The 115343-nt window shown below is 72.2% G+C and carries 90 protein-coding genes and 4 tRNA genes (1 of these 94 running past the window's edge); 28 read left to right on the forward strand and 66 right to left on the reverse strand.

The genetic code is table 11. The annotated features are described in order from the left end of the window. The 5 genes from IG05_RS0121810 to leuS form a co-directional block, all read right to left on the reverse strand. A protein-coding gene (locus IG05_RS0121810; protein ID WP_030345003.1) for a ComEC/Rec2 family competence protein crosses the window boundary here: on the reverse strand, nt 1-1616 show its 5' portion. Its footprint begins 907 nt before the window's first position; the window shows 1616 of its 2523 coding nt (coding positions 1-1616); its start codon is at nt 1614-1616; its stop codon lies beyond the left edge, outside the window. Nucleotides 1617-2005: 389 nt separating this feature from the next. Further along, nucleotides 2006-2788, reverse strand: coding sequence for a helix-hairpin-helix domain-containing protein (locus IG05_RS42455; protein ID WP_420707613.1), 783 nt, complete (start codon nt 2786-2788; stop codon nt 2006-2008). Between the two features lie 544 nt (nt 2789-3332). Beyond that, entirely contained in the window at nt 3333-4178 is an 846-nt protein-coding gene (locus IG05_RS0121820; protein ID WP_030345006.1) for a DegV family protein, read from the reverse strand. 69 nt (nt 4179-4247) lie between these two features. Continuing rightward, nucleotides 4248-4979, reverse strand: a complete 732-nt coding sequence (locus IG05_RS0121825; RefSeq protein ID WP_030345008.1) for a hypothetical protein — start codon at nt 4977-4979, stop codon at nt 4248-4250. Between the two features lie 137 nt (nt 4980-5116). Further along, nucleotides 5117-7996 carry a leucine--tRNA ligase gene (gene leuS / locus IG05_RS0121830; protein ID WP_030345010.1) on the reverse strand — a complete coding sequence of 960 codons (2880 nt, stop codon included), beginning with the start codon at nt 7994-7996 and terminating at the stop codon, nt 5117-5119. A 418-nt stretch (nt 7997-8414) separates the two neighbouring features. Between leuS and IG05_RS0121835 the strand changes: the two genes are divergently transcribed. Both IG05_RS0121835 and IG05_RS0121840 read left to right on the forward strand, forming a co-directional pair. Then, the gene (locus IG05_RS0121835; RefSeq protein WP_199808360.1) at nt 8415-9695 is read left to right on the forward strand and encodes a cytochrome b/b6 domain-containing protein; all 1281 of its coding nucleotides are present in this window, start codon (nt 8415-8417) and stop codon (nt 9693-9695) included. Then, nucleotides 9692-11302, forward strand: coding sequence for an NADH-quinone oxidoreductase subunit NuoF family protein (locus IG05_RS0121840; protein WP_030345013.1), 1611 nt, complete (start codon nt 9692-9694; stop codon nt 11300-11302). Before IG05_RS0121835 ends, IG05_RS0121840 begins: the two co-directional genes overlap by 4 nt. Nucleotides 11303-11442: 140 nt before the next feature. Here IG05_RS0121840 and IG05_RS0121845 read toward each other — a convergent pair. Then, nucleotides 11443-11515 (reverse strand) — tRNA-Ala (locus IG05_RS0121845). Nucleotides 11516-11626: 111 nt separating this feature from the next. On the opposite strand from IG05_RS0121845, the gene IG05_RS0121850 reads away from it, so the two are divergent. Then, nucleotides 11627-12835: a glycosyltransferase 87 family protein gene (locus IG05_RS0121850; RefSeq protein ID WP_420707614.1), complete on the forward strand. Its 1209-nt coding sequence runs from the start codon at nt 11627-11629 to the stop codon at nt 12833-12835. On the opposite strand, the gene IG05_RS0121855 is transcribed toward IG05_RS0121850, so the two are convergent. From IG05_RS0121855 to IG05_RS0121865, 3 genes are all read right to left on the reverse strand, one after another. Then, the gene (locus tag IG05_RS0121855; RefSeq protein WP_030345016.1) at nt 12825-13058 is read right to left on the reverse strand and encodes a hypothetical protein; all 234 of its coding nucleotides are present in this window, start codon (nt 13056-13058) and stop codon (nt 12825-12827) included. The two genes, IG05_RS0121850 and IG05_RS0121855, sit on opposite strands and share 11 nt — an antisense overlap. Nucleotides 13059-13061: 3 nt before the next feature. After that, complete coding sequence (locus IG05_RS47020) at nt 13062-13235, reverse strand: hypothetical protein (RefSeq protein WP_107051395.1); 174 nt, start codon at nt 13233-13235, stop codon at nt 13062-13064. 70 nt (nt 13236-13305) lie between these two features. Further along, on the reverse strand, nt 13306-14652 hold the full coding sequence (locus IG05_RS0121865) for an MFS transporter (RefSeq protein WP_234335965.1): 1347 nt from the start codon (nt 14650-14652) through the stop codon (nt 13306-13308). 313 nt (nt 14653-14965) lie between these two features. Between IG05_RS0121865 and IG05_RS0121870 the strand changes: the two genes are divergently transcribed. Then, entirely contained in the window at nt 14966-15811 is an 846-nt protein-coding gene (locus IG05_RS0121870; RefSeq protein ID WP_078894382.1) for a helix-turn-helix transcriptional regulator, read from the forward strand. 76 nt (nt 15812-15887) lie between these two features. Here the strand turns inward: IG05_RS0121870 and IG05_RS0121875 are convergent. The 7 genes from IG05_RS0121875 to IG05_RS48455 all read right to left on the reverse strand — a co-directional run bounded on the left by IG05_RS0121875 (nt 15888) and on the right by IG05_RS48455 (nt 20267). Further along, nucleotides 15888-15960, reverse strand: a tRNA-Ala gene (locus IG05_RS0121875). Between the two features lie 93 nt (nt 15961-16053). Continuing rightward, nucleotides 16054-16722: a histidine phosphatase family protein gene (locus IG05_RS0121880; protein ID WP_030345021.1), complete on the reverse strand. Its 669-nt coding sequence runs from the start codon at nt 16720-16722 to the stop codon at nt 16054-16056. Further along, complete coding sequence (rsfS, locus tag IG05_RS0121885; RefSeq protein ID WP_030345023.1) at nt 16722-17165, reverse strand: ribosome silencing factor; 444 nt, start codon at nt 17163-17165, stop codon at nt 16722-16724. Before rsfS ends, IG05_RS0121880 begins: the two co-directional genes overlap by 1 nt. Before the next feature lie 126 nt (nt 17166-17291). Next, nucleotides 17292-19010: an LCP family protein gene (locus tag IG05_RS0121890; protein ID WP_030345025.1), complete on the reverse strand. Its 1719-nt coding sequence runs from the start codon at nt 19008-19010 to the stop codon at nt 17292-17294. Between the two features lie 16 nt (nt 19011-19026). Then, complete coding sequence (gene nadD, locus IG05_RS0121895; protein ID WP_030345026.1) at nt 19027-19713, reverse strand: nicotinate-nucleotide adenylyltransferase; 687 nt, start codon at nt 19711-19713, stop codon at nt 19027-19029. Between the two features lie 56 nt (nt 19714-19769). Next, a complete protein-coding gene (locus IG05_RS48450) occupies nt 19770-19934 on the reverse strand; it encodes a hypothetical protein (RefSeq protein WP_030345028.1) in 165 nt (54 codons plus the stop codon). Between the two features lie 168 nt (nt 19935-20102). Beyond that, a complete protein-coding gene (locus IG05_RS48455) occupies nt 20103-20267 on the reverse strand; it encodes a hypothetical protein (protein ID WP_030345030.1) in 165 nt (54 codons plus the stop codon). A 103-nt stretch (nt 20268-20370) separates the two neighbouring features. Here IG05_RS48455 and IG05_RS0121910 point away from each other — a divergent pair, with 103 nt between their 5' ends. After that, the gene (locus IG05_RS0121910) at nt 20371-21456 is read left to right on the forward strand and encodes a M48 family metallopeptidase (RefSeq protein ID WP_030345032.1); all 1086 of its coding nucleotides are present in this window, start codon (nt 20371-20373) and stop codon (nt 21454-21456) included. A 346-nt stretch (nt 21457-21802) separates the two neighbouring features. On the opposite strand, the gene IG05_RS0121915 is transcribed toward IG05_RS0121910, so the two are convergent. The 5 genes from IG05_RS0121915 to proB form a co-directional block, all read right to left on the reverse strand. Continuing rightward, the gene (locus IG05_RS0121915; RefSeq protein WP_030345034.1) at nt 21803-22873 is read right to left on the reverse strand and encodes a hypothetical protein; all 1071 of its coding nucleotides are present in this window, start codon (nt 22871-22873) and stop codon (nt 21803-21805) included. An 89-nt stretch (nt 22874-22962) separates the two neighbouring features. Beyond that, the gene (locus IG05_RS0121920; protein ID WP_199808362.1) at nt 22963-23550 is read right to left on the reverse strand and encodes a hypothetical protein; all 588 of its coding nucleotides are present in this window, start codon (nt 23548-23550) and stop codon (nt 22963-22965) included. Nucleotides 23551-23643: 93 nt separating this feature from the next. Then, nucleotides 23644-24930, reverse strand: a complete 1287-nt coding sequence (locus IG05_RS0121925; RefSeq protein WP_030345038.1) for a glutamate-5-semialdehyde dehydrogenase — start codon at nt 24928-24930, stop codon at nt 23644-23646. A gap of 246 nt (nt 24931-25176) precedes the next feature. Next, nucleotides 25177-25602, reverse strand: coding sequence for a hypothetical protein (locus tag IG05_RS0121930; protein WP_030345039.1), 426 nt, complete (start codon nt 25600-25602; stop codon nt 25177-25179). Nucleotides 25603-25816: 214 nt separating this feature from the next. Beyond that, nucleotides 25817-26923, reverse strand: a complete 1107-nt coding sequence (proB, locus tag IG05_RS0121935; protein WP_030345041.1) for a glutamate 5-kinase — start codon at nt 26921-26923, stop codon at nt 25817-25819. 233 nt (nt 26924-27156) lie between these two features. On the opposite strand from proB, the gene IG05_RS0121940 reads away from it, so the two are divergent. After that, nucleotides 27157-28566, forward strand: coding sequence for a polysaccharide pyruvyl transferase family protein (locus IG05_RS0121940; RefSeq protein ID WP_030345043.1), 1410 nt, complete (start codon nt 27157-27159; stop codon nt 28564-28566). 70 nt (nt 28567-28636) lie between these two features. Here IG05_RS0121940 and IG05_RS0121945 read toward each other — a convergent pair whose 3' ends face one another. From IG05_RS0121945 to IG05_RS0121995, 11 genes are all read right to left on the reverse strand, one after another. After that, nucleotides 28637-29854 (reverse strand): glycosyltransferase, encoded by a 1218-nt coding sequence (locus IG05_RS0121945; RefSeq protein ID WP_037814471.1) that lies wholly within the window; start codon nt 29852-29854, stop codon nt 28637-28639. A gap of 198 nt (nt 29855-30052) precedes the next feature. Next, the gene (locus tag IG05_RS0121950) at nt 30053-32173 is read right to left on the reverse strand and encodes a hypothetical protein (RefSeq protein WP_030345047.1); all 2121 of its coding nucleotides are present in this window, start codon (nt 32171-32173) and stop codon (nt 30053-30055) included. A gap of 159 nt (nt 32174-32332) precedes the next feature. Continuing rightward, a complete protein-coding gene (locus tag IG05_RS0121955; protein ID WP_030345048.1) occupies nt 32333-33829 on the reverse strand; it encodes a bifunctional cytidylyltransferase/SDR family oxidoreductase in 1497 nt (498 codons plus the stop codon). A 603-nt stretch (nt 33830-34432) separates the two neighbouring features. Continuing rightward, a complete protein-coding gene (locus IG05_RS0121960) occupies nt 34433-35980 on the reverse strand; it encodes an alkaline phosphatase D family protein (protein ID WP_030345050.1) in 1548 nt (515 codons plus the stop codon). A 485-nt stretch (nt 35981-36465) separates the two neighbouring features. Continuing rightward, nucleotides 36466-37914 (reverse strand): GTPase ObgE, encoded by a 1449-nt coding sequence (obgE, locus tag IG05_RS0121965; RefSeq protein WP_030345052.1) that lies wholly within the window; start codon nt 37912-37914, stop codon nt 36466-36468. Between the two features lie 148 nt (nt 37915-38062). Beyond that, entirely contained in the window at nt 38063-38317 is a 255-nt protein-coding gene (gene rpmA, locus IG05_RS0121970; RefSeq protein ID WP_023550764.1) for a 50S ribosomal protein L27, read from the reverse strand. A 14-nt stretch (nt 38318-38331) separates the two neighbouring features. Beyond that, nucleotides 38332-38652: a 50S ribosomal protein L21 gene (gene rplU, locus IG05_RS0121975; RefSeq protein WP_028422127.1), complete on the reverse strand. Its 321-nt coding sequence runs from the start codon at nt 38650-38652 to the stop codon at nt 38332-38334. A 266-nt stretch (nt 38653-38918) separates the two neighbouring features. Further along, nucleotides 38919-43337 carry an Rne/Rng family ribonuclease gene (locus tag IG05_RS0121980; RefSeq protein ID WP_030345057.1) on the reverse strand — a complete coding sequence of 1473 codons (4419 nt, stop codon included), beginning with the start codon at nt 43335-43337 and terminating at the stop codon, nt 38919-38921. A gap of 262 nt (nt 43338-43599) precedes the next feature. Then, on the reverse strand, nt 43600-44376 hold the full coding sequence (locus IG05_RS0121985) for a TIGR03936 family radical SAM-associated protein (RefSeq protein WP_030345058.1): 777 nt from the start codon (nt 44374-44376) through the stop codon (nt 43600-43602). A gap of 46 nt (nt 44377-44422) precedes the next feature. After that, entirely contained in the window at nt 44423-45535 is a 1113-nt protein-coding gene (locus tag IG05_RS0121990) for a hypothetical protein (RefSeq protein WP_030345060.1), read from the reverse strand. A 53-nt stretch (nt 45536-45588) separates the two neighbouring features. After that, on the reverse strand, nt 45589-46200 hold the full coding sequence (locus tag IG05_RS0121995; RefSeq protein WP_030345062.1) for a hypothetical protein: 612 nt from the start codon (nt 46198-46200) through the stop codon (nt 45589-45591). A 454-nt stretch (nt 46201-46654) separates the two neighbouring features. On the opposite strand from IG05_RS0121995, the gene IG05_RS0122000 reads away from it, so the two are divergent. Next, entirely contained in the window at nt 46655-47371 is a 717-nt protein-coding gene (locus tag IG05_RS0122000; protein WP_030345064.1) for a hypothetical protein, read from the forward strand. 211 nt (nt 47372-47582) lie between these two features. Next, complete coding sequence (locus IG05_RS47945; protein ID WP_158838991.1) at nt 47583-47822, forward strand: hypothetical protein; 240 nt, start codon at nt 47583-47585, stop codon at nt 47820-47822. A 231-nt stretch (nt 47823-48053) separates the two neighbouring features. Here the strand turns inward: IG05_RS47945 and IG05_RS0122010 are convergent, their stop codons facing one another. The 13 genes from IG05_RS0122010 to IG05_RS0122070 all read right to left on the reverse strand — a co-directional run bounded on the left by IG05_RS0122010 (nt 48054) and on the right by IG05_RS0122070 (nt 66761). Next, the gene (locus tag IG05_RS0122010) at nt 48054-50108 is read right to left on the reverse strand and encodes a restriction endonuclease (protein ID WP_030345065.1); all 2055 of its coding nucleotides are present in this window, start codon (nt 50106-50108) and stop codon (nt 48054-48056) included. Nucleotides 50109-50263: 155 nt separating this feature from the next. Then, nucleotides 50264-51106 carry a hypothetical protein gene (locus IG05_RS0122015; protein WP_030345067.1) on the reverse strand — a complete coding sequence of 281 codons (843 nt, stop codon included), beginning with the start codon at nt 51104-51106 and terminating at the stop codon, nt 50264-50266. 187 nt (nt 51107-51293) lie between these two features. Next, nucleotides 51294-53255 (reverse strand): TIGR03960 family B12-binding radical SAM protein, encoded by a 1962-nt coding sequence (locus IG05_RS0122020; RefSeq protein WP_030345069.1) that lies wholly within the window; start codon nt 53253-53255, stop codon nt 51294-51296. A 69-nt stretch (nt 53256-53324) separates the two neighbouring features. Then, nucleotides 53325-54827, reverse strand: coding sequence for a CYTH and CHAD domain-containing protein (locus IG05_RS0122025; protein ID WP_030345070.1), 1503 nt, complete (start codon nt 54825-54827; stop codon nt 53325-53327). Between the two features lie 50 nt (nt 54828-54877). Further along, entirely contained in the window at nt 54878-56074 is a 1197-nt protein-coding gene (gene rodA / locus IG05_RS0122030) for a rod shape-determining protein RodA (protein WP_030345072.1), read from the reverse strand. After that, nucleotides 56071-58323 (reverse strand): penicillin-binding protein 2, encoded by a 2253-nt coding sequence (gene mrdA / locus IG05_RS0122035; protein ID WP_030345073.1) that lies wholly within the window; start codon nt 58321-58323, stop codon nt 56071-56073. Before mrdA ends, rodA begins: the two co-directional genes overlap by 4 nt. Nucleotides 58324-58484: 161 nt before the next feature. Next, on the reverse strand, nt 58485-59162 hold the full coding sequence (mreD, locus tag IG05_RS0122040; RefSeq protein ID WP_030345075.1) for a rod shape-determining protein MreD: 678 nt from the start codon (nt 59160-59162) through the stop codon (nt 58485-58487). 12 nt (nt 59163-59174) lie between these two features. Next, the gene (gene mreC / locus IG05_RS0122045; protein WP_030345077.1) at nt 59175-60113 is read right to left on the reverse strand and encodes a rod shape-determining protein MreC; all 939 of its coding nucleotides are present in this window, start codon (nt 60111-60113) and stop codon (nt 59175-59177) included. Nucleotides 60114-60278: 165 nt separating this feature from the next. Further along, nucleotides 60279-61298, reverse strand: coding sequence for a rod shape-determining protein (locus IG05_RS0122050; protein ID WP_014672705.1), 1020 nt, complete (start codon nt 61296-61298; stop codon nt 60279-60281). A 271-nt stretch (nt 61299-61569) separates the two neighbouring features. Continuing rightward, entirely contained in the window at nt 61570-61983 is a 414-nt protein-coding gene (ndk, locus tag IG05_RS0122055; protein WP_030345080.1) for a nucleoside-diphosphate kinase, read from the reverse strand. Between the two features lie 65 nt (nt 61984-62048). Beyond that, nucleotides 62049-62411 carry a DUF4233 domain-containing protein gene (locus tag IG05_RS0122060; RefSeq protein WP_030345082.1) on the reverse strand — a complete coding sequence of 121 codons (363 nt, stop codon included), beginning with the start codon at nt 62409-62411 and terminating at the stop codon, nt 62049-62051. Nucleotides 62412-62420: 9 nt separating this feature from the next. Next, nucleotides 62421-63935 carry a bifunctional tetrahydrofolate synthase/dihydrofolate synthase gene (folC, locus tag IG05_RS0122065; RefSeq protein WP_030345083.1) on the reverse strand — a complete coding sequence of 505 codons (1515 nt, stop codon included), beginning with the start codon at nt 63933-63935 and terminating at the stop codon, nt 62421-62423. Nucleotides 63936-64136: 201 nt separating this feature from the next. Further along, a complete protein-coding gene (locus IG05_RS0122070; protein WP_030345084.1) occupies nt 64137-66761 on the reverse strand; it encodes a valine--tRNA ligase in 2625 nt (874 codons plus the stop codon). Between the two features lie 138 nt (nt 66762-66899). On the opposite strand from IG05_RS0122070, the gene IG05_RS0122075 reads away from it, so the two are divergent. Further along, a complete protein-coding gene (locus IG05_RS0122075; protein ID WP_030345086.1) occupies nt 66900-67862 on the forward strand; it encodes a hypothetical protein in 963 nt (320 codons plus the stop codon). Nucleotides 67863-67926: 64 nt separating this feature from the next. Here IG05_RS0122075 and clpX read toward each other — a convergent pair whose 3' ends face one another. From clpX to IG05_RS0122100, 5 genes are all read right to left on the reverse strand, one after another. Continuing rightward, on the reverse strand, nt 67927-69213 hold the full coding sequence (gene clpX, locus IG05_RS0122080) for an ATP-dependent Clp protease ATP-binding subunit ClpX (RefSeq protein WP_014672712.1): 1287 nt from the start codon (nt 69211-69213) through the stop codon (nt 67927-67929). A 171-nt stretch (nt 69214-69384) separates the two neighbouring features. Further along, nucleotides 69385-70050 (reverse strand): ATP-dependent Clp protease proteolytic subunit, encoded by a 666-nt coding sequence (locus tag IG05_RS0122085; protein ID WP_030345088.1) that lies wholly within the window; start codon nt 70048-70050, stop codon nt 69385-69387. A 67-nt stretch (nt 70051-70117) separates the two neighbouring features. Further along, nucleotides 70118-70723: an ATP-dependent Clp protease proteolytic subunit gene (locus IG05_RS0122090; RefSeq protein ID WP_030345089.1), complete on the reverse strand. Its 606-nt coding sequence runs from the start codon at nt 70721-70723 to the stop codon at nt 70118-70120. 249 nt (nt 70724-70972) lie between these two features. Further along, nucleotides 70973-72352: a trigger factor gene (gene tig, locus IG05_RS0122095; protein ID WP_030345091.1), complete on the reverse strand. Its 1380-nt coding sequence runs from the start codon at nt 72350-72352 to the stop codon at nt 70973-70975. Between the two features lie 177 nt (nt 72353-72529). Further along, nucleotides 72530-72606 (reverse strand) — tRNA-Pro (locus tag IG05_RS0122100). Between the two features lie 161 nt (nt 72607-72767). On the opposite strand from IG05_RS0122100, the gene IG05_RS0122105 reads away from it, so the two are divergent. Next, nucleotides 72768-72838, forward strand: a tRNA-Gly gene (locus IG05_RS0122105). A 266-nt stretch (nt 72839-73104) separates the two neighbouring features. Here IG05_RS0122105 and IG05_RS50010 read toward each other — a convergent pair. Both IG05_RS50010 and IG05_RS0122115 read right to left on the reverse strand, forming a co-directional pair. Continuing rightward, nucleotides 73105-75258 (reverse strand): protein kinase domain-containing protein, encoded by a 2154-nt coding sequence (locus IG05_RS50010; protein WP_030345092.1) that lies wholly within the window; start codon nt 75256-75258, stop codon nt 73105-73107. Between the two features lie 129 nt (nt 75259-75387). Then, nucleotides 75388-75582 carry a hypothetical protein gene (locus tag IG05_RS0122115; protein WP_030345093.1) on the reverse strand — a complete coding sequence of 65 codons (195 nt, stop codon included), beginning with the start codon at nt 75580-75582 and terminating at the stop codon, nt 75388-75390. 442 nt (nt 75583-76024) lie between these two features. Here IG05_RS0122115 and IG05_RS0122120 point away from each other — a divergent pair, with 442 nt between their 5' ends. Next, nucleotides 76025-77203 carry an acyltransferase family protein gene (locus tag IG05_RS0122120; RefSeq protein WP_037814419.1) on the forward strand — a complete coding sequence of 393 codons (1179 nt, stop codon included), beginning with the start codon at nt 76025-76027 and terminating at the stop codon, nt 77201-77203. Here IG05_RS0122120 and IG05_RS0122125 read toward each other — a convergent pair. Together IG05_RS0122125 and IG05_RS0122130 are read right to left on the reverse strand one after the other, a co-directional pair. Then, on the reverse strand, nt 77200-77676 hold the full coding sequence (locus IG05_RS0122125; RefSeq protein ID WP_030345095.1) for an HD domain-containing protein: 477 nt from the start codon (nt 77674-77676) through the stop codon (nt 77200-77202). The two genes, IG05_RS0122120 and IG05_RS0122125, sit on opposite strands and share 4 nt — an antisense overlap. A gap of 60 nt (nt 77677-77736) precedes the next feature. Then, nucleotides 77737-78909: a PP2C family protein-serine/threonine phosphatase gene (locus IG05_RS0122130; protein ID WP_030345096.1), complete on the reverse strand. Its 1173-nt coding sequence runs from the start codon at nt 78907-78909 to the stop codon at nt 77737-77739. A gap of 170 nt (nt 78910-79079) precedes the next feature. Between IG05_RS0122130 and IG05_RS0122135 the strand changes: the two genes are divergently transcribed. Continuing rightward, on the forward strand, nt 79080-80318 hold the full coding sequence (locus IG05_RS0122135) for a GNAT family N-acetyltransferase (protein WP_030345097.1): 1239 nt from the start codon (nt 79080-79082) through the stop codon (nt 80316-80318). Nucleotides 80319-80331: 13 nt separating this feature from the next. Here IG05_RS0122135 and IG05_RS0122140 read toward each other — a convergent pair whose 3' ends face one another. Together IG05_RS0122140 and IG05_RS0122145 are read right to left on the reverse strand one after the other, a co-directional pair. Continuing rightward, complete coding sequence (locus IG05_RS0122140) at nt 80332-81141, reverse strand: Fpg/Nei family DNA glycosylase (protein WP_030345098.1); 810 nt, start codon at nt 81139-81141, stop codon at nt 80332-80334. Nucleotides 81142-81212: 71 nt separating this feature from the next. Then, on the reverse strand, nt 81213-81698 hold the full coding sequence (locus tag IG05_RS0122145; RefSeq protein ID WP_030345099.1) for a ribose-5-phosphate isomerase: 486 nt from the start codon (nt 81696-81698) through the stop codon (nt 81213-81215). Between the two features lie 213 nt (nt 81699-81911). Here IG05_RS0122145 and IG05_RS0122150 point away from each other — a divergent pair, with 213 nt between their 5' ends. Further along, nucleotides 81912-83330, forward strand: coding sequence for an amino acid permease (locus IG05_RS0122150; RefSeq protein ID WP_030345100.1), 1419 nt, complete (start codon nt 81912-81914; stop codon nt 83328-83330). Nucleotides 83331-84500: 1170 nt separating this feature from the next. Here the strand turns inward: IG05_RS0122150 and IG05_RS0122155 are convergent. Beyond that, nucleotides 84501-85079, reverse strand: a complete 579-nt coding sequence (locus IG05_RS0122155) for a biotin transporter BioY (RefSeq protein WP_030345101.1) — start codon at nt 85077-85079, stop codon at nt 84501-84503. 424 nt (nt 85080-85503) lie between these two features. On the opposite strand from IG05_RS0122155, the gene IG05_RS0122160 reads away from it, so the two are divergent. The 7 genes from IG05_RS0122160 (at nt 85504) to IG05_RS0122190 (ending at nt 93274) form a co-directional block, all read left to right on the forward strand. Beyond that, entirely contained in the window at nt 85504-86703 is a 1200-nt protein-coding gene (locus IG05_RS0122160; RefSeq protein WP_030345102.1) for an ROK family transcriptional regulator, read from the forward strand. Between the two features lie 216 nt (nt 86704-86919). After that, a complete protein-coding gene (locus IG05_RS0122165; protein WP_030345103.1) occupies nt 86920-87963 on the forward strand; it encodes an ABC transporter substrate-binding protein in 1044 nt (347 codons plus the stop codon). Next, nucleotides 87960-88808 carry an ABC transporter permease gene (locus IG05_RS0122170; protein ID WP_030345104.1) on the forward strand — a complete coding sequence of 283 codons (849 nt, stop codon included), beginning with the start codon at nt 87960-87962 and terminating at the stop codon, nt 88806-88808. Before IG05_RS0122165 ends, IG05_RS0122170 begins: the two co-directional genes overlap by 4 nt. Next, nucleotides 88784-89518: an ABC transporter ATP-binding protein gene (locus IG05_RS0122175; RefSeq protein ID WP_030345105.1), complete on the forward strand. Its 735-nt coding sequence runs from the start codon at nt 88784-88786 to the stop codon at nt 89516-89518. The genes IG05_RS0122170 and IG05_RS0122175 overlap by 25 nt, the downstream gene beginning before the upstream one ends. Next, nucleotides 89515-90864, forward strand: a complete 1350-nt coding sequence (locus IG05_RS0122180; protein WP_030345107.1) for an LLM class flavin-dependent oxidoreductase — start codon at nt 89515-89517, stop codon at nt 90862-90864. The genes IG05_RS0122175 and IG05_RS0122180 overlap by 4 nt, the downstream gene beginning before the upstream one ends. Nucleotides 90865-90875: 11 nt before the next feature. Continuing rightward, nucleotides 90876-91766: a TauD/TfdA dioxygenase family protein gene (locus IG05_RS0122185; protein WP_030345108.1), complete on the forward strand. Its 891-nt coding sequence runs from the start codon at nt 90876-90878 to the stop codon at nt 91764-91766. 122 nt (nt 91767-91888) lie between these two features. After that, complete coding sequence (locus tag IG05_RS0122190; RefSeq protein WP_030345109.1) at nt 91889-93274, forward strand: amino acid permease; 1386 nt, start codon at nt 91889-91891, stop codon at nt 93272-93274. A gap of 138 nt (nt 93275-93412) precedes the next feature. On the opposite strand, the gene IG05_RS0122200 is transcribed toward IG05_RS0122190, so the two are convergent. Together IG05_RS0122200 and IG05_RS0122205 are read right to left on the reverse strand one after the other, a co-directional pair. Further along, complete coding sequence (locus IG05_RS0122200; RefSeq protein ID WP_030345110.1) at nt 93413-94027, reverse strand: histidine phosphatase family protein; 615 nt, start codon at nt 94025-94027, stop codon at nt 93413-93415. 29 nt (nt 94028-94056) lie between these two features. Beyond that, nucleotides 94057-95478 carry an FGGY-family carbohydrate kinase gene (locus tag IG05_RS0122205; RefSeq protein WP_030345111.1) on the reverse strand — a complete coding sequence of 474 codons (1422 nt, stop codon included), beginning with the start codon at nt 95476-95478 and terminating at the stop codon, nt 94057-94059. A 179-nt stretch (nt 95479-95657) separates the two neighbouring features. On the opposite strand from IG05_RS0122205, the gene IG05_RS0122210 reads away from it, so the two are divergent. The 3 genes from IG05_RS0122210 to IG05_RS0122220 are packed head-to-tail and all read left to right on the forward strand — an operon-like array spanning nt 95658 to nt 98938. Continuing rightward, nucleotides 95658-96470 carry a DeoR/GlpR family DNA-binding transcription regulator gene (locus IG05_RS0122210; protein ID WP_037814424.1) on the forward strand — a complete coding sequence of 271 codons (813 nt, stop codon included), beginning with the start codon at nt 95658-95660 and terminating at the stop codon, nt 96468-96470. Next, entirely contained in the window at nt 96467-97492 is a 1026-nt protein-coding gene (locus IG05_RS0122215) for a 2-hydroxyacid dehydrogenase (protein ID WP_030345113.1), read from the forward strand. Before IG05_RS0122210 ends, IG05_RS0122215 begins: the two co-directional genes overlap by 4 nt. 18 nt (nt 97493-97510) lie before the next feature. Then, the gene (locus IG05_RS0122220) at nt 97511-98938 is read left to right on the forward strand and encodes an FGGY-family carbohydrate kinase (RefSeq protein WP_030345114.1); all 1428 of its coding nucleotides are present in this window, start codon (nt 97511-97513) and stop codon (nt 98936-98938) included. A 23-nt stretch (nt 98939-98961) separates the two neighbouring features. Here IG05_RS0122220 and IG05_RS0122225 read toward each other — a convergent pair whose 3' ends face one another. Further along, on the reverse strand, nt 98962-99603 hold the full coding sequence (locus IG05_RS0122225; protein WP_030345116.1) for a DsbA family protein: 642 nt from the start codon (nt 99601-99603) through the stop codon (nt 98962-98964). A gap of 137 nt (nt 99604-99740) precedes the next feature. Here IG05_RS0122225 and pepN point away from each other — a divergent pair, with 137 nt between their 5' ends. The 3 genes from pepN to IG05_RS0122240 all read left to right on the forward strand — a co-directional run bounded on the left by pepN (nt 99741) and on the right by IG05_RS0122240 (nt 104625). Further along, complete coding sequence (pepN, locus tag IG05_RS0122230; RefSeq protein WP_030345117.1) at nt 99741-102323, forward strand: aminopeptidase N; 2583 nt, start codon at nt 99741-99743, stop codon at nt 102321-102323. 218 nt (nt 102324-102541) lie between these two features. Continuing rightward, nucleotides 102542-103591 (forward strand): hypothetical protein, encoded by a 1050-nt coding sequence (locus IG05_RS0122235; RefSeq protein WP_030345119.1) that lies wholly within the window; start codon nt 102542-102544, stop codon nt 103589-103591. Nucleotides 103592-103812: 221 nt separating this feature from the next. After that, complete coding sequence (locus IG05_RS0122240; protein ID WP_030345120.1) at nt 103813-104625, forward strand: SGNH/GDSL hydrolase family protein; 813 nt, start codon at nt 103813-103815, stop codon at nt 104623-104625. Here the strand turns inward: IG05_RS0122240 and IG05_RS0122245 are convergent. The 5 genes from IG05_RS0122245 to IG05_RS0122265 form a co-directional block, all read right to left on the reverse strand. Then, a complete protein-coding gene (locus IG05_RS0122245; RefSeq protein WP_051790113.1) occupies nt 104592-105764 on the reverse strand; it encodes a serine hydrolase domain-containing protein in 1173 nt (390 codons plus the stop codon). The two genes, IG05_RS0122240 and IG05_RS0122245, sit on opposite strands and share 34 nt — an antisense overlap. A 94-nt stretch (nt 105765-105858) precedes the next feature. Further along, complete coding sequence (locus IG05_RS0122250; RefSeq protein ID WP_030345124.1) at nt 105859-107610, reverse strand: TIGR03767 family metallophosphoesterase; 1752 nt, start codon at nt 107608-107610, stop codon at nt 105859-105861. Between the two features lie 200 nt (nt 107611-107810). After that, nucleotides 107811-108293 carry an NUDIX hydrolase gene (locus tag IG05_RS0122255; protein ID WP_199808363.1) on the reverse strand — a complete coding sequence of 161 codons (483 nt, stop codon included), beginning with the start codon at nt 108291-108293 and terminating at the stop codon, nt 107811-107813. Nucleotides 108294-108302: 9 nt separating this feature from the next. After that, nucleotides 108303-109169, reverse strand: coding sequence for a pyridoxamine 5'-phosphate oxidase family protein (locus IG05_RS0122260; protein ID WP_030345127.1), 867 nt, complete (start codon nt 109167-109169; stop codon nt 108303-108305). 2 nt (nt 109170-109171) lie between these two features. Further along, nucleotides 109172-109618 (reverse strand): VOC family protein, encoded by a 447-nt coding sequence (locus IG05_RS0122265; protein WP_030345128.1) that lies wholly within the window; start codon nt 109616-109618, stop codon nt 109172-109174. A gap of 123 nt (nt 109619-109741) precedes the next feature. Here IG05_RS0122265 and IG05_RS0122270 point away from each other — a divergent pair, with 123 nt between their 5' ends. After that, nucleotides 109742-110284, forward strand: coding sequence for a CGNR zinc finger domain-containing protein (locus tag IG05_RS0122270; RefSeq protein WP_030345130.1), 543 nt, complete (start codon nt 109742-109744; stop codon nt 110282-110284). Between the two features lie 155 nt (nt 110285-110439). Then, the gene (locus tag IG05_RS0122275; protein WP_030345131.1) at nt 110440-113739 is read left to right on the forward strand and encodes a S8 family serine peptidase; all 3300 of its coding nucleotides are present in this window, start codon (nt 110440-110442) and stop codon (nt 113737-113739) included. Nucleotides 113740-114088: 349 nt separating this feature from the next. Here IG05_RS0122275 and IG05_RS0122280 read toward each other — a convergent pair whose 3' ends face one another. Then, on the reverse strand, nt 114089-114919 hold the full coding sequence (locus tag IG05_RS0122280; protein WP_037814428.1) for a hypothetical protein: 831 nt from the start codon (nt 114917-114919) through the stop codon (nt 114089-114091). Nucleotides 114920-115343: the final 424 nt, after the last annotated feature.

A 115343-nucleotide genomic window follows, 5' to 3' on the forward strand; every position in this document is an offset into this window, starting at 1 on the left:
CACATCGCGAACCGCCAGCCCGGTGGCGGCCAGCCCGTGATCACCCGGGTCAGCGGCGCCGGCCGCGTCACCAGCAGCACGATCAGCACGCCGAGCAGCGCGCACCACGCCGGGTGCCGCAGCAGTCTCCGGCCGACCAGGACGACGGCCACGGTCACCGCCGCGAGCGCCAGCGCCCCCGCCCAGCTGCCCGGCCAGTCCACTCCCGCGCCGGGCAGCGCCGCCCCGGCCCGGGCGACTCCGGCGATCCACCCGGCCGGCCAACTCGCGCACCAAGCCAGCAGCTTGGCCACCGGCATCGCCACCGGCGCCGTCGCGAGCGCCACGAACCCCAGCACCGTCGCCGGAGCCACCGCCACCTCGGCCAGCAGGTTGCACGGCACCGCCACCAGGCTCACCCGGGCCGACAGCACCGCCACGACCGGCGCGCACACCGCCTGCGCCGCGGCCGCCGCCGCCAGTGCCTCGGCGAGCCGTGCGGGCACCCGGCGCCGCCGCAACGCCTCGCTCCAGCCCGGCGCGATCACCAGCAGCGCACCGGTGGCCAGCACGGACAACAGGAAGCCGTAACTGCGGGCCAGCCACGGGTCGTACAGCACCAGGAGCAGGACTGCCGTGGCCAGTGCCGGGATCAGGGATCTCCGGCGCCCGGTGGCCAGGGCGAGCAGCGCCACCGCGCCGCAGACGGCGGCCCGCAGCACGCTGGGGTCGGGCCTGCAGACGACCACGAAGCTCAGCGTCAGCGCTCCCGCGAGCAGCGCCGTCGCCCGCAGGGAGAGGCCCAGGCGCGGGGCCAGGCCGCGGCGCTCGACCCGCTGGGCCAGGCCGGGCGGCCCGATGAGCAGCGCGAGCAGAACGGTGAGGTTGCTGCCGGAGACGGCGAGTGTGTGCGCCAGGTCCGTCTCCTCGAAGGCGTGGTCCAGCTCGGGCGTGATCCGCGAGGTGTCCCCGACGACCAGCCCGGGAAGCAGCGCCCGCGCGTCTCCCGGCAGGTCTTCGGTCGCTTCCCGCAGGCCCGCTCTCAGCCGCCCCGCCAGCCGTTGCGGGCCGCTCGGTCCTGCCACGATCCGTGGCTCGGGCCGGCCGCGCACCCGCAGCACGGCCGCGGTCCGGTCGCCGCCCGTCAGCGCAGGCGCCAGCCGGCCGGCCACCCTCAGCCGGGTGGACGGCAGCAGCCCGAGCCAGGCGGCCCGCCCCCCGGCCGGCGGGCCGGGTCCGGCGGTGACCGGCGGAGTTGCGGACGTCCCGCTCCCCGTCCGCGCGTCTTCCGGCGCCGGGACGTCCGGGTCGACGATCAGCAGCACGGGTGTCCGGGTCCGCACCCGCCTTCCGTCGGCCTCCTCCACACTCCGCACTTCGGCGCGCGCCAGCACGGCCACGGGCGCCGCGTGATCGCCTCGCACGTGGGGCCTGCTCAGCCAGGGATCACCGCTCACCTCGGCCTCGACGGTCACGGTCGCGAACCGCCGGGCCAGCTCGGGCACCGGCCCGCGCCGCACGTCGGCCCCGTGCAGCCCGGCGGAGGCGGCTGCGGCGGCGACGCAGAGCAGCACCGCGGCGACGGCCGGCCGCGCCCAGCGGAACCGTCCGCGCGCCCACCAGGCCCGCTCCGCCATTGCCCCTCGCCCCGCCCGTCGAACGATCACCATCGTTCCGGCCGGCGCGGTCCGCCCATCGCCGACCGCACCTCGGCGGGAGGTCTCCGATCCGGGTTCCGCCCGTCCCAGCCGCCCGGGCTGCACCCCCTGCCCGTCCCGTCCCGGCCGCCGCACCGACAGCAGCAGGACTCCGAGGACCAGGCAGACGGCGGCGGTCGCGGTCGTCCAGGCCGCGGGTGTGTCCAGCGTCAGGGCCGCCGTGGTCCAGGCCGCGAGCGCGGGTGGCACCAGGCGCAGGTCCAGGGGACCGTCCCGGCCGGTGTGCGCGGGTCCGCCCTGGTCGGATCCGGAGCGCGGGTCCGCCTGGTCGGATCCGGAGCGCGGGTCCGCCTGGCCGAATGCGCGGCTCACGGCCGTACCAGCTCGCGCAGATCGGTGAACCGGCGGTCGCCGATGCCGTTCACCTCGCGCAGTTCGTCCACCGAGCGGAAACCACCGTGCTGGGTGCGGTAGTCGATGATGTGCCGGGCGAGGACCGGGCCCACTCCGGGCAGGGTGTCGAGCTGTTCCACGGTGGCCGTGCTGAGGGACACCAGCGCCGTCGGGCCGGTGCCGGTGGTTCCGGAGAGCGGTTTGGCGGCCGTGCCGGGCGGAGCGGAGGTGCCGGCGGGGGTGCCGACGACGACCTGTTCGCCGTCGACCAGGAAGCGGGCCCGGTTGAGCCCTTCCGTGCTCGCGCCCGGCCGGACCCCGCCGGCCGCCCGCAGCGCGTCGGCCACCCGGGCACCGGCCGGCAGCCGCCGGATCCCCGGTTCGCGGACCTTGCCGCTGACGTCCACGACGATCTCCGCGCCCGGTGTCGCCGGTGTGCTCACCGGCGCTCCGGGCGTCGCCCGCTCGCCCTTCCCGGCGAACGGCGCCTGCGTGCGGACCACCTGAGGGGCGCTCACCGATTGGGGCCGGCCGGACCAGAAGTGCTGCACGGCGAAGACGGCGGCGGCCACGAGGACCACGGCGAGCGCCACGACTCCGCGCCGCTCCACTCCGTACCGCGCCTGCAGCCACACCGGCATCCGCTCGCGCAACGCCAGCCCGGCCCGCTCCCGCCAGCCCGGCCCCGCAGACGCCCCGGGCACCGGCTCCGGCACCGGCTCCGGCTCCGGGTCCGGGTCCGGGTCCGATCGCGACACCCGCGCCGCACCTGCCGGTTCCAGCTCCGGAATGCTGCCCGGCCCCGGCCGACTCGCGGTCGCTGTCCCACTCGGGGTCGCGCCCGGCCGCACCGTGGCCTCCGTCCTCCCCGTGGCCAGGCCCGGTGCCTGACCCGTCACCGTTGCCGTCGGTGCACTTGCCGGCCTCCCCGGGTCCGGCGGTGCGTTCCCCGACTCGCGCCACTGCACGGCTTGTTCGCCGAAGAGGAGTTCCGCGCGGCGGCGCAGTTCCTCGGCCGGTGCGGGCGGGCGGTCGCGGGCGCGGCGAGAGGGGACGGCGTTGCGGCGGTGGCGGAGGCGGCCGTCGGAGGCGGCGCCACGGCCGGGGCCGCTGGTCGGAGTTGCCCTGCGGGAGCGAGATCGAAGTGCCATGCGACGAGGATGGAGCTTTTCGCCGCACCGCGATGATCTTGGTGGATTTCCGTGGACGACCGCCCGGCTGTGGAAAACTCCACCACCCGGACGAGTGAAACCGGTCGGCCTCCTGAGCCAAGTGGCGCGGCCGCCCTGGGGGTTACCGGTGTCAGCGAGGTGAGACGACCGCGCCCAGCAGCCCGGGCCCGGTGTGTGCCCCGATGACCGCTCCGACCTCGCTGACATGCAGGTCGGCCAGGCCCCGGACGCGTACCCGCAGCCGGTCGGCGAGGGCGCTGGCGCGGTCGGGAGCGGCGAGGTGGTGGACGGCGATGTCCACTTCGGCGCTGCTCGCCCGCTCGGCGGCCAGTTCCTCCAGGCGCGCGATCGCCTTGGATGCCGTACGGACCTTTTCGAGCAGCTCGATCCGGCCGCCCTCCAGCTGGAGCAGCGGCTTGACGGCGAGCGCGGAACCCAGCAGCGCCTGCGCGGCGCCGATGCGGCCCCCGCGGCGCAGATAGTCGAGGGTGTCGACGTAGAAGTAGGCGGACGTGCCCGCCGCCCGTTTCTCGGCGGCCGTGACGGCCTCGTCCATCGTGCCGCCCGCCTCCGCGGTCTCGGCCGCTGCGAGTGCGCAGAAGCCGAGCGCCATCGCGACCATCCCGGTGTCCACGACCCGTACGGGCACCGGTGCCTCGCGCGCCGCGAGGACCGCGGCGTCGTAGGTGCCGGACAGCTCGGCGGACAGGTGCAGGGAGACGATGCCGCTCGCGCCGGACTCGGCGACCCTGCGGTAGGTCTCGGCGAACACCTGCGGGCTGGGGCGGGAGGTGGTCACGGAGCGCCGCTTCTGCAGCGCCTGGGCCAGCGAGCGGGTGGAGATCTCGGTGCCCTCTTCCAGGGCTTGATCACCGAGGACCACGGTCAGCGGGACGGCGGTGATGCCATGGCGTTCCATCGTCCGGGGCGGCAGGTAGGCCGTTGAATCGGTGACGATCGCGACATGGCGGGACATGAGCTGGAGGTTACCTGGCGTAGTGCACGCGTGGCAGCCCGGCCCCTGCGCTCTCGCGGAACGGCCCGGTCATGTGGTGCTCTCTGGGCGGGGCTTCTTCTGCCACGGGGCCGTGGGGCGCCAGGACGGCGGAGCGATCGCGTCGGGAGCGGACTGCGCGGCGCGGGACCCGGACGCGGGCCGGGTCTGCCCGGTGGCCGGGTGGTCGGCCGGGGCGGGAGCGTCGGGCCACTGCGGGGGCGCCTGGCCGGGCTCGGTCCGCGTCCAGTGGCGCAGGGCGCCCGCCTCGATGTCGATCTGGGCGCTGAGGGTGCCCAGATCGTCGTCGGCGAAGCGGCGGGCCCGGTCGTGGACGGCCCAGCGCAGGGAGTCCGCGGACGATGTGATCCGCTCGGTGCGGGTGCGCAGTTCGGGCAGGCGTTCGGCGAGTGTGGCCCGGTCCGGCTCGGACTCCAGGCGCTTGAGGTCGGCGTCCAGCTCGTGTCCGTGCGCGCTCAGCCGCTCGAAGAGGCCGAGGGACTCCTTCAGCGACTCGTCCTCGGCCGCGCCCGCGTGCAGCGCGTCCTGCGTGGCACGCATGGAGGTGCGCAGGGCGAGCCGGAGCTGGGCGATCTCGCCGGCGGGCCCGATCTGGGCGAAGGACTTGGCGCGCAGGGTGTGGTCCTCGACCGTGCGGCGGGCCTGCGCGATGGTCCGGTCCACGCCACGCTTGGCGGCGCCGACGGCCTTGACCGTGGCGTACGCGCCGAGGCCCACGAAGAGCAGGAAGAGCAGGGCGAACACGGCCAACACTACGTCCATGACGCTCCTCCTCCGGCTGGTGCGGCACGAGCCGCTGTGCTCTCCACGGTAAACGCTGCGGGCAGGCCCGGAGTTCCGGAAGAACCCCGAACCTGCCCGTAGGGGACTACCCCGAGGCGGCGGAAAGCACCCGTTCGTTACGCGGGAACGATGTTGACCAGCTTCGGCGCCCGCACGATCACCTTGCGGATGCCCGCGCCGCCCAGCGCCGCGACGACCTTCTCGTCGGCCAGCGCGACCTTCTCCAGCTCCTCCTCGGAGATGGCCGGCGGCACCTCCAGCCGGGCCTTGACCTTGCCCTTGACCTGCACGACGCAGGTGACGGTCTCGTCCACGACGTAGGCCGGGTCGGCGACCGGGAAGTCCCGGTGGACGACCGAATCGGTGTGGCCCAGCTTGCGCCACAGCTCCTCGGCGATGTGCGGGGCCAGCGGGGCGACCATCAGCACCAGCGGCTCGGCCACGGACCGCGGCACCGGACCGCCGGCCTTGGTCAGGTGGTTGTTCAGCTCGGTGACCTTGGCGATGGCGGTGTTGAAGCGCAGGCCCTCCAGGTCCTGGCGCACGCCGTCGACGGCCTTGTGCAGGGCGCGCAGGGTCTCCTCGTCGGGCTCGGCGTCGGTGACGGTGACCTCGCCGGTGGCCTCGTCGACGATGTTGCGCCACAGCCGCTGCAGCAGCCGGAACTGGCCGACCACCGCGCGCGTGTCCCACGGGCGGGAGACGTCCAGCGGGCCCATGGCCATCTCGTACAGGCGCAGCGTGTCGGCGCCGTACTCGGCGGCGATCTCGTCCGGAGTGACCGCGTTCTTCAGGGACTTGCCCATCTTGCCCAGCAGGCGGGAGACCTGCTCGCCCTGGTAGTAGTAGGCGCCGTCGCGCTCCTCCACCTCGGCGGCCGGCACCGCGATGCCGCGGCTGTCACGGTAGACGTAGGCCTGGATCATGCCCTGGTTGAACAGCTTGTGGAACGGCTCCGCGGAGGAGACGTGTCCCAGGTCGTACAGGACCTTGGACCAGAAGCGCGCGTACAGCAGGTGCAGTACGGCGTGCTCGGCTCCGCCGACGTACAGGTCGACACCGCCGTGGGGCAGGCCCTCGCGCGGGCCCATCCAGTACTGCTCGATCTCCGGGTCGACCAGCTTCCGGTCGTTGTGCGGGTCCAGGTACCGGAACTCGTACCAGCAGGAACCGGCCCAGTTGGGCATGGTGTTGGTCTCGCGGCGGTACTTCTTGGGGCCGTCGCCCAGGTCCAGGGTGACGTTGACCCATTCCTCGTTGCGCGACAGCGGCGTCTCGGGCTGGGTGTCGGCGTCGTCCGGGTCGAAGGTGCGCGGGCTGTAGTCCTCGACCTCGGGCAGCTCCAGCGGCAGCATCGACTCGGGCAGCGCGTGGGCGACGCCGTCCTCGTCGTAGACGATCGGGAAGGGCTCGCCCCAGTAGCGCTGGCGGCTGAACAGCCAGTCGCGCAGCCGGAAGTTGACGGTGCCCTCGCCGATGCCCTCCTGCGCCAGCCACTCGGTGATGCGCGCCTTGGCGTCGGTCACGCCCAGGCCGTTCAGCTTCACGTCGTCGCTGTCGGAGTTGACGATCTTCGCGTCGTAGGAGACGAAGGCGTCGTCCCAGGCGGCCGGGTCGGTGCCGCGGCCGTCGGTCGGCTCGACCACGCAGCGGATCGGCAGCTCGAAGGCGCGCGCGAAGGCGAAGTCACGGGAGTCGTGCCCCGGGACGGCCATGATCGCGCCGGTGCCGTACCCCATCAGGACGTAGTCGGCGATGAAGACCGGGACCTGCTCGCCGTTGACCGGGTTGGTCGCGAAGGCGCCGGTGAAGACGCCGGTCTTGTCCTTGGCCTCGGCCTGCCGCTCGACGTCGGACTTCGAGGCGGCCTGCGCGCGGTAGGCGGCGACGGCGTCGGCCGGGGTGGCGTGGCCGCCGGTCCACACCTGGTGCGTGCCCTCGGGCCACGCCTCGGGGGTGAACTTGTCGACCAGCGGGTGCTCCGGCGCCAGCACCATGTAGGTCGCGCCGAACAGGGTGTCGGGGCGGGTGGTGAAGATCGTGATGCGGTCGCCGTCGATCGGGAAGTCGACGCGGGCGCCCTCGCTGCGGCCGATCCAGTTGCGCTGCTGCAGCTTGATGGCCTCGGGCCAGTCCAGCTCCTCCAGGTCCTCCAGCAGCCGGTCGGCGTAGGCGGTGATGCGCATGTTCCACTGGCGCAGCTTGGCCTTGAAGACCGGGTAGTTCCCGCGCTCGGACCGGCCGTCGGCGGTGACCTCCTCGTTGGCCAGCACGGTGCCCAGGCCCGGGCACCAGTTGACGGGCGCGTCGGAGGCGTAGGCCAGGCGGTACTCGCCCAGGACCTCGGCGCGCTCGGCGGCGGTCAGCTCGTTCCACGCGCGCGTGGAGCCCGCGATCGCGCGCTCACCGGACTCGAACTGGGCGATCAGCTCGGAGATCGGGCGGGCCTTGCGCGCCTCCGTGTCGTACCAGGAGTTGAAGATCTGCAGGAAGATCCACTGGGTCCACTTGTAGTACTCCGGGTCGATCGTGGCGAACGACCGGCGCTTGTCGTGGCCCAGGCCCAGCCGGCGCAGCTGGGCCTTCATGTTCTCGATGTTGGCCTCGGTGGACACGCGCGGGTGCGTGCCGGTCTGCACCGCGTACTGCTCGGCGGGCAGGCCGAAGGCGTCGAAGCCCAGGGTGTGCAGGACGTTGTGGCCGGTCATCCGCTGGAACCGGGCGTAGACGTCGGTGGCGATGTAACCCAGCGGGTGGCCGACGTGCAGGCCCGCACCCGAGGGATACGGGAACATGTCCATGATGAACTTCTTGGGCCGGGCGACCAGCTCGGGGTCGCCCGCCAGGTCGCCCTTGGGGTTCGGCGCCGCGTAGGTGCCGTCGGCGTCCCAGAAGTCCTGCCAGCGTGCCTCGATCTCGGCTGCCATGGCGGCCGTGTAGCGGTGCGGGGCGGCCTCCGCCGACGTGGCGGCGGCAGCAGGGTTCGTCTCGCTCATGATCCTCAAAGCTCCATCGATCGTCTCTGCCTGCGGCTGCGGTATCCCAAGAAACGAAAAAACCCCTCGCACAGGAGGGGACGCCGCGCCGGTGCCGACCTCACGGCTGGACCGGGGTCGGTACTGATCAGCGCGGCCCGCTAAGCAGAAGGCGTACGGCACGCATGGCGCTAGGGTACCGCAGCCCTTGAGCAAGCGGCGACGCGCTTCCGTATCCCTGATGGACATGTCACGAAGCCCGCCCGGAACTGAACGAAGGTCAGCAATTACTTCGCGTACCGTCCCCTATGGGACACCGCCCCCCGTCGCATTGTCCGTTGATAACAACGCAATAACTCAAACCCCGTACTGATCGGTATGGCTCCACTTAGAGTGCGGCAGCGGGACCGCTTTCCCGAAACTGCTCGGAGTTGCCCCCATGAACCCTCGTCGTACCAGCTCGCTCCCCAAGCCCGGCCGCTCGGCCTACGGGGTGGCGTCCGCTGTCATCCTGCTGCTCATACCCGTGGTCGTGCTGGTCGGAGGCAGCCAGTTCCGCGACTTCCTGAACTTCGGCGCGGGCGTGCTGTCCCTCGTCTCGCTCAGCTGCTCGGTGATCTGGGGCCTGTTCGCGCAGGACCGGATCTTCCTGAACACGCGGCAGCGGATCATCGGCCAGGCGGTGCACCGGACGACCGCGGTCGCCTCGATCGCGTTCCTGTTGCTGCACATCACCACCAAGATCGCGCTCGGTCACACGGAGCTGATCGCCGCGATCATCCCGTTCTCGCTCGGCGTCTCCGGAATCGGCGGCCTGATCGGGCTGGGCTCGCTCGCGGGCCTGCTGATGATCTTCGTCGGCATCACCGGCGCCCTGCGCAGCAATTTCGCCACCCCGGCCCCGGTCGCAGCCCGCTGGCGGGCCATGCACATGCTGGCCTACCCGGCCTGGTGTGCCGCACTGCTGCACGGACTCTACGCGGGTCGCGCGGCCAAGCCGATCTTCGTGATCCTCTACAGCCTGTCCCTGCTCGGCGTGATGGGCGCCCTCGCGCTGCGCGCCGCGCCGCGCCCGGTCAAGCGCAGGGTCGCCGACCGCCTGGTGGCCCTGTTCGGCAGCTCGGAGCGGCCCGGGCTGGACGACCTGGCCGCGAGCCGCTCCCGGGTGGCCGAATCGGGGCGTCCCGGCTTCGAGAGCCGGCGGGAGCCGCGGCAGGCCGCGGCGGACACGGGGACCACCCCGCTCTACCAGACCCCGGCCGCCCCGGCCGGCGAGCCCGCCAACGGCTTCGCGGCGGCCTACCGCGCGGTCTCCACGCCCGGCCGACCGCAGCAGCCCTTCACGGCCGACCAGACCGCCCGCATGGACCTGCCGATGGATCTCCGGGCCACCGAGGCCATCCCGCGCGTGGACGGCCCCTCCAGCACCTCGGGCAGCTGGCCGATCCCGTCCCCGCCGCCGGTCGGCGAGGCCCCGCCGTCCGCCTACGACCCGCTCCAGGACACCGGATACACCATCCCGGTCTATGGCAATCCGGGCGCTGCCGCATACGGCGGAAGTGACGTGTACGACACCGGTGAGACAAACGGCTTCTACGGCACGTACAACCCGACTGACACGTTCAACGGCGGTCCCGCCACCGAAACACTGCCCGGCTCGTCCTACGAGGCACCGGGTTCGGGCGAACCTTGGAACACGCCTTCCGGAGGCTTTAAGTGAACGAGGCCCTGCCCGACGTCCCCGAAGTCCGCGTGGTCGGACTTCCCCAGCTCACGTCGGGCTTCGACCTTGTGGAGCGGCTCGATCTGCCCATGCACCTGAAGGTGCACGGGCCGCTCGACCCGCTGGGCGGCGAACAGCTCGCCCAGCTCGCCGAACGCATCAACCTCAAGGGCCGCGGCGGCGCCGGCTTCCCCTTCCACAAGAAGCTGCGCTCGGTCGCCGAGTCGGCGATCAAGCGCGGGGTGCGGCCGGTCGTCGTGGTCAACGGCAGCGAGGACGAACCCGCCTGCCGCAAGGACACGGTGCTGATCAACCGTGCCCCGCACCTCATCCTTGACGGCGCCCTGCTGTGTGCCGAGGCGCTCGGCGCGCGCACCCTCGTCATCGGCGTCACCCGGGAGTCCACCCAGCGCTCCATGGAGGCCGCGCTCGCCGAGCGGGGTCTGAGCAACAGCCGTAGATCGGCACTGCGCGCGTGGGTGCAGCGCAATCCGGTGCGCATGGTCACCGGCGCCGCCGCCTCGCTGATCCGCTCCGTCGACGGCGGCCCGGCCATCCCGCCCGGCCGCAAGATCAGCGCCTCGCAGAGCGGTGTCGGCGGCGCGCCCACGCTGCTGTCGAACGCGGAGACGTTCGCGCAGCTGGCCATCGCCGCCCGCATCGGCCCGGAGCGCTACGGCAACACCGGCCTGTACGACGAACCGGGCACCGTGATGCTCACCGTGTCCGGTGCGGTCGCCCGCCCGATGGTGATCGAGGTCCCCACGGGCGTGCCGCTGCGCTACGTGCTGCAGCTGGCGGGCGCCCCGCCGGTGCCGCAGGGCGTGCTGACCGGCGGCTACCACGGGAAGTGGATCGACGCGGCGACCGTCAACGAGGCGATCGTCTCCCGCAACTCGCTCGACGCGGTGGGCGGTTCCCTGGGCGCGGGTGCGATCCTGCCGATCAGCCAGGAGACGTGCCCGCTGGGGGAGTCGCTGCGGGTCGCGCAGTGGCTGGCCGAGGAGAGCGCCGGCCAGTGCGGGCCCTGCTATCTCGGCCTGCCGGCCGCCGCGCGCGGCCTGGAGGACATCCTCAACGGCGGCGGACCGGCCGCCCTGGAGGCGCTGAAGCAGGTCGCGAAGAACGTGAAGCGGCGCGGGGCTTGTTCGCACCCGGACGGCTCGGCGATGTTCCTGGAGTCGACCATCAAGGCGTTCACCGACGACCTGGCCGCGCACGTCCTCGGAAACGGCTGCGGACGGCCCGTGGAGGGCGTTCTGCCGCTCTTCGAGGGGGGCAGGGCCCCCGCGGGCGTCCCGGGCGGCGCAGGGCCCGAGGAGAGCGGCGGCAGCCGCCAGAAGATCTACGTCGACTGGACGCTGTGCCGGGGTCACGGGCTGTGCGCCGACATCCTGCCGGAGGTGTTCGAGCTCGGCGCCGACGGCTTCCCGACCGTCGCCCAGGCGCAGGTCCCGCGGTACGCGGAGGCGAAGGCGCTGCGCGCGGTGCGCCGCTGCCCCGCGCTCGCCCTGCGCCTTGAGGAGGACACGCGCGGGCAGGCGCCGTCGCGCAATCTGCCGGTCCTCTCCCAGGGCCGCGGCCGGCGGGCACTGGGGCGCTGAACGCACGGCAACGGCGGGTCACCCGGTTCGGGTGGCCCGCCGTTCGCTCGCGCGCGCATGCCCTGCGTTTCCGAGTTGTCCCCCGTTCCGCAACACGCCGAAGGCGGACCATCCGTGGGATGGTCCGCCTTCGATTTCTGTGGAGCTAAGGAGAATTGAACTCCTGACCTCCTGCATGCCATGCAGGCGCTCTACCAACTGAGCTATAGCCCCTTGTTGTCTCCCCGGGGTTCCCCCGGCGACGACGTAAACATTACAGGGCCTCCAGGGCAGCACCAAATCGGTTTCCCCCCTGTCCCGATTGGGACGCTAATGTCGGCTTTCGTGCCCATGATCGCGTTCCCCTCCGCCCACCGCCGGATGCCGGTCGCCCTGGGGGTCTGCCTGCTGTCGTTCACGGCGTTCTGGGCCGCTCAGCAGGCCGCGCGCGTGTCGATGGTCGACCTGCTGGTCTACCGGGCCGAGGGCGCCGCCGTGCGCGCCGGCGGCGACCTGTACGCGCTGCGCGCGACAGCCGCGCAGCTGCCCACCACCTACCCGCCGTTCGCCGCCCTGCTGTTCACCCCGCTGCCCCTGCTGGACACGGCACTGCTGCGCGCGCTGGCGACGGCCGGGAACCTGACGCTGCTGGTGGTGTTCGTACGGTTGTCGCTGAAACTCGTCGGCCACGCGCGCGGGGCGACCGCCTGGTGGGTCGCGGCGGCGGCCGTGTGGTGCGAGCCGGTGTGGACGACCCTGCGCTACGGCCAGATCAACCTGCTGCTGGCCGTCCTGGTGCTGTGGGACCTGACCCGCCGCCCCGCCGGCGGGTACGACCGCTGGACGGGGGCCGGCCTCGGGCTGGCCGCGGCGGTCAAGCTGACGCCCGCGGTGTTCCCGGTGTTCCTGCTCGTCACGGGTCTCACGGCCCGCCTGGGAGGCGGGCACGCAGAGCCGTGGCTGCGCCACGCGCGCGGGGCGGCCGCCGCGTTCGCCGGGGCGACGCTGCTGGCGGCGGCCGTGCTGCCGTACGACTCGTGGCGCTTCTGGACGGACATGGTGTTCCGCGCGGACCGGGCCGGATACACCGAGGAGACCGCCAACCAGGCCCTGCGCGGCGTTCTGGCCCGTTTGCTGCACACGCCCCACCCGGGAGCCCTCTGGGCGGCCTGTGCGGCCGTGGTGGCCGCTCTGGGGCTCGTCGTGGCCGTGCGGGCGGAGTTGCGGGGGCGGCGGGCCTGGGCGGTGTGCGCGTGCGCGGTCACCGCCCTGCTGATCAGCCCGGTGTCGTGGACCCACCACTGGGTGTGGTGCGTGCCACTGGTACTGCTGCTGTGGACGCGCGGGCACCGGACGGCGGCCCTGGGCACCCTGCTGGTCTTCTGCTCGTACGCCCCGTGGTGGGTGCCGCACGGCCCCGACCGGCCCGAACTGCACCTGAACGGAGCGGCATTGGCACTCTCGGCCGTCTACGGCGCGACCGGTGGGCTCTTCCTCGTGCTGGCCCGGACATCGTTGCCGAGGACCGACGGCGAGGTCCGCGTCAGGCCGTGACGAACTGGTAGAACCTCTTGAGCGTGCAGTGCTCCTCCAGGAGGCGGCCGTAGATCGGCTCGCCCTCCAGCTCCCGGTACGTCTCGATCGGGTCGCCTTTTATGATCAGCGCCCGCGCGCACTCCTCGCACCAGTACTGGTACTCGGGATTGATCGGCTCCATGTCGCGGACGATCGGTGTACCGCTCCCGCACCAGTCGCACTTTCGCCTGTGTGCACCCATCGATCAGCTCCAGCTGTGGCCGCAGGCCGTGCACACGTAGGAGATTCCGCCGTTGTCGCCGAGGACCTGCGCCACGTGCGCGGAACCGCAGGAAGGGCAGCTGAGCCGGGTGGTCGTATCCCGGATCAACGCCGCACCGAGGAGGTGGCCGACCTCCTCGCGGATGCTCGCAGGCATCGCTTACTCCCTCCCGTCGGGCCGCGCCCCCTTCCGGCCGTTTGATTCTGCCACGGCCGGACCAATACGGTCAGCGACGCCTCAGTACCAGTCCGGACACAGCCCCCATCGCAGCCGTTCCGGCCAACACCCAGGCGCTTACCCAGAATGCCTCCGCGGAGGTATACGCGTGCGGGGCGCCGAACGACTCAAGCCGGTTCAGGAACAGTGTGCCGAAGGCGGCCACGCCGATCAGCTGACCGAGTTGGGCGACCGTCGCCAGCAGTCCGCTGGCGTCCGCCGCGTCCTCGGGCCGTACGGTCGCCAGCGCGCCGGTGAGCGTCGGGCTGAAGGCCAGTGCCAGCCCGGCACCCGTGCCCGCGTACCCCCCGTACAGAACCGCTCCCCCGTCGCCGCCGCCGTGGAAGGCCAGCCCGACGACGGCGACGGACACCGCGGTGAGCGCGAACCCGGCCGGTGCGAGGGCCCGCTGCCAGGCGGCGGGCCACCTGCGCCAGGTGAGGCTGACGGCACCGAAGACGGCCGCGGTCGGCGCGAAGCTCAGTCCGGCCCGCAGGGCGCTGTAGCCGAGGCCGCCCTGGACGTGCAGGGTCAGCGCGAAGAGGAAGCCGGCGTTGACCGACATCACGGCGAGGATCCGGAAGACGGCCCGGCCGATACCGGGCTGCCCCACCACACGGGGTGTGAGGAGCGGGGCGCCGCCGCGCCGGGCCAGCCGGGACTCGTAGCCGCAGAACAGGGCGAACAGCACCGCGGACGCGGCCAGCGACAGCCAGGACCACAGCGGCCAGTCCTCTTCCTGGCCCAGCACCAGCGGCACGGTCAGCAGCGACACGGCGGCGCCGAGCAGTACCAGTCCGGGCAGGTCGAGCGCCCGGGCCCGCTCCCGGCCGCCCGCACCGCCCAGCGGCAGGACCCGCCGGCCCAGCACGAGGAGCAGGGCGCCGACCGGCACGTTGACCAGGAAGACCGGCCGCCAGCCGGTGCCGAACAGGTCGGCGCTGACCAGCACCCCGCCGGCCACCTGTCCGGCCGCCGCGCCGACGGCCAGGACCGCCGAGTAGGCGCCCAGCGCCCGCACCCGGGCCTCCCCGGTGAAGGTGCGCTGGATGAGGCTGAGCACCTGCGGGATCATCAGCGCCGAGCCCGCGCCCTGCACCAGCCGGAACACGATCAGTTCGGTCGAACCCTGCGCCAGCCCGCAGGCGAGCGAGGCCGCCGTGAACAGGGCCAGTCCGGCCAGGTGGACCCGCCCGTGGCCGAGCCGGTCGCCGAGCCGGGCACCGGTGATCAGCAGCACGGAGTAGGTGATGGTGTAGCCGGCGATCACCAGTTGCAGGTCGGCGCCCGAGGCGTGCAGGTCGGAACCGATCGTGGGTGCCGCGACGTTCACGATGAAGACGTCGAGCGCCGCCATGAACAGGGCGGCGAGCAGCACACCGAGCAGTAGCCGGGGCCGGTTGTCAGTGGCGGATGCTTCACTTTCCGTGACGGATGGTCCGGCCCGGTCGAAGGCCGGGACGTCACTGTCAGTGGCGGATGGTTCACTGATCGCAGGGTTCGGAACGGGCTCGGTGCCCGGACCGGTCCGGGATGTCGTCGTCATGACATCGAGCGTGACGACGGGCCGGTACCGGTGCCGAGTGCCCGCCGATGCTGGTACTGCCAGCACCTGGCAGGGGCCGCACCAGGTGCCGACGATGAGTACGGGGACGACGGGGGCATGACGGATGGGGACGAGGACACAGCGACGCAGGCCGGAGCTGGCCGCCTTCCTGCGGACGAGGCGGGCGCGGGTCACACCGGCCGACGTGGGGATGCCGCCGGGCTTCCGGCGGCGCACGCCCGGGCTGCGCCGTGAGGAGGTGGCGCAGCTCTCGGGGGTGGGCGTGACCTGGTACACGTGGCTGGAGCAGGGCCGGCCGATCAATGCCTCGCCGCAGGTGCTGGACGCGGTCGCGCGCACGCTGCGGCTGGACCCGCCCGAGCGGGAGCATCTGTACCGGCTGGCGGAGGTGCCGTTCCAGCCGGCTCGCGAGGGCCTGATCCGCCAGGTCAGCCCCGAGGTGCAGGGCATCATCGACGCCCTCGACCCGATGCTGGCGGTGGTCTACAACTCGCGGTACGACATCCTGGCCACCAACGCCGGCTACCGCGACCTGTTCCTGGTGCCCGAGACCCTCGGGATCGGGCTGCCGAACGTGCTGTGGACGCTCTGCACGCTGCCGGAGGGGACCTGCCCGCTGGTGCACCGGGAGACGGAGCTGCCGCTGATGGTGGCGACCCTGCGGTCGTCCTACGGCAGACACGTGGGCGAGCCGGCCTGGGAGGAGTACATACGCGGGCTGTCCGCGGCGAGTCCCTGGTTCGCGGAGCTGTGGGCGAGCGGTGAGGTGGCGCCGCCGGGGCCGCGGGTGAAGACGTTCCGGCACTCGGCGGTGGGCGAGATGCGGATGACCTCGCAGTCGCTGTCCATCGACGGGATGCCCGAGTGCCGGATCGTGGTCTACAGCCCGGAGGACGAGGACGCGCGGGCGAAGATCGCGCTGCTGCGGGAGCGCAGAGAGTTGGTGTGAACGCAGAGGATCCCGCCCCCTGCGGGGACGGGATCCTCATCACCGATCTTTGACAACTCAACAGAGTGTCGATCAGTGGAGCTAAGGAGAATTGAACTCCTGACCTCCTGCATGCCATGCAGGCGCTCTACCAACTGAGCTATAGCCCCTTGCGTTCTTCCCGCTCGGCGGGGCGAACAAGAAGAACTTTAGCCTGTGACCTGCCGGAAAGTGAAATCCGGGGTCGGGGGGCCGCGACACGGTCAGTCGTCGTCCCCGAGGACGGGCTCCGGGAGGGTGCCCGCGTTGTGCTCCAGCAGGCGCCAGCCGCGGGCGCCCTCGCCGAGCACGGACCAGCAGCAGTTGGAGAGGCCGCCGAGGCTCTCCCAGTGCTGGGCCTCCAGGCCGAGGAGGCGGCCGATGGTGGTGCGGATGGTGCCGCCGTGGCTGACGACGACGAGGGTGCCGTCCTCGGGCAGCTTCTCGACGTGCCGCAGCACGACGGGGGCGGCCCGGTCGGCGACCTCGGTCTCCAGTTCGCCGCCGCCGCGACGGACCGCCTCGCCGCGCTTCCAGGCGGCGTACTCCTCGCCGAAGCGGGCGATGATCTCCTCGTGCGTCAGCCCCTGCCAGACGCCCGCGTAGGTCTCCCGCAGGCCCTCGTCGCGGGCGACGTCGAGACCGGTGAGGGCGGCCAGCTCGGCAGCCGTGTCCGCGGCCCGCTGCAGGTCCGAGGAGATGATCGCGTCCGGCCGCAGGGAGGCGAGCAGCCGCGCGGCGCGACGGGCCTGATCCAGGCCCGTCGCGGTCAGCTCGACGTCCGTGGTGCCCTGGAAGCGGCGCTCCAGGTTCCACGAGGTCTGGCCGTGCCGCCAGAGGATGATGCGGCGGCCCCGGCCCTTGCGGTCGGTCACCTCGCCGGTGGAGCTCATCACCACTCCCCGTCCGGCTCCTGATCGGCCTCGGCGGCCTGTGCCTTGGCGTGCTCCTCGGCCTTGCCGCGGGTGGCCTTGGCGTCGGCGGGCAGCTCCAGCTCGGGGCAGTCCTTCCACAGCCGCTCCAGGGCGTAGAAGACCCGCTCCTCACTGTGCTGGACGTGCACGACGATGTCGACGTAGTCGAGCAGGATCCAGCGGGACTCGCGGTCGCCCTCGCGGCGGACCGGCTTGGCGCCGAGCTCCTTCTGCAGGCGCTCCTCGATCTCGTCGACGATGGCCTTGACCTGGCGGTCGTTCGGCGCGGAGGCCAGCAGGAAGGCGTCCGTGATCGACAGTACGTCGCTCACGTCGTAGGCGATGACGTCGTGGGCGAGCTTGTCGGCCGCAGCCTGGGCGGCGGTGCTGATGAGCTCAAGGGAACGGTCGGTGGCGGTCACTACTTGGCTTTCCGTCGGCGGTCTTTTGACCTCAAGGGTCTCACGGACCGCCCCGGGCACCCCACGTGATTACGGCGGGCACGTGGGGTGCCCCCGGCCGCGCTCCCCCAAGGAGGCGGCCCGGGGTCAGGAGGAGGACGGTTGGTAGTCGCGGCCGAGGACCACCGAGACGTCGGCTCCGGAGGACACGCCGCCCTTGGTCACGGAGCCGGCGGGCAGGCCGAGGGTCTTGGCGACCTCGGCGGCGTCCGCCTTGTCGGCGGGGTCCGCGTAGAGCACCTTGGAGGTGGCCTCGGTGCCGGCGGCGCTGCCGCCCTCCAGGAAGGTGAAGCCGCCGTTGAGGAGCACGACGCGGGCCTTCTCGGTGTCGTCCTTCACCCCGGTGGCGTTCTGCACGGAGACCCGTACCGCGGAGCCGGCCGCTGGGCTCTTGGCGGTGCCGCCGAGGATGTCCTTCACCACACTGCCGCTGGTCTGCGCGCTGAGCGTGCCGTCGGCCTGCACGGGCAGCAGGGCGGTCTTGTAGTCGCCGCTCTTGGCGAGGTCGGCGAGCTTGGCGAGGAAGGCGCCGAGGTCCTTGTCGGTGAGCGGCGGGTCGAGGATCTGCGCCAGGGTCTGCACGGTGGTGGTGGCGGACGACGGGTCGGAGGACAGTTTGCGCAGTACGCCCTGCATGACCTGGCCGAACCGCTCCAGCTGGGCGTTCTGGGATTCGCCGGCGGCGCGGTAGGTGGCGTAGGCGACGGCCATCTTGCCGCTGAGGGTCTGGTCCCGGCCCTGGTGGACGAGCGGCGAGGCGCCCTTCTTCTTGGCGTCCGGGTCGGGCACGTCCGTGTCGGTGTCGATCTCGATGTTGCCGACGAGTTCGACGAGGTTCTGCAGGTAGGGGGTGTCGAGGCGCCAGGTGCCCTGGATGCTGGTGCCGAGCACCGTGTCGAGCTGGTCGCGGGTGCCGGAGGTGCCGTCGTCGTCCACCGACTTGGCGAGGGTCGTGGTGGAGCCGTCGTCGTCGGTCAGCGCGAGGGAGTTGGGCAGCAGGACCGTGGTGCCCTGCTTGGTGGTGGTGTTGTCGACCAGCAGCGCCGTGGAGGTGCCGCCCTTCGCGGTGTTGTGCAGGTGGACGACGAGCACGTTGCGCTTCTGGGCGGCCACCGGGGTGGCGGTGCCGGCCTTGCCGTCGGAGGAGGACAGGCCGGGCAGTTTTCCGGCGAACCAGAGGTAGCCGACACCGCCGACCGCGACGAGGGCGAGGACGACGACGAGGGCGACGATCCGGCTGCGGGCGCGGCGGCGGGCCTCCTCGCGGCGCTCGGTGCGGTTCTCGGTGAACTTCAGCCAGTCGATGACGTCCTCGGAGTCGCCGTCCGGCTCCTCGACGAAGGCGAACTGCTCGGTGTGGTAGTCCGGTTCGCCCGGTTCCGGGTCGGTGTCCTGGGAAGTCCGCGGGTCCTCGGGCGGGCCGGCCTGCTGCGGGATGTAGGCGGTCTGCCCGGCGACCCGGGGCTGCTGTCCGCTGCTCGCCGCCTGCCCGTAGGGGTCGTACCCCGTGGCCTCCTGGGTGCCGGTGGCGTACGGGTCGTACGGGGCCTGCGAGCCGTACGGGTCGTAGGCGGGCTGCTGCCGGCCGGAGCCGTAGGAGGGGGCCGGCTGCTGCTGGCCGGTGGCGTACGGGTCGTACCCGTACCCCTGCTGCTGGGTGTACGGGTCGTAGGCGACGTGCTGGGCCTGTGGAGCCTGCTGTGCCGGGACCTGCCGGTACACGGGCTGCCCGTACTCGTCGTAGCCGACGACTTCGTACGGGCCGGCGCCGTAGCCTGCGTCGCCCGCGTCGTATCGGTCGTTCACCGGTGCCCCTCTCGGCTCACTCGCCGCGGTACAGCTCGCGCTTGTCGATGTAGCGCACGACTCCGTCCGGCACCATGTACCAGATGGGGTCTCCCTTGGCGACTCTCGCACGGCAGTCCGTGGAGGAGATGGCGAGCGCCGGCACCTCCACGAGCGAGACGCCGCCCTCCGGCAGGCCTGGGTCGGTCAGGTGGTGGCCGGGTCGGGTGACGCCGATGAAGTGCGCGAGGGAGAACAGTTCCGCCGAGTCGCGCCAGGTCAGCAGCTGGGCGAGGGCGTCGGCGCCGGTGATGAAGAAGAGGTCGGTGTCCGGGTTGAGGGCCCGCAGGTCGCGCAGGGTGTCGACGGTGTAGGTGGGCCCGCCGCGGTCGATGTCGATGCGGCTGACGGAGAACTGCGGGTTCTCGGCGGTCGCGATGACCGTCATCAGGTAGCGGTCCTCGGCCGGGGAGACCTTGCGGTGGGACTTCTGCCACGGCTGGCCGGTGGGCACGAACACCACCTCGTCCAGCTGGAACTGTGCGGCGACCTCGCTGGCCGCCACGAGGTGCCCGTGGTGGATCGGGTCGAACGTCCCGCCCATGACGCCCAGGCGCCGCTTGCCCGTGTGGACGGGGCCGTCGCCCGGTCCGTACTGCGGGTGCTTCACCGTGTCGTCGGCCGTCTCGTGCGCCGGACCGGTAGGCATGTCCTGCTCTCCCATGCGTGCAGACCCTACCGGCCCGGTCTCGGACGTCCGGCCGGGGACGGGTTCCCCGCTCAGCGGTCGCGGTTGAAGCGCGTGGTGATCCACAGCAGCAGGAGCAGGATGACCAGGGCTCCGCCGCCGGTGACGGCCGGGTTCAGGCTGTTGTGGTTTCCGCCGTGCTCCCCGCCCTCGGCGGCAAGGGTGACCAACTGGGCTGCGGCGCTGTGGAAGCTCATCTTCGGCAGGACCTATCGCGTGTGGGCGGAATAAAGATGTCGGCTCATCGTAAGCGGGCGGCCGTGGGGCGATCACGCCGACTCCCGCCGTTGGGGCCGGAGGGTGCCGGCGGCCGGGCCGCGGCGGAGATCGCCGGCCGCGCGGCGGCGGGGAACTTTCCCCGTCCGTCAGTCGTCTTTCCGCTTGTAGCCGCGCAGCAGGAACCACGCGGTCAGTACACAGCCGAGGAACATCACGATCAGCACGATGCGGAGCAGGTTTCCCGATCCGTGCTGCTGGACGGCGCTCGATGCGGCCTCGGTCAGCCGTGCGGCTGCGGGGTGGTGCTCCATGGCGGGGACTCCTTCGGGTGTACTGCCCGTCCACGGTATCTCCGCCTAGGCTGGCCCTCGCCTCGGGGGCACGGTGGGCACTCACACGCACATGGGGGAAGACATGTCCGACGACGGCCGGCAGGGCACGGGGCACGAGCGGGTGCCGAGCAGGCAGCGCAGGCGTTTCCCCGGGATCTCCACGCGCGCGTACGAGCACCCGGCCGACCGCTCGGCCCTGGTCGCGCTGCGCAAGCTGAGCGGGTTCGACACGGTCTTCAAGGCGCTCAGCGGGCTCCTGCCGGAGCGGAGTCTCAGGCTGCTGTTCCTGTCGGACTCCGTGCGGGTCTCCGAGCGGCAGTTCGCGCACCTTCACGACATGCTGCTGGACGCCTGTTACATCCTGGACCTGGAGAAGGTCCCGCCGATGTACGTCACACAGGATCCGCAGCCGAACGCGATGTGCATCGGCCTGGACGAGCCGATCATCGTGATCAGCACGGGGCTCGTGGAACTGCTCGACGAGGAGGAGATGCGGGCGGTCGTCGGGCACGAGGTGGGGCACGCGCTGTCCGGGCACGCGGTCTACCGGACCATCCTGCTGTTCCTGACGAACCTCGCGCTGAAGGTCGCCTGGATCCCGCTGGGCAACCTCGCGCTCATGGCGATCATCACGGCGCTGCGGGAGTGGTTCCGCAAGTCGGAGCTGTCCGCCGACCGGGCGGGCCTGCTGGTCGGGCAGGACGTCCGGGCCGCGATGCGGGGCCTGATGAAGATCGCGGGCGGCAACCATCTGCACGAGATGAACGTGGACGCGTTCCTGGAGCAGGCCGAGGAGTACGAATCCGGGGGCGATCTGCGCGACTCGGTACTGAAGATCCTGAACGTGCTGCCCCGTTCGCACCCCTTCACCACCGTGCGGGCCGCCGAGCTGAAGAAGTGGGCGGAGTCCCGGGACTACCAGCGGATCATGGACGGTCACTACCCGCGACGCAGCGAGGACAAGGACACCTCCGTCAGCGACTCGTTCCGTGAGTCGGCGGCCAGCTACGCGAGCGATGTGAAGGACTCCAAGGACCCGCTGATGAAGCTGGTCACGGACCTCGCGGGCGGCGCGGGCGACCTGGGCGGACGGGTCCGCCGGGGCTTCGACGGCTTCCGGAGCCCGCCGCCGGCCAAGGGGGACACCCCGGGCGGGGACGAGGAGTAGGCGAGGGGCGGCACCGGACCCGTACCCGACGGGCTCGGCCGAGCACCGCGGGCTCCCGCCCGGCACGCGGCCAGCCGCCCCGCACCGCCCGGCGCTCCCGCCCTCCGCCGCGCTCGGTACGGGGCCCCGCAGCCCTGCCCTGCCCTGCACCGGGACCCCGCGCCCCGCTCGGCACCCCACCCGATACCGGAGCCCCGCACCCCCACCCTCCGCCGCACCCGGCACCGGGACCCCCACACCCCCGCCCAGCACCGCCCCCGGCACCGGAACCCCGTACCCCGGCCCCGCCGCGCTCGGCACTGGAGCCCAGCACCCCCGCCCGCCGCCGGGAGGAGGCCCCGGTGCCTCAGGTCTTCGGCTGGGCCGCGGTGGCGAGCGTGCCGCACAGGGCCGGGGCGCTGTCCGTCTCGTAGGGGTTGGTTCCCGCGGGGCCGCCTGACCTGGCTGTCTGACCGGCCAGGAGGGGGCGGAGGTAGGCGGCGGAGTCCTCGGCGCAGGCGAGGGGGCCTGCCTGGACGTAGGAGGCGATCAGCTGGACCTGGTGGGTGCGCAGGTCGTCACGGTCGACGTGGAAGGTGACCGCGCGGCGGACCGTGAAGAGCGAGGCGGGGGCACCGGAGGAGGCGCCGGTGGGCCGCAGGGCGTAGACGAAGGTGTGGTCGGCGGTGACCTCCAGCGTCGCCGAGTCGGCCTCGGTGGCCCGCAGGCTGCCGGAGACACGGATCCTGTCGTCGGCCAGCCGGGCCCGGGCGGGGTCGATGCGGACCACCCAGCCCGTGGGCGCGTGCCGGCCGTCCGCCGCCGGGTGGTCGAAGCTCTGGTCGAACTGGTCGAGCTGCTCGGAGTCGACCAGGGCCCGGGCGGGACGCACCTCGCGGCCGGTGAGCACCTCGGGGTAGAGCGAGGAGCGGACGATGTAGTCCTTGACGGTGGAGAGGGCGGTCACCACCTGGCTGTCGGAGAAGTGGGCGGTGCCGTGCGAGGCCGGCAGGGGTATCCCCTCGGCGCCGGTGTCGAACGGGGCGGCGGGACTGCGCGCGTAAAGACCCTCGGCGTCGGCGGCGCCGGGCACCTTGCCCTGCGGGGCGAGCGGGATGACCGTCGTCCGCAGGGACTCCGCGGGCCGCCGGGCCGACGAGGAGCCGGAGGGGTGGCGGATGCCCATGTAGATCGCGGTACCGAAGGCGATGGCGATCAGCACGACGAGGATCAGGACCTGCCGGGTGAGTCCGCGGTGCAGGGGCGGGCGGCGGCGGACGGCGGGCGCGTGGTCGGTCATCCGCTCCTTGGCGGAGAACTCCTGGAGGCGGGCAGCACGGACGAACGACTCGTCGAAGACGACGGATCGGTATTCGTCCTCCGCACCGCCGGGGCCGCCCTCGGGTGTCCCCTCCGGTGGGTCTCCAGGCCCGCCCATACTTTCAGGGTAGGTCTCGTGAGGCTCGGGTAAACGCCCCGTCCCGCCACAACTTCTGACAGGTTCTCACCAGGTTCGGGCGGGGCTTTTCAGGGGGCGGGCGGGATGGCCGAGACGGCCGGCCGGGAGGGGTCGGCGGGGACCTGGGTAACGGGGGCGCCGCCCTGTTCGAGGCCGGTCGAGGCGGGGGCGGGGACCCGGTCGCGGGTGCCTGGGGAGCTTCCCCGGTAGACGGCGGCGAAGGCCAGGGCGACCATGCCGACGCCCATCACCACGGCGAGGACCCAGGCCACGGGCCGGTGCCAGCGGACCTGCTTGCCGTACGGACCGAAGATGCCGTGGTCGCCGAGGACGTAGGCGTCGTCCAGCTCGTCATCGTCGTGATCTTGGCTGAATCCGGCGCCGTCGGGGCCGTAGTCGTCGTAGCGCTCGCCTCGGGCGTGGGCGCGGCGGGCCTCCGCCTCGGAGGCCTCGGCGCGGGCCTGGGCGGCGGCGAGGAGGCGTTCCACGGCGGTCGGCTCGTGGACCGTGGCCGCCCGTACGAAGGCCTCGTCGAAGACCACGGAGGCGAACTCTTCGTCCGACACCCCGCGGTCGTCGTCGGGGTCCCAGCCGTCAGGGAACGGCGTGCCCCCCACGTCCTCCGGCACGGATCCAGAGTAGACCTGGGGGGTCAATTTGGGCAGACGGTATGGAAATTCGTCTGCCTGGTGGGACGCCTTCCGGCCAGGGCCCGCGGGCAGCGGAGCCCACGGCCGGACGGGTGAACTTCAGCGGCGTACGTGCCCGTCGCCGGTGACGATGTACTTCGTGCTGGTCAGCTCCGGCAGGCCCATCGGGCCGCGGGCGTGCAGCTTCTGGGTGGAGATGCCGATCTCGGCGCCGAAGCCGAACTGTCCGCCGTCCGTGAAGCGGGTGGAGGCGTTCACGGCGACGGTGGTGGAGTCGACCAGCTGGGTGAAGCGGCGGGCGGCCTGCTGGGAGGTGGTGACGATGGCCTCGGTGTGGCCGGAGGTCCACAGCCGGATGTGCTCGACGGCCTTGTCCAGCGAGTCCACCACCGCGGCGGCGATGTCGTAGGACAGGTACTCGGTCTCCCAGTCCTCGGCGGTCGCCTCGACCACGGTGGCCTTGGAGTCCTTGGCGTAGGCCATGACCCGCTCGTCGGCGTGGACGGTGACGCCGGCCTCGGCGAGGGCGTCCAGGGCGCGCGGCAGGAACTCGGGGGCGATGTCCTGGTGGACGAGGAGGGTCTCGGCCGCGTTGCAGACGCTGACCCGCTGGGCCTTGGAGTTGATCAGGATCTCGATGGCCGTGTCGATGTCGGCCTGGGAGTCGACGTAGACGTGGCAGTTGCCGGTGCCGGTCTCGATCACGGGGACCGTGGACTCGTTGACCACGGTCTGGATCAGGGAGGCGCCGCCGCGCGGGATGAGGACGTCGACCAGGCCGCGGGCGCGCATCAGCTCGCGGACGGAGTCGCGGCTCTCGCCCGGCACCAGCTGGACGGCGTCGGCGGGCAGGCCGGCGCCGCCGACGGCGTCGCGGATCACCCGGACGAGGGCGGTGTTGGACTCGTAGGCGGAGCCGGAGCCGCGCAGCAGGACCGCGTTGCCGGACTTCAGGCAGAGGGCGGCGGCGTCGACGGTGACGTTCGGGCGGGCCTCGTAGATGATGCCGACGACGCCGAGCGGGACGCGGACCTGGCGCAGGTCGATGCCGTTGGGCAGGGTGGAGCCGCGGACCACCTCGCCGACCGGGTCGGGCAGCTTCGCCACGTCGCGGACGTCGGCGGCGATGGCGCGGACTCGCTCGGGGGTGAGGGTGAGCCGGTCGACGATGGCCTCGCTGGTGCCGCTCTCCCGGGCCTTGGCCACGTCCTTGGCGTTGGCCTCGACGATCTCGGCGGTCCGGACCTCCAGGGCGTCGGCGATGGCGAGCAGCGCGTCGTCCTTCACGGCGCGCGGGAGCGGCGCGAGGTCGGCGGCGGCGGCCTTGGCCCGGTAGGCGGCCTGGGTGACCGGGGACATCGAGTCGTACGGAGAAAGCGTGGTCATGAGGGAAGGGTAGTGGGCGGGGCACGGCGGTTCAGCGGTCGTCCCACACCCCGAGACGCCGCAAAACGGGTGAACCCCGCCCCTCGCGTCCCGCCCTCCGCCCCGCGTCCCGCCCGTGCCCCGCGTCCCGCCCCGGCCACGCACCCGACGCCACCCAGGGTGCCGCTCCGACGCTGCGATCGGCCCTGCCCCGGCGGCGACCCCAGCCCGGCCTCGGCCTCGGCGGCGGGCCGCCCCTCCCCCGGGTCAGAACGGGTGGACTCCCACCGGGGTCGCCGGTGCGGGACCGTAGCCCTCGGCGATGCGGTGGTGGTAGGTCTCGCGGTCGATGACCTCCAGGCCGACGATCTCCCAGGCGGGGAGGCCGGCGCTCTGCCGGTGCTCGCCCCACAGGCGCAGCGCGACGGCGGCGGCGTCGTGCAGGTCGCGGGCTTCCTCCCAGTACCGGATCTCGGCGTGGTCGGGCGCGTATCTGCTGGTCAGCAGGAAGGGGTGGTCGTGGGCGAGCTGTTCCAGGGCCCGCCGCAGTTCGGGCAGGGGCACCTTCTCCCCGGAGACGCTGAGGGTGACGTGCCACAGCCTGGGCAGGTCCTTGGGCTCCTCATAGGTGTCCCCGGCCGCGACGCTCGTCAGAGCACCGCGGGACGCCGCCCCAGGGCGCACTCGTCTCACGACGGCCTCCTTCACGCATGGCTCGCATGGCTCGCATGACACCCGCGACGCGCATGCCTCGTACGACTCGCTCGGCCCCTTGACGGAACGCGTCCTTTCAACATGTCCCCCGAAGAAAGTTGAGCAGGCCGCAGGGCTCCGCGTGGGGGTTTTACGGAACGTCCCCCACCGGGGGCGTTCCTTACGCCCTGTTTTACGAGCTGTTTTGCGAGACTCAGGCGTGCAGGAGCACGAGGTCGTCCCTGTGTACGACCTCGCGTTCGTACGCGGGACCCAGCTCGCGCGCCAGCTCCCGGGTCGACCGTCCGATCAGCCGGGGGATCTCCTTGGCGTCGAAGTTGACGAGTCCGCGGGCCACCGCGCGGCCGGCGGGGTCCCGCAGCTCGACGGGGTCGCCGGCGCTGAACTCGCCCTCCACGGCGGCGATTCCGGCCGGCAGCAGGGACGTGCGCCGTTTCACGACGGCGTCCACCGCGCCGTCGTCCAGGATCAGGGCGCCCTGCGGGGTGGAGGCGTGCTGGAGCCACAGGAGCCGGTCGGCGGAGCGTTTGCCGGCGGGGTGGAAGTAGGTGCCGGTGTCGCCGCCGGCCAGGGCTTCGGCCGCGTGGACGGCGCTGGTCAGCACCACGGGGATGCCGGCGGCGGCGGCGATCCGGGCGGCCTCCACCTTGGTGACCATGCCGCCGGTGCCCACGCCGGCCTTGCCCGCGCTGCCGATCTCGACGCCGGCGAGGTCCTCGGGCCCGCGCACCTCGGCTATCCGGGAGGTGCCGGGCTTGCCGGGGTCGCCGTCGTAGACGCCGTCGACGTCGGAGAGGAGGACGAGGAGGTCGGCGTGGACGAGGTGGGCGACGAGGGCGGCGAGGCGGTCGTTGTCGCCGAAGCGGATCTCGTCGGTGGCGACGGTGTCGTTCTCGTTGACGATCGGGAAGGCGCCCATCGCGAGCAGCTTGTCGAGGGTGCGGGAGGCGTTGCGGTGGTGGGCGCGGCGGCTCATGTCGTCGCTGGTGAGCAGGACTTGGCCGACGCGGACGCCGTAGCGGGCGAAGGAGGCGGTGTAGCGGGCGACGAGCAGGCCCTGGCCGACGCTGGCGGCGGCCTGCTGGCGGGCCAGGTCCCTGGGGCGGCGGCGCAGGCCCAAGGGGGCGAGGCCAGCGGCGATGGCGCCGGAGGAGACGAGCACGATCTCCTTCTCGCCGCCGCTGCGGATCTTGGCGAGGACGTCGACGAGTGCGTCGACGCGGTCGGCGTCCAGACCGCCCGCGGCGGTGGTCAGCGAGGAGGAGCCCACCTTGACGACGATCCTGCGGGCCTCGCCCACGGCCTGCCTTGCCCTTGCCACCTTGCCCTCGGTCCCCTCGCGCGTTGCCGGCTGCCTGTCCGGCAATCTACGCGAAGCGGTTCGGTCGGTGCGCACCGGTCCAGCTCCCGGACAGGCGAAGCGTAGCCGTTCGCTCACCTTTTGCGTACGGCAAAAAAGTTGTGTTGGTTGCCTGTAGAAATTAAATCTCTTCCCAACATAAGTTGAAGTTTGTGTCACCTACCGTTCCTCCTGTGAAGCGCATTCTGCTGCGCTCGGGCAAGAGCCCGTACGACGTCCTCTCCGCCGAAGAGGCCCTCCACCGGGACGTCATCGCCACCAACGCGGGCAACCTGATCTTCAGCGACGCGGCGCACAAGATCCTCGAAACGCCGGAGACCGAGGTCGTCTCCAACGGCATCGGCACGGACGTGACCGCGGCCGCCCGGATCAACGAGGAGTACGACGCGTTCGTCGTACCGCTGGCCAACGCCTTCCGGCCGTCCTTCGAGGGCCGGCTGAAGCGCCTGACCCGGCTGATCGGCAGGCTGCGGATCCCCGTAGTGGTCCTGGGGGTCGGCGCGCAGACCGGGCTGGGCTACGACCCGGCCCGGCTGAAGCCGATGGAGCAGTCCGTGCGCGAGTTCTGCGCGGCGGTGCTGGAGCGCAGCGCCTCGATCGGGGTGCGCGGCGAGTTCACCGAGCAGTACCTGCGGGACATGGGCTTCCGGGACGTCGAAATCATCGGCTGCCCGTCGATGTTCCTGTACGGCGGCGACCTCGACGTGCGCAAGAAGGCGCCGGAGCTCACCGCGGAGGCGCGGATCGCGGTGAACGGTTCGCACAGCGCGGTGCAGAAACAGGGCCTGGACCGGATCATCGGCCGGGCCCACGCCCAATACCCGAACCTGTGCTTCGTCGGCCAGAACATCAGCGACGCCCGGCAGCTGCACTGGCGGGACCTCTCGGACCCGAACGCCCGCGTGACGGCGATGCCGACGCACCCGGACCACCCGATGTACCGGGAGGGCAAGGTGCGGGTGTACGTCGACCCGGTCACCTGGATCGACGACCTGCGGTCCTTCGACTTCTCCTTCGGCTCCCGCATCCACGGCAACATCGCGGCGCTGCTGGCGGGGACGCCCGCGACGGTGCTGTGCGGGGACTCGCGCACGCTGGAGCTGTGCCGCTACTTCGAGATCCCGCACCTGCGGCTGGACCGGGCCGCGAAGGATCCCCAGGCGGCGGATCCGGCCCGGTTGTACGAGCAGGCGGACCTGAGCGGGCTGGTCGGGGGCCACGCGGAGCGCTTCGGCCGGTTCGTGCGGTTCCTGGACCGGAACGGACTGCGGAACACCTTCACGCACGGCGACGGCGGTGCGGCCTTCGACCGGAGGATGCGCGCGCTGTCGTTCCCGCCGGGCATCCGGCCGTGGAACGACACCGATCTCGCCTCGCTCAGCAGCCGGTTCGGCTGGCTGCACAGCCAGGTGACGGAACTGACCGAGGACAACGCCCGGTTGCGGCGCGAACTGGTGAAGTCGCAGAAGACGAAGGCGCAGAAGGCCGCGGCGGTGCCGGCCCCGGCCACGTCCGTCTACCGGCGTGCGCGGCGCGTGGTGGGCCGGCCCCTGCGCCGCGCGCTGCAGTCGGGCAGGCAGTAGCCTCCGGCGGAGCGGAGGGCCCCTGGCGCACCGGCCCGGGGCCCGGTCGTCGTACCCGGGCGGGGGACGCTCAGGCCGCGGCCGCCCCGAAGGGCTTGCGCGGCAGCATCCGGCGCAGGGTCCGCCGTGCCTTGCGCAGGGCGCGGCGCGGGACGGAGTTGGCGGCCGCCTCGCGGTAGCCCAGGAAGGCGCGGGCCTCGCGGGGGTCGGCGAGATAGATCTCGTCGGGGATGCGGGCCGTTCTGGACCGGAAGTGCGGGTAGATCAGGTACAGGCGGGTGCCGCGCTTCTCCAGCACGGCCGCTGCCTGCTTCTTCGCCTTGACGAACGTGACGACGTCCAGCAGCAGGTCGGCGCGCTGCACGGCGACCAGGTGCAGCCGCAGCCGCTCGTGGACCTTCAGGCGGCGGGACACGCCAGGCGTCCAGTAGGCGTCCATCAGGGGCTTGGCCAGCTCGAACTTGTGCCGGCGGACCTCTTCGCTGTCGGTGAGGAACTTGGGCCCGAACTGCGGCAGCAGCGTGATGAGGAACGGCCGGACCATGAGCAGGTCGCGCTTGTCGCCGGCCGGGACCATGTCGGCGATCAGCTTCATCAGGGCGCGCGCGGAGTCGAAGCGCAGGGTGTAGCTGCCGCTCTTGGTGACGTGCTTGCCGTCGTCGCGGCCGACCAGGTAGTAGCAGGTGTAGTCGGCGAGCACGGAGACGCCGGCCGCGCGCAGGTACGCCTCCAGCGTGAACAGGGCGTCCTCGCCGGTGAACAGCGACTCGTCGAAGCGCATGCCGTGCTGCTCCAGCAGGGAGCGGCGGAACAGCTTCTGCGCGCTGAGCGTGAACTTGATGTTCGAGGTGAAGACGTCGGCCCGGTCGAGGTTCTTGCCCCACATGGACTTCGGCGCGGTGCGGTTGACGCCCTCGACCCGGCCGAGGACGACGTCCGTGCCGTTCTTGTCGGCCATGGCGACCATGCGTTCCAGGGCCTCGGGGCCGAGCCGGTCGTCGGCGTCGAGGAAGAAGACGAAGCGTCCGGCCGCCTTGCCCAGGCCGACGTTGCGCGGGCCGCTGGGGCCGCCGGAGTTCTCCTGGCGGATCACGGTGACCCGCATGGGGGCGCGGGCGGCGAACTCCTCCAGGCACTCCCCCGTGCCGTCGGTCGAGCCGTCGTCGACCGCGATGACCTCCAGGCGCGCCGGGTCGATGGTCTGCGCCTCGACGGATGCCAGGCACTCGACCAGGTACGGCATCGCTTCGTACGCCCCGATGATCACGCTCACATCAGGCTGCGTCACGACGGTCACTCTTCCCCCTCATCACGGAGTATTTCCCCCGTATCACCTCATTCGCAATCTGTTAGACGGACTGCCGGGGGAAGCGGTTGCTCTACGGAAGGCAAAGAGTGGGGCATGTCACGGGGCTGCCCGGGCGGGGGAGAACAAGGGCCCCCGAGGAGTGCTCCTCGGGGGCCCGGTGCGCGTTCGCCGGAGGGGTCAGCCCGCGCCGACGCCGTCCGTCTCGCCGGCCGACGCGGTGCGCTGGCCCGGCACCGCGTTGGTCAGTTCGGCCGCCTCGGCGGGGTCGGCGTTCGCCGCGCCCAGCCGGGACTGCTGGCCGACGTTGCGGGCCTCGGCCTTGAGGGCGAGGTCGGCGACCGCGGTGTTGAACTGGTCGATCGACTTCGGCTCGTCGGGGCCGAGCAGGTACTGCTTCAGCTCCTTGCGGTCCTCCGCCAGCGGGTCGCCCGCCGGGTCGCGCACGGCGTCCAGCAGGCCGCCCAGCTCGGCCGCGCTGTTGGACAGGATCACCGCGGCGCGCACGGCCGTGTTCTGCCGCTTGAACTCCTCGGCGCCCAGCTCGCCGGAGTCGGTGACGGCGTACGGCTTGCCGCTCGCGATGAAGTCGGAGACCACGGAGGAGATGTCGGAGACCATCGCGTCGGAGACGTTGAAGCAGTCGTACAGGCGCGGCTCGGCGCCCGTGATGACGCGGTGCTCGTACGAGGGGAAGGAACGCCAGTAGGCGGCGTTCCACTCGGCGCGCAGCCGGGCGATCTCCGCGTGCCGGTGCACGTCCACGACGCCGTCGCGGGTGGCCTCGGCCTCGTCGCCCTTGGTGCCGCCGGCGACGGTCAGCCCGTCGAGCCGGGCCTCGATGCGGGCCAGCTCGGCCTTGGCCTGCTCCATGGCGGCACCGTCGGCGGTGAACCGGGAGTCGGCGGCGCGTTCGGCGGCGGCCTTCTCGACCAGCGCGGTGATGCGCTGGTGGGCGGCCTTGGCCTCCTTGCTGACGGTGCCGGTGAACGGGTGCGGCTTGTACAGGACGCGCACCGGCGGATCGGCCGCGATCAGCTTGTTCACGATGTTCTCGCCGGCGAGCACGATCGAGGTGTTGCCGGGGTTGCCGTCCCAGCCCTCCCAGGTGGGCGCGTACAGCACGGTCGGGACGCGGCCCTCGGGCACGCCCTGCCAGCCCTGGATGGGGGCGAGCTGCGGGCGGCCGACCTCCACGATGTCCTCGTCGCGGACGCCGACGTCGGCGATGGCGTACCGGTCGCGGCCGGCCCGGCCGGCGGTCCACACCTCGTCGTACACCTTGCTGTACGGGTTGACGCTGGCCAGCTTGTCGCTGTCGCCGTGGCCGATGAAGACGTGCTTCATGGTGGGCACGCGCAGCAGGTGGATGTTCTTGCCGACGTTGGCCGCGTACAGGGCGACCCGCACGGTGGACAGGTCCAGGTTCATCAGGTGCACCCCTCCGGGCACGCAGATGACGGGGACCGTGGTCGGCGCGAGGTTGCTGAGGATGACACGCTCGCGGAGGATGATCAGCGGCCGGGTCTGCAGCTGCTCCATCGTCTCCAGCCACATGTTGACCTGGTACGCGGAGTCCCTGGAGCCGGAGAAGTACAGGACCGTCTCGGGCTGGTAGGCGGCCAGCCAGTCGTCGACGGCGGCGAGGACGGTCTCGGCCTTCGGCGGGACCCGCCGGCCGCGCACGTACGGCAGGAGGCGCAGGATGTAGCCGGTGCCCAGGCCGACGGTCAGGCCGATGCCGAGGAAGCCGAAGCCGGCGGAGCCCAGTTCAGCCGAGACGAGGATGCCGACGACCGCGAACAGGTCGAGGTGGAGCATCTTCTCCGCGGAGCGGTGCAGCAGCCCGCGCGGCGGGGCGTCCGGGATGCGGATGCGGGACTTCAGGTCGATGTTGCGGGTGGCGACCGGCATCCGGCGGCGGTTGCGGATCAGGGTGACCAGGGCGCCGTGCGGGGCCTGGAGGCCGTAGAAGGCGATGAAGCAGGCGACCGCGCCGTAGAAGATCAGGTCGTCCGAGAGGGACAGGCGGGCCAGCAGCAGGATCAGCAGCAGCTGTCGGATCAGGAAGCGGATCGACAGGCCCGCCCGGACCTTGCTGAGGCGGTTGATCAGGTAGCTGCCCTTGCGGTGCAGATAGTGGTCCGCCAGGTACGTCACGGCGGCCAGGGCCGCGAAAGCGGGAACGCTCGGGACGAGCGCGGCCAGCATGAGCGCCGGGAAGCCCAGCATCACGAGGGCCGCCGCGGCCAGCTCGGCCGCGCTGCCCACCCGGGCGACGCGAATAGCGGTGGATATCACGGAGAGACCTGCTCTGGGAGGGGGGAGTGCCGGTTTTGTTCAGGAATGTCGGGAGAAGCCGGGATTTCCTGTGGGGTACGGATACAGGCCCCCGCGAATACCCGGTGAACGGATACCCACAGAGGCCTGAATTCCCAAAAGCTTGATTACCTCTGATTATTACACGCCGTCCTGGCGGTCGAGGACGGTGGCCAGCGCCTGCTCGAAGCCGGAGGCCTGGGCGGCGCCCGCGGTCGGGTCCTGCTGGCGGACGTCGATGACGTGCCCGGTCAGCTCGGACAGCAGCACGTCCAGGGAGGTACGGGCCACGGCCTCGGAGGAGAGCAGCGAGCCGGACGGCTCCTGGCCGAAGGCCTTGGTGCGCATCGGGGTGGCGGTGCGCTCGGGGTTGATGCAGTTGACCCGGATGCCGTCGCCGGCCCACTCGTCGGACAGCGCCTGGGTGAGGTTCACCATGGCGGCCTTGGTGGAGGAGTACAGGGAGTACTCGGCGCGGCCGCGGGTGTAGCTGCTGGAGGTGTAGAGCAGCAGCTGGCCGTCGGTCTCCGCGAGGTACTTGTAGGAGGACCGCGCGATCTGCACCGGGGCCAGGTAGTTGACCTTCAGCGCCTCCTCGATGGTGGCGTTGTCGGTCTCGGCGAGCTTGCCGATGCGCAGCACGCCCGCGGTGTTGACGACGTAGTCGATCCGGCCGGTCTCCGCGTACGCCTTGGACAGCGCGTCGTCGACCTCCTCCGGGTTCTCCACGTGGGTGCCGGTGGTGGAGCGGCCCAGCGCGTAGACGTTCGCACCGTAGGACCCGGCGAGTTCGGCGATGTCCTTGCCGATGCCGTAGGAGCCACCGAAGATGACGACGGTCTTGCCGGTGAGGAGTTCGCGGTAGGCCTCCTCGCCGTTCTGCTCGGGCGCGGCGGTGGAGGCGAGCTGGAACAGCTTGTCGGCGATGAAGACGTCGACCGGCTGGGTCACCTTCATGTTGTACTCGTCGCCCGCGACGACGTGGATCGGCACGTCCGGCAGGTACCTGAGGACCACCGAGCAGTCGTCCGTGGCCTGGAAGTTGGGGTCGCAGGCGGCGACCTCGTAGGCGCGGCGGATGGTGGACAGCTTGAAGGCCTGCGGGGTCTGGCCGCGGCGCAGCCGGGAGCGGTCCGGGATCTCGGTGATGAACTCGCCGTCCTCGCCGTGCGTGCGCGTGACGATGATGGTGTCGGCGGACGGGATGGCGACGTCCACGGCCTGGTAGCGCTCCAGCGCGGCCACGCAGTCGTCGATGACGCGCTGCGAGAGCAGCGGGCGTACGGCGTCGTGGAAGAGGACGTTGAGGTCCTCGCCCTCGGCCAGGCCCTCCCGGAGCGCGGAGATGGCGCGCTCGGTGGTCTCGTTCCTCGTCGAACCACCTTCGATGATCTTCTTCACCTTGGTGAAGCCCGCCTTGGCGACGATCTTCTCGACGTCCGGCACATAGCCCGGGGCCATCAGCACGATGATGTCGTCGATCGAGTCGGCCTTCTCGAAGGTGGTCAGGGTGTGCTCGATGACTGCCTTCCCGGCGATCTTCAGCAGCTGCTTGGGGATCGACAGACCCACCCGCTGACCGGTGCCACCGGCCAGGATCACTGCGGTGGTTCGGGGCTTGGCTATGTGCTGGGACACAGGTGACCTACCTTGGGGCGACAGGGAACCGTGAAATGGTCCCACTTCCGGTAACCGCTGTGCAAGGTGAGTGCCCTCCGCTGCATATGTGCGCGCAACCTGTCATTCACCTTGCACTCCCGGTGATTGACGGCGGGCCGCGTGAACGCCCGTGAATTTGCTGTGAGTAAGTCCACAGGTATCCGTGAACGGCGTTCGGCACCCCGGCGGCGAGCGCTCCCAGGGGATGCCGGGATCTTCACGTCCCGGGGCACGGGGCCGCACATGTTCTTCATATGCGGCGCGGCAGCGTTGCGATCCGGCGGGAATGCGGCTCGTCCGGCAGTCCATTGCCGCCGGAATTCCACATCGCGGTTCCGCGGTATTTCGGTCTCGCCCGGGTGGGTGACCGTTTCACGGCGTCCGGCACCGGCGGTGCGAGCCGATGTGAGGCCGGTGCGGGACACCTGTGCGCGGGCCGGTGTGCGGGGGCGGCGCGGGGCCCCCGCACGGTGGCCGGGCACCGGCGGACCGGGCCCGGGGCCCGGTCAGGTCCCAGGCCCGGTCAGGTCCCAGGCCCGGTCAGGTCCCAGGCCCGGTCAGGTCAGGTCAGGTCAGGTCAGGTCACACCAGGCGGACGCCCGGCTCGTCCGATTCCACCCGCAGCCGGGCCAGGGTGCTCGCCGTCGCCTGCGGCTTGAGCACCGTGTCCACGGCCCGGACCTGCGCGTCGATGCCGTCGCGGCGGATGTCGAACAGGTGGTAGCCGCGGTGGGCGTCGATGAACTTCCAGTGCGGGTTGTCCGCCATCAGCGGGTCCCACTGCCGGTGGAAGGCGTCCTGGTCCTGGTCGCCGCTGCTGGAGATGGAGGTGCCGACGAACTCGGCGCCGACCACGTCCGAGTCGGGGTCGGCGTAGTCCGTCCGCAGGTCGCTGATCATCGTCAGGTGGCGGTCGCCGCTCAGCACCACCGGGTTGCGGATGCCGGCGAACTCCTCCAGCAGCGCGTTGCGTTCGACCTGGTAGCCGTCCCAGGCGTCGTAGTACCAGAGCTTGCCGTCGCCGGGCAGCAGATCGGTCTCGGCCATCATGATCTGCGAGGCGACGAGGTTCCAGCGGGCCGGGGAGTCGTACAGCCCGTCGAGCAGCCACTGCTTCTGCTCGGCGCCGAGCATGGTCTGCGTCGGCGCCTCGGCGCCCTCCTGCGTGGTGGCCTGGTCGCTGCGGTACTGCCGGGTGTCGAGGACGTTGAGCCGGGCCAGCCGGCCGAACTCCAGGCGGCGGTACATCTGGATGTGCGGGCCGGTGGGGATCGCGGTGGCACGCACCGGCATGTGCTCGTAGTACGCCTGGAAGGCCGCCGTCAGCCGGGCCACGAACTTGTCGTGCGGCTGCTTGTCGGGGTCCTGCGGGATCTCGCCGGCCCAGTCGTTGTCCACCTCGTGGTCGTCGAAGGTGACCACCCAGGGGGCGCTCGCGTGCATCGCGGTGAGGTCGGGGTCGGTCTTGTACTGCGCGTACCGGTTGCGGTACTGCACCAGGGTGTACGGCTCGCCCTTGCCCTCGTGCCGCCGTACGGCCGTCGCCGAGGGCGCGGACTCGTATATGTAGTCGCCGACGAAGAGCACGACGTCGGGGTCCTGGGCGAGCATGTCGGCGTACGGCGTGAAGTAGCCGTGCTGCCAGTTCTGGCAGGAGGCGAGGGCGACGCGCAGCGCGCCGCCGCGCCGGTGCGGGTGGGGCGCGGTGCGGGTGCGGCCGGTGGGCGAGAGCTGGTCGCCGGCCCGGAAGCGGTACCAGTACGGGCGGTCCGGGCGCAGGCCGCGGACGTCCACGTGGACGCTGTGGCCGAGTTCCGGGCGGGCCTCGGCGGTGCCCCGGCGGGCGGTTCTGCGGAACCGCTCGTCCTCGGCGATCTCCCACTCCACGGGGAAGACGGCATCGGGCATGCCGCCCCCGTTCAGCGGGTCGGGCGCGAGTCTGGTCCACAGCACGATCCCGTCGGGCAGCGGATCGCCGGAGGCGACGCCGAGGGTGAAGACGCCGTCGGGGAGCGGGGTGCCGGCGGCGCGGGCGGTGCCGGGCAGCCACAACTGGGCGGAGGCCGCGGCCCCGAGGACGGCGGCCCCGGCGGTCAGAAAGCGGCGGCGATCGGGCGATGGTGCGGTCATGCGCTGACTCCCTTTGCCACAGGGCCACTTGGACAGGTGCGTCGGACAGTCGGAAGTTCCCACGGCCGGACGGTCCGCCTGCTGAACCAAGCGCATCGCGAGCATGACAAACAGGGAGACAACAGGAGACCCGTTGCGGCACGAGAAAACCGTCGCGCCACAACGGATCTGACGGTAGATCGGAATCCGCCCCGCCGCCGACGCCCACCGGCGTGTCTCGCGCCCTCCCGAGGGCCCGTCAGCCGGGGGGCCGTGCACCGGACCAGGCCACGGCGGCGAGCGGACCGGCCCGGGCCACCGGGTCGCGGGTTGTCCGGAAAAAGCGAGTGAAAGGGAGCCGGCCGGGGAAGGCCGGGCCGGGGCCGGCGGTGACCGGCCGGGCCGGCACCGCGCAAACGCGACGCGGAGAGGACCGGGGTCCTCTCCGCGTCACACTGTCAGCACACCGCGGGCTCGGCCGCGGCCGGGCCGGCGCCCGCCGAGCCCTACTCGAACGGGTTGAACTCGTCGTACTCCCGCAGCGCCTCGTCGCGCTCCGCCTGCTTGTCCCGCCGGCGCTGCGCCGCGGGCCGGGCCTCGTCCAAGCGGTGGTCCTCGCCGCGGCGGCCGAGCATCTCCGCGCCGGCCATGACCGTCGGCTCCCAGTCGAAGACGACCGCGTTCTCCTCGGGGCCGATGGCGACACCGTCACCCGAGCGGGCGCCCGCCTTCATCAACTGCTCTTCCACGCCGAGGCGGTTGAGCCGGTCGGCGAGGTAGCCGACGGCCTCGTCGTTGTTGAAGTCGGTCTGGCGCACCCAGCGCTCCGGCTTCTCGCCGCGCACCCGGAACAGCGGCTCGCCGCCGACGTCCTCGCGTACGACGGTGAAGCCCGCGTCGTCCACGGCCTTGGGCCGGATGACGATCCGGGTCGCCTCCTCCTTCGGCTTGGCGGCACGCGCGGTGGAGACCAGCTCGCCGAGGGCGAAGGACAGCTCGCGCAGTCCGATGTGCGCCACGGCCGACACCTCGAAGACCCGGTAGCCGCGGGCCTCCAGGTCGGGGCGGACCATCTCGGCGAGGTCCTTGCCGTCCGGCACGTCCACCTTGTTCAGGACGACGATCCGGGGACGGTTGTCGAGCCCGCCGTACTGCCGCAGCTCCTCCTCGATGATGTCGAGGTCGGAGACCGGGTCGCGGTCGGACTCCAGCGTCGCGGTGTCCAGCACGTGCACCAGCACGCTGCACCGCTCCACATGCCGCAGGAACTCCAGGCCGAGGCCCCTGCCCTGGCTGGCGCCCGGGATCAGACCGGGCACGTCGGCGATGGTGTAGACGGTGGAGCCGGCGGTGACCACGCCCAGGTTCGGGACCAGCGTGGTGAACGGGTAGTCGGCGATCTTCGGCTTGGCCGCGCTCAGCACGGAGATCAGCGAGGACTTGCCGGCGCTCGGGTAGCCGACGAGGGCCACGTCGGCGACGGTCTTCAGCTCCAGGACGATGTCCTGGAGGTCGCCGGGCTCGCCGAGCAGCGCGAAACCGGGCGCCTTGCGGCGGGCGGAGGCCAGCGCCGCGTTGCCGAGACCGCCCCGGCCGCCCTGCGCGGCGATGAACGAGGTGCCGTGGCCGACCAGGTCGGCGAGCACGTTGCCCGCCTTGTCCAGAACGACCGTGCCGTCCGGCACCGGCAGGACCAGGTCCTGACCGTCCTTGCCGGAGCGGTTGCCGCCCTCGCCGGGCTTGCCGTTGGTGGCCTTGCGGTGCGGGGAGTGGTGGTAGTCCAGCAGCGTCGTGACCGACTGGTCGACGGTCAGGATGACGTCACCGCCCCGGCCGCCGTTGCCGCCGTCGGGGCCGCCGAGCGGCTTGAACTTCTCACGGTGGACGGAGGCACAGCCGTGGCCTCCGTTACCCGCGGCGACGTGCAGCTCGACGCGGTCCACGAAGGTGGTCATGGTTCGGTGCCTCCTGGGGGTCCCCCCGGCCGGGACCGGGGGCGTACGGGTATGTCTTGTGGGGGTAACACGCGAAAGGCGGACCCGCCTTCCCGAACGGGAAGTGAGGTCCGCCTCGCGAAAGCGTTCAGCGCGTGAATCAGGCGATTCAGGCGACCGGAACGATGTTCACGACCTTGCGGCCGCGGTGGGTACCGAACTCCACCGCACCGGCCTGCAGCGCGAACAGCGTGTCGTCGCCGCCACGGCCGACACCGGCGCCGGGGTGGAAGTGGGTGCCACGCTGGCGGACCAGGATCTCACCCGCGTTGACGACCTGACCGCCGAAGCGCTTCACGCCGAGCCGCTGGGCATTGGAGTCGCGACCGTTCCGGGTGGACGATGCGCCCTTCTTGTGTGCCATTTCTCCTCAGTCCCTTACTTCGCAGCCGTGGGGATCGACGTGACCTTGATCGCCGTGTACTGCTGGCGGTGGCCCTGCCGACGGCGGTAGCCGGTCTTGTTCTTGTAGCGCAGAATGTCGATCTTCTGGCCCTTGTGGTGGTCCACGACCTCGGCCTGGACCTTGATGCCGGCCAGCACCCACGGGTCGCTGGTCACGGAGTCGCCGTCGACAACGAGCAGGGTCGAGAGCTCGACCGTGTCGCCAACCTTGGCAGTGGAAATCTTGTCAACCTCAACGATGTCGCCGACAGCAACCTTGTGCTGGCGACCACCGCTGCGCACGATGGCGTACACGCGGATCTCACTTTCGCTCGAAGAAACGGCACCCCCGCAGGCCAGTCGCCCAGGAACACCACGGACGACCTCTCCCGGCCCGCCTTGCGTCCGGAAGGAAGAGGTTTACGGGGATGTGGCGTGCTCAGTGGACACGCCGACGGTCAAGGTTACGGGGCCACGGGCGAGGGGGTCAAACCGGGCCCCGGGGGGTGTGGGGCCGGTCACTCGGGACGGGCCCCACCGGTGTGCGGCCGGTCACATGAACCGGCCGCACACCGCGGGCGTCAGCCCTCGTCGCCGGCGGTGGAGACCGTGGTGGTCTTCTTCGCCGTCGACTTCGCGGCGGCCGTCTTGGCGGTCTTCGCCGCCTTCTTGGCCGTCGTCTTCTTCGCGGCCGTCTTCTTGGCCACGGTCTTCTTGGCGGCCGTCTTCTTCGCCGCCGTCTTCTTGGCGGCGGTCTTGCGGACCGCCTTCTTGGCCGGAGCGGTCGCCTCGGCCACCTCCTCGGCCGTCACCCCGTCCGCCTCGGCCGGTGCCGCCTCGGCTGCCTCCGGCGCGGCCGACGGGACGACCACGACGGCCGCCTCCTCGGACGCGGTCGGCGCGGTGGCCTTGCGCACCGCACGGCGCCGCGGGCGGGCCGGGGCGGCGCTCCCGGCCTCCGCCGGCTGCCCGGCCGGGGCCTCGGCGGCCGGGGCCTCCGCTGCGGGGGCCTCCGCTGCCGGAGCGGGCTGCTCCGCCGGTGCCCCGGCCGCGTGCGCGGTCTCCGGCACCGTCACCACGGCCGCCTCGGCACCCTCGGGGGAGCCGGCCGGGGCCGACACCTTGCGGGTCGCCCGACGGCGCGTACGGCCCTTGGGCGCGGCCTCCTCGGCGGCGGGGGCCTCGGCCTGCGGCGCCGGAACCACCTGGTCCTCGGCGGCCACCGGCTCGGCCAGCGCCTCCGCGGCGGGCTCCGGCTGCACCGGGCGCGCCGCCGCCTCCTCGGCGGTGACGTCCTGGGCGGTCGGAACCTGGGCCTCCGCGGCCTGCCCGGTCTCCGGGGCCTGCTCCGCCTTGGCGGCACGCTCGGCCTTGGACTCCCGCTCGGACCTGGGTGCCCGCTCGGCACGCTCCGCCTTCGGAGCGCCCGCCGGAGCCGACGCCCGGCGGCTCGCCCGGCGCCGCGTACGGCCACGGCCGGCCGCGGCCTCCGCCTCGGCGACGCTGCTGTACAGCTCCTCGTCCGGCGCGAACTCGGGCGCCGGCAGGGACACCGGCTCGGCGGCCTCGGCGGCCACCTCCGCGGCGGTCTCCACCTCGGGCTCGACGGCCTCGCCGGTCTCCACGGCCACGGCGGCCGTCTCGTGCACGTGCTCGTGCACGGGCTCCGGCGCCTCGCCGCGGCCGCCGCGCTTCTTGCGCTTGCCGCCGCCGCCGTTCGTGGTGGCCTGGTCCAGGTGGACGATGACACCACGGCCGTTGCAGTGGACGCAGGTCTCGGAGAAGGACTCCAGCAGGCCCTGGCCGACCCGCTTGCGGGTCATCTGCACCAGGCCGAGCGAGGTCACCTCGGCCACCTGGTGCTTCGTACGGTCGCGGCCCAGGCACTCCAGCAGGCGGCGCAGCACCAGGTCCCGGTTGGACTCCAGGACCATGTCGATGAAGTCGATCACGATGATGCCGCCGAGGTCGCGCAGCCGCAGCTGGCGCACGATCTCCTCGGCCGCCTCCAGGTTGTTCCTGGTGACCGTCTCCTCCAGGTTGCCGCCCTGGCCGGTGAACTTGCCGGTGTTGACGTCGATGACGACCATCGCCTCGGTCCGGTCGATCACCAGCGAACCGCCGCTGGGCAGCCAGACCTTGCGGTCCAGCGCCTTGGCGAGCTGCTCGTCGATCCGGTAGGTGGCGAAGACGTCGACCTCGCTCGTCCACCGCGACAGCCGGCCGGCCAGGTCCGGGGCGACGTGCGAGACGTAGCCGTGGATCGTCTGCCAGGCCTCGTCACCGCTGACGATGACCTTGGTGAAGTCCTCGTTGAAGATGTCGCGCACGACCCGGACGGTCATGTCCGGCTCGCCGTACAGCAGCGTCGGCGCGTTGCCGCCGTTCTTGGCCTTCTTCTGGATGTCCTCCCACTGCGCCTGGAGCCGTTCGACGTCGCGGCGCAGCTCGTCCTCGCTCGCGCCCTCGGCGGCGGTGCGCACGATGACGCCCGCGTCCTCGGGGACGATCTTCTTGAGGATGGTCTTCAGCCGGGCCCGCTCGGTGTCGGGCAGCTTGCGGCTGATGCCGGTCATCGAGCCCTCGGGGACGTACACGAGGTAGCGGCCCGGCAGGGAGACCTGGCTGGTCAGACGCGCGCCCTTGTGCCCGATCGGGTCCTTCGTGACCTGCACGAGCACGGACTGGCCGGACTTCAGCGCGGCCTCGATGCGCCGCGGCCCGTTGGCCATGCCCAGAGCCTCGAAGTTGACCTCACCGGCGTACAGCACCGCGTTGCGGCCCTTGCCGATGTCGATGAAGGCGGCCTCCATCGACGGCAGCACGTTCTGGACCTTGCCCAGGTAGACGTTGCCGACGTACGAGGTCGACTGCTCCTTGTTGACGTAGTGCTCGACGAGCACGCCGTCCTCCAGGACGCCGATCTGCGTACGGTCGCCGTGCTGGCGGACGACCATCACGCGCTCGACGGCCTCGCGACGGGCCAGGAACTCGGCCTCGGTGATGATCGGAACGCGCCGGCGGCCCTGCTCACGGCCTTCCCGGCGGCGCTGCTTCTTGGCCTCAAGACGGGTCGAGCCCTTGATGGACTGCACCTCGTCGGACGGCTCGCTGGCCTTGCGCGGCTCGCGGACCTTGACGACCGTGCGCTCCGGGTCGTCGTCGGACGGCTCGGCGTCGGCGGCGGTGTCACCGGCCCGGCGCCGGCGGCGACGACGCCGGCGGCTGCTGGTGCTGGAGGCGCCGGACTCCTCGGAGCGGCCCTCCTCGGCGTCCTCCTCCTCCTGCTCGGCGGTGTCCTCGGCGTCCTGCGCGGCCTGCTCGGCGGCCAGTTCGTCGCCATCGGCGTCGACGCCGTCGCCGGACTCGCCGTCGGCCGCGTCACCGCGCCGGCGACGGCGTCCGCCACGGCGGCGACGGCGGCGCGAGCCGGACTCCTCGAAGCCCTCGGCGCCGTCGGTCTCGTCGCCCTCCTCGCCCTCGGCGAGGTCCTCGGCCGACTCGGGGGCCTCCTCGGCCTCCTCCTCTTCCTCGGCGGCGGCCTCGACCGGGCGGGTCTCCTCGGCGGCGGCACGGCGGCGCCGGCGCCGGCGGGTGCCGGTCTCGGCGCGCTCCTCCGCGTACTCCTCGGGCTCCTCCACGTCGGTGGTCTCCGCGGCGGCCTCGGCGGCGGCCCGCTCCGGGGTCTGGAACTTGGGCTCGGCGAAGACCGGCGGCTGGAAGACGGCGACGGCGGGACGGGCGGGCCGGCGCGGACCGTCGGCCTCGTCGGCCTCCGCCGCGGCGGACCGGGCCGGGCGGGCGGGCTCGGCGAACCCGGACGCGGCGCGGGCCACCCGGCGGCGGGACCGGCGCGGCGATCCGCTCTCGGTCTCGGCCTCGGCGGCGGCCTGCGGTGCCTGGGCGGCGGGGGCCGGCTCGGCGGCGGGCGCGGGCACCTCCGGGGCGGGGGCCGTCACCGCGGCCTCCTCCTCCTGGCCGGCCTCGGCGGTCACGGCTTCCTCAGTGACGGCGGACGCGCGGCGGGTGGCGCGACGACGCGTACGACGGGGAGCGGCCTCCTCCGCCGCGGCAGCCTCGGGCTCCGCGGCGACGGCCGGCTCCTCCTCGGGCTCCGGGGCCACGGCCGGGGCCTGCTCGGCCTCACCGGCCGCGGGCGTGCCGGCGGGCGCGGACACCCGGCGGGTGGCGCGACGGCGCGTACGACGGGGAGCGGCCTCGTCGGCAGCGGCAGCCTCCGGCTCCGGCTCCCGCTCCGGCGCGGCGGCGACGGCCGGCGCTTCTACGACGACAGCCTCCTCAGCGGCCGTCGGCGCACCGGCGGGCGCGGAGGCGCGGCGGGCGACGCGGCGGCGCGGCCGGGCAGCGGCCTGCTCGGCGGGGGCCTCCTCGGCGGCGGCCTCTTCGGCCTCGGCCTTCGCAACGGGCGCGGCGGCAGCCGGGACCACGGTCTCGGCAGCCTCGGCCGACGCCGGCGACCCGGTGGGGGCGGTCACACCGGCCCCGGCGGCGGCAGCCTCGGCGGCGGTCGGCGCGGAGACGCTGCGCGTGGCCCGGCGCCGGGTGCGGCGCGGCGCGGCCTCTTCGCCGGTGACGACCGCACCGGCCTCGGCCACGGCGGTCTTCTCCGGCTCACCTGCGGCCGGTACGACGGTCTCGGCGGCCTCGGCGGACGTCGGCGACCCGGTGGGCGCGGAGGCCCGGCGGGCGACCCGGCGGCGCGAACGCGCGGCCGGAGCGGGCTCCTCGGCGGCGGGCGCCGCAGCAGCGGCCACTTCGGCCTCGGCGGCCTCTGCCGCCTCGTTGTCCTCGGTCACTTCGTCGACCTCGTCGGCGTCGGCGGCCGGTATGGCCGGCACGGTGACCTCGGCGGGCGCTTCCCCGGCCGCGGCGGGCGGGCCCGCCGGGCGAGAGGCGGCGCGGCGCGGCCTGCGCGGCGGCAGGGTGTCGCTCGGGGTGTTGAGTTCGGAACCCTCGATGGGTTCGGTCGGCTCCAGCATGCGGGCGTTTCTCCCGTCAGGCTCCCGGGCGCCGCACCTGGTCCGGCGCCGGTCCCTGGGGACCGTACGCCGTTGACGTCCGCGGCCCGCGTGATACGCGATGGCCGCCGTCCGGGGCGCGGGCGCCGCACGGGAGCACTCTGTGTCCTGTCTCGCCGGTTCCGTACGCCTTGTCGGTACGGCCTGGCGAAAGTCTTCTGGTCGGTGCGCTGCCCGACCCAGGTGGCTCCCGAGTACGAGGGCGGCGCTACGACGTCCGTCCCTACGCGGGACCTTCCGGCATCGGCGCCGTCGCGGCGGCGGCCGGCTGGGCCGTCAGGGCCCCGGCAGCCTCGCGGTCGGGCGCGAGCGGGTCGGTCACCGTGCCGGTCTCTTCATCGAACAGCCCCTGCGCCAGCCTGGTCACCGCTGCGGGGACCGGCGGCGCCAGGTCGGCCACGGCGCGGAGACCGGACAGGACGTCGTCGGGTCGTACGGCAGGCGTCACGTGCCGAACAACCAGCCGCAGTATCGCACAGGGGTGGTCGCTCGGCCTATCAGCCTGCGCACCGTGCGTCTCCAGGCTCACCACGGCCGGGCGGGCGTCGAAGGTGCGGACGCCGTTCTTGGTCATGCGCTGGACCTCGACGCTGCCGGCCCCGGTGAAGGCCTCGACCGCGCGCCGGGCCTCGGCCGGGTCGACGCCGTCCAGCCGCAGCTCCCACACGGAGGCCGTCAGCCGGTCGGCGAGGCCCGAGGTCCGCGCCTCGACCGCGTCGACGACGTCGAGCCCGGCGGGCAGCGACTCGTCGAGGAGGACGCGCAGGGTCTCGGGATCGCGCGCTTCGGTGAGCGCGATCTCCAGGTACTCCGCCTCACTGCCCGTGCCGGTGGGTGCGGCATTGGCGTACGACACCTTCGGGTGCGGTGTGAACCCGGCCGAGTAGGCCATGGGCACCTCGGCGCGGCGCAGAGCCCGCTCGAAGGCGCGCTGGAAGTCTCGGTGGCTGGTGAACCTCAGGCGGCCGCGCTTGGTGTAGCGCAGTCGGATGCGCTGCACCGCGGGTGCGGGCGGCGGGCCTTCGGGCTGTCGCTTGCCCAGTGTCCTAGTCCTTCGTGAGAGCGGTCGTACTCCTACCAAGAGTACGTGTGTCGTGGACCGAAGGTTCCCGCCGGTCCACCGGCGCCGGCTGCCGGGCCTCGCCGAAGAGCATGCGCCGCACGTCGGCGCGGGCCTGCCGCACCGTGTCCCGGGCCGAGGCCAGCACCTCGCGCGAGACCCGGCCCACCGCGCGCGCGGCGTCGGCGACGGGCCGCAGGACGGCGTCCCGTACGACGTGCCCGACCGGGGTGAGGACACTCCGGTACACCCAGCGCACCGGCTCCACGAAGATCCACCGGAAGAGGGTCCCGAGTGCCCGCCCCACGGCCCGGGAGATCCGCCCGGCGACCCGCCAGGCGTGGCCGAGCGCGTCGCCGACCTCGCGCGCGACGACCGCGAGGAACCGGCCTACGGGCGCGAGCACCCACCGCCACAGCGCCAGCGCGGGCAGCACGAACAGGACGCGGGCCGTCCAGTACAGGGCGACGCCGGCGCCGGTGACGAGCACGCCCAGCAGCCACCCGAGTCCCCGTACGCACCAGGCGACGGCCCGGCCGACGGGGGCGAGGAGCCAGGTGTACAGCCGGCGCGCGGGCACGACGAGCAGGTACCGCACCAGCCAGGCGACGGCGGTGTACACGCCGAGCCCGAGGGCGGCCAGCACCGCGCCGATGCCCTTCAGCAGCCAGGCCAGCGCATGCCCGACCGGGGTGAGCACGCGCGCGTACACCCACGCGAACCCACCGCCCAACCCGCGCGCGAGCCAGGCGAGGGCGTGCCCGGCGGGGGTCAGGACGTACCGGTACAGCCACCCGGCCGGTACGACGACGAGGACGGTGCCGAGCCATCCCAGCGCCCGGCCGGCGGGGACCAGGACGTACCGCCACAGGCCCACGAACGGCCAGACGAACACGGCCCTGCCGGCCCACAGCAGTGCCCGCCCGAACGGCCGGAGCACGGTGTCCCGCAGGAACCGCCCGGTGACGACGAGCGCGTCCCAGACCATCCGCACCGGCACCACCAGCACGAGGACGACGATCCGCACCGGCAGGCGGATGGCGACGACGAGGCATCCCTCGGGCCGGGACGGCGGTGGTGGCGGTTTCCGGAGGTCCATACCGTGCTAGACGCACGGGCCGCCCGTCCGGATCCGGCCATGTGGAAAACGTGTCACGCGCCCGTCGGCGCGATGCGCGCCTTGTACGCCTCCGGATAGCGCTGGGTGAACTTCACGGCCACCACCAGCAGGGCGACGGGGACGACCCAGTTGAACCAGTCGTCCTGGGCGGGGTACCGGACGGCCAGCCAGGTGGAGACCGTCATCAGCGCGAAGGCCAGTCCCCAGACGGCCGTCAGCACCTTGTTGATGTGCCGGAAGACGGGCGAGTCCCACACCTCCCGGCGAGTCTGCTCGCGGGCGTACTGGGCGGTGAACGGGTCGGTGAACAGCGAGCCGAGCGCCACGACGGCCACCAGCCCGTTGGAGATGACCTGCGCGTACGTCTCCAGCCAGGCGAGCTGCCCGCGGCCGAGGGCCAGCGCGAGGACGGAGAGCACGGCGAAGAACACGATGCCGGTCATGTCGAGGACGCGGAGTCTGCCGTGCAGCATGTCCTGTCCCGACAGGACGATCGAGGCGACCAGGGCGGCGAGTGCCGCGTACTCCCAGGTGCTGGGGCTGGCGACCACCCCGAAGATGATCCACGGTGCGAACGAGAGGAACACCCCGCCGGTGCCGACGGGCTTCTTCGCGGGTGCCTTCGTCGCCGTCTGCTGAGCCATGGCAGCTCCTCCCGTCGGATCACGCGGCCCGCTCCCCCTCCCATCGTGCCGCCGCGGTTCCCATCGTGCCGCCGCGGTGCCGGGTGCCGCCTGCCGTGCGGGGACGCGGCAGGAGACGGGACCCGAAGGTGCGGGGCGGGCGTCCGCCTGGCCCGGGCGGACGGCTGGCGGACGGCCACCCGGCGGGCATCCGGCCTCACCTCCAAGGTCACCCGATCGTGGCCGACTTGCCCGGCGAATGAGCAACTCGCGGACCTGGGCCAGGCCATGGCATCGGTACCGAGACGCAGGGCCGATCCGTCCGGCCACCTCCCGACACCTCGACTCGCCCGACCGCTGCGGCGATACCCGGTGCTCTCGGGGTAGATGCTGGAGGTGCCCGGCGGCCTGCACGGCTGATGGATGTAAGGCTGTCGGGGCGTTGTCCGTGGCAGCGACCGGAAGGCGAGGCGGTATGGCGCGTACGCGTGCGGACGCGAGGACCAGGCATCCCCGGCACGAGCGCAGGGGGGAGGCACGGCTGCCGGCAGTGGTGGCGACGCTTGCCGCGATCGCCCTGTACCTGTTCCTGCCGCAACGGTTGCTGATCGCTCCTCGTTACGTGCTCCCCGCCCTGGAGTGTCTGCTGCTCATCCCGCTCATCGCGATCAACCCGAAACGTCTGACCAGGCAGACGAAGGCCTTCCGGGTGCTCTCGCTGACGCTGGTGGCCGTCATCGCGATCAGCAACCTCGTGGCGCTGACCATCCTGATCCACGAGCTGGTGTACGCCGGGGTGAAGGACGGCCGCTCCCTGCTGGTCGCGGCGTTCCAGGTCTGGCTCACCAACATCATCGTGTTCGGCCTGGCCTACTGGGAGCTGGACCGGGGCGGCCCGGTCAGCCGCACCCAGGCGCCCCGCTCCGCACTGCCCCTCGCGGACTTCCGCTTCTCGCAGGACGAGAACGACGACGCCGTCCAGGAAGTCGCCGACGGCTCCAGCGTCGTCTCGGACTGGGTTCCCACCCTCATCGACTACCTGTACGTGTCCGTCACCAACTCCACGGCCTTCAGCCCGACCGACACCATGCCGCTGTCGACCCGCGCAAAAGTCATGATGAGCGTTCAGAGCGTCTCCGCCCTCCTGACCTCACTCCTCGTGATCGCGCGGGCCGTCAGCATCCTGCACTGACCGCCGTCGAGGCAGCGAGTCGCGGCCGTCGCCGTCCGGCTGCGCCGGAGTCGCTGCACGCAACCACCCGTGCACGCCGGACAGTTCGTCACGGCACTCGCGGACACCGACACCGCCACCCCCACCGAGCGATCTGCGGGGTGGCTCGGTGGCTCACCCGCTCGGATGCGCTCGGCGAGCAACCGCTCGCGGGAGTGTGCATGGTGAGTTCATGAACACAACACCTCACCCCAAGAAGGTCGTTTCCCGGATTCCGCGAGTACTCGCGGTGAGCGCCGCCGTGGGCATCGCTTGCGCGGCGGGGGTGGCAACCGCCACCTCCGCCGTGGCCGCGACGCCCGCCACGCACGCCGTCGCCAAGGCCACCCCGGCCTACGGCGGCGGGGGCGGGGGCGGCGACGAATTCCAGTGCGGCAACGGCCTTCTCCCCATCCTCAACTTCTGCAACTGACGGACTGAAGACAGCAGTTCCTGTCCGTCGACCAACACCACCACACAACCGCGCATGTGAACTCCACCCACCTCAGGGCGGTCGGGAACAGGGGCAGAATTCCCCTTCCCGACCGCCCTGCCGACACATCCGACGGTCTGTGCCCCCTGCTCCGCCCGGGGCACCGACATACTCAAGCCGCGGTACGGCCTCCGACCACCTCCGCAGGCGCCGCCGGCCTCGCCCGTGCCCTCACTCCACTTCGATGCCGTACTCCTGGACGAGCTGCTCCAGCCCCCCTGTGTACCCCTTCCCGCCCAGCACGAAGTCCCAGTCACCGTTGGATCTGCGCCGGAAGGAGCCGAGCACCAACGCGGTCTCCCCGGCACGCCCGTCCGACACCTCAAGCCGCCCGAGTTCGGTCATCGCCGGGTCCAGCAACCGGATACCGGCATCGGTGAACCCGGAAAGGTCGGCCTCCGGATTCACCTCCGGATCGACGGCCGCCACGAGCACGAACCGGTCAGCGGCCTCCGGCAGCGCGTCGAAGGCGACGCGAAGAGCCGCCTTGTCCGGCCCCGAAGCGGGGACCACGCGTACGGAACCGTCCGGCGTCCGCGGGTTGTTGAAGAAGACGAAGTGGTCGTCGCTGAGGACTCGGCTGCCGCGGCAGACCAGCGCGCACACGTCCAGAGCGACACTGCCGGACCACAGCATGCCCAGCACGTTGTAGTCATCGGACGCGGCCGCGGGACCGGACGGCGCCGGCCGCGGTGAGACCGCCTGCCCGCCCTCCCCCAGGCGTCCGCGCAGCCCGTGCCTGTGCAGCAGGTCGACGAGTTCGCCGCCCGAGATGAGCTCCAGGGGCTTGCCCCGGGCGAAGGTACGAGAGCCCGGTCCGAAACCGGAGGTCGTCACCAGCACGCCCTTGTTGGCGCCGACGTCCTGGACCGTGCCGTAAAGGTCGCGTACGGCCGTGGGCGGCACGGTGTTGCGGTAGCGCTTCACCTGGACGACGATCTTGCCGCCTCGGATCGGGGTCGGATCCACCGCGTCGACGTCCACGCCACCGTCGTTCGAGCGCTGTGTGGTCACGGCCTGCATGCCCATGGCCCGGAACAGATCCGCGACCAGGGACTCGAAGGCGATCGGGTCCATGTCGTACAGGTTCGGCTCGTGATCCGTGCCGTGGGCGGCCACAGGGCTGCCGACGTCCTGGGGCAGCCGGCCCGGCCTCACGGAGCCGAGCTGGTCGGGCCGTGCCGCGAGCTGCCCCCTCAGGGCGTCGGTCAGACAGCTGACCGGATCCACCTGCTCCAGACGCAGACCACGGAACACCGCTCGCGATGCCATCACCGTCGCCAGGCATATGTGCGCCTGCCTGCCCGTCGCCGGATCGTGGGCGTCGATGAAACCGTTCAGGGCCACGGAGTCGAGGGCGGTGTACTCGTCCGCCGTGAACAGCTGGTGCAGCACCAGCAGCATGCTCTGCGCCAGCACCTCCCGGTACAGCGCCCGGCGTTGGCTCACCGGACGGGCAGTCTCCTTGTCCTGGTCCAGAGAGGGCATGTACCGCACCGACTTCGCTTCCGGGACGACGTCGTACCCGGGAAGCTCCCAGTCCAGCACCAGCTGCCGCGCCGCCCCGTCGTAGGCCGCCGCCACCTGCCGCGGAAACCCCTCCGGCCAAGCCGTCGAGGCGTAGAGCGCGGCGGAGAAGTACTCGACCACGGAGTCGGGGTCGCCCCGCCCGACCCCCTCGGTCACCCCCACGACGCCTGCGTTGTGCCGACGTACCTCGGCCCGCCGGGCCTCCGCCCGCCGCTCGTGGTCACGCTGCAACGCGGCCAGCTGCTGCCGCTGCGCCTCGGCCACCTGGGCGGCCCGCCAGTCGTGTTCGAACCGGGCCCGCGCCTCCGCCTGGGCCTGTGCTCGCCGGTTCGCGGTCCAGCCGCTCTGCGCCTGGTACCGGTTCGGGTCGGGCATGCGCACCGGCCACGCGAGCGGCCCCGGGTCGAAAGGCGGGACGTCTTCCACGCGCATCAGCGACGATGCCCTGAACGCCGGCGCCTGACAGCCCGCGGTCAGCAGACCCCGCAGGACGGCAACCCGTGCCTCCAGCTCCTCCGTGAGCCGCCTGGCCTCCGCCTGGCGGTACTCCCGGTGGCCCTGCGCGGCAAGCCGCTGGTGCGCGCGCGCCTGCCGCGCCTCCTCCCGCCGCTGCCTGGCCTCGGCTTCCGCCTGCCGCTGTTGCTGCCGCTGAATCTCAGCCCACGTACCGACAAAACCAGCAGAGCGACGACTCATGCGCTACAGGCCCTCCCCAGGACGTCGGCACAGCCGACCAAGCTCTGGTTGTCCCCACAACCAGGAGTAACAAAGCGACTGTATCCAGCAATCGCCGTCCTGAATATCGAATGACCTCATTGCGTGGACGGCACAGAGCCCCCTCCGGTCCGGAGCTATGGGCGTTCGAAGAGCTGGAGAAGACCGCCGAGGAAGAAGCACAGGGCGCCGGTCAGCGTCCCCCAGTTGGCGATGCCGGCGTTCACCATGCTGCCGGTGGCCGGGCGGGTGAAGGCGGCGAGCGCCGAGACCATGAACAGGACGGAGCCGAGCTGGTTGACGGCGACGATGCACCACCCCAGGCTGCGCAGCCGGACGCAGCGCCACCGGCCGTGGCAGATCTCGACGAAGCCCAGGTGTCCGGAGACCAGGAAGAGCACGCAGCCGATCACGTCGGGTGCCCAGACCAGGCGGTCGGTCTGCTGGACGCTCAGGCCGCTCAGGAAGGAGTCCAGCAGGTCGACCGCGAAGACGAGCGTGCCCGCGAAAAGGACGAACGTGCCCAGCCAGTCCACTCGCATCGGCTCATAGCTCCACCACCGCCAGGGGCGGGTGACCAGCCGGCCTTCGCCGCCGGCGTGGCGGGGCGCGTTGATCACCTGGAGCAGGGAGACGTAGCCGCCGGTGGTGAAGAACAGGCCGCCGGCGAAGTAGACCGAGGCACACTCGACGGCGTCGCCGGGGCCGCGCTGGGCGACGGCCGCGCCGACCGCGAAGAGGGCCCCGCCGACGACGAAGGCGATCGCCGCGATGGCGTTGAGCCTGCGCAGCCGGGAGATGGCCACAGCGTCTGCACGCGCGCACCGCGTGGTCGCCTCCCCGGGCGGGCGGACCGCGAGCACTCCGCGCCGCCGCGCGAGCCGCGACTCCCACATCGCGGTACCGCCGCCCGGAAGGTGCCAGGAGAGCCCGGTGATGAACGGTCCCGCGCCCTCGGCGCGCTGATGGGGCTGACCCACGGGCCGAGCCTAGACGTCCGGCAGCACCGGAAGGCGGACGCAACGCCGCCCGGCACCGGTGTCGACGCGGCACCGGCCGTGACGCGGCAGCCGCGACGCGGTCGCCCGGACCTCGGGCGATGACAGTCAGCGACGACCACGCCTGGCCGGCAGCCCCTCGATCATCCGGTCGAGGGGCTCGTTCGCCTCAGTGCGTGTGACCGCTCGCGGCCGGCGCCGGACCAGCGTTCTTGACCGTCAGCGGGAGCAGCTTCTTGCCGGTCGGTCCGATCTGGATGGACGTGTCCATCTGCGGGCACACCCCGCAGTCGAAGCACGGGGTCCAGCGGCAGTCGTCGACCTCTGTTTCGTCGAGGGCGTCCTGCCAGTCCTCCCAGAGCCAGTCCTTGTCCAGGCCGGAGTCGAGGTGGTCCCAGGGCAGGACCTCCTCGTAGGTGCGCTCGCGGGTGGTGTACCAGTCGACGTCCACGCCGTACGGGGCGAGGGCCTTGTCGGCGCAGGCCATCCAGCGGTCGTAGGAGAAGTGCTCGCGCCAGCCGTCGAAGCGGCCGCCGTCGTCGTAGACCGCGCGGATCACCGCGCCGATGCGGCGGTCGCCGCGGGAGAGGAGGCCCTCGACGATGCCGGGCTTGCCGTCGTGGTAGCGGAAGCCGATGGAGCGGCCGTACTTCTTGTCGCCGCGGATCTTGTCGCGGAGCTTCTCCAGGCGGGCGTCCGTCTCCTCCGCCGAGAGCTGCGGGGCCCACTGGAAGGGGGTGTGGGGCTTGGGGACGAAACCGCCGATCGAGACCGTGCAGCGGATGTCGTTGGAGCCCGAGACCTCGCGGCCCTTGGCGATCACCCGCGTCGCCATGTCGGCGATCTGGAGGACGTCGTCGTCGGTCTCCGTGGGCAGGCCGCACATGAAGTACAGCTTCACCTGGCGCCAGCCGTTGCCGTACGCCGTGGCGACCGTGCGGATCAGGTCGTCCTCCGAGACCATCTTGTTGATGACCTTGCGGATGCGCTCCGAGCCGCCCTCGGGGGCGAAGGTCAGGCCGGAGCGGCGGCCGTTGCGGGTCAGCTCGTTCGCCAGGTCGATGTTGAAGGCGTCGACGCGGGTGGACGGCAGGGAGAGGCCGATCTTGTCGTCCTCGTAGCGGTCCGCCAGGCCCTTGGCGATGTCGCCGATCTCGGTGTGGTCCGCCGAGGAGAGGGACAGCAGGCCCACCTCCTCGAAGCCCGTCGCCTTCAGGCCCTTGTCGACCATCTCGCCGATGCCGGTGATGGAACGCTCGCGCACCGGGCGGGTGATCATGCCGGCCTGGCAGAAGCGGCAGCCGCGGGTGCAGCCGCGGAAGATCTCCACCGACATGCGCTCGTGGACCGTCTCGGCGAGCGGCACGAGGGGCTGCTTGGGGTAGGGCCACTCGTCGAGGTCCATGACCGTGTGCTTGGACACGCGCCACGGGACGCCCGACTTGTTGGGGACCACGCGGGCGATACGGCCGTCGGGGAGGTATTCGACGTCGTAGAACGCCGGGATGTAGACCCCTCCGGTCTTCGCGAGGCGGAAGAGGACCTCCTCGCGGCCTCCCGGGCGGCCCTCGGCCTTCCACTCGCGGATGATCCGGGTCATGTCCAGGACGGCCTGCTCGCCGTCGCCGATGACCGCCGCGTCGATGAAGTCGGCGATCGGCTCCGGGTTGAAGGCCGCGTGGCCGCCGGCCAGGACGATCGGGTCGTCGATCGTGCGGTCCTTGGACTCCAGCGGGATACCGGCCAGGTCCAGGGCGGCGAGCATGTTGGTGTAGCCCAGCTCCGTGGAGAAGCTGAGGCCGAACACGTCGAAGGCCTTCACCGGGCGGTGGCTGTCCACCGTGAACTGCGGGACGCCGTGCTCACGCATCAGCGCCTCCAGGTCCGGCCAGACGCTGTAGGTGCGCTCGGCGAGGACGCCCTGCTGCTCGTTGAGGACCTCGTAGAGGATCATGACGCCCTGGTTGGGCAGGCCGACCTCGTAGGCGTCCGGGTACATGAGCGCCCAGCGGACATCGCACTCGTCCCACGGCTTGACCGTGGAGTTGAGCTCGCCGCCGACGTACTGGATCGGCTTCTGCACGTGCGGGAGCAGAGCTTCGAGCTGCGGGAAAACCGACTCGACAGGCATCTCGCGAACCTTCATGAGCTGACGGGGTGACCATCAAGCGTAACCCGGTCGGCGGCCTCCCCCGAACGCTCAGCCGGACGCCCCGTTTCTGATCTTCTTCCACCGGCCGGGCAGCTCGGCCTCCAGGGCGGCCGCCCGCGCCTCCTCCCTGCCGTACAGCACCCCGTAGGGGAACGCGCTCTCGCCGGCCGCGTGGGCCACCGCCGCGAGTTCCCGGAGGGTGCGGCGGGCCATGACGCTGTCCTGGTGGTCGCCGAGGAGGGTGGTGAGGGACTTCACGGCCCTGGTGAGGTCGCGGGCGGGGGTGCCCAGGGCCGGGGTGGCGGCCTCGGCGGCGTAGCGGGTGCGCTTGGCCTTCTTGCGGGCCTCGTGCAGGGCGAGATCACGGTCCTGGCCCGGTGGCAGCTCCAGCGCGTGCTCCAGGGCGGCCCTGAGCTTCCTGCGGTCCTTGCGTACGGCCTTGCCGAGCGGCTTCGCCGGTTTCTTCCCGGCCGCCACGCGCAGCGGCGGGTCGGCGAGGAGGGCGTCCAGGGTGTCCAGCAGGGTCAGGTGGCGGCGGGAGTCCAGGACGCCGGTCAGGTGGGCGTGGGCGCCGCCCTGCCGGGTCCCGGCCCAGGCGGTGAGCCGTTCGGCGGCGGGGCCGGTGGCCAGGGCGGGCGGGAGCGCGTCGAGGGCGGTCTTCAGGCGGCCGGCGAGCACCTCGTGGTCGCGGTCGACGCCCAGCTCGCCCGCGAGCCACTTCAGCTCGGCACCGACGGGGTCGGTGACGGTGCGGTCCAGGACGGTGCCGAAGGTGCGCAGGGTGCTGCGGGCGCGGCGGGTGGCGACCCGCATGCGGTGCACCGCGTCGGGCAGGCCGCGGCGGACGGCGGGGTCCAGCTCGACCAGGGCGTCCCGCTGGGCGCGCAGATAGGCCAGGACGTGGTCGCCGGCGGTCACCGGCCGCGGGGGCGCGGTCTTGGCGCCGCGGCGGCGGCCGGCGGTGAGCTCCAGGGCGCGGGCCAGTTTGGACGGTGCGGCGGCGGGGCGTAGGCCCGCCTTGCGCAGCCGTTCGTCCAGCCGGTCGAGGACGGCGGGGTCGCCGCCGTCGGCGAGTTCCACCTCGATCTCGGTCCACTGGGCGGCCCGCCTCTTGCCGGTGAGCCGTTCGGCGGTCACGGTGTCGAGGCTGGCCTCGGCGAGCAGGGCGCCCTCGGTGTCGACCAGGTGGCGCACGTCGCGGGCGGAGCGCAGCCGGACCAGGGGGATCAGCTCGGCGTTGCGGACGCGGGAGCGGACGAGGGCGGCGATCTCCTCGGGGACGGTGTCGGACAGCGGGGCCCGGATCTCGTCGCGGACCCCGGGGGCGACCGGGAACTTCAGGTGCCAGCCGGCGTCCGAGCCCCCGGTGCGGCGGCGCAGCGTGAGCGAGGCGGCGGTGAGGCGTTCGTCGGCGGTGTCGTAGTACGTGGCGTCCAGCTCGACCAGGCCCTTGTCGAGGACGGCCGCCACGCCGCCGGCCCCGGTCAGGTCGGGCAGCCCGCTGTCGTCGGATTCGTACTTGCGCTCGATCTCGCGTTTCGTCTCCGCCATGCACCGAATCTAGTGGCCCGGGCGCCGATACGGCAGGGGGCGCCCGGGGCCTATGCCGACATCGGGCGCTGCACCTTGATCGACTGGAGCAGGCCCACCGCGACCCATACCGCGAACATCGACGAGCCGCCGTACGACACGAACGGCAGGGGCAGGCCCGTGACCGGCATGATGCCGAGGGTCATGCCGATGTTCTCGAAGGACTGGAAGGCGAACCAGGCGACGATCCCGGCGGCGACGGTCGTCCCGTAGAGCTCGGTGGAGTCACGCGCTATCCGGCAGGCGCGCCACAGGACGACGCCGAGCAGGAAGATGATGAAGCCCGCGCCGACGAAGCCCAGCTCCTCCCCCGCGACCGTGTACACGAAGTCCGTCTGCTGCTCGGGCACGAACTGGCCGGTGGTCTGCGAGCCGTGGAAGAGTCCGGCTCCGGTGAGGCCGCCGGAGCCGATGGCGATGCGGGCCTGGTTGGTGTTGTAGCCGACGCCGGCCGGGTCCAGGTCCGGGTTGGCGAAGGCGGCGAACCGGTTGATCTGGTACTCGTCCAGGATGTGCAGCTGCCAGATCGCGATGCAGCCGATCACCCCGGCGAGGAGCAGGCCGAAGACCCAGCGGTTGGAGGCGCCGGAGGCGAGCAGCACGCCGAGGATGATCGCGACCATGGCCAGCACCGAGCCGAGGTCGGGCATGAGCAGCAGGATCAGGATGGGTACGGCGGCCAGGCACAGGGACTGGAACACGGTCCGGTGGTCGGGGTGCGGCTTGTCGCCCGCGTCCACCCGGGCGGCCAGCATCATGGCCATGCCCAGGATGATCGAGACCTTGAGGAATTCGGCGGGCTGGAGCGAGAAGCCGCCGATGACCAGCCAGTTGCGCTGGCCGTTGATCGTCGCGCCGAGCGGGGTGAGGACCACCAGGGCGAGGAGCACCGACAGGCCGTAGAGGATCGGCACGGCGTTGCGCAGGGCGCGGTGGCCGAGCCAGACGGTGCCGATCATCAGGGCGATCCCGATGCCGAGGTTCATCAGGTGCCGGACCAGGAAGAAGTACGGGTCGCCCTGGTTCAGTTCGGTGCGGTTGCGGGTCGCCGAGTACACCAGCAGCGAGCCCAGCAGGGACAGGGCGGTGGCCGCGAACAGGATCGGCCAGTCCAGCCGGCGGGCGAGCGAGTCGCGGGCGAAGATCCTGGTCCAGCCGGCCCGCTCGGGGCCGTATCCGGAGACGGAGAAGCTGTTCGCGCCGGTCATGAGGGCATCCTCCGGCTCCCCCGCCGGCGTGGCCGCCTGCGGGTGTCGCGGTTGCCCGTGGTGGGCGAGGGCGTGGTCCCCGCGGGCTGCTGGTCGTCGCCGTTGGTGGGGTTGTTCTTCTGGGCGGCCTCGGCTTCCTTCGCCGGGTCGCCGGTGATCTTGGGGGCGGCGATGGTGCCGTCCGTGCGGACCTTGGGCAGGCCCTTCTCCGGCTCGGGCAGCAGCGCCCTCTTGTTGTCGATGGAGCCGTCGGCCTGGACGCCGTAGAGCGCGCTGTAGATGTTGCGCACGGCTTCACCGGAGGCTCCGGAACCCGTACCGGCCTGGGCGATCGTCATGATCACCGTGTAGTCCTTGGAGTAGGTGGCCAGCCAGGACGTGGTCTGCTTGCCGTAGACCTCGGCCGTACCCGTCTTGGCGTGCAGGGGGATCTCGTTCTGCGGCCAGCCGCCGAACTTCCAGGCCGCCGTACCGCGGGTGATGACGCCGGCGAAGGCGTCGTTCATGCCGCTGAGGGTGGCCTGGCTGACCGGGAGCTTTCCGCGCTTGGTCGGCTTGATCTCCTGCACGCTCTTGCCGTCGGCGCTGATGATCGCCTTGCCGATGGTCGGCTGGTACATCGTGCCGCCGTTGGCGACGGCCCCGTAGATCACGGCCTCCTGGATCGGCGTGACGAGCGTGTCGCCCTGGCCGATGGAGTAGTTGATCGAGTCACCTTCGCGCATCTTGTTGCCTTCGAGGCAGTTCTCGTAGGCGATCTTCTCGACGTAGGAGCCGTCCTTCTTGCCGGACTTGCACCAGGCGTCCTTGTTGGCCTTCCAGTACGCCTCCTTCCACTGGCGGTCGGGGACGCGGCCGGTGACCTCGTTGGGCAGGTCGATGCCGGTCTCCTTGCCGAGGCCGAACTGGTGGGCGGCCTTGTAGAAGTAGTCCTTCGGGCGGCCCTTCTTGGGGTTGATGCCGCCGTCCTTCTTCCACTCGCGGTCGGCGAGGCCGTAGAAGACGGTGTCGCAGGAGACCTCCAGGGCGCGGCCCAGGGAGATGGGGCCGAAGTTCTCGCCCTCGAAGTTCTTGAAGACCTGGCTGCCCACCGAGTAGGAGCTGGTGCACGGGTAGCGGCCGTCGAAGGGGTAGCCGGCCTCGACCGCGGCGGCCGTGGAGACCACCTTGAACGTCGAGCCGGGTGCGGCCTGGCCCTGTATGGCCCGGTTGAGCAGGGGGTAGTCCGAGTCCTTGCCGGTGAGGGCCTTGTAGTCCTTGGCGGAGATGCCGCCGACCCAGACGTTCGGGTCGTACTTCGGCGCCGAGGCCATGGCGACGATCCGGCCGGTCTTGGCCTCCATCACCACCACGGCGCCGGAGTCGGCCTTGTAGTTGGTGCCGGTGATCTTGTCGAACTGCTGGCGGGCGGCCTTCATCGCCTTGTCCAGTTCGTACTCCGCGACCCGCTGGACGCGGGAGTCGATGCTGGTGACCAGGTTGGAACCCGGCTCGGCCGCGTCCGACTTGGCCTTGCCGATGACCCGGCCGAGGTTGTCGACCTCGTAGCGGGTGACGCCGGCCTTGCCGCGCAGCATCTTGTCGTAGGTCCGCTCCAGGCCGGAGCGGCCGACCATGTCGGAGCGCAGGTAGGGCGAGTCGGTGTCCTTGGCCTTCTGGATCTCGTCGTCGGTGACGGGCGAGAGATAGCCGAGCACCTGCGCGGTGTTGGACTTGCCGGGGCCCGGGTAGCGGCGGACGGCCTCGGGTTCGGCGGTGATGCCGGGGAAGTCCTCGGAGCGCTCGCGGATCTGCAGGGCCTGCTTGGCGGTGGCCTCGTCGGTGATGGGGATCGGCTGGTACGGCGAGCCGTTCCAGCAGGGCTGGGGGGTCTTGGCGTCACACAGCCGGACCTTCTGCATGACCTCCTCGGGGCTCATCCCGAGGACGCCGGCCAGCTTGGTGAGGACGGCCTTGCCGTCGTCCTTCTGCTTCAGCAGGTCGGTGCGGGAGGCGGAGACGACCAGGCGGGTCTCGTTGTCCGCGAGGGGCACACCGCGGGCGTCCAGGATGTCGCCGCGCACGGCGGGGTCGACGACCTGCTGGACGTGGTTGCCGGAGGCCTCCTTCTGGTACTCGGCGCCCTCGCGGATCTGGAGGTACCACAACCGGCCGCCGAGTGTGCCGAGGAGGGAGAGGACGAGGATCTGGATCACGACGAGCCGGGTCTGGACGCGTGGGGTCCGACCGGTCTCGGGGATGTTGGTCACTGCGGCTGTCTCCCCCTCTCAGTGTGCGAACGTCTGGGCGCGGCGGGCGTCCGTGCGATCCGCCTGCACGCGTACGAATGATGAACGACCGGCCTGTGCACCCGCGTTCCGGGACGGCAGACCCGTTCGGGTGAACTCGCCGGGGTGGAACTCGCCGCCGCTCACAGCCGCTTGACCCCCTTGATGCGGCCGACCTTGGCGGAGCGGGTGCGTGCCTTGGCCTTCAGTGCGCCGAGGCCGCCGCGCTGGCTGCCGATGCGCAGGCCGGTGCCGGAGGAGAGCCAGCCGGAGGAGATGTCCCCGGCCTTGGCGGCGGGCCCGCTCTCGGTGAGCGGGTCGTTGTCGGAGCGGCGGGCCAGCCACATCACGCCGGGCACCACGAACGGGGCGAGGAGCAGGTCGTACAGGGCGGCCGAGAACAGCAGCCCGGGCAGGCCGACATGGCGGGCGGCGGTGTCGCCGACCAGGGCGCCCACCCCGGCGTAGAGCAGGGTGGAGCCGACGGCGGCGGCGACCACGACGGCCATGGGACCGGTCGCCGACTTCAGCCGGCCGTTCTCCGGGCGGACGAGCCCGGCGAGGTAGCCGATGACGCACAGCACGAGTGCGTACCGGCCGGCCGCGTGGTCGGCGGGCGGTGCCAGGTCGGCGAGCAGGCCGGCGCCGAAGCCGACGAGGGCGCCGCCGACGTGGCCGTACACCATCGCCAGGCCGAGGACGGTGAGCAGCAGCAGGTCGGGGACGGCACCGGGCAGGTGCAGCCGGGCGAGGACGCTCACCTGGACGACCAGGGCCACGACGACCAGCGCGGTGGAGAGCAGGATCCGGTTGACACGCATGGGATTCGGCTCCTACTGCTGTTCGGCGGTGGCGGGGGCGTCGGCCGACGGGGTGACCGTGACGGTCACCGTCGGTGTCGGGACCGGTTTCGGCCGGGCGGGGAGCACGGTGTCCCGCGGGTCCTTCTTCGGCGCCTCGACGACCACGCCGACGATGTCGAGCTTGGTGAAGCTGACGTACGGGGTGACGTAGAGGGTGCGGGTCAGGCCGCCGCCGGACGGGTCCACGCGGGAGACCACGCCGACCGGGACGCCGGGCACGAAGGGCTTGTCGGCCTGCGAGCCGAACGTGACGAGCCGGTCGCCCTTCTTCACCTCCGCCTTGCCGTTGAGCAGTTCGACGCGCAGCGGGCGGTCGCCCTGGCCGGAGGCGAAGCCCAGTTCGTCGCCGGCCTCCATGCGGGTGCCGACGGTGAAGTCGGGGTCGTTGGCGAGCAGCACGGTGGAGGTGCCGGGGCCGACGGTGGTGACCCGGCCGACCAGGCCGTCGCCGTTGAGGACGGTCATGTCCCGCCGGATGCCGTCGTCGGCGCCGGCGTCGATGGTGATGGTCCAGGAGAAGCCCTGGGCCGAGCCGATGGCGATGACCTGGGCGCCCTTGATGCCGTACTGCCCCTCGCCGGCGACCTTCAGCAGCTTGTCCAGCTGCTTGAGGCGGCTGCGGTTGCGGTCGTCGCTGCCGAGCTTGGCCTTGAGGGCCGCGTTCTCCTTCTCCAGCGTGGCGAGCCGGTCGTGCCGGCTGCCGGAGTCACGGACCGCGGAGACGGCGTCGCCGACCGGGTCGACCGCGGAGGACAGCCCGTCCTCGACCGGGCCGAACACCGCCGCGGCGGCGTGCCGGGCGCCGTCGACCGGGGAGTTGCGGCCTCCCCGGATGTCCACCGTGATCAGCGCGAACGCGATGGCGACCAGCAGGACCAGGAGCAGCCGGCTCTCTTTCGTGTCCCTCACGTGCGGCGGCCGTGCCCTTCCTCAAGTAGGAATGCGTCGGACTCCTGGAGAACGCGCATGCTGCGGCGCAATCCAAGAGGCCCATTCGTGGGAGCTTATGCCTCTATATCAACGATCCGCCGCACGAGAGGAGAACGTCTCGTACGGCGGAATCGAAGAGTTGCGTCATCTGCGCGGCTGGGCGTCCAGGACCTGCTGCAGCGCCTCGAACTCCTCGACGCACTTGCCGGAGCCGAGTGCGACGCTGTCCAGCGGGTCCTCGGCGATGTGGATCGGCATGCCGGTCTCCCGCCGCAGCCGCTCGTCGAGCCCGCGCAGCAGGGCGCCGCCGCCGGTCAGAACGATTCCCCGGTCCATGATGTCGCCGGACAGCTCCGGCGGGCACTTGTCGAGGGTGGTCTTCACCGCGTCCACGATCGCGTTGACCGGCTCCTCGATCGCCTTGCGCACCTCGGCCGCCGAGATGACGACGGTCTTGGGCAGCCCGGACACCAGGTCCCGGCCGCGCACTTCGGTGTGCTCGTCGGTGTCGAGGTCGTACGCCGAACCGATCGTGATCTTGATCTGCTCGGCCGTGCGCTCACCCAGCAGGAGGCTGTACTCCTTCTTGATGTACTGGATGATCGCGTTGTCCAGTTCGTCTCCGGCGACGCGGATGGACTGGGCGGTGACGATGCCGCCGAGCGAGATGACCGCGACCTCGGTGGTGCCGCCGCCGATGTCCACCACCATGTTGCCCGTGGCCTCGTGGACCGGCAGACCGGAGCCGATGGCGGCGGCCATGGGCTCCTCGATGATGTGCACCTGGCGGGCGCCGGCCTGGGAGGACGCCTCGATGACCGCGCGGCGCTCGACGCCCGTGATGCCGGAGGGCACACAGACGACGACCCGCGGCCGGGCGAGATAGCGCCGCTTGTGGATCTTGAGGATGAAGTAGCGGAGCATCCGCTCGGTGATCTCGAAGTCGGCGATCACGCCGTCCTTCAGCGGGCGGACGGCCACGATGTTGCCCGGCGTCCGGCCGATCATCTTCTTCGCTTCGGCACCGACCGCGAGGATCCCACCCGTGTTGGTGTTGATCGCCACGACGGACGGCTCGTTCAGTACGATCCCGCGACCCCTGACGTACACCAGCGTGTTGGCGGTCCCGAGGTCGACAGCCATGTCACGGCCGATGAACGACATTGAGTTCCCCATCCGGATTCATCTGGCCTTCCCGAGCTTTTGAGGGCATGTCAGGTAGGCGAGGCGGGTGCTGTGACGTGAAGGCTTCCATCGTAAACGCGCCTGCACGAACACTGCGCGAGGGTCTCCGCCATTGTCACCAGATGGCGTGCCGCCTCGCTTGTGGAGACGGGCGTTCGGGGACGCTCGTTCCCTCGATCGCCGGTACTCATGCCAGAAAAGCCGAGGTCCGGGGGGTACTCCCCCGAACCCTCCACCGCGGCAGGGGGCCTTACGCGCGGCCCGGGAAGAAGATCTTCACCTCGCGCTCGGCGGACTCCTCGGAGTCGGAGGCGTGGATCAGGTTCTCGCGCACGATCACGCCGTAGTCACCGCGGATCGAACCGGGCGCGGCGGCGATCGGGTCGGTGGGGCCGGCCAGCGCGCGCACGCCCTCGACGACCCGCTCGCCCTCGACGATCATCGCCACGACCGGGCCGGAGGACATGAACTCCACCAGCGGCTCGTAGAAGGGCTTGCCCTTGTGCTCGCCGTAGTGCTGCTCCAGCGTGTCCTGGTCCAGGGTGCGCAGCTCCAGCGCGGTGATCTGCCAGCCGGCCTTGCGCTCGATACGGCTGATGATCTCGCCGGTCAGGCCACGACGGACGGCGTCGGGCTTGAGGAGGACGAGGGTGCGCTGGCTCACGAGGGGCTCCTTACACGACTTACGGGTGCGGTGGGACGAGGTTACAGGGCGTGTCGGGGCCCTGGTCACGCAGCGTCAGCCGGGGAGGAGGAGGACTGGGCCTGGGCGGCGAATCTCGCCTTCGCCTCGTCCACCTTTCGCCCGAAGTGCACCGAAGCCCACCACAGCGCCGCGAACACCGCGCCCATGAAGTACATGGTCGGGACGAAGATTCCGGAGGCGATCAGGGCGATCTGCAGGGCCCAGCCGAGGGCCACCCCGCCGGGCCGGGTCACCATGCCGCACAGCAGCACGCACAGCAGCATGGCGATACCGCTGACCAGCCACACGGTGGACGTGGACAGGTCCGGTTCCTTCATCGCGACGAGTCCGGCGAAGCCGATGACGAAGAACTCGCCGATCAGGGTCGATGCACAGAGCGTACGCATCCTCGACTCTCAGCCCTTCCCCAGCAGCAGCCGGGCCTCGCCGACCGTGATGACCGAACCGGTGACCAGCACCCCGCCGCCGGCGAACTCGCCCTCCTCCTCGGCCAGCGTGATCGCGGCCTCCAGGGCGTCCGGCAGCCGCGGCTCGACCTGCACCCGCTCGTCGCCGAACACCTCGACGGCGATCGCGGCGAGCTCGTCGGCGTCCATGGCGCGGTGGCTGGAGTTCTGTGTGACGACGACCTCGGCGAAGATCGGCTCGAAGGCCTCCAGCACCCCGCGCACGTTCTTGTCGCCGCTCGCGCCGACGACCCCGATCAGCCGGGTGAAGTCGAACGCCTCCCGCACGGCCTCGGCGGTGGCCTCCGCGCCCGCCGGGTTGTGCGCGGCGTCCAGCACGACGGTGGGAGAGCGCCGTACGACCTCCAGCCGGCCCGGGGACGACACGGCCGCGAACGCCTTGCGCACGGTGTCGATGTCCAGCGGTTCCGCGCGCTGCGCGCCCACGCCGAAGAACGCCTCCACCGCGGCGAGCGCGACGGCCGCGTTGTGCGCCTGGTGTCCGCCGTGCAGCGGCAGGTACACCTCGGGGTACTCGCCGCCGAGGCCGCGCAGCGTGAGCAGCTGCCCGCCGACGGCGACCTGCCGGGCGACGACCCCGAACTCCAGGCCCTCGCGGGCCACGGTCGCGTCCACCTCGACGGCCTTCTTCAGCAGCACCTGCGCCGCGTCCACCGGCTGCTGGGCCAGGATGACGGTCGCGTCCTGCTTGATGATGCCGCTCTTCTCGCCGGCGATCTCCGCGGTCGTCTCGCCGAGCCGGTCGGTGTGGTCGAGGTCGATGGGGGTCACGACGGCGACGTCGCCGTCGATCACGTTCGTGGCGTCCCAGGAGCCGCCCATGCCGACCTCGACGACGGCGACGTCCACGGGGGCGTCCGCGAAGGCCGCGTACGCCATGCCGGTGAGCACCTCGAAGAAGGACAGCCGGTACTCCTGCTGCCCGTCGATCATCTCGACGTACGGCTTGACGTCCTGGTACGTCTCGACGAACCGCTCGGCGGAGATCGGGGCGCCGTCCAGGCTGATCCGCTCGGTGATCGACTGCACGTGCGGGCTGGTGTAGCGGCCGGTGCGCAGCTCGAAGGCGCCGAGCAGGGCCTCGATCATGCGGGCGGTGGAGGTCTTGCCGTTCGTGCCCGTGATGTGGATCGAGGGGTACGAGCGCTGGGGCTCGCCGAGCACGTCCATCAGCGCTGAGATCCTGCTGACCGAGGGCTCCAGCTTGGTCTCGCCCCAGCGCGTGGCCAGCTCCGCCTCGACCTCGCGCAGGGCCCTGTCGGCCTCGGGGTCCTCCGGGCGCCCGGGGACGTCGGCCTGCGGCGGGCCGCCCTGCGTGCGCAGGGTGCGGCTGCCGGCCTCGATCACCGCGAGGTCGGGGTCGCGGGTGGTCTCCGCTTCGATGATCTCTTCGAAGCTGTCGAGGGGATCGGGGGTGTCGCTGGTGCCAGGCGCTTCGCTCACGAGGCCCAGTCTACGGAGCGGTTGGCTGCGGCGCGGCGCCGGTATGGGATGGCTTGTCTCGTCGGCCGGGTGTGCGTGCGTCGTGACTCGTCGCGCCCGCGCGGCTGAGCCGCAGAGCGATACGGCCCCGCGCCCCCGACGGGGTACGCCGAAGGCCCCGGCGCCTCACCGGCACCGGGGCCTTCACCTGCGGACGACCGGCTACGCCTGCGGCAGGCGGTCCAGCTGGGCGGTGATGCGGGTGATGTCCTCCTCCGCCTTGGCCAGGCGGGTGCGGATCTTGTCCACCACGTTCTCCGGCGCCTTCGCCAGGAACGCCTCGTTGCCGAGCTTGGCCGTGGCCTGGGCCTTCTCCTTCTCCGCGGCGGCGAGGTCCTTCGCGAGGCGCTTGCGCTCCGCGGCGACGTCGATCGTGCCGGAGAGGTCGAGGGCCACCTCGGCGCCCGCCACCGGCAGGGTGGCCGTGGCGGTGAAGGAGTCGCCCTCGGGCTGGAGCCGGAGCAGCTGGCGGATGGCCGCCTCGTGCGGGGCGAGGGCCGTGCCGTCGAGCGTCAGGCGGGCCGGAACCCGCTGGCCCGGCTGGAGACCCTGGTCGGCGCGGAAACGGCGGACCTCGGTGATGACCGACTGGAGGGTGGAGATCTCCTGCTCGGCCGCCTGGTCACGGAAGCCGCTGTCGGTCGGCCAGTCCGCGATGACGACCGACTCGCCGCCGGTCAGGGTGGTCCAGAGGGTCTCCGTGACGAACGGGACCACCGGGTGCAGCAGCTTGAGCGTGACGTCGAGGACCTCGCCGAGGACCCGCTGGGAGACCTCGGCCGGCTCGCCGCCCGCCTGGAAGACGGTCTTGGACAGCTCGACGTACCAGTCGAAGACCTCGTCCCACGCGAAGTGGAAGAGGGCGTCGGAGAGCTTGGCGAACTGGTAGTCCTCGTAGTACGCGTCGACCTCGGCGACCACCGAGTTGAGCCGGGAGAGGATCCAGCGGTCGGTCGCCGACATCGCCGACCGGTCCGGCAGCGGGCCCTCGACCGTCGCGCCGTTCATCAGCGCGAAGCGGGTCGCGTTCCAGATCTTGTTGGCGAAGTTGCGCGAGCCCTGGACCCAGTCCTCGCCGATCGGGACGTCGACGCCGGGGTTGGCGCCGCGGGCCAGGGTGAAGCGCAGGGCGTCGGAGCCGTACTTGTCCATCCAGTCCAGCGGGTTGACCGCGTTGCCGAAGGACTTCGACATCTTCTTGCCGAACTGGTCGCGGACCATGCCGTGCAGGGCGATGGTGTGGAACGGCGGGGTGCCGTCCATCGCGTACAGGCCGAACATCATCATCCGGGCGACCCAGAAGAAGAGGATGTCGTAGCCGGTGACCAGGACGGAGTTCGGGTAGAACTTCGCGAGCGACTCGGTCTGCTCGGGCCAGCCGAGGGTGGAGAACGGCCACAGGCCGGAGGAGAACCAGGTGTCGAGGACGTCGGTGTCCTGGTGCCAGCCCTCGCCGGCCGGCGGCTCCTCGTCGGGGCCGACGCAGACGACCTCGCCGTTCGGGCCGTACCAGACGGGGATGCGGTGGCCCCACCACAGCTGGCGCGAGATGCACCAGTCGTGGAGGTTGTCGACCCAGTCGAAGTACCGCTTCTCCATCTCCTGCGGGTGGATCTTGACGCGGCCGTCGCGGACGGCGTCGCCGGCGGCCTTGGCCAGCGGGCCGACCTTGACCCACCACTGCATGGACAGGCGCGGCTCGATGGTGGTCTTGCAGCGCGAGCAGTGGCCGACGGAGTGGGCGTAGGGCCGCTTCTCGGCGACGATCCGGCCCTCGGCGCGCAGCGCGGCGACGATCGCCGAGCGGGCCTCCAGACGGTCCATGCCCTGGAAGGGGCCGTGGACGGTGATGACGGCGTGCTCGTCCATCACGGTGATGGACGGCAGGTCGTGGCGCTGGCCGATCTCGAAGTCGTTCGGGTCGTGGGCCGGGGTGACCTTGACGGCGCCGGTGCCGAACTCGGGGTCGACGTGGGTGTCCGCGACGACCGGGATGGAGCGGTCGGTGAGCGGGAGGCGGATGAGCTTGCCGACGAGGTGCTGGTAGCGCTCGTCGTCGGGGTGCACGGCGACGGCGGTGTCACCGAGCATCGTCTCGGCGCGGGTGGTGGCGACGACGATCGACTCGTCCCCGTCGCCGTAGCGCATGGAGACCAGCTCGCCGTCGTCGTCCTGGTACTCGACCTCGATGTCCGAGATCGCCGTCAGACAGCGCGGGCACCAGTTGATGATGCGCTCGGCGCGGTAGATCAGCTCGTCGTCGTAGAGCTTCTTGAAGATGGTCTGGACGGCCTGGGACAGGCCCTCGTCCATGGTGAAGCGCTCACGCGACCAGGCGACACCGTCGCCGAGGCGGCGCATCTGGCCGGAGATCTGCCCGCCGGACTCGGCCTTCCACTGCCAGACCCGCTCGACGAAGGCCTCCCGGCCCAGGTCGTGCCGGGACTTGCCCTCCTTGCCGAGCTCGCGCTCGACGACGTTCTGCGTGGCGATGCCGGCGTGGTCCATGCCGGGCTGCCACAGCGTCTCGTAGCCCTGCATGCGCTTGCGGCGGGTCAGGGCGTCGATGAGGGTGTGCTCGAAGGCGTGCCCGAGGTGCAGGCTGCCGGTGACGTTCGGCGGCGGGATGACGATCGTGTACGGCGGCTTGTCGCTCTTCGCGTCCGCCTCGAAGTAACCGCGCTCTACCCAGCGCTCGTACAGCGGCCCCTCTACATCGGCCGGCGCGTACTGGGTCGGCAGTTCGGTGTCGGGCGCGGGTGGCTGCTGCTGAGCGTTCTCGGTCACGGGGGTCAGTTTAGAGGTGTCACGGGGTGGTCCCGAAACGCGTTTGTTCTGTAACGGTGCGACCCCCGGTGCCGTGCGTTTCCGGTCCCTGGGCCAGGATGTCAGGAACACATAAGGCATCTGGAGGGGAAGCCGAGAATGAGCAACAACCAGCCGGGCCCGTACGGCCAGCAGCCCCCGCAGCCGGGGCAGCCGGGGCCGTACGGCCAGCCGGGGCAGCCGGGGCAGCCGGGCCCCTACGGCCAGCAGCCGCAGGCTCCGCAGCCCGGCTACGGCTACCCCCAGCAGCCCCCGCCGCCGCCCCAGCCGGGGTACGGCTACCCGCAGCAGGGCGCGCCCCAGCAGCCCGCCCCGTACGGCCAGCAGCCGAACCCCTACGGCCAGCAGCAGCCGTACGGCATGCCGCAGGCTCCGCAGCCGGCCGGGGGGAAGAAGAAGACGGGCCTGATCCTCGGCGCGGTGGCCGTGGTCGCCGTCGTGGCGGTGGGCGCGTACTTCGCCCTCAGCGGTGGCAGCGGCAGCAGCGGCGTCGCGGACGACGGCCCGCACAAGCTGACCACTCCGGCGACGGTGCTGTCCGAGTACAAGAAGAAGGACGGCAAGGGCGACACGCTGTCGGAGACGGATCTGAAGGACGCCGAGAAGTGGGGCGTGCACGATCCGAAGGACGTCAGCGCGGAGTACAAGTCCGGGGACCAGGACAACCCGCTGAGCCAGAAGGGGATCAACTTCGGCGGGGTGTACGGCACCATCGACGACCCCGAGAAGGCCGTCGACGCGATGTTCGCGTACTTCAAGAGCGAGTCGCAGAAGAGCGGCGACAGCGAGGACTTCGCGCTGAAGGGCGAGCCGAAGGCGTACGAGCCGGCCGGGCTCGACGGCGCGGTCCTCAAGTGCCAGCAGGCCAGCGCCCCCACCGGTGCGAGCAGCGGCGGCCCGAAGCAGGTGACGATGACCCTCTGCGTCTGGGGTGACCACAGCACCCTCGGCCTGGTCATGCCGATGGACATCGCCAATCTCGCCGCGGGCCGCAGCAGCGACCCGGCGGCGGACGCCGAGCTGACCGCGAAGTTCCGCGCGGAGGTCCGCGTCAAGGCCTGACGCGCAGCGGCAACGGCGAAGGGCCCCGGTCGGTCGACCGGGGCCCTTCGCACACCGCTTGCGGCTACGCCGTCTTCTGCTCCCCCGAGCCCCGCCCGCGGGCGTCCCTCGGGATCAGGGTGGGGTTGACGTTGGAGAGGACCACGTCGGCGGTGATGACCACCCGGGCGACGTCCTTGCGGGACGGGACCTCGTACATCACGCCCTGGAGGACCTCCTCCATGATGGCGCGCAGGCCGCGGGCGCCGGTCTGGCGGAGGATGGCCTGGTCGGCGATGGCCTCCAGGGCCTCGCGCTCGAAGTCCAGCTCGACGCCGTCGAGTTCGAAGAGGCGCTGGTACTGCTTGACCAGGGCGTTGCGGGGCTCGACCAGGATCTTGAGCAGGGCCTCGCGGTCCAGGTTGTGGACGCTCGTGATCACGGGCAGACGGCCGATGAACTCGGGGATCATGCCGAACTTGACCAGGTCCTCCGGCATGACGTCCTCGAAGACGTCCTTGGCCTCCAGCTCGCGCTTGGACAGGATCGTCGCGCCGAAGCCGATGCCCTTGGCGCCGGCCCGGGCCTCGATGATCTTCTCCAGGCCCGCGAAGGCACCGCCCACGATGAACAGGACGTTCGTCGTGTCGATCTGGATGAACTCCTGGTGGGGGTGCTTGCGGCCGCCCTGGGGCGGGACCGAGGCCGTGGTCCCCTCAAGGATCTTCAGCAGGGCCTGCTGCACGCCCTCGCCCGAGACGTCACGGGTGATCGACGGGTTCTCGCTCTTGCGGGCGACCTTGTCGATCTCGTCGATGTAGATGATCCCGGTCTCGGCCTTCTTGACGTCGTAGTCCGCCGCCTGGATCAGCTTCAGCAGGATGTTCTCGACGTCCTCGCCGACGTACCCCGCCTCGGTGAGCGCCGTCGCGTCGGCGATCGCGAAGGGGACGTTCAGCATCCGGGCCAGCGTCTGCGCGAGCAGCGTCTTGCCGGAGCCCGTGGGGCCGAGCAGGAGGATGTTGGACTTCGCCAGCTCGATGGCGTCGTCACGGCCGCTCGCGCCGCCGTTCTCGCCCGCCTGGACCCGCTTGTAGTGGTTGTACACCGCGACGGAGAGCGCCTTCTTGGCGGCCTCCTGGCCGACCACGTAGCCCTCGAGGAACTCGTAGATCTCGCGGGGCTTGGGCAGCTCCTCCCAGCGCACCTCGCTGGTCTCCGCGAGTTCCTCCTCGATGATCTCGTTGCAGAGATCGATGCACTCGTCGCAGATGTACACACCGGGCCCTGCGATGAGCTTCTTGACCTGCTTCTGGCTCTTGCCGCAGAACGAGCACTTGAGCAGATCGCCGCCGTCACCGATGCGTGCCACGGTGTGCTTCCCCTTCGCCTGGGAGACGCCTGGACGCTATGAGTCCAGCGGCTCCTGGTGCTGCCTTATGTCCGACGGTACCTTGCCGGGCCCGGTGTTCGGGCCCCCCTTGGCAGGGTTCACTTTGACGTGCTCCGCGCCAAGGGGGGCCGGACGTGCAGGGTTCCGCTGTCAGCGGACCTCGCTGTTGTTCAGCTTGCGGGTGGAGATGATCTGGTCGACGAGGCCGTACTCCAGCGCCTCCTCGGCCGTGAGGATCTTGTCGCGCTCGATGTCCTCGCGGACCTTCTCAAGCGGCCGGTTCGAGTGCTTGGCCAGCATGTTCTCCAGCTGCTCACGCATCCGGGTGAACTCGTTGGCGATGATCTCCAGGTCGGAGAGCTGACCGCGGCCGGTGGAGCCCGCCGGCTGGTGGATCAGCACGCGGGAGTTCGGCAGCGCCATGCGCTTGCCGGGCGTACCGGCGGCGAGCAGGATGGCCGCGGCGGAGGCCGCCTGGCCCATGCAGACCGTCTGGATGTCCGGCTTCACGAACTGCATCGTGTCGTAGATCGCGGTCAGCGCGGTCATGTCGCCACCGGGGCTGTTGATGTAGATCGAGATGTCCCGGTCGGGGTCCATCGACTCCAGGCACAGCAGCTGCGCCATGACGTCGTTGGCGGAGGCGTCGTCGATCTGGACGCCCAAGAAGATCACGCGCTCCTCGAAGAGCTTCGCGTACGGGTCGTACTCGCGGATGCCCTGGGAGGTGCGCTCGACGAAGCGCGGGATGACGTAGCGGCTGTCGGGCCGGGGCCCTTCGTACATGCCGCTGGCGGCGCCGGGGAAGTTGCTCATGGGGTTCACCGTCCTGGTGGCGTTCGGGGGGCTGGTGTCTTCGCGGTGCGTGGCGTGGCCGGGCCGGTCAGGCACCGGTGCCGCCGCCTCCCGGAACACCCGAGGCGTGCGTGATGATCTCGTCAATGAGACCGTACTCCTTGGCCTCCTCCGGGGTGAACCAGCGGTCGCGGTCGCCGTCGCGGATGATCGCCTCGACCGTCTGGCCCGAGTGCCGGGCGGTCAGCTCCGACATGCGCTTCTTGGTACGCATCAGGTACTCGGCCTGGATCTTGATGTCCGAGACCGTACCGCCGAGGCCCGCGGAGCCCTGGTGCATCATGATGTCCGCGTGCGGCAGCGCGAAGCGCTTGCCGGCCGCGCCGCCGGTCAGCAGGAACTGGCCCATGGAGGCGGCCATACCCATGGCGATCGTCACCACGTCGTTCGGGATGTACTGCATGGTGTCGTAGATCGCCATGCCGGCCGTGACCGAGCCGCCCGGGCTGTTGATGTAGAGGTAGATGTCCTTGTCCGGGTCCGCGGCAAGGAGCAGCAGCTGCGCGGTGATCTTGTTCGCGATGTCGTCGTCAACCTGCTGGCCGAGGAAGATGATCCGCTCGTTGAGCAGCCGGTTGTAGACCTGGTCGCCGAGGCCACCACCGATGGAAGGCTCGCCGGCGGCGGAGGGCATCAGATTCGTCACGTATCCACCTGCTCGTCTTACGACGGCGCCGGGCCGTCTCAGTTCTGCTTGTTCTGCCTTTCATGGACCCTAACGCGAGGGCCCCTTCCGGGAATCCCGGGAATGGGGGTGTTCGCCGGGGGCGTAGCGCTCCGCAGGGGGGCCGGGCGGGGGGTTTCGAGTCCCGGAACCACGAACGGGCCCCGGGGATGGTCCCCAGGGCCCGTCGTACGCGCCTTACCGGCGCCGTGGGGCTGCTCAGCCCTCGGCGTTCTCCTCGGAGGCCTCGGAGGTCTCCGACGCCTCGGCGGCCTCGGTCTCCTCCTCCTCGTCGTCCAGGTTGACGATCTCGCCGTTGGTGTCCTTCACCGTGGCGGCCTCGACCACGACGGCCAGGGCCTTGCCGCGGGCGACCTCGCCGACCAGGAGCGGCACCTGGCCGCCCTCGACGACGGCCTGGGCGAACTGGTCGGGGGACATGCCGGAGGAGGCCGCACGCCGCATGAGGTGCTCGGTGAGCTCCTCCTGGTTGACGTTGAGGTTCTCCTTCTTGACCAGCTCGTCGAGGACGAACTGGGTCTTGATGCCCTTGACCGCGGCCTCGCGGGTCTCGGTCTCGAACTCCTCGGCGGTCTTGCCCTGGATCTCCAGGTACTTGTCGAGGGTGAGGCCCATCTGGCCGAGCTGGTGGTGCTCCAGGTTGTGCTTGCGGGTGTTGATCTCGTCCTCGAGCAGCTTCTCGGGGACCGGGACCTCGACCAGCTCGAGGAGCTTCTCCAGGACACGCTCCTGGGCCTGGGTGGCCTGGTCGAACTGCTTCATGTTCGCGAGGCGCTTGCGGCTGTCCGCCTTGAGCTCCTCCAGGGTGTCGAACTCCGAGGCGAGCTGCGCGAACTCGTCGTCCAGCCCGGGCAGTTCACGGGCGGCGACCTGGGTGACCTTGACGGTGACCTCGGCCTCCCTGCCCGCGGCGGAGCCGCCCTTCAGCTCGGAGGTGAAGGTGGCCTCCTCACCGGCGGACAGGCCCTTCACGGCGTCGTCGATGCCGTCGAGCAGCTCGCCGGAGCCGATGGTGTACGAGACACCGTTGGCGATGCCGTCCTCCAGCACCTCGCCGTCGACCTTGGCCTCCAGGTCGATGGTGACGACGTCGCCGTCCTCGGCGGCACGCTCGACCGGGGAGGTGGAGGCGAAGCGCTCGCGCAGCTGCTCGACCGACTTCTCCACGTCCTCGTCGGTGACCTCGACGGGGTCGACCTCGACCTCGATGCCGGAGTAGTCCGGGATCTCCACGGCCGGGCGGACGTCCACCTCGGCGGTGAAGTTCAGCGTCTCGCCGTCCTTCAGCTCGGTGATGTCGACGTCGGGCTGGCCCAGCGGGCTCAGCTCGGCCTCGTTGACCGCCTCGGTGTAGAACTTCGGCAGCGCGTCGTTGACGGCCTCCTCCAGCACCGCACCGCGGCCGAACCGCTGGTCGATCACGCGGGCCGGGATCTTGCCCTTACGGAAGCCCTTCACCGTGACCTGCTGGTTGATCTTCTTGTACGCCGCGTCGAGGCTGTCCTTGAGCTCCTCGAAGGGCACCTCGACAGTGAGCCGAACCCGGGTCGGGTTCAGGGTCTCCACGGCGCTCTTCACGGTTCGGTCTCCTTGTGGCTGACTTCTCGGGTTCTGCCGGAGCCTGACGGGCCCGGCGGATTTCGCCGCCCGGAGGAGTTCGGGCCGTGAGGGCCGGGACACACGGGCGCGCAGCTTGCATAGTAACCGCAGCCGGTCAGCGCCCCAAAAGGCGATCATCGTGACGTCATGAGCCGGTGGTCGGGGTGGCGGGATTTGAACCCACGGCCTTCCGCTCCCAAAGCGGACGCGCTACCAAGCTGCGCCACACCCCGTCTGGTGCGACACGTAGGGTACATGCCCGGACCCGATCCGTCGGCCGCATTCTCCGGGGCGGGACGCGTGGTGCCGGCGTGGTCGTATTCGTTGGCCTCGGCGGCGGGCGACCCGCTACGATGCCTTCAGTGCCGCGGTCACCGACCTGCGGCGCAGCGTTGCGGGCGTAGCTCAATGGTAGAGCCCTAGTCTTCCAAACTAGCTACGCGGGTTCGATTCCCGTCGCCCGCTCTCTACGGCTCAGGGCCAGGCCGAGGATGATTCCTCGGCCTGGCCCTGGGTGTTTCCGGCGATCTGCTCTCAGGCAGCCGTGTGCGACGGGGGGCGATGACCGCGGTCACGCGGACGCAGAAACCGGCCGAGCCTTGGTGGGCGATTTCGCTGGCGGCAGGCGGCGGGGTGGTCCTCTGCCGGCTGCGCCGAGCGGGGGAAGCCCTCCCTGACCCCCCTGTGCCCCCTGCGTGCCCCGTCCGGCGATGCCGGACGGGGCACAGCGGTCACAGGCCCTTGACGTCGACGCTGTAGACCGCACGCAGGCCGTAGGGGACGTAGAGGGCGTCGCCGGACAGGACGGGGGCGGCCGCGGTGTTGCCGGAGCCGGTGTTGTCGCTGTCGTCGCGGCCGGGGAGCGTGCCGGTGACCTTGCCGGTGCGCAGGTCGAGGGCGGCCAGCCGGCCGGTGGGAGAGGCCAGGTAGAGCCGGGTGGCGGAGGCGGCGGGCGGGCCGGGCTGCTCGACGGTGGAGTTGCTCTGCCACAGCTCGCGGCCGGTCAGCGGGTCGATGGCGCGGACGCTGCCGCTGGTGAGGGTGAGGCAGAGGATGCCGCGGACGAGGTGGGCGCCGGAGGCGTTGCGCGGGGTGGACAGCCGTACTGTCGTCAGGATGTGCGAGGAGGGGTCGACCAGGGTCAGGCCGGTCAGCTTGTCCGTGAGCGGGTCGGCGCTCAGCACCAGGTGGCCCCGGGTCTCGCCGGCCAGGTACTGCGCGCCCCTGACGGTGACCGTCCAGCGGCTGCGGCCGGTGGCCGGGTCGAGCCGGGCGAGCGTGGTGCGCGCCTGGTCGCCTTCCGCTTCGAGGTGCCGGCAGGTCAGGTACGGCTGTCCGCCCGCGCCGCTCAGCTGGCACTCGCCGCTGCTGTCGGCGAGGCTCTCGGGCAGCCGGTGGCGCCAGCGCACCTTGCCGTGCGCGGCGTCGAGGAGGGCGTAGGAGTCGGAGTCGTGGCCCATGGCGGTGATGACCCCGGCCGGGGTGGCGACGGCGCCGGCGGTGTCGGGGCCCAGGCCGTCCGCGCTCGCGGAGACGACCGTCCGCCAGAGCTGCCTGCCGGTGGCCGGGTCCAGTGCCTGCACGGTGTACGTGGTCCGGCTCTCCGTGTCCTCGCCGCGGGTCTTGAGGTCGTGGTCGTCGGCGCCGTAGACGTAGACGGCGCCGGGGCGGGTCCCGATGATCGTGCCGCCGCCGCTGCTCCTGACCTCGGAGGGGGTGGGGTCCATCGGCCTGGTCCAGGTGTTGCGGCCGTCGGCGAGGGAGAACCGGGTGGCCATGATGCCGTCGCCGGCGCACAGCAGTGCCTTGTCGGCCAGGGCGCAGCGGCTGAAGGGGCCGCCCGGGCCCGTCGTGTTCGGGTTCCCGGCCACGGGGTCCGCGGCCTGCCGGTGCCAGGCGTGCCAGCCGGCCGGCAGCTCGTGCGGCTCGTTCCCGCCGGCGCGGGCGAGGACGGTGGTGGTGGCGGCCACGGCGGCCAGTACGGCGGTGGCGGCCACGGCGGCGGGCCACCGGCGGCGCCGGCGCGGCGCGGGCTCGGTGTCCGGCGGCGCCGGCTCGGGGCGCGGGTCGGGCAGCCGGCCCTCGCGGAGCAGGTGCAGCAGTTCGTCGGGGCCGGGGCGGGACTTGGGGTGCTTCTCCAGGCAGAGGCGGACGAAGGGCAGCAGGTCGTCGGGGACGCCGGCCAGCTCGGGGGCGCCCTCGACGACGCGGGTCGCGGTCTCCCAGGGGCTCGGGCTGTCGAAGGGGCCGCGGCGGGTGGCGGCGTACACGAGGACGGCGCCGAGGGAGAAGATGTCGGTGGCCGGGCCGACCTCGTGCGGCGAGGTGAACTGCTCGGGGGACATGAAGGGCGGGGTGCCCATCACGCGGCCGGTCTGGGTGAGGGCGTCCATGCCGGCGGTCTCGGCGGCGCGGGAGACGCCGAAGTCGATGACCCGGGGGCCGTCGTCGGCGAGCATGACGTTGGCCGGTTTCAGGTCCCGGTGGACCACTCCCGCGCGGTGGATGTCGCGCAGCGCCTCGGCGAGGCCGGCGGCGAGGTCGCGCAGCCGGTCCGGCGGGAGCGGGCCGTGCCGGCGGACGTGGGTGCCGAGGTCCGCGCCGGGGATGTAGAGGGTGGCCATCCAGGGGCTCGGCGCGTCGGCGTCCGCGTCCACCACGGGGGCCGTGAAGGCGCCGCTGACCTGGCGGGCGGCGGCCACCTCGCGGCGGAACCGGGTGCGGAACTCGTCGTCGTCGGCGTACTGGCCGTGGACCACCTTGACGGCGAGCCGGCGGCCGGAGGCGGAGCGGGCGAGGTAGACCACGCCCATGCCGCCGCTGCCGAGGCGGTCCTCGATCCGGTAGCCGCCGACCTCCGGCGGGTCCGAGTCGCGCAGCGCCATTCCCGTACGTACCCCCGTTGTTTCGGCTGTGCGGCCCGCTCGGGCCCGCCGGGCCGCACCGGCCCGGCACCGGCCCCCCGCCGGCACACCACCGGTTCCGCGCCGGAACGGCGCCGGCCCCCGCCCCGGTCAGAACCTGATCGAGTTGATGGACTCCGCTATCGAGTTCAGGAAGCGGTCGATCGATGGTGCCATGCCGGTGGAGGCCAGGAAGAAACCGAAGAGGATCGCGACGATGGCGGGTCCGGCCTTGATGTTCCCCCCTCGGATCAACACCACCAGGATGATCGCCAACAGCAGCACCACGGACAGTGAAATGGCCACAACTGATCACACACCCTCGGTCGGTCCGCACTCCCGGCCCGGAGGTACGGCCCGCGCACCCCCGCCAGAACCATCGTGCCACCAACCCGGCCGCCCTATGCGGCCCATGACACAACGTCGGAGACGGATCCCGGTGCGGGCGATGCGCCGCACGGTAATTCGAGGGGGCCGCGCACCCGACTCGCCGGGAAATTAAGCGAGTTCGTTTCCATGCCCACACATCATGCGCCCAGGTAATTGGAATTGACGGCACAGGAAAGAGGTATGCCCTAATTAGTCAGGATGAATCGGGACATCGAGGGTGAACTGACGACCCGTGCGTGCCCGTCATCACGTGGACAAGAGAGGCACGTTCGGGAAATAAGCGGGTACCCGGAGGGGATAACCAGGAATGACTGCGGGGGTTTTACGAAATCCCACAGACGACGCTAGGGTGCCTGAGATGTTTGACGCCGCCTCGTCCCCCGGCCAGAACCGCAGACCACTCCCCCCGGCACAGCAGCCGGTGGACGGGGTGCCCGGTCCGCGTACCCCGCTGAGCGCACCGGAACCGCGGCCGAAGGCGGACAGACCCGGCAGGCAGCGCGACTCCTTCTTCGACAACGCCAAGTACCTGGCCATCGTGCTGGTCGCGATGGGGCACTCGTGGGAGCCGTTGAAGGGCGACAGCCGCATCCTGGAGGGTGTGTACACCGTCGTGTACGCCTTCCACATGCCGGCGTTCATCATCGTCTCCGGCTTCTTCTCGCGCAGTTTCGACATGCGGCCGGACCGGCTGAAGCGGCTGATCACCGGCGTCGTCGTGCCGTACGTCCTGTTCGAGACGGCGTACCCGCTCTTCAAGAACGCCGTCACCGGTTCGCACGAGGAGATCAGCCTCCTCGATCCCTGGTACCTCACCTGGTTCCTGGTCGCCCTGTTCGTCTGGCGGCTGACCACGCCCGTCTGGAAGCTGGTGCGCTGGCCGCTGCCGGTGGCCCTCGGCATCGCCATGCTGGCGACCGTCAGCCCGAACATCGGTGACGACCTCGATCTGCAGCGTGTCCTGCAGTTCCTGCCGTACTTCGTGCTCGGCCTGTGCATGAAGCCGGAGCACTTCCACCTGGTGCGCCGGCGCTGGGTGCGGGTGGTGTCGGTGCCGGTGTTCGCGGCGGCGCTGGCGGTCGGCTGGTGGGCGGTCCCGCGCATGAACACCGGGTGGTTCTACCACCGGGACTCGGCGCAGGAGCTGGGCGCGCCCTGGTGGTGCGGGCCGGTGATGACGCTCGCCATGATGGGCTGCTCGCTGGTGCTGACGGCCTGCTTCTTCGCCTGGGTGCCGCGCCGGCGGATGTGGTTCACGGCGCTCGGCGCGGGCACGCTCTACGGCTATCTGCTGCACGGCTTCCTGGTGAAGTTCGGTGACTACCGGGGCTGGTTCGAGCACCCGTGGCTGCACCGGCCGCTCGGCGAGATCACGGTGACCCTGCTGGCGGGGGCCGCCGTCACTCTGCTGTGCACCGGGCCGGTGCGGCGCGTGTTCCGGTTCGCGATGGAGCCGAGGATGGAGTGGGCGTTCCGGCAGGACGCGGCCGAGCTGGCCCGCGAGCGGCAGAAGCCGCGGGAGACGGCCGGGGTCTAGCCGGTCCGCTCAGGTCCCCGTTCCCGGCCCGGTCCCTGGCCGAGGAGGGCGCGCATGCGGGCGTACTTCTCGGTCAGTCGTCTGCGGGTCGGCCCGTCCAGGACGGCGAGGCGGTCCGGGTCGGCGTTGTGCGCCAGGTCGGCCTCCTTCACCAGCGGGGCGCCCGGGGTGGCGAGGATCCGGCGCGCGTACGCCTCCGGTGCCTCGCCGGGGCGCTTGGTGAGGGCGTCCACGATGGCCTTGGTACGCGGGGTCAGGGCGGCGGCGGCCAGCCGGTCGCGGGTGAGGGCGTCGTCCTCGACGGAGTCGTGCAGCCAGGCCGCCGCGATCTGATCCGCGTCGCCGCCGCGTGCGCGGACGCCTTCGGCGACGGCGGCGAGGTGCTCGGCGTACGGCCGCCCCGCCTTGTCGGTCTGGCCCTCGTGGGCGGCGCGGGCGAGGGCTTCCACCTCGGCGAGCGTGAGAGGGGTCATGGGGGCAGTGTCTCCCGCCGGGCGCGGCCGGGTCGTCCCGCGGTCGTGTTCCCCGGCGGGTCAGCGGTGGTTCGACGGGGGCTGGCGGCAGATGAGCAGGAGGGCCCGGTCGTCGTTGACGTCCTTCGCCACCGCCTCGATCAGGTGCCACGCGGCGCCGTGGAAGCCGCCGGAGACGTAGCGGTCGGCCTCGCCGGTGAGGCGGTCGATGCCCTCGACGATGTCGCGGTCGGAGGTCTCCACCAGGCCGTCCGTGAAGAGCATCAGGACGTCGCCGGGGCGCAGGGAGCCCTTCACGGGGTCGAACTGGGCGCCGTCGTACACCCCGAGCAGCGGGCCCTCGGCGGCCTTCTCCTCCCAGCGCCCGCTGCCCGCGCTCAGCTGGAGCCCCGGCGGATGTCCGGCGGAGTACAGCTCGTAGTCACCGGAGTCCAGGTCCAGGACCAGGTGGATGGAGGTGGCGAAGCCCTCCTCCCAGTCCTGGCGCAGCAGGTAGCCGTTCGCCGCGGGGAGGAAGGCGTGCGGGGGCAGGGAGCCGAGCAGGCCGCCGAAGGCGCCCGAGAGCAGCAGGGCCCGCGAACCCGCGTCCATGCCCTTGCCGGACACGTCCGTGAGGACGACCTCCAGGGTGCGCCCGCCGTTGGTGCGGGCCGCGACCACGAAGTCACCGGAGAACGACTGGCCGCCCGCCGGCCGCAGCGCCATCTCGTGGTGCCAGCCCTGCGGCAGTTTCGGCAGCTTGCTCTGCACCCGGATCCGCTCGCGCAGGTCGAACAGCATGGTGCCGCCGCGCCGCCAGGGCACGCCGACCCGGCTGCGGAACTGCGCGGTCAGCAGCCCGAAGAAGCCGCACGCGGCGACCACCAGGACGATGCCCGGGGTGACCCGGGAGGGGCCCTCGGTGTAGGGGCCGAGCCGTACCGACTCCACGATCAGCGCGGTGGCCGCCGCCGCGTACAGGCCGAGCAGGCTCGCCGGGCGCAGCAGCAGGCCGCCGGCGACGATCGGCAGCACCAGGGTGGCCGGTGAGCACCACACCGAGTCCAGCAGGGTCATGGCCGCGAGGACCGGGACGGTCAGCAGCAGGCCGGCGAAGGCGATCCAGTCCGAGCCGTCCCCGCGGAAGTAGTCCACGGCGCTTCTGCGCAGGCCGACGCGGACCCGGTGCCACTGCTTCTTCCACCGGGCCGTGAACGTCTCGGCCTTCGCGCGCCGCTGTCGTCCTGCTGCCATTAGTCCGGGACCCTATCCAGCGGACCGGCTGCTTGGCACGGGAGGTCCCACTTGTCCCCCCTGCGGGATTCCGCTCCGCCGTTCGCCGACCGGTTCGCCGGCGGTCCGCCGGGCTGCGGCCGGGGCGAAATTCGGTGGCTGGTCCCGCTTCGCCTTGATAGGCATGGTCCATGGGGACTGACCACGGAACCGAGTTGAAGCCGTTGCGCCCGGAGGAGTTCGACCGGTGGTGGGACCACCTGAACCGGGCCTTCGGCGGCCCGTCCTCGGCCGAGGAACGCGAACTGGACCGGTCCGTCACCGAGTTCGGCCGCTCCCTGGGCGTCTGGGACGGGGACACGCTCGTCGGTACGGGCGGGGCCGTCAGCTTCCGGATGACCGTGCCGGGCGGCGCGGTGGTGCCCACGGCCGGGGTGACGATGATCAGCGTGGCCGCGACGCACCGGCGGCGCGGGGTGCTGACGTCGATGATGCGGCGGCTGCTGGACGACGCGCGCGCCAAGGGCGAGCCGCTGGCCGCGCTGTTCGCCTCCGAACCCGCGATCTACGGCCGTTTCGGGTACGGCACGGCGACCTTCCAGCTCGGCGCCGAGATCGACACCGGCCGCGTCACCCTGGCGGTGCCGGCGGGCACCGACGAGGTCCGCGTGCGCTACGCGCCGCCCGACGGCGTCCTCGCGGAGTGCGAGGCGGTGTACGCGGCCCTGCTGCCCCGCCGCCCGGGCATGCTGGCCCGGCAGCCCGGCTGGGAGCGGGCCGCGCTGGTCGATCCGGAGAGCGGGCGGGAGGGTGCGTCGGCGCTGCAGTGCGTGGTCGCCGAGCGGGACGGCGAGGTCACCGGGTACGCGCGCTTCCGCACCAAGATGGGCTGGGGGCCGAGCGGTCACGACGGCACGGTGACCGTGGAGGACCTGGCCGCCCTCGATCCGGCGAGCGAGGCCGCGCTGTGGCGCTTCCTGTTCGGCATCGACCTGATGACGACGCTGAAGGTGCGGGCCCGGCCGGTCGACGACGCCTGGCAGCACCTGGTCTCCGACCTGCGCCGCTGTCTGCCGCAGCAGCGGGACGCCGGGTACGTCCGTCTCGTGGACGTGGGAGCGGCCCTGTCGGCCCGTACGTACCTCACGCCCGTGGACGTGGTGTTCGAGGTCGAGGACGCCTTCTGCCCCTGGAACGCGGGGCGGTGGCGGCTGACGGGCGACGCGAAGGGCGCGTCCTGCGAGCGTACGGCGGACGCGGCCGACGTCGCCCTGTCCGTGCGGGAGCTGGGCGCGGCCTACCTGGGCGGGGTGAGCCTGCTGTCGCTTGCGGCGGCCGGGCGGGTACGGGAGCTGGGGCCGGGGGCGCTGACGGAGGCGTCGGTGGCCTTCGGCTCACCGGTGGCCCCGTGGTTCCCGCACGGGTTCTAGGGCCTTCGTCCGCTCAGTGCCGCTGGCAGCCGGGGCACCAGAAGAGGTTGCGGGCGGCGAGGCCTGCGGTGCGGATCCCGCTGCCGCAGACGTGGCAGGGCAGGGTGGCGCGGCGGTAGACGTAGACCTCGCCGCCGTGGTCGTCCACGCGGGGCGGGCGGCCCATCGCCTCCGGGGTGTGCTCCGGGCGGACGGTGTCGATCCGGTTGTTCCGCACGCCCTCCCGCATCAGGTCCACCAGGTCGGCCCAGAGGGCGTCCCACTCGGCCGGGGTGATGTCCCGGCCGGCGCGGTAGGGGTCGATGCCGTGCCGGAAGAGGACCTCGGCGCGGTAGACGTTGCCGACGCCGGCGACGATCTTCTGGTCCATGAGCAGGGCGGCGATCGTCGTACGGCTGCGGGAGATCCTCCGGTACGCCGTGCCCGGGTCGGCGTCCTCGCGCAGCGGGTCGGGGCCGAGCCGGTCGTGGATCGCCTGCTTCTCGGCGTCCGTGATCAGGGCGCAGGTGGTGGGGCCGCGCAGGTCGACGTACGAGGTGCCGGTCGCGAGCCGCAGCCGGACGGTGTCGGTGGGCGGGGGCGCCGGGGCGTCGCCGAAGCCGACCTTGCCGAAGAGGCCCAGGTGGATGTGGATCCAGTCGGCGTCCCGGAAACCCAGGAAGAGGTGCTTGCCGTGGGCTTCGGTGGCGGTCAGCCCGGTACGGTCCAGGAGGGCGGCGGCGTCGGAGAACTTGCCCTGGGGGCTGGTGACGCGGGGCGCCGTGCCGAGGAAGCGTTCGGCGTAGTCCCGGGCCAGCCGGTGGATCGTGTGCCCTTCCGGCACGGCGGGGGTGTCCTTTCGGTTCTCCGCCCGACCGCCCACCCGTGCCGGGTGGGCGGGAGTGATCGGCGAGGCTACTGCTGGGGGTGGTGGGGCGGGATCGGCGGGAGGTCGCCCGTCGTCTCGTACGCCGCCAGCATGTCGATGCGGCGGATGTGACGCTGGTCACCGGAGAACGGGGTGTTCAGGAAGACCTCGACGAACTTGGTCGCCTCCTCCGTGCTGTGCATCCGCGCACCCACGGCCACCACGTTGGCGTCGTTGTGCTGGCGTCCGAGCGCCGCCGTCTCCTCGCTCCAGGCCAGCGCCGCGCGCACGCCCTTCACCTTGTTCGCGGCGATCTGCTCACCGTTGCCGGAGCCGCCGATCACGATGCCGAGGGCGTCCGGGTCCGCGGCCGTCCGCTCCGCGGCGCGGAGGCAGAAGGGCGGGTAGTCGTCCTGGGCGTCGTAGATGTGCGGCCCGCAGTCGACGGGCTCGTGGCCGGCGGCCTTCAGCCACTCGGCGAGGTGGTTCTTGAGTTCGTAGCCCGCATGGTCGGAGCCGAGGTACACGCGCATGCCACGAGTGTGACACGCCCGTTTCCGGGCAGCAGCCCCGGGTGTCGAGGATTGATCGACAGGAAAGCTGTGAGCCAGGCCATAGATCCTCAAGGAAACCTCAAGTAACAATCCGGATTCAGAGGTTCCCGAATTCGTTCGCCTCGGATTCACTGGACCGACTCGTACACCGCTCGTACGGGCAGCTTCACCTGGCGCAAAGGAAATCCGTCCATGACCCCTGGTTCGGGCCTCCAAGCAGGACTGAAAAACCGCCATCTGACGATGATCGCGATCGGTGGTGTCATCGGAGCCGGCCTCTTCGTCGGTTCCAGCTCGGGCATCGCCACCGCGGGACCCGGCATCCTCCTGTCGTACGCCCTCGTCGGCACGCTCGTCGTGCTCGTGATGCGCATGCTCGGCGAGATGTCCGCGGCCAATCCGACCTCCGGCTCCTTCTCCGCGCACGCCGACCGTGCGCTGGGCCGCTGGGCCGGGTTCTCCATCGGCTGGCTCTACTGGTTCTTCTGGGTCGTCGTGCTCGCCGTCGAGGCGACCGCCGGCGCGAAGATCCTCGAAGGCTGGATCCCGGCCGTCCCGCAGTGGGGCTGGGCGCTCATCGTGATGATCGTGCTGACCGCGACCAACCTGGTCTCCGTCGGCTCCTACGGTGAGTTCGAGTTCTGGTTCGCCGGCATCAAGGTCGTGGCGATCGGCGCGTTCATCGTCGTCGGTCTGCTCGCCGTGTTCGGCGTGCTGCCGGGCGTGGACGCCGAGAAGGCATCCTTCGGCAACCTCACCTCGCACGGCGGCTTCCTGCCGCACGGGCCGGGCGCGATCCTCACCGGTGTCCTGCTGGTCGTCTTCTCCTTCATGGGCAGCGAGATCGCCACCCTGGCGGCCGGCGAGTCCGAGGACCCGCAGCGTGCGGTCACCAAGTCCACCAACAGCATCATCTGGCGGATCGGCGTCTTCTACCTCGGCTCGATCCTGATCGTGGTCTCGCTGCTGCCGTGGAACGACCCGTCCATCAAGAAGGACGGCTCCTACGTCGCCGCCCTGGACTCGCTGGGCATCGCGCACGCCGGTCAGATCATGAACTTCATCGTGCTGACCTCGGTGCTGTCCTGTCTGAACTCCGGCCTGTACACGGCCTCCCGCATGGCCTTCTCGCTCGGCGAGCGGGGCGACGCGCCGAAGGCGTTCGCCCGCGTCAACAGCCAGGGCGTGCCGATGGCGGCGATCCTCGCGTCGGTCGTGTTCGGCTTCGTCGCCGTCTTCTTCAACTACCTGTCCCCGGACAAGATCTTCCTCTTCCTCGTCAACTCCTCCGGCGCGGTGGCCCTGTTCGTGTGGCTGGTCATCTGCTTCTCGCAGCTGCGGATGCGGAAGATCATCCAGCGCGAGGCACCGGAGAAGCTCGTCGTGCGGATGTGGCTGTACCCGTACCTGACCTGGGCGACGGCCACGCTGATCGTGGGCGTGCTGGTGTACATGCTGTTCGACACCGAGCACGACGGCCGGGAGACCGTGCTGCTGTCGCTGCTGGTCGCGGCGGTCGTGCTGGTGATCGCCGTGGTGAAGGAGCGGATCCGGGCGGGCCGCCCGGCTCCGGCGGCCGAGGCACCGGCCGACAAGGTGTCCGTCGGCTGACCCGACCCGCACCGGCAGGGCCGCATGACCTGACGCAACCGTCAGGCTGTGCGGCCCTGTGGCGTTCCCGGACCCGGGACCACCGCCCGCCCCGTGGCACGTAGGGTCCGGGTGGGGGCGGCCGGCAGCACCGCGAGGAGCCTGGGATCTCCCTGCGTGAGCGGCGGTCGACGCGACGGCCGAGCCGTGCGGGCCGGAGCGGGGGTGCGCGGAGCGCGGGCGGGGCCGTGCTGGTCGGTGCTGGTGAGCGGGGGGCGCCGAGCGCGAGCGGGGCCGTGCGAGCCGGCGCTGGTGAGCGGGGGGGGCGCCGCGCGCGAGCGGGGCCATGCGAGCCAGTGCTGGAGAGCGGAGGTGCGCCGAGCGCGAGCGGGGCCATGCGAGCCGGTGCTGGCGAGCGCGGGTGCGCCGAGCGCGAGCGGGGCCATGCGAGCCGGTGCTGGCGAGCGCGGGTGCGCCGAGCGCGAGCGGGGCCGTGCGGGCCAGTGCTGGCGAGCGGAGGTGCGCCGAGCGCGGGCAGGGCCATGCGAGCCAGTGCTGGTGAGCGGGGGGCGCCGAGCGCGAGCGGGGCCGTGCGAGCCGGCGCTGGCGAGCGGAGGTGCGCCGCGCGCGAGCGGGGCCATGCGAGCCAGTGCTGGAGAGCGGAGGTGCGCCGAGCGCGGGCAGGGCCATGCCGGCCAGTGCTGGTGAGCAGAGGTGCGCCGCGCACGGGCGGGGCCGTGCTGGTCGGTGCTGGCGAGCGGAGGTGCGCCGAGCGCGAGCGGGGCCGTGCGGGCCAGTGCTGGTGAGCGCGGGTGCGCCGCGCACGGGCGGGGCCGTGCTGGTCGGCGCTGGTGAGCGGAGGTGCGCCGCGCGCAAGCGGGGCCGTGCGGGCCAGTGCTGGTGAGCGGAGGTGCGCCGCGCGCGAGCGGGGCCGTGCGAGCCGGAGCGGGGGGGGCGCCGCGCGCGAGCGGGGCCGTGCGAGCCGGAGCGGGGGGGCGCCGCGCGCGAGCGGGACCATGCAAGCCGGCGCTGGTGAGCAGAGGTGCGCCGCGCGCGGGCGGGGGGCCGTACGCCTCGGGCGGTTGCCGGCGTGGGTGCCGGCGGCCGGGAAACAGGGGCACGGCCCCGGAAAGCGCAAGAGGCCCGCCCGGGTCCGGGACCCGGCGAGCCTCTGGGGCGGGAAGCAGCGCGTCAGCGCTTGTCGGCGAGCTTCCACGCGGTGGGCAGCAGGCCCATCGCCAGGGCCGCCTTCACGGCGTCGCCGATCAGGAACGGGGTGAAACCGGCGGCGAGGGCCTGGGAGGCGGACAGGTCGGCGGCGTAGGCCAGGTACGGCACGCCGATCGCGTAGATGATCGCCTCGCCCAGCAGCATCGTGCCGGCCATGCGCAGCACCGAGCGGTCGGCGCCGCGGCGGGCCAGGGCGCCCACGACGGTGGACGCCAGCAGCATGCCGAGGATGTAGCCGAAGGAGACGGAGACTCCGGAGGTGGCGTGGGCGAACCACGGCACACCGGCGAGTCCGGCGAGCGCGTACACGGCGAGCGCGGCGAGGCCCCGGCTCGCGCCGAGCGCCGTGCCGACCAGCAGGGCGGCGAAGGTCTGGCCGGTGACCGGCACCGGGGAGCCCGGGACGGGCACGGCGATCTGGGCGGCCAGGCCGGTGAGCGCGGCGCCGCCGAGCACGAGCGCCGCGTCCCGGACGCGGGACGCGGGGAGCAGGTCGGCGAGTACCTCGCGGGGGCGGGCGGTGGCGGCAGCGGTGCTCATGGGTACTCCGCGGGTGACGGGGACATGCTGGGACACGGTGACGCTATCCCAGCCCCGGCGGGCCGATCACCGTCAGCGCTCGACAAAGGACGGAACGCGAGCTTGGTGGGCTCCGGACAAAGGGTGCCGGTTACACAGGTCCGGTCGTGACCCTGCTCACAGAGGCGGGGACGTGCAGGTCACTCGGCCGGTCACCGGGAGCGCTGTGGAATCCCGCCAAACGCCTCCGGGTCGTCTGGCCGGATTCACCGTTCCTGCCCTACCCTTCCAGCCATGGTTGCCCAGGCCCGGAATCTCACCTCGCGTCGCTATGTCGACCTGCGACGCCAGGGCACGGCCACCTGTCGCCGCCCCGGGTAGGGGCGGGCTCCGGCGCGCCTCTGTCCTCCGAGACGTGTCGGCCCCGTTCCAGAGGACGGTCCTCATGCCCCGTAGCGCGGTTCCCACCCTGCCCTCCCCCGTTCCGCGTGCCGCCGACAGCGACCGGCGGCGCACCAGCGCCAGTGTCGTGCTGCGCTCCGTGCTGGAGCACGGGCCGGTGGCGCGCAGCACCATCGCCCGGCTGACCGGGCTGTCGCCCGCGTCCGTGACCGAGCACTGCGCCCGGCTCGCCGAGCGGGGCCTGATCCGGGAGTCGGCCGCGCCCCGCCGCTCCAACGGGATGGGCCGCCCGCACGTGCCCGTCGACCTGGACGCCTCCCGCTTCCTGGTCGCCGGGGTGCACGTGGCCGTGCCGTACACGACGGTGGCGCTGCTGGATCTGCGCGGCCGGGTGGTGGCACAGCGGGAGCTGCGGCACGAGCGGACCGAGCCGGGCCGGGTGCTGGCGCGGGCGTCCGAGGGGCTCGCGGGGCTGCTGGCCGGGATGCCGGACCGGCGCCCGCTGGGGGTCGGGGTGGCGGTGGGCGGCTGGGTGGACCGGGAGACGGGCACCGTGGTCGAGCACGAGCTGCTGGGCTGGCGGGACGTGCCGGTGCGGGAGCTGCTCGGTGCCCGCACCGGCCTGCCGGTCGAGGTGGACGGGCACGCGCGGGCGCTGGTGCACGGGGAGCGGCTGTTCGGGCGGGCCCGGGGCAGCCGGAGCGTGCTGCACCTGTTCGTGGGCAACGTGGTGGACGCCGCCTTCGCCACCCATGCCGAGGTGCACTACGGGCCCCGGTCCGCGGCCGGTGCGATCGCCCATCTGCCGGTGCCGGGCGGCACCGAGCCGTGCGCGTGCGGCCGTACCGGCTGCCTCCAGGTGGAGTTGAGCGAGCGGACGCTGTGCCGGCGGGCGCGGGCGGCCGGGGTGATCGGCTCGGCCAACCCGATGCACGTGGTGGCCGCGGCGGCGAGCGGGGACCCGGTGGCCCGGCGGCTGCTGGCGGACCGGGCCCGGACGACGGGGCGGGCGGCCGGGCTGCTGCTGGACGTGCTGAACCCGGAGACGGTCGTGGTCACCGAGGTCGGTGTCATGCACTTCGAGGACTGCCTGGAGGCACTGCGGGAGGCGGTCGGCCCGGAGCGTTCCGCCGCCGTCGTGCCGACGAGTTTCCCGGATTCCGTGCTGGCGGTGGCGGGCGGATCGGTCGTCCTGGACGCACTGTTCCGGGATCCGCTGGGTGCGTCACCTCAGGGTATTTAATTCAGAAACTCGGAATGTTGACAGGGGGCGAGCATGACCGGGAACATCCTGGTCATGAGCTCCTTCACCAGCTGTCGCACCTTCTGTTGCTGACATATTGCCGCGCATGAAGCGCGTGTTTCCCGCTGTGTGAGCTCCTCTTCCCCGGCCTTGTCCGCCGGAATTCCTCCTGCCTTCCCCGCCTTTTCCCGCTCTTTTTCTCCTGGGAGTCCTCCCATGCACCGTCGTGCCTTTCTCACCTCCGTTTTCGGCGCGTCCGCCGCCGTGGCCGGCCTGTCCGGCTGCGCGCAGGGCGACGCCGCCGCCGACACCAGCGGAGCCGCCACCAAGCCGCTCGCCGCCAAGGTCCCGGCCGGCACCAGACTGAAGATCGCCTCCTATCTGGGCCAGCAGCAGCTGCAGTTCAGGCTGGCGAAGCTGCCCGAGCTGCCGTTCACGGTGTCCGACTGGGTGAACATCGGGGCGGGCCCGGACGTGATCAACGCGTTCCGCGCCAAGTCCCTGGACCTCGCCAACAACGCCGGCATCCCGCCGATCCAGGCCCACTACCAGGGCTACGACGCGAAGATCGTGGCGATCGACATCACCCGCAAGCCGAACTACCTCTTCGCCACCAAGCCCGGCAGCGACGTGCGCACGGTGGCGGACTTCAAGGGCAGGAAGCTCGCGTTCTCCCAGGGCCAGGCGCAGGGTGTGGTGCTGCTGCGGGCGCTGAAGAAGGCGGGCCTGGCCTACGACGACGTGAAGCTGGTCCCGCTGACCAGCAACCAGTTCTTCACCGCCCTGCAGTCCGGTCAGGTGGACGTGGCGCCGCTCGCCATCAGCCAGGCGCCCGCCTATCTGAAGCAGTACGGGCCCAAGGGCGCCCGCGCCATCCCCACCGACGTCGTCGACCTGCTCAACCTGCTGTGGGCCCCGCAGTCCGTGCTGAACGACCCGGCGAAGGCCGCCGCGATCGCCGCCTACATCCCGCAGTGGGCCAAGGGCCAGGTGTGGCAGTACGAGCACCCGGACGTGTGGGACGAGGAGTTCTACGTCAAGACGCAGAACCTCACCCTCGCCCAGGCCCGGGGCATCACCGAGCTGGCCAACAAGCCGCTCTTCCCGCCCTCCTGGGACGAGGCCATCCGCTGGGAGCAGCAGACCGCCGACCTGCTCGCCGAGGGCGGCTTCGTGAAGAAGTTCGACGTGTCCTCGCTGTTCGACCACCGCTTCGAGGCCATCGCCGCCAAGGCCGTACCCGAGGAGTACCGGAGGTGACCGCCGTGACCACGACGACGACGGCCGTGGCGGCGCCGGCCGCCGGGGAACTCCCCCAGGTCCGCAGGCGCCGCCGGCTGTCCCCCGGCCGCCGGCTGCCTGCCGCCCGGCTGGCCGGCCCGCTGGCGCTGCTCGCCGCGTGGGCCGCCGCCTCGGCCGCCGGAGCCCTCGACCCGGGGGCGATCCCGGCGCCCTGGACGGTGCTGCGGACGGCCGGCCACCTGTGGACGGACGGCACACTGCCCACCGACGTGCTGACCTCGCTGCAGCGGGCCGGCTACGGCTTCGCGATCGGCCTGACCGCCGGGGTGCTGCTCGCGCTCGTCTCCGGTCTGAGCCGGGCCGGGGAGGCGCTGATCGACGGGACCGTGCAGCTCAACCGGGCGATCCCCACCCTCGGTCTGATCCCGCTGTTCATCCTCTGGCTGGGCATCGGCGAGACCTTCAAGATCGCCATCATCGCGATCGTCGTCTACGTACCGATCTATCTGAACACGCACGCCGCGCTGTCCGGCATCGACAGCCGGTTCGTCGAACTCGCCGAGGTGCAGGGCCTGTCGCGGCTCGGCTTCGTCCGCCAGGTCGTGATCCCCGGCGCGCTGCCCGGATTCTTCGTGGGACTCCGGCTCGGCGTGACCGGCTCCTGGGTGGGCCTGGTGGTCCTGGAACAGATCAACGCGACCAGCGGCCTCGGCTACATGATGTTCCAGGCGCAGAACTACGGCCAGAGCGACGTCATCCTGGTCGGCCTGCTCATCTACGGCGTCTTCGGCCTGGTCTCCGACAGCGTGGTCCGACTCATCGAACGGAGGGTGCTGCCGTGGCGCCGCACACTCGGCAACTGACCCGGCCCGCCGTGCGGCTGCGCGGCCTGACCCGCTCGTTCGGGGGCCGTACGGTCCTCGACGGCATCGACCTGGACCTGCCCGCCGGGCAGTTCACGGCACTGCTCGGGCACAGCGGCTCCGGCAAGTCGACCCTGCTGCGCGCGATCGCCGGCCTGGACCACGGGGTGGCGGGCGAGGGGCGGCTGACGGCGCCCGAGCGGGTGTCGGTCGTCTTCCAGGACTCGCGGCTGCTGCCCTGGCGGCGGGTGCTGGACAACGTCCTGCTCGGCCTGGACGGCAAGGACGCCGGGGAACGCGGCCGGGCGGCCCTGACGGAGGTCGGCCTGGGCGGCCGGGAGCGGGCCTGGCCGGGTGAACTGTCCGGCGGCGAGGCCCAGCGGGCGGCGCTCGCCCGCTCCCTGGTGCGCGAGCCGGAACTGCTGCTGGCCGACGAGCCGTTCGGCGCGCTGGACGCGCTGACCCGGATCCGGATGCACTCCCTGCTGCGGGAGCTGTGGCAGCGCCACCGGCCCTCGGTGCTGCTCGTCACCCACGACGTGGACGAGGCGATCGTGCTCGCCGACCGGGTCCTCGTCCTGGACTCCGGCCGCATCGGCCTCGACCTGACCATCGACCATCCCCACCCGCGCTCCTACCGGGAGCCGGTGCTGGGCGAGTACCGCGAGCGGCTGCTGGCCGCCCTGGGTGTCACGGAGGACCACCGGTGACCACGAGGAAGCTCCACCTGAACGCGTTCCTGATGAACACCGGCCACCACGAGGCGTCGTGGCGGCTCCCGGAGAGCGACCCGTACGCCCACGTGGAGCTGAGCCACTACGTCCACCTGGCCCGGACCGCCGAGCGCGGCACGTTCGACTCCCTGTTCCTGGCCGACGGCCCCCAGCTGTGGGGCAGCCTCGCCCAGCGGCCGGCCGGCGCCCTGGAGCCGCTCACCCTGCTGACCGCGCTGGCGACGGCGACCGAGCACATCGGTCTGATCGCCACCGCCTCCACCTCCTACAACTCCCCGTACAACCTGGCCCGCAGGTTCGCCTCGCTGGACATCGTCAGCGGCGGCCGGGCCGGCTGGAACATCGTCACCACCGCCGGCGCGGAGGCCGCCCGGAACTTCGGGCTCGACGCGGAGCCGGCGCACGCCGAGCGGTACGCGCGCGCCGCCGAGTTCCTGGACGTGGCCCTGAAACTGTGGGACAGCTGGGAGGACGACGCGATCGTCGCCGACAAGGCGGCCGGCGTCTGGGGCGACGACAGCAAGATCCACCCGCCCCGGCACCAGGGGACGTACTTCAGCGTCGAGGGCGCCCTCAACGTGCCCCGCACCCCGCAGGGCTACCCGCTGCTGGTGCAGGCCGGCTCGTCGGAGGACGGCAAGGCGTTCGCCGCCCGGTACGCGGAGGCGGTGTTCACCGCCCAGCAGACACTGGCCGGCGCGCAGGCCTTCTACGCCGACCTGAAGTCCCGTACCCGGGCCGCGGGCCGGGACCCGGAGCACGTGAAGGTGCTGCCCGGAATCGTCCCCGTGCTCGGGTCCACGCAGGCCGAGGCGCGCGCCGCCGAGCAGCTGCTGGAGGACCACATCGTGTACGAGCACGGGGTGGGCCGGCTGGAGAGCCTGCTGCAGCTGCCGGCCGGGACGCTGCGGCTGGACGGCCGGCTACCCGCCGACCTGCCGCCGGAGTCCGCCATCGAGGGGGCCAAGAGCCGCTACACGCTCGTGGTGGAGCTGGCCCGGCGCGAGCGGCTCACCGTGCGGCAGCTGATCGGCCGGCTCGGCGGCGGGCGCGGGCACCTCACCTTCGCCGGGACGCCCGAGCAGGTCGCCGGCCAGATCGAGACCTGGTTCACGCAGGGGGCCGCCGACGGCTTCAACATCATGCCGGCCGTGCTGCCCTCCGGTCTGGAGGCGTTCGTCGAGCACGTCGTACCCCTGCTGCGCGCCCGCGGTCTGCTGCGCACCGGGTACGGGCCGCGGCAGACCCTGCGCGAGCGCTACGGCCTGCCCCGCCCCGCCAACCAGTACCTGTCCCCCGCCCCCGCGCCCGCCCTCGTCTGAGAGGAACCCCCATGTCCATCGAGATCACCAAGGTCACCGCGCGTATCGGCGCCCGCGTCTCGGGCGTCGACATCTCCCGGCCGCTCGCCCCGGAGGAGGTCACCGCGGTCCGGGAGGCCCTGAACGTCCACAAGGCGCTCGTCTTCGACGACGTGCGCCTGGACGACGCCGGCCAGCAGGCCTTCGCCCGCCACCTCGGCGACCTGACCACGGCCCACCCGACGGTCGGTGCGGTCGACGGCGCCCCGAACGTGCTGCCGGTCGACAGCGAGCGGGGCCGCGCCAACCACTGGCACACGGACGTCACCTTCGTCCTCAACCCGCCGCAGGCCAGCACCCTGCGCTCGCTCACCGTCCCGCCGTACGGCGGGGAGACGCTGATCGCCAACGCGGCGGCGGCCTACCAGGACCTGCCCGAGCCGCTGCGCCGCCTGGCCGACACGCTGTGGGCGGAGCACACCAACGACTACGACTACGCGGTGCCGGACGAGGAGATCGACGAGGAGAAGGCCGCGCAGCGCGCCCAATTCACGTCGATCACGTACCGCACCGCCCACCCGGTGGTCCGCGTCCACCCGCTGACCGGGGAGCGCGGGCTGTTCGTCGGCGGGTTCGCGCAGCGGATCGCCGGCCTGTCCCTCGGCGAGTCCCGCAAGATCCTCGACCTGCTCCAGGCGTACGTCACCCGTCCGGAGAACGTGCTGCGCCACCGCTGGTCGGAGAACCAGCTGGTCCTCTTCGACAACCGCATCACCCAGCACTACGCCATCGACAACTACGACGGCCTGCCGCGCCGCCTGCACCGGGTGACCGTCGCCGGTGACGTCCCGGTCGGCATCGAGGGCAAGGAAAGCTACTCGATCGAAGGGGACGCCTCCCACTACACACCCGTGGCCGCGTAGCCGTATATTCACGGACCGTACGACAAGGTGTCCGGATAGTGGGCGGTCCCTTCGCGTGAGCGGACGGGCCGCCCACACTGGCGGGGTTTTTGCCCGCCCATTGCCCTGGTGGAGCCGCGCCCATGCCCAGTAGTACGACCGAGGAGACACCGCCGCAGCAGCAGGCGGACGGATCCCTCTCCCATGGCCTCAAGCAGCGCCATCTGTCGATGATCGCCCTCGGCGGCGTGATCGGCGCCGGACTCTTCGTCGGTTCCGGTGCCGGCATCGCCGCCGCCGGCCCGTCCATCGTGATCGCCTACACCGTCTCCGGCCTCCTGGTGATGCTGGTGATGCGGATGCTCGGCGAGATGTCCGCCGTCTACCCGTCGTCGGGCTCCTTCTCGGCGCACGCCGAGCGGGCCATCGGCCCGTGGGCGGGCTTCGCCGCCGGCTGGTCGTTCTGGGTGCTGCTGTGCACGGCGGTCGGCCTGGAGGGCATCGGCGCCGCGCACATCGTCTCCGGCTGGCTGCCCGGCACGCCGGAGTGGATGTGGGTGGCCCTGTTCATGGTCGTCTTCTGCGGCACCAACCTGGCCGCCGTGAAGAACTTCGGCGAGTTCGAGTTCTGGTTCGCCGCGCTGAAGGTCGGCGCGATCAGCCTGTTCCTGATCCTGGGGGCCCTGGCCATCGCGGGCGTGCTGCCCGGCACGGACTCCCCCGGTGCCTCGCACCTCAGCCACTTCCTCCCGCACGGCAGCGAAGGCCTGATCATCGGCCTGCTGGCGTCCGTCTTCTCCTACGGCGGCATGGAGACGGTCACCATCGCCGCGGCCGAGTCGGAGAACCCGGTCAAGGGCGTGGCCTCCGCCGTGCGCACCGCGATGTGGCGCATCGCCCTGTTCTACATCGGCTCCATGCTGGTCGTCGTCACCCTGGTCCCGTGGGACTCCAAGGACGTCGTCGAGAAGGGCCCGTACGTCGCCACGCTCGACCACCTCGGCATCCCCGGCGCCGGCCAGCTGATGAACGTCGTCGTGCTGGTCGCCCTGCTCTCGGCGATGAACGCCAACATCTACGGCTCCTCGCGCATCGCCTTCTCCCTGGTCGAGCGCGGCCAGGGCCCGAAGGTGCTGGCGAAGCTGTTCGGCGGGGTCCCGCGGATCGCGGTGCTCGTCTCCTGCGTCCTCGGGTTCGTGTGCGTCCTGCTCAGCTACTGGAGCCCGAACGGCGCCTTCAAGTGGCTGCTGAACATGATCGGCGCGGTCATCCTGGTCGTCTGGATCTTCATCGCGGTGTCCCAGCTGATGCTGCGCCGCCGCATCGAGCGCGAGGCCCCGGAGAAGCTGGTCGTGCGCATGTGGGCGTTCCCGTGGCTGACCTGGCTCGCGCTGGCCGGCATGGCCGGGATCTTCGTCCTGATGGCCCGTGAGTCGGACACCCGGGTGCAGCTGTACTCGACGGGCCTGATGACGCTGATCCTGGCGGCCGTCGGCTACGCCCGGCAGCGGATGCGCGCCCGGCGCTGACCGCCGTACCGTCCGGCGAAGGCCCCCACGTGTGTCACGTGGGGGCCTTCGTGGTGCTCGGGCTCCCCGCCGCCGTGAAAGGTGAGAAGACGATCACGAGGGGCAGGCGCCTTATTGCGACCTTGTTGCAATTGCAGTTTAGCAGCAGGTAGGGAGGTTGAGGGCGAGCAGCGCGGTCTGCTCGCCGTCGATCCGCAGCTCGGTCAGCGCCGCGTTCCGCAGCTGCGGCAGGACCCGGCGGTACTCGGACAGCGGGATGCCCAGCAGGGAGCACAGCACCAGGCGGAGCAGGGTGTTGTGGGCGACGACCAGGACCCGCTCGCCGGGGTGGGCGGCGGCGATCCGGCGCAGCGCCGCGGTGCCGCGTGCCGCCGCCGCGCGGGGGTCCTCGGCGCCGGGGAACGGGTGCCCCACCGGATCCGCGCGGTACGCCTCCGCCGCGGCCGGGTCGTCCACCGCGAACTCCGCGAGCGTACGGCCCTCCAGCACGCCGAAACCGCACTCGCGCAGGCCGGCCTCGCGGCGCGGGACGAGCCCGAGGGCCCGGCAGGCCGGCTCGGCGGTGACGACCGCCCGGGACAGGGGCGAGGTCCACACCGCGTCCACCGGGTGCCCGGCGGCCCACCGCCCCAGCGCCTCGGCCTGGTCGCGCCCGGTGTCCGTCAGGGCCACATCGCTCACACCGGCGTACCGGTTCTCGGCGTGCCACACGGTCTGGCCGTGCCGGGCCAGCAGGAGGGTGGTGGGAGTCATGGGCAGCAGTATCCCGGGCGGAGCGCCCCTCACAGCCGCGCCCGCGCGTGCGCGGCCACCGGGTGCGGCAGCCACCCCCGCGCCTCCAGCTCCCCCACCAGCCGGGCGTAGGGCTCGGTGAAGCGGGCGGTGCGGCCGGGGCGGGGCTCGACCGTGGTGCCGGGGCGCACCATCGCCTCGGCCACCGCGGCGAGCGTCGGCCCCGCCCCGGTGCCGTACGCGGCCAGGGCGGCCATGCCCAGCGCCGGCTCGGTGCGGGCCGGGACGTGCAGCGGCCGGCCCAGGACGTCGGCGCGCAGCTGGGTCCAGTAGGCGCTGCGGGCGCCCCCGCCGGTGGCGGTGAGGGTGCCGTCGAGGGGGGCGCCCAGGTGGTGGAGGTAGTCCAGGCAGAGGCGTTCGGTGAAGGCCACGCCCTGGAGGAGGGCCGCCCACAGGTCGGCGTCCGACACCGGGTCGCCGAGCAGCAGGGAGGTGGCCCGCGGGGCGAGGAAGGGGAAGCGTTCACCGGGCGAGACGAGCGGATAGGCGACCGCGGCCGAGGGCTCGAAGGCGGCGGCGCGGGCGTCCAGCGCGGCCGGGTCCGCGCCCGGGAAGCGGGCCGTGAGCACGCCGGCGCCGACGCTGGAGGCCCCGCCCGGCAGCCAGGTGCCGTCGGGCGCGCGGTGGTTGTAGACCACCCCGGCCGGGTCGGACACCGGCCGCGCGGCGGCGCCCTTGAGGACCAGTGTCGTCCCCAGCACCGAGTTCCAGGCGCCCTCGCGCAGCGCGCCGGCGGCGATCTGGGCGGCGCAGCCGTCGGTCATGCCGGCGACGACGGGCGTGCCGGCCGGGATCCCGGTGGCCCCGGCGGCGGCCGGGCAGACCTCGCCGAGCCGGGTGCCGGGCCGCACCACCTCCGGGAGGACGCCCGCGGGCAGTCCGGTGAGGTCGGGCCACGCCTCGCGGTGCAGGTCGTAGGCCGTCTTCAGGGCGTGGCTGGAGTCGCTGGGCACCGGGCGGCCCACCAGCCGGGCGGTGATCACGTCCGGCTGGTGGGCGACCCGGCCCGGGCCGTGCGCGCCGACCAGCCAGCGCACCTTGGGCAGCGCCCAGGTGTCCTGCACCGCGAGCCCGGCGGAGCGCAGCCGGCCCGCCTCGGCGGCGGCCCGCCCGTCGTCGTACATCAGCGCGGGGCTCACCGGCCGGCCGCCGTCGTCCGTGAGCAGCACGGTCCCGGACGTCCCGCACACCGCGACCCCGGCCACCCGGACCCGCGCCCCGGCGAGCGCCGCCCGGCAGGCCGTGCCCACCGCCGCCCACCACTCCAGGGGGTCCTGCTCATGCCGCACCCCCTCCCGGCGTCCCCGGGTGAGCGGCACCGCACCGCTGCCGGACACCCTGCCGTCGGCCGTCACCAGCAGCGCCCGCGCCCCCTGCGTGCCGAGGTCGACCCCGAGCCACGCCTCATCCATCCGAACCTCCGCTTCTCGCGACCGGTCCTGTGAACTTCCCACGCTCCTTCGAGATTTCCCCCTGATTTCCCCGTGCGCAAGGGATTGACGGCGTGTCAGCCGCGATACACCCTCTGTTGCCGGGCCGACTCGCACGGTGAACCGCCCGGCCCCACCGCCCCGCCGACGAAAGGTCCCGGATGGACAAGGCACCGCAGGGTCCCGTGGCCCGGCAGGCCGCCCTGGCCGGCCTCGTCCTCGCCGAGGGCTCGGCGAGCGCGGCGGAGCTGGCCGAGCGGTTCGGGGTCAGCCTGATGACCATCCACCGGGACCTGGACGAGCTGGAACGGCAGGGCGTCGTACGGAAGTTCCGCGGCGGGGTGACCGCGCAGCCGTCGGGGGTGTTCGAGTCGAACGTGCAGTACCGGCTGAAGACCATGCGCCCGCAGAAGGCCGCCCTCGCCGAGCGGGCGGTGCGGCAGATCGAACCCGGCATGGCCGTCCTGCTGGACGACTCCACCTCCGCCCTGGAGATAGCGCGCCGGCTGCGGCTCGGCGGGATCACCCCGCTCACCGTCGTCACCAACTTCCTGGAGGCGATCAACCTCCTCGCCGAGCAGCGGGGCATCCGCCTGGTGGCGCTCGGCGGCGACTACGACCCGCTGCACTCCTCCTTCCTCGGGGTGTCCTGCGTGGAGGCCGTCGGCCAGCTCCGCGTCGACGTCGGCTTCGTGTCCACCTCGGGCGTGCACGGCGGCCACGCCTACCACCAGGAGCAGCACATCGTCTCGGTGAAGCGGGCGATGCTCGACATCGCCGCCCGGAACGTGCTGCTCGCCGACCACACCAAGCTGGGCCGGGTCGCCCTGCACCGGGTGGCCCCGCTGTCCCGCTTCGACCTGCTGCTGGTGGACGACGGGGCCGCCCCCGAGGCACTGCGCGACCTGGACGAGCACAAGGTGCGCTACGAGGTGTGCGCCACCGCGGCCGAGACGGGAGACCCCCTGCGATGACCTCCGGTGGAATGCGTGTGGTGGCCGCCGGCGACCACTTCGTCCTGCCGTCCCTGATCACGGCCGCGCTCGCGGCGGAGACCGACTGCGCGGTGCGGGAGCTGACCCTGGGCTGGCCGCTGGAGCCGTTCGGGCCGGTGGCCGAGGTGAGCGAGGCGAGCGACGCCGAGGACGAGCTGATCGCGGCCCTCGACGGCGCCGAGGTGCTGGTCACCCAGATGGCACCGGTCACCGAACGCGTCCTCGCCGCCTGCCCGGAGCTGCGGCTGGTCGTCGTCTGCCGGGGCGGACCGGTCAACGTCAACCTGGAGGCGGCCGGGCGGCACGGCGTGCGGGTGTGCTTCGCGCCCGGCCGCAACGCCGCCGCCACCGCCGAGTTCACCGTCGGCCTGCTGCTCGCCGCCCTGCGCCGCATCCCGCAGGCCCACGACCTCCTGGCCCGGCAGGGCAGTTGGGCCGGTGCGTCGTACTACACCTACGAGGACAGCGGCCTGGAGCTGGAGGACCTGCCGGTCGGGCTCGTCGGCTACGGCGCGGTCGGCAGCCGGGTCGCCCGGGTGCTGTCCGCGTTCGGGGCGCGGGTGATGGTGTACGACCCGTACGTGCGCGGCGAGGTGCACGGGCTGCGCCTGTCGTCGCTGGACGACCTGCTGCGCCGCTCCCGTGTCATCACCCTGCACGCCCGGCTCACCGCCGAGACCCGCGGTCTGCTCGGCGCCCGGGAGCTGGCGCTGCTGCCGCCGGGCGCGGTGGTGGTCAACGCGGCCCGGGGCCCGCTGCTGGACGAGGACGCGCTGTGCGACGCGCTGGCCGCAGGGCGGCTGTCGGCGGCGGCCCTGGACACCTTCGCCCGCGAACCGCTGCCGGCGGACTCCCGGCTGCGCGCGCTGTCCGACCGCGTGGTGCTCACCCCGCACCTGGGCGGCGCCAGCCGCGCGGTGGCGGAGAAGGCCGCCCGGATCGCCGCCGCCGAAGTGGGCCGGTGGGCCCGCGGGGAGCCCCTCGCGCATTGTCTGACCTGATTCCCCGGGAGGCTTGGCATGTTCGTCGGGATCGATGTGGGGACCTCGTTGGTGAAGGCCGCCGCCTTCGACCGGGGTGGGCGGCAACTGGCCGTCGAGGCACGGCCGGTGCACCTCGACGTGCGGCAGGGGGCCGTGGAGCAGGAGATGCGGGAGGTGTACGCGGCCGTCGTCGGTGTGCTGCGGACGCTGACCGCGCGGCTGGCGGCGCCCGTGGAGCTGGCCGGGCTGACCGGGCAGGGCGACGGGGTCTGGCTGGTGGACGCGGCGGGCCGCCCGGTGCGGCGGGCGCTCTCCTGGATGGACGGTCGGGCGCACGAACTGGTGGACCGGTGGCTGGCGGACGGCACCTTCGAGGCCGTCTTCCGGCGCACCGGCGGCGCGATGTTCCCGGGCTGCCCGGGACCGCTGCTGGCCTGGCTGGACCGGCACGAACCGGAGGCGCTGGACGCCGCCGCTGCGGCCGTCTACTGCAAGGACATGGTGTTCCAGCGGCTGACCGGTGCCGGGCGGGCGGTGACGGACGTGTCGGACGCGTCGATGCCGTTCCTGGACCCGCGCTCACGGTCGTACGACGACGGGGTGGTGGAGCTCCTCGGCCTCGGCCACCGGCGCGGGCTGCTCCCGGACATCGGCGATCCGATCTCGACCGGCGAGGCGGGCGGCGAGGGGCTGCCCGCCGGGACCCCGCTGGCGAACGGCCCGTACGACCTGGCCGCCTGCGCGCTCGGCGCCGGGGTGACCGCGCCCGGCGACGGCCTGCTGATCGTGGGCACGTGTCTGGCGAGCCTGGTCGCCACCACCGAGCTGGACCTGGACGGCGAACCGGCGGGGCTGTACATCTCCACCGACCGGCCCGGCCACTGGCTGCGCGCGATGCCCGCGATGGTCGGCACGGCGGCGCTCGACTGGGTGCTGCGCACGACGGGGGTCCGGCACGAGGAGCTGGAGGACCTGCTGGCCGCCGCCCCGCCGGGCTCGTCGGGGGTGCGGGTGCTGCCGTACTTCGCGCCGTCCGGTGAGCGGGCGCCCTTCGTGGAGCCCGGGCTGCGGGCCGAGCTGCTCGGGGTCTCGCTGGAGACGCGCCCCGCCGACCTGGTCCGGGCCACCTGCGAGGGCATCGGCTACGCGGCCCGGCACTGCCTGGAGGCGGCGGGCCTGACCGGTTCGCTCGCGGTGTGCGGCGGCGGCACCCGCAGCCTCGCCTGGACGGGCCTGCTGGCGGATGTGCTGGGCCGGCCGCTGAAGATGGTGGAGGGCGAGGTCGGCGCGCGGGGCGCGGTGCTCGCGGCCGCCGCCCGGTACGGCGTCCCCCTGGACACCGCCGCCTGGACCGGGCCGACCCGGGTGATCGAGCCGGACCCGGACCGGGTGGCGTACTACGCGAAGGGCTACGAGGAGCACCTGGAACTGCTGGCGGCGGCACGCGGACGGGCCCGGCGCTGAGCGCTCCGCGTCGCCGGGCCCGGTCAGACCAGGTTGCTGAAGTCCGGGCCCTTGGTGCGGGTGCGCTTGAGCTCGTAGAAGCCCGGCACGGAGGCCACGGCGAGGGTGCCGTCCCACAGGCGGGCCGCCTCCTCGCCCTGCGGGGCCGGGGTGACGACCGGGCCGAAGAAGGCGATCTGCTCGCCGTCGGGGCCGGGCACCGCGATGACGGGGGTGCCGACGTCCTGGCCGACCTTCTCGATGCCCTCCTTGTGGGAGGCGCGCAGCTCCGGCTCGTACGGCGTGGAGTCCCAGTGGTCCAGGAGGGACTCGGGCAGCCCCACGTCCTGCAGCGCGGCGGCCACGGCCGACTTCTCGGGGCCCTCGCCCTGGTTGTGGATGCGCGTGCCGAGCGCCGTGTAGAGGTCGCCGAGCACCTCCGGGCCGTGCTCCTGCCGGGCCGCGATGACGACGCGGACCGGGCCCCACGCCTTGGTCGCGAGCATCTCGCGGTACTCCTCGGGCAGCTCGTCGAGCCTGTCCTCGTTGAGCACGGCGAGGCTCATCACATGCCAGCGGACCTCGATGTCGCGGACCTTCTCCACCTCCAGCACCCAGCGGGAGGTCATCCAGGCCCAGGGGCACAGCGGGTCGAACCAGAAGTCGACGGGGGTCTTGTCCGACATGTCTCTCCTCGTCAGGAACTCTTTCCCCGGGAAACGCCGTGGTCCGCCCCGCCATTCCCCGTCCGCCCCGTCAGGAGCGCATGGCAGGATCGGTCCTGTTCAGCCGCCATCCACGTGATCACAAGGGAGTGCCGTCCGTGCCCGGTGAGAATCTGTCCCGCGACGAGGCCCGGGAGCGGGCCGCCCTGCTGTCCGTCGACGGCTACGAGGTGTCCCTGGACCTGCGGTCCGCCGTCGGCGACGCGGGCGGCGAGCCGCGCACGTTCCGCTCGGTGACCACCGTCCGCTTCCGCTGCAACGAGCCGGGTGCCGCCGGCTTCGCCGATCTGATCGCGCCGAGCGTGACGTCCGTCTCGCTGAACGGCCGGGACCTGGACCCGGGCGAGGTCTTCGACGGCTCCCGGATCGCGCTGGAGGACCTGGCCGCGGAGAACGAGCTGGTGGTGGACGCTCAGTGCGCCTACTCCCGCACCGGCGAGGGCCTGCACCGCTTCGTCGACCCGGAGGACGGCGAGGTCTACCTGTACACGCAGTACGAGCCGGCCGACGCCCGCCGGGTGTTCGCGAACTTCGAGCAGCCGGACCTGAAGGCGCCGTACCGCTTCGAGGTGCGGGCGCCCGAGGGGTGGACGGTGTGGAGCAACGGCGCCGGTGAACTCACGGACGGTGTCTGGCGGTTCGCGGAGACCAAGCCGATCTCGACGTACATCACGTGCGTGGTGGCGGGCCCGTACCACTATGTGACGGACTCCTACACGCGCACCTTCGAGGACGGCACGAAGCTGGAGATCCCGCTCGGCGCGATGTGCCGCAAGGGTCTCGCCCCGCACTTCGACGCCGACGACGTGTTCCTGGTGACGAAGCAGGGCCTGGACTTCTTCCACGACCACTTCGACCACCCGTACCCGTTCGGGAAGTACGACCAGGCGTTCGTGCCCGAGTACAACCTGGGTGCGATGGAGAACCCGGGTCTGGTGACCTTCCGCGAGGAGTACATCTTCCGCGGGAAGGTGACGCAGGCGTCGTACGAGGCGCGGGCCAACGTCATCCTGCACGAGATGGCGCACATGTGGTTCGGCGACCTGGTCACCATGGAGTGGTGGGACGACCTGTGGCTCAAGGAGTCCTTCGCGGACTTCATGGGCACGTTCGCCAACGTGGGCGCGACCCGCTTCAAGGACGCGTGGACCACCTTCGCCAACCGCCGCAAGGCCTGGGCGTACCGCGCGGACCAGCTGCCGTCCACGCATCCGATCACGGCGGACATCCGTGACCTGGAGGACGCCAAGCTGAACTTCGACGGCATCACCTACGCCAAGGGCGCCTCGGTGCTCAAGCAGCTGGTGGCGTACGTCGGCCAGGACGCCTTCCTGGAGGGCGCCCGGCGTTACTTCAAGCGCCACGCGTACGGCAACACCCGCCTGGGCGACCTGCTGTCGGTGCTGGCCGAGACCAGCGGCCGGGACATGACGGCGTGGTCGCGGTCCTGGCTGGAGACGGCCGGGGTGAACACGCTGACCCCGCAGGTGCTGCTGGACACCGAGGGCGGCCGGATCGCGGAGCTGGCCATCCTCCAGGAGGCCCCCGAGTCGCACCCGGAGCTGCGCCCGCACCGCATCGCGGTGGGCCTGTACCGCCGTACGCCCGCGGGGGCGCTGGAGCGGTACGCGCGCGTGGAGACGGACCTGCACGAGCCGCGTACGGTCGTGGCGGAGCTGGCGGGTGCCGAGGCGCCGGAGCTGGTGCTGGTCAACGACGACGACCTGACCTACTGCAAGGTCCGGTTCGACGAGACCTCGCTGGCGACGCTGCGGTCCGGCCTGGGCGGGCTGACGGACCCGCTGGCGCGCGCCCTGTGCTGGTCGGCGCTGTGGAACCTGACCCGGGACGGGCTGCTGCCGGCGCGCGACTTCATCGACCTGGTGCTGCGGTTCGCGGGCCGCGAGTCGGACATCGGCGTGCTGCAGATGCTGCACGCCTGGGCGAACTCGGCGCTGGTGCACTACGCGGCGCCGGCGTGGCGGGAGACCGGCGCGGAGCTGCTGGCCGAGGGGGCGCTGCGGGAGCTGCGGGCGGCCGAGGCGGGCAGTGAGCACCAGCTGGCCTGGGCGCGGTTCTTCGCCGCGGTGGCCTCCGCCGAGCCGGACCTGAAGCTGCTGGCGGACCTGCTGGACGGCACCACCGGGATCGAGGGGCTGGAGGTGGACCAGGAGCTGCGCTGGGCGTTCCTGGAGCCGCTGGCCGCGCACGGGGCGGCGGACGAGTCGGTGCTGGCGGCGGAGCTGGCCCGGGACGACACGGCGTCGGGCAAGCGGCACCAGGTGCGCTGCCTGGCCGCACGGCCGTCGGCGGCGGTCAAGGCGCAGGCGTGGGCGCAGGTGGTGGAGTCCGACGCGCTGTCGAACGCGCTGGTGGAGGCGACGATCTCGGGCTTCCAGCAGCCTTCGCAGCGGGAGCTGACCGCGCCGTACGCGCAGCTGTACTTCGCGGCGATCGAGCGGGTGTGGCGGGAGCGGTCGATCCAGATCGGCATGGACGTGGTGCGGGGTCTGTTCCCGGCGTACCAGGACCGGCGGGAGACGCTGGACGCGACGGACGTGTGGCTCCGGTCGCATGCCGACGCGGCGCCGGCACTGCGCCGGCTGGTGCTGGAGGCACGGGACGACCTGGCGCGGGCGCTGCGCGCACAGGAGTGCGACGCGGCGGCCGGCGACCGGTGACCTCCGGCCGGGCCGTGGCCTGAGCTTCCCCGGGCGGCGACCGTTACGAGATTCGGTCGAACCTAGCCGTAACCCCTGGTCCGCACCCGATCGGACCAGGGGTTTTCCGTACCTCCTCGGCATCCGAACACCTGACCTTTAGTCCCGTCTTGTCCGCATTCATCGACGGACGTGTAACAGCGGTTAAGAGGGCGGCCGGACAAGGGAATCCCGAGTCCATGACCCACAACACCCCGCTCTCCCCCCGCCCCCTGCGCCACCTCTCCGACGTCCACCGCCGCGTCCTGACGGCGGCCCAGCTGCGCGCCCACGGCGTGTCACCGGCCGAGCTGTCCGAGCAGTGCCGGGCCGGCGGCCCCTGGCGGGAGCTGCTCCCGAACGTGATCCTGCTGCACCCGGGGCCGCCCACCGGCGAGGAGCGGCTGCACGGGGCCCTGCTGTACGCGGCCCGCGCCGCCGAGCCGGCCGTCCCGGCCCAGCCGACCGCCGACAGCCCGCACCGGCCGCTGTACACCGACGCGGTGCTCACCGGCCTCGCCGCGCTGACCCTGCACGGCTTCTCGTCCACCCCACCGCCGGCCTCCGCGGACCACGTGGACGTCCTGGTCCCGCGCCCCCGCCGGCTGCGCTCCGCCGGCTACGTCCGCGTGCTGCGCACCCCGGCCCTGCCCACCCCGCAGACGGTGTCGGGCCTGCCGGTGGCCCCGGTGCCGCGGGCGCTGGCGGACGCGGTGGCCGAGCTGACGGACGCGGAGGCGGTACGCCGGCTGCTCACCGAGGCGGTGCGCGGCGGCCACTGCGAACCGGCGGCCGTGGTGCGCGAGCTGACCCTGGCGAAGCTGCTGCACCGCCCGCACCTGGTGGACGCCGTGGACGCCCTGGTCGCCGAGGGCCGCTCGATCGCCGAGGACCGCCTGTACCGGATGGTCAGCGAGTACGGCCTGCCCGACCCGGTCTGGAACGTCGACCTGCGCCTGCCCGGCGGTCCGCACCTCGGCGGCCTGGACGCCTACTGGCCGGACCAGGCGGTCGCCCTGGAACTCGACACCCGCGCACCCCGGCAGGGCCGGGGGCAGGACGACGACGCGCTGTGGTCGGAGTACGCCCGCAAGCGCGAGCACCTGGAGCGCCTCGGCATCACGGTCGTGCACATCACGCCGAGGAAGCTCCGGCAGTCCCTGGAGCAGCAGGCGGCGGTGGTGCGGACGGCGCTGATGGCGTCCGGGGACCGCGATCCCGCCGCGTACGTCCTGGTGCTGCCCCGGTAGTGACGGACCGGGGTGACGCCGGGAGGGGCCGAGGGCCCTTGAGGAGGGGAGAGGAGGGGCCGCCGGGCCGGACGCCGGCGGCCCCTCCTCGTGCGTGCGCGCCGCCGCCCCCTCATGCGCGGCGCCGTCCGTCCACTTCTGCTGCGCCGGGCGGGTGAGGGTTCACCGGAACGGACGAGCTGGGCGGGCGGGCGGGGAGCCGGCCGCGGTACAGGAGAGTCATGAGACACCCCCGGATAGCGGCAGGCGCGTGCTCCCTCCTCCTCGCGGCCGCCTGCGCGTTCGCCGATCCCGCGACGGCACAGGTGGCACCCCGTAGCGTGGCCGGCGGCTACGTGGCCCTCGGCGACTCCTACTCCTCCGGTGCCGGAGCCGGCGACTACCTGGCCTCCGGCAAGGAGTGCAAGCGCAGCAGCCGGGCCTTCCCCGTGCTGTGGGCCGAGGCCCACGCGCCGGCGTCCTTCACCTTCGCCGCGTGCAACGGCGCCGGCGCCGACGACGTCCTGACCGACCAGCTCGGCCATCTCAGCCCGCGCACCGGACTGGTCACGCTCACCGTGGGCGGCAGCGACACGGGATTCGTCTCCGTCATCGCGAGATGCGCGCTGGGCGGTGCCCAAGGGTGCCTGTCCGCCGTCTCCGGGGCCCGCACCACGATGGACGGGTCCCTCTCCGGCAACCTCGACCGGCTCTACTCGGCCATCCGCGACCGGGCTCCCGCAGCCCGTGTGGTGGTGCTCGGCTACCCGCGCCTCTACCACCTCCAGGGTGCCTGCGCGCTGGGCCTGCCGGACGGCGAACGGGCCGCCCTGAACGACGCCGTGGACCACCTCAACGCCGTCATCGCCCAGCGCGCCACCGCCCACGGCTTCACCTTCGCCGACGTCACCACCGCCTTCGCCGGGCACGAGATCTGCTCGTCCCGGCCCTGGCTGCACGGTGTCGACGTGCTGGCGATCACCGAGTCCTACCACCCGACGGCACCGGGACAGTCCCTCGGCTACCTGCCGGTGCTCACCCGGGTCTCGGGGTGAGACGCCGGCGGGCAGAACTCCTTCTCGACCACGGCCGAGGTGTCCCCGGCCCAGTCCCCGTTGAGGTTGACCGCCAGGGAGTGCCGGCCGTCCGCCGTCGTCTGCGCCTCGGACACCGAGCCGTGGATCCCGCCGGTGTGGCCCCAGACGTGCACTCCGCAGGCCAGCCGGGTGTCCATGAGGCCGAGGCCGTAGCGGATGCCGGGCGCGATCCCGGTGGCCACCGTGGTCTTCATCTCCTCCAGCTGCCGCGGCGGCAGCAGCTCGCCGCGCAGCAGGGCGCCGTAGAAGCGGGACAGGTCGGCGGAGTCGGAGATCATCTCGCCGGCGGAGGAGGCCAGGGACGGGTTGAGCTCCGTGACGTCGTACGCCGGGCCGCCGGGGACCGCGAACGTCGAGTACGCCCTGCTGCTCGGCCGCGGCAGGGTGGTGCGGGTGCCGGGCACGGAGGTGGCCCCCAGATGCAGCGGGGCGGTGATCCGGCGGGTGATCTCGGTGCCGTACGGGTGGCCCGTCACCTTCTCGATCACCATGCCGGCGACCACGTAGTTGGTGTTGGAGTACCGCCAGGAGGTGCCCGGCGCGAAGTCCGGCTCGTGCCGCAGCGCGAGGCCGAGCAGGTGCCGCGGGGTGAGGGTGTCGTAGCGGTGCTCGGAGAAGCCGGCCTCGGTGAAGTAGTCGCGGCTGAACTCCGGGTCGGCGAGGTAGTCGTGGATGCCGCTGGTGTGGTTCAGCAGCTGCCGCAGGGTGATCTCGCGGCCGTCGTGGCCGTGGCCGCGGATCACGCCCGGCAGCCACCGTTCCACCGTGTCGTCCAGGGAGAGCCGGCCCTCCGCCTCCAGCTGGAGCAGGACGGTGGCGACGAAGGTCTTGGTGATGCTGGCGACGCGGTAGTGGTCGGCGGCCGAACGCGCTCTGCCCGTGCGGGTGTCGCCCACGCCGGCCGTGGCGGACCAGGTGCCGTGGCCGTCGCGCGCGGTGGCGGTGGCGCCGGGTGCGCCGGCCGCGACGGCCGCCGCGAGGGCCTCGCGGGTCGCGGTGTGCCCGGGGGACGCGGGTCCGGCCGCGACGGCCGGGCCCGCGAGGGCCGCCGAGAGGAGCAGGGCGGTGGTGGCCGCCAGAGCCGTGCGTACGCGCATGTCTTCCCCAACCTGTGGTGTGCGGTGCGGTCGGGGGGAGGGACTCGGGAGGGTTGTGCGAAGGTTGCCCCGGTGTAGGCCGGTTGAGTGACTTTCAGCTCTTCTTCAGCACCAGCTCGGTGTTCCGGTCGGCCGCGGTGCCGGCGAGGGTCGTACCGGCGCCGGGGGCGTTGTAGGACAGCTCGCGGTAGAGGGCGGCGAGGCCGGTCTGGGAGAGGTCGGCGTAGTCGGTGCGGTGCGGGGCCGCGGACTCGATCAGGGTGGTGAACAGGGAGACGGTGCCGTCCTTGTTGTCGACCAGCTCGATGATCCGGGCGAGCTGCGGGTAGTCGACGTGCGAGGCGGTGGAGATCTCCCAGAAGGAGCGTCCGCCGGAAGCCCGGTGCGGGGTGATGACGTTCTTGTGGATGTGGCCGTTCACCCAGGCCAGCACGTTGGCGTGGGCGGACAGCACGGAGATCACCTCGGCGCCGTCGTGCCGCTTCTCCCCCGGGCGGGCCGGGTCGGGCCGGGTGTTGGTCATGGTCCTGCTGGTGTGGTGGCTGAAGACGACGGCGTAGGAGTCCTTGTTGTCCTTCAGCGTCCTGTCGAGCCACTTCAGCTGGGCGGTGCCGACGGACCCCTCGTAGTGGCCGCCGGCGTCGGTGGTGTCGAGGCTGATGCCGATGACGTCGTCGGAGATGCGGAAGGCGTAGTACTGGGTGCCCGCGTCCAGGTTCGCCGACGAGTAGCCGTGGCCGACCGGGCCGTGCCCCTGGTGGGCGGGGTCGAGGTGGGCCTTGAGGTAGTCGGCCTGGGTGTACGGGGCGCGCTTCTCGTCCGGCGTGACCGAGCGCATCGAACGGGCGTGGGCCTTGAGGAAGTCGCGGTAGCCGGCGCCCTTGGGGTCCTTGGCGTTCTTGATGGCGTCCTGGAGCTTCCCGGCGTCGGCGGCGGAGACGCTCATCAGCTTCTTCCCGCCGATGGCCGCCTCGGCGAGGTAGGGGTCGGCGTGGGAGCCGTAGCAGCCGAGCGGGAGGGCGTCGTGGTTGCCGACGGTGGAGTACCAGGGCAGGGCGAGCCCGGGGCTGCGCACCTCGCGGATCGCGGCGGCCAGGAACTTCTCCAGGTGGGGGAAGCCGAGTGCCTTGTCGTGGTCGCGGGTGGCGGAGCCGGGCTGCCAGTACAGCTTCAGCCCGCTGTTCTGCACGCCCTCGTAGTGCCCGGGGGCACCGGAGTCCGGGGTGATCCGGCCGCCGCTCATCACCTTCATGAACCACTCCAGTTCGGAGTGGGCGTTGTTGTCGGTGTTGTCGCCGGTCGTCATCACGAAGTGCAGCGGGGCACCGGTGACGGGCGCGCCGCGCAGCGCGTTGACCCGCTCCACGAGGGAGATCGCGCCGGGCACGGTCAGCGCCTCGTGCGGGCGCCAGGCGTGCACGTCGCGGGAGCGCAGGTACTCCAGGCGCAGCGGGTGCTGGACGTCCATCAGGTGCAGGTCGGTGAACTGCACGAACGCGGCGAGGGTCGTACGGCGGCCGGCCCGGCCCGACTTGGGCGCGGCCAGCTCGTCGCGTACGACCCGCTTCCAGCCGGGCCCGTCGCCGAGGCGGCGGTAGCCGGAGCCGCCCCGCGGGGCGGCGACGGAGGCGAGGGTGGTGCCCTTGGTGTAGGGGGCGAGCGGGGCCGCGGCGGGGGCCTGCCGGGACCGGGCGACCGGTGCCTCGGCGGTGGTGGCGGCCTGGCTGTCGGTGGGACGCAGGGCGTAGCCGACGCCCGCGGAGAGCGAGACGGCTCCGGCGGCGGCGAGGACGGTACGGCGGTTGACCCCCGGAACGGAGGCGGTGACAGAGCGTATGCGCGACATGGCGCGATCTCCCCGAGTGCGAACGCGTCGGCAGTGGTCGCGGGGCGTCGCGGACGCGAACGTCCCGCTCACTGTGGATCGTTGGCAGCGGGGATGGCCGGTGCGTGAACGCGGCGGCAACGCGCAGCGCCGATCACCGTACGTGGATCACGGGGTACCGGGCGCGGTCACGGAGTGGATCGCGGCCGGCCCGGGCCCGGTCACTCCTCGTTCATCTGCCGGGGTACGGGCCGGTCCGCCAGGCGTCCGTGCGGCGGGCGCTCGCGCCACAGCCGCAGCGCGGTGTCGACCAGCCGGATGCGGGTCAGTCCGGGTACGGCGGCCAGGTCGTGCCAGGCGGCGAAGTCGGTGGAACCGCCCACCTCGTACCGGAGTTCACCGCCGGTGATCTCGGCCTCGTAGACGATCCGCACCCCGTGGTGGTCGGTACGGCGCGGTGGGCGCCCGCTGGGGAAGACATGACGGGAGGAGTCGATGCCGAGGAGACCGGTCACCTCGATGCGGTAACCGGTCTCCTCGGTGACCTCGCGGCGGACGGTGTCGTACGGGTCCTCGCCGTGCTCCATGCCGCCGCCGGGCAGCACCCACTCGGGCGTGCCGTCGGCCGCCGGCGAGCGGGCGAGCAGGAGCTGTCCGTCACGGACGCACACGGCGTAGGCCGCCACCCTCAAGTTCCGTCGCATGGACGGACGTTAACGCGCCGGATCCGGGTTGGCGGGCGAATATTCCGGTGCCGACCAGCGCAGGGGCAGGGCGGCCGGGGTCCACCGGGCCTCGGCGAGGGTGAAGCGGACGGTACGGGTGCCGTCCGGGCCGAACCCGGTGCGGGCCTCGCCGGTGAGCTGCAGGGTGGTGCCCGTCTCCCAGTCGAGGAAGAGCAGGCCGGCGCGGGGGTCGGCGTGCAGGTTGCCCAGGCTGAGGAACATGGCGTTGCCGGCGTAGTCCGGCCAGGTCAGCTCGTGCGGTGAGGTGACCCGGACGAAGCCGGGGTTGCCGCCGCGGTGGCCGGCGTCGGCGCCGGCGCGGTGCACGGTGGCGAGGAAGAAGGTGTCGGCCGCGCCGATGAAGTCCGCCTCCTCGGTGCCGAATCGCGTGAGGCGGCGGGGAGTGCCGGGGGCGCGGTCGACCGTCTCGTACGTCTCCCTCCGCTGGATGTACTTCGGGCAGTTGGCGAAGACCTGGTCCGCGTCCACGGTGAAGCCCTCCGGCGTGGGGTGCAGGCGGCCGTTGAGGCGCATGCGGCGGCGGGTCCGGGGGTCCAGGGCGAGGGTGCCGACGGGCCGGCCGCGCAGCCGTGCCCCCAGCGGGTCGGCGGTGTGCACGGACATCCGCCGGGGGTCCGCCGCCCGCATGAAGCCCGGTGCTCCGGTGAGCGCCGACGCCCACACCCTTCCCGTCCCCGGGTCCGCCGCGGCCACGATCAGCAGGGGCTGCTGCTCCAGGAAGGCCGCCGCGACCGGCTTGATCGTCTGCCCCAGGGAGCGGCCCACGTGGTCGGCGCGGTCGCGGACCCCGGCCCGGTCCTGCACGGCCCGCGATCCCGCGTGGTACACGCCCATGGCTAGAAGAAACCGCAGGTCGGGGCGGAAGCGTGCGGGGCGGGGGCGTTCTCGGCGCCGTGCGGGACGGAGATCTCCAGGCGGGTGCCGTCCGGGTCGTGGAAGAAGATGCCGCCGGAGGCCGAGCCCTCCCGGTGGGCGACCACGCCCTCGTGGGCGAACTCCACTCCGGCGGCCCTGAGCGCCGTCTCGTACTCCCGGACCCGGTCGAGGGAGCCGGCGGTGAAGGCGAGGTGGTGCAGTCCGGCCCGGCCGCCGTCGTACGACCCCTGCGCCTGCTGCCAGAGGGTGAGGACGGGCCGGTCGCCGCCGGTGCCGAGGAACGCGTAGCGCCGGCCGTCCTCCTTGCCCTCGGTGAGCAGGGCGAAGCCGAGGACGTCCCGGTAGAAGGCGAGCGAGCGGTCGAGGTCGGTGACGTTCAGGCCGGTGTGGCCGGTGCTCAAGGTCATGGCTGTCCCTTCGGCGTGCCCTTGCCGGGCATCTCTAACCTTCTTAATCCACGTTAGACGGTTAGCCTCGGACGGGTCAACCGGTCACGTACGCTTGAGTGGTTAGCCGAGGAGGAGTGCCCGATGTCCACCGCCCGCGATCCCCGCCCCCTCACCGGTGAGCCGCTCGCGCTCGACCTGCTCAACACCCGGTGGAACCGGGAGGGCGTCATCCAGGACCTGCTCGCGGACACCGACGGGCTGGCGGTGTGGCTCGCGGGCAACGGGCTGGCCGGGGACCATCCGGCCGGCGCGGAGGTGCTGCGCCACCTGCGCACCGCCCGGGATGCGGTCAAGGCCGCGGTGGACGGGTCGCCGCGGGAGGCGGCACCGCTCGTGGACGCCGTACTGGAGCACGGCCGCATCCGGGCCCGGCTCACCGCCGCCGGCCCGGCCGAGGAACCCGAGTTCGCCGACCCCGCCTGGGGTCCGGCCTGGCTCGCCGCCCGCAGTTACCTGGACCTGCTCACCCGGGCCCCGGAGCGGATCCGCACCTGCGCCGGCGGCGGCTGCGTCCTGTACTTCCTCGACACCTCCCGGAACGGCACCCGCCGCTGGTGCTCGATGGCCGCGTGCGGCAACCGGGCCAAGGCGTCCCGGCATTACGCGCGTTCGAAGGAGAACTGACCGGAATCCGGGCCGAACCGGCACGGATCCGCTCGTATCCCATCGCGGGTTTTCCCCATACATTCATTTCGATTCGGTCAACGGTCACCAAAATCCGGACCCCTGGGCCAGGCTGAGCGCTCTCGTCCGCTCGTTCCTTGACCTGAGGGATGCCGATGACCCACACGCCCGAGCGTGATCCCATACCCGGCCCGAGACGCCTGGCCCGCATAGCCGTGGCCGTGGGCGCGGTGGCCGCCCTCTCCGCGGCCGGGCCGGTGCCGCTGGCCCTCGCCGCGGACACCCCGCCCGCCCCGGCCGCCGATCCCGGCGTGAAGTCCGCCCACGACAAGCTCGGTTCGGACGACGCCGCCCTGCTCGCCGAGGCCAAGGCCGACGGCGACAAGAACGTCACGATGATGATCGCGACCACGCCCGGGAAGACCGAGCAGGTCGCCGGGGAACTGGACGCGGTCGAGGGCGGCCTGGTGGGCCGCACCGACGACAAGCTCGGCTACGTCCGCGCCACCGTCCCGACGGGCCGGGCGGATTCGGCCATCGCCGCCGCCGCGAAGCTCTCCTCCGTCCAGGCGATCGACCTCAAGCAGGAGATCCCGCTGGACGACCCCGCGCCGAACGGCGCCAAGTCCGCGGCGGGCAAGGGCACCTACCCCGCGCCGGGGAAGAAGACCCCCGCCGCGAACCCGTACAACCCGTCCTTCGAGACCGGTGCCGTCGAGTTCGTCGAGGACCACCCGAAGGCGGACGGCCGCGGCATCACCATCGGCATCCTGGACTCCGGCATCGACCTGGGCCACCCGGCGCTGCAGAAGACCACCACCGGCGAGCGGAAGATCGTCGACTGGGTGACCGCGACCGACCCGGTCGCCGACGGCGACGGCACCTGGCGCCGGATGACCACCGGCGTCTTTGGTCCCTCCTTCTCCATCACCACCGCCGCTCAGGGCACCGAGAAGTTCACCGCGCCCGAAGGCTCGTACAAGTTCAACTACCTGTACGAGTCGGCCACCGCCGGCGGTGACGAGAAGGGCGACCTCAACCGCGACGGCGACACCACCGACGCCTGGGGCGTGCTGTACGACCCGGCCACCGGCACGGTCCGCGTCGACACCGACGACGACCTGGACTTCACCGACGACACGCCGATGAAGCCCTACAAGGACGACTACCAGGTCGGCTACTTCGGCACCGACGACCCGGCGACGGACGTCGCCGAGCGCGTCCCGTTCGTGGTCGAGACCCGCAAGGACGTCGTCTACAACTCCACCGGCGCCAAGGCCGACTACGTCAACATCGGCGTCATCGAGTCCGAGCACGGCACCCACGTCGCCGGCATCACCGCCGCGAACGGCCTGTTCGGCGGGAAGATGAACGGCGCGGCCCCGGGTGCCAAGCTGGTCTCCTCGCGGGCCTGCACCTGGACCGGCGGCTGCACCAACGTCGCCCTCACCGAGGGCATGATCGACCTCGTCACCAAGCGCGGGGTCGACATCGTCAACATGTCGATCGGCGGCCTGCCCGCGCTGAACGACGGCAACAACGCGCGCGCCGAGCTGTACACCCGGCTCATCGACACCTACGGCGTCCAGCTGGTGATCTCCGCCGGCAACTCCGGGCCCGGCGCCAACACCATCGGCGACCCCGGCCTGGCCGACAAGGTGATCTCGGTCGGCGCGGCGATCTCCAAGGAGACGTGGGCCGCCAACTACGGCTCGGCCGTGGAGAAGAAGTACGCGATGATGCCCTTCTCCTCGCGCGGCCCGCGTGAGGACGGCGGCTTCACGCCGACCCTGACCGCGCCCGGTGCCGCGATCAACACCACCCAGACCTGGCTGCCGGGCTCCCCGGTCACCGAGGCGGGCTACTCCCTGCCGGCCGGCTACTCGATGCTCCAGGGCACCTCGATGGCCTCCCCGCAGGCCGCCGGCGCCTCCGCGCTGCTGCTGAGCGCCGCCAAGCAGAAGGGCATCGACCTCACGCCCGCCAGGCTGCGCACGGCACTGACCTCGACCGCCCACCACATCAAGGGTGTGCAGGCGTACGAGGAGGGCGCGGGCCTGATCGACATCGTGGACGCGTGGGACGCCGTCAAGGACGACGCCACCGCGCACGACTACACGGTCAAGGCGCCGGTCGACACGGCGCTCGACTCCTCGCTCAAGACCCCCGGCTTCGGCACCGGCCTGTACGACCGCGAGGGCGGCCTGAAGGCGGGCGAGAAGAAGACGTACGACGTCACGATCACCCGCACCTCCGGCCCGGACAAGGCCGTCCGGCACGAGCTGCACTTCGCGAACAACGCCGGCGGCACGTTCCGGATCGTCGGCGACGACGACGACGTCAGGCTGCCGCTGAACCAGCCGGTCACCGTCAAGGTGCAGGCGGCCCCGAAGTCCGCCGGCATCAAGAGCGCGATCCTGGAGGTCGACGACCCGCGGACCGAGGGCGTCGACAAGCAGATCCTGTCCACCGTCGTGGTCGCGGCCCCGGTGACGTACACGTACTCCGCCTCGGACTCGGTGCAGCGCAACAGCACGCAGTCGTACTTCCTGAGCGTGCCCGAGGGCGCGACCTCCCTGGAGGTCGCGATCGGCGGCCTGAAGGACAGGAGCCAGACCCGGTTCATCGCCATCCACCCGTACGGCGTCCCGTCCGACAACACCTCGACGCCGTACTGCTACAACAACTACCTCGACGGCAACGGCTGCAAGCCCGACGTGCGTTCCTACGCCGACCCGCAGCCCGGCGTCTGGGAGGTCGAGGTCGAGTCCCGGCGTACGTCCCCGCTGCTCGACAACCCGTACCGGCTGGACGTCACCGTCCTCGGCGCGGCGTTCGACCCGGAGACGGTGACCGTCCCCGAGGCCAAGGTGGGCACCCCGGCCACCGCCTCCTGGAAGGTGACCAACAAGTACGCCGCGCTGGACGGCAAGCTGACCGGCGGCCCGCTCGGCTCGGCCAAGACGGCCCGCCCGGCCATCAAGCAGGGCGAGACCCAGACCACCACGGTGGAGGTCCCGGCCGGCACGACCTCGCTGGACGTCGCCATCGGGCGCGTCTCCGACACGGCGGCCGACCTGGACCTGACGGTGTTCGACGCGTCCGGCAAGCAGGTCGCCCAGTCCGCCGACGGCGACTCGGAGGAGGCGGTGTCCGTGCCGTCCCCGGCCGCCGGCACCTACACCATCCAGGTCGCGGGCTACTCCGTGCCGTCCGGCTCCACCGACTACGACTACCGGGACGTGTTCTTCTCCACCGCGCTCGGTTCCGTCACGGTCGACGGCTCGGCCCCGGTCAAGCTCGGCACGGGTGACTCCGCCACGGTGACCGGCCAGGTCACGGCCACCGCCCCGGCTCCGGCCGGCCGCGAGTTCTTCGGCCGCGTCCAGCTGGTGAACACCCGCGGCACGGTCGCGGGCACCGGCAGCGTGAAGATCGAGAAGGTCACGCCGTAACGGCTTGCGTTCCCCAGGAGGGGCGGGCGTCCTCACGGACCCCGCCCCTCCCCACGTCTGCCGTCGCCCGAGGACCCAGCGGGCGGTGGCGGGGGGTCAGGGCCCGTCCACCGACCACGCTTCCCGCGGCCCCCACCCGCCGGCGTCTCCTTCCCGCACAGCGCACGGTGGCAGAGGACGCGGGGCCGACACCGGCTCCGGCCACCCCGCGGACACCACCTCCCGGCCCGGCTCCTTCCGGCTCGGGGCACGGTGACAGAGGGCGCGAGGCCGATTCACCGGCTCCGGCCACCCCGCGGAAGGGTCTGTCCGCCGGCTCCGGCCTCCGCCGACACCGCCTCCCGCCCGCTCAGGGTGCTGTGGGCGAGGGGCAGGGGAGGGAGCGGGAGGCGGGGAGGGCGTCGGTGATCCAGGCCCGGTCCGCGGAGACGCGGGCGGTGCCGACGGACCACAGGGTCGCGTACCGGTCCCCCCGGCCGACGCCGGCCAGTACGTGCTGGCCCGGGCGCGGGGCCGGACGGGCGTCCGCGGCGAGCAGGAAGCCGGCCTCCGCCGGGCCGTGCGCGGGCTTGTAGGAGCGGGTCACGGTCAGCGTGACCCGGCTCCCGGACGCGCCCTCGTCCCGCTCCACCTTCGTCACCGTGCCCTCCACGACCAGCCGCGCGCAGGCCAGCTCGCGCTCCGGAGCCGCCGGCCGGACGCTGGACGCCGCCTCCGGGCGCCCCGCGTCCCCCTTGGCCGACGCCCCGGCATTGTCGTCCGCGCCGCCGCCGCCCTGGGTCACCAGCCACCCGAAGCCCAGGGCCAGGGAGAAGGCCGCGGCACCGGCGAGCGAGCCGAGCGCGACCCGCAGGGCCCGTCGGGGCCCGCTCGGCCGGCCCGGCCGCGGGGGCCGGGGCGGTCCGGCGGGGCGGGTACGGCCCCGGGGGCGGCGGGCGGGCGGAGCGGCCGAGGAGGTGTCCTGCGGAGTGCGGATCTCCCCGGCCCCGGCAGGTGCCTCGGGCGCCCCCGCCTCACCGGGCACCTCGTCTCCCGTCAGGGCCGCCGCCAGCCGGGCCAGTTCATCCCGCAGCACGGCCACGTCCGCCTCGGCCGCCCGGTGCTCGGCGAGGAAGGCGGGGTCCGACCGGGCCTCCTCCGGCAGGGGATCACCGGTGATCGCGGCCATGAGGGCGTCCATGCCATCGTCCTCCCCGCGCCCACCGGCGCCCCTGGTGCTCCCACCCCCGGCGCCCCCGGCACCCCGGGTGCCCCCGGCCCCCCTTGCACTTCCGGCACTTCTCGCACCGCCGGCACCCTCAGCCCTCTCGGCGCTCCTGGCACCTCTGTCACCCCCAACCCTCTCAGCACTCCGGACACCGCCAGCCCTCTCGGCAGTCCCGGCACCCCCGGCACCCCCGGCACCCTCGGCACCCCCGGCCTCCCTGGCGCCCCCGGCCCCCCTTGCACTTCCGGCACTTCTCGCACCGCCGGCACCGCCAGCGCTCTCGGCACCCCCGGCACCTCTGTCACCCCCAGCCCTCTCGGCACTTACGGCACCCCTGGCACCGGCGGCACCCTCGGCACCTCCCGCCTCCCTCGCGCCCTCAGCCTCCCTGGTGCCC

The organism is Streptomyces sp. NRRL S-1022 (genome assembly GCF_000720135.1).
Taxonomy (GTDB): Bacteria; Actinomycetota; Actinomycetes; order Streptomycetales; family Streptomycetaceae; genus Streptomyces.

Coding starts and splice junctions, on each gene's coding strand:
- IG05_RS0121820 (WP_030345006.1), bottom strand. CDS start 4,178: ATGTCCCGCCATGTCGCGATCGTCACCGATTCAACGGCCTACCTGCCG.
- IG05_RS0121825 (WP_030345008.1), bottom strand. CDS start 4,979: ATGGACGTAGTGTTGGCCGTGTTCGCCCTGCTCTTCCTGCTCTTCGTG.
- leuS (WP_030345010.1), bottom strand. CDS start 7,996: ATGAGCGAGACGAACCCTGCTGCCGCCGCCACGTCGGCGGAGGCCGCC.
- IG05_RS0121835 (WP_199808360.1), top strand. CDS start 8,415: ATGAACCCTCGTCGTACCAGCTCGCTCCCCAAGCCCGGCCGCTCGGCC.
- IG05_RS0121855 (WP_030345016.1), bottom strand. CDS start 13,058: ATGGGTGCACACAGGCGAAAGTGCGACTGGTGCGGGAGCGGTACACCG.
- IG05_RS47020 (WP_107051395.1), bottom strand. CDS start 13,235: ATGCCTGCGAGCATCCGCGAGGAGGTCGGCCACCTCCTCGGTGCGGCG.
- IG05_RS0121865 (WP_234335965.1), bottom strand. CDS start 14,652: ATGGCGGCGCTCGACGTCTTCATCGTGAACGTCGCGGCACCCACGATC.
- IG05_RS0121870 (WP_078894382.1), top strand. CDS start 14,966: ATGGGGACGAGGACACAGCGACGCAGGCCGGAGCTGGCCGCCTTCCTG.
- IG05_RS0121880 (WP_030345021.1), bottom strand. CDS start 16,722: ATGAGCTCCACCGGCGAGGTGACCGACCGCAAGGGCCGGGGCCGCCGC.
- nadD (WP_030345026.1), bottom strand. CDS start 19,713: ATGGGAGAGCAGGACATGCCTACCGGTCCGGCGCACGAGACGGCCGAC.
- IG05_RS48450 (WP_030345028.1), bottom strand. CDS start 19,934: ATGAGCTTCCACAGCGCCGCAGCCCAGTTGGTCACCCTTGCCGCCGAG.
- IG05_RS48455 (WP_030345030.1), bottom strand. CDS start 20,267: ATGGAGCACCACCCCGCAGCCGCACGGCTGACCGAGGCCGCATCGAGC.
- IG05_RS0121910 (WP_030345032.1), top strand. CDS start 20,371: ATGTCCGACGACGGCCGGCAGGGCACGGGGCACGAGCGGGTGCCGAGC.
- IG05_RS0121915 (WP_030345034.1), bottom strand. CDS start 22,873: ATGGGCGGGCCTGGAGACCCACCGGAGGGGACACCCGAGGGCGGCCCC.
- IG05_RS0121925 (WP_030345038.1), bottom strand. CDS start 24,930: ATGACCACGCTTTCTCCGTACGACTCGATGTCCCCGGTCACCCAGGCC.
- IG05_RS0121960 (WP_030345050.1), bottom strand. CDS start 35,980: ATGACCGCACCATCGCCCGATCGCCGCCGCTTTCTGACCGCCGGGGCC.
- obgE (WP_030345052.1), bottom strand. CDS start 37,914: ATGACCACCTTCGTGGACCGCGTCGAGCTGCACGTCGCCGCGGGTAAC.
- rpmA (WP_023550764.1), bottom strand. CDS start 38,317: ATGGCACACAAGAAGGGCGCATCGTCCACCCGGAACGGTCGCGACTCC.
- IG05_RS0121980 (WP_030345057.1), bottom strand. CDS start 43,337: ATGCTGGAGCCGACCGAACCCATCGAGGGTTCCGAACTCAACACCCCG.
- IG05_RS0121990 (WP_030345060.1), bottom strand. CDS start 45,535: ATGGACCTCCGGAAACCGCCACCACCGCCGTCCCGGCCCGAGGGATGC.
- IG05_RS0121995 (WP_030345062.1), bottom strand. CDS start 46,200: ATGGCTCAGCAGACGGCGACGAAGGCACCCGCGAAGAAGCCCGTCGGC.
- IG05_RS0122000 (WP_030345064.1), top strand. CDS start 46,655: ATGGCGCGTACGCGTGCGGACGCGAGGACCAGGCATCCCCGGCACGAG.
- IG05_RS47945 (WP_158838991.1), top strand. CDS start 47,583: ATGAACACAACACCTCACCCCAAGAAGGTCGTTTCCCGGATTCCGCGA.
- IG05_RS0122010 (WP_030345065.1), bottom strand. CDS start 50,108: ATGAGTCGTCGCTCTGCTGGTTTTGTCGGTACGTGGGCTGAGATTCAG.
- IG05_RS0122020 (WP_030345069.1), bottom strand. CDS start 53,255: ATGCCTGTCGAGTCGGTTTTCCCGCAGCTCGAAGCTCTGCTCCCGCAC.
- IG05_RS0122025 (WP_030345070.1), bottom strand. CDS start 54,827: ATGGCGGAGACGAAACGCGAGATCGAGCGCAAGTACGAATCCGACGAC.
- rodA (WP_030345072.1), bottom strand. CDS start 56,074: ATGACCGGCGCGAACAGCTTCTCCGTCTCCGGATACGGCCCCGAGCGG.
- mreD (WP_030345075.1), bottom strand. CDS start 59,162: ATGCGTGTCAACCGGATCCTGCTCTCCACCGCGCTGGTCGTCGTGGCC.
- IG05_RS0122050 (WP_014672705.1), bottom strand. CDS start 61,298: ATGTCGTTCATCGGCCGTGACATGGCTGTCGACCTCGGGACCGCCAAC.
- IG05_RS0122060 (WP_030345082.1), bottom strand. CDS start 62,411: ATGCGTACGCTCTGTGCATCGACCCTGATCGGCGAGTTCTTCGTCATC.
- IG05_RS0122075 (WP_030345086.1), top strand. CDS start 66,900: ATGAGCAACAACCAGCCGGGCCCGTACGGCCAGCAGCCCCCGCAGCCG.
- IG05_RS0122085 (WP_030345088.1), bottom strand. CDS start 70,050: ATGAGCAACTTCCCCGGCGCCGCCAGCGGCATGTACGAAGGGCCCCGG.
- IG05_RS0122090 (WP_030345089.1), bottom strand. CDS start 70,723: ATGCCCTCCGCCGCCGGCGAGCCTTCCATCGGTGGTGGCCTCGGCGAC.
- IG05_RS50010 (WP_030345092.1), bottom strand. CDS start 75,258: ATGGCGCTGCGCGACTCGGACCCGCCGGAGGTCGGCGGCTACCGGATC.
- IG05_RS0122120 (WP_037814419.1), top strand. CDS start 76,025: ATGTTTGACGCCGCCTCGTCCCCCGGCCAGAACCGCAGACCACTCCCC.
- IG05_RS0122125 (WP_030345095.1), bottom strand. CDS start 77,676: ATGACCCCTCTCACGCTCGCCGAGGTGGAAGCCCTCGCCCGCGCCGCC.
- IG05_RS0122130 (WP_030345096.1), bottom strand. CDS start 78,909: ATGGCAGCAGGACGACAGCGGCGCGCGAAGGCCGAGACGTTCACGGCC.
- IG05_RS0122135 (WP_030345097.1), top strand. CDS start 79,080: ATGGGGACTGACCACGGAACCGAGTTGAAGCCGTTGCGCCCGGAGGAG.
- IG05_RS0122145 (WP_030345099.1), bottom strand. CDS start 81,698: ATGCGCGTGTACCTCGGCTCCGACCATGCGGGCTACGAACTCAAGAAC.
- IG05_RS0122150 (WP_030345100.1), top strand. CDS start 81,912: ATGACCCCTGGTTCGGGCCTCCAAGCAGGACTGAAAAACCGCCATCTG.
- IG05_RS0122155 (WP_030345101.1), bottom strand. CDS start 85,079: ATGAGCACCGCTGCCGCCACCGCCCGCCCCCGCGAGGTACTCGCCGAC.
- IG05_RS0122160 (WP_030345102.1), top strand. CDS start 85,504: ATGCCCCGTAGCGCGGTTCCCACCCTGCCCTCCCCCGTTCCGCGTGCC.
- IG05_RS0122165 (WP_030345103.1), top strand. CDS start 86,920: ATGCACCGTCGTGCCTTTCTCACCTCCGTTTTCGGCGCGTCCGCCGCC.
- IG05_RS0122185 (WP_030345108.1), top strand. CDS start 90,876: ATGTCCATCGAGATCACCAAGGTCACCGCGCGTATCGGCGCCCGCGTC.
- IG05_RS0122190 (WP_030345109.1), top strand. CDS start 91,889: ATGCCCAGTAGTACGACCGAGGAGACACCGCCGCAGCAGCAGGCGGAC.
- IG05_RS0122200 (WP_030345110.1), bottom strand. CDS start 94,027: ATGACTCCCACCACCCTCCTGCTGGCCCGGCACGGCCAGACCGTGTGG.
- IG05_RS0122205 (WP_030345111.1), bottom strand. CDS start 95,478: ATGGATGAGGCGTGGCTCGGGGTCGACCTCGGCACGCAGGGGGCGCGG.
- IG05_RS0122210 (WP_037814424.1), top strand. CDS start 95,658: ATGGACAAGGCACCGCAGGGTCCCGTGGCCCGGCAGGCCGCCCTGGCC.
- IG05_RS0122215 (WP_030345113.1), top strand. CDS start 96,467: ATGACCTCCGGTGGAATGCGTGTGGTGGCCGCCGGCGACCACTTCGTC.
- IG05_RS0122220 (WP_030345114.1), top strand. CDS start 97,511: ATGTTCGTCGGGATCGATGTGGGGACCTCGTTGGTGAAGGCCGCCGCC.
- IG05_RS0122225 (WP_030345116.1), bottom strand. CDS start 99,603: ATGTCGGACAAGACCCCCGTCGACTTCTGGTTCGACCCGCTGTGCCCC.
- IG05_RS0122235 (WP_030345119.1), top strand. CDS start 102,542: ATGACCCACAACACCCCGCTCTCCCCCCGCCCCCTGCGCCACCTCTCC.
- IG05_RS0122240 (WP_030345120.1), top strand. CDS start 103,813: ATGAGACACCCCCGGATAGCGGCAGGCGCGTGCTCCCTCCTCCTCGCG.
- IG05_RS0122245 (WP_051790113.1), bottom strand. CDS start 105,764: ATGCGCGTACGCACGGCTCTGGCGGCCACCACCGCCCTGCTCCTCTCG.
- IG05_RS0122250 (WP_030345124.1), bottom strand. CDS start 107,610: ATGTCGCGCATACGCTCTGTCACCGCCTCCGTTCCGGGGGTCAACCGC.
- IG05_RS0122255 (WP_199808363.1), bottom strand. CDS start 108,293: ATGCGACGGAACTTGAGGGTGGCGGCCTACGCCGTGTGCGTCCGTGAC.
- IG05_RS0122260 (WP_030345127.1), bottom strand. CDS start 109,169: ATGGGCGTGTACCACGCGGGATCGCGGGCCGTGCAGGACCGGGCCGGG.
- IG05_RS0122265 (WP_030345128.1), bottom strand. CDS start 109,618: ATGACCTTGAGCACCGGCCACACCGGCCTGAACGTCACCGACCTCGAC.
- IG05_RS0122270 (WP_030345130.1), top strand. CDS start 109,742: ATGTCCACCGCCCGCGATCCCCGCCCCCTCACCGGTGAGCCGCTCGCG.
- IG05_RS0122275 (WP_030345131.1), top strand. CDS start 110,440: ATGACCCACACGCCCGAGCGTGATCCCATACCCGGCCCGAGACGCCTG.
- IG05_RS0122280 (WP_037814428.1), bottom strand. CDS start 114,919: ATGGACGCCCTCATGGCCGCGATCACCGGTGATCCCCTGCCGGAGGAG.